General features: G+C 63.5%; 77 protein-coding genes (1 of these 77 only partly in view). 48 read left to right on the forward strand and 29 right to left on the reverse strand.

The annotated features are described in order from the left end of the window. The 6 genes from FJV80_RS19045 to FJV80_RS19070 all read left to right on the forward strand — a co-directional run. Window positions 1–385, forward strand: the final stretch of a protein-coding gene (locus FJV80_RS19045) for a hemolysin family protein (RefSeq protein ID WP_142877128.1). 710 nt of this gene lie to the left of the window's left edge; the window shows 385 of its 1,095 coding nt (coding positions 711–1,095); its start codon lies off the left edge, out of view; it ends in the stop codon at window positions 383–385. Between the two features lie 13 nt (window positions 386–398). Then, entirely contained in the window at window positions 399–869 is a 471-nt protein-coding gene (locus FJV80_RS19050; RefSeq protein ID WP_095771819.1) for a VOC family protein, read from the forward strand. 201 nt (window positions 870–1,070) lie between these two features. Next, window positions 1,071–2,663 (forward strand): apolipoprotein N-acyltransferase, encoded by a 1,593-nt coding sequence (gene lnt / locus FJV80_RS19055; RefSeq protein WP_095771820.1) that lies wholly within the window; start codon window positions 1,071–1,073, stop codon window positions 2,661–2,663. Between the two features lie 138 nt (window positions 2,664–2,801). After that, entirely contained in the window at window positions 2,802–3,221 is a 420-nt protein-coding gene (locus FJV80_RS19060; protein WP_095771968.1) for a helix-turn-helix transcriptional regulator, read from the forward strand. 168 nt (window positions 3,222–3,389) lie between these two features. Continuing rightward, window positions 3,390–4,655 carry a methionine adenosyltransferase gene (metK, locus tag FJV80_RS19065; RefSeq protein ID WP_142877129.1) on the forward strand — a complete coding sequence of 422 codons (1,266 nt, stop codon included), beginning with the start codon at window positions 3,390–3,392 and terminating at the stop codon, window positions 4,653–4,655. Window positions 4,656–4,681: 26 nt separating this feature from the next. Next, on the forward strand, window positions 4,682–5,383 hold the full coding sequence (locus tag FJV80_RS19070) for a tRNA (guanosine(46)-N(7))-methyltransferase TrmB (protein WP_142877130.1): 702 nt from the start codon (window positions 4,682–4,684) through the stop codon (window positions 5,381–5,383). A gap of 20 nt (window positions 5,384–5,403) precedes the next feature. Here FJV80_RS19070 and FJV80_RS34590 read toward each other — a convergent pair whose 3' ends face one another. Beyond that, window positions 5,404–5,568, reverse strand: coding sequence for a hypothetical protein (locus FJV80_RS34590; protein WP_095771969.1), 165 nt, complete (start codon window positions 5,566–5,568; stop codon window positions 5,404–5,406). Window positions 5,569–5,854: 286 nt separating this feature from the next. Between FJV80_RS34590 and rimP the strand changes: the two genes are divergently transcribed. The 10 genes from rimP (at window position 5,855) to FJV80_RS19120 (ending at window position 18,285) form a co-directional block, all read left to right on the forward strand. Beyond that, complete coding sequence (gene rimP / locus FJV80_RS19075; protein ID WP_095771823.1) at window positions 5,855–6,502, forward strand: ribosome maturation factor RimP; 648 nt, start codon at window positions 5,855–5,857, stop codon at window positions 6,500–6,502. Window positions 6,503–6,551: 49 nt separating this feature from the next. Further along, window positions 6,552–8,147: a transcription termination factor NusA gene (gene nusA / locus FJV80_RS19080; RefSeq protein ID WP_010913320.1), complete on the forward strand. Its 1,596-nt coding sequence runs from the start codon at window positions 6,552–6,554 to the stop codon at window positions 8,145–8,147. 38 nt (window positions 8,148–8,185) lie between these two features. Next, window positions 8,186–8,836, forward strand: a complete 651-nt coding sequence (locus FJV80_RS19085; RefSeq protein ID WP_142877131.1) for an RNA-binding protein — start codon at window positions 8,186–8,188, stop codon at window positions 8,834–8,836. After that, window positions 8,833–11,412: a translation initiation factor IF-2 gene (gene infB, locus FJV80_RS19090; protein ID WP_095787278.1), complete on the forward strand. Its 2,580-nt coding sequence runs from the start codon at window positions 8,833–8,835 to the stop codon at window positions 11,410–11,412. Before FJV80_RS19085 ends, infB begins: the two co-directional genes overlap by 4 nt. A 173-nt stretch (window positions 11,413–11,585) precedes the next feature. Further along, window positions 11,586–12,026 carry a 30S ribosome-binding factor RbfA gene (rbfA, locus tag FJV80_RS19095; RefSeq protein ID WP_142877132.1) on the forward strand — a complete coding sequence of 147 codons (441 nt, stop codon included), beginning with the start codon at window positions 11,586–11,588 and terminating at the stop codon, window positions 12,024–12,026. Continuing rightward, window positions 12,026–13,003 carry a tRNA pseudouridine(55) synthase TruB gene (gene truB, locus FJV80_RS19100; protein WP_142877133.1) on the forward strand — a complete coding sequence of 326 codons (978 nt, stop codon included), beginning with the start codon at window positions 12,026–12,028 and terminating at the stop codon, window positions 13,001–13,003. The genes rbfA and truB overlap by 1 nt, the downstream gene beginning before the upstream one ends. Window positions 13,004–13,047: 44 nt before the next feature. After that, on the forward strand, window positions 13,048–14,142 hold the full coding sequence (gene corA / locus FJV80_RS19105) for a magnesium/cobalt transporter CorA (RefSeq protein WP_095771829.1): 1,095 nt from the start codon (window positions 13,048–13,050) through the stop codon (window positions 14,140–14,142). A 78-nt stretch (window positions 14,143–14,220) separates the two neighbouring features. Further along, window positions 14,221–14,595: a 30S ribosomal protein S15 gene (gene rpsO, locus FJV80_RS19110; RefSeq protein ID WP_269465810.1), complete on the forward strand. Its 375-nt coding sequence runs from the start codon at window positions 14,221–14,223 to the stop codon at window positions 14,593–14,595. Window positions 14,596–15,003: 408 nt separating this feature from the next. Then, the gene (pnp, locus tag FJV80_RS19115) at window positions 15,004–17,151 is read left to right on the forward strand and encodes a polyribonucleotide nucleotidyltransferase (RefSeq protein ID WP_095771830.1); all 2,148 of its coding nucleotides are present in this window, start codon (window positions 15,004–15,006) and stop codon (window positions 17,149–17,151) included. Window positions 17,152–17,274: 123 nt separating this feature from the next. After that, entirely contained in the window at window positions 17,275–18,285 is a 1,011-nt protein-coding gene (locus tag FJV80_RS19120) for a class I SAM-dependent methyltransferase (RefSeq protein WP_142877134.1), read from the forward strand. 5 nt (window positions 18,286–18,290) lie between these two features. On the opposite strand, the gene FJV80_RS19125 is transcribed toward FJV80_RS19120, so the two are convergent. The 4 genes from FJV80_RS19125 to fabA all read right to left on the reverse strand — a co-directional run bounded on the left by FJV80_RS19125 (window position 18,291) and on the right by fabA (window position 22,619). Beyond that, entirely contained in the window at window positions 18,291–19,835 is a 1,545-nt protein-coding gene (locus FJV80_RS19125; protein WP_142877135.1) for a bifunctional diguanylate cyclase/phosphodiesterase, read from the reverse strand. Between the two features lie 163 nt (window positions 19,836–19,998). Then, entirely contained in the window at window positions 19,999–20,802 is an 804-nt protein-coding gene (fabI, locus tag FJV80_RS19130) for an enoyl-ACP reductase FabI (RefSeq protein ID WP_010913330.1), read from the reverse strand. A 31-nt stretch (window positions 20,803–20,833) separates the two neighbouring features. Then, complete coding sequence (gene fabB, locus FJV80_RS19135; protein WP_142877136.1) at window positions 20,834–22,054, reverse strand: beta-ketoacyl-ACP synthase I; 1,221 nt, start codon at window positions 22,052–22,054, stop codon at window positions 20,834–20,836. A gap of 49 nt (window positions 22,055–22,103) precedes the next feature. Next, window positions 22,104–22,619: a 3-hydroxyacyl-[acyl-carrier-protein] dehydratase FabA gene (gene fabA / locus FJV80_RS19140; RefSeq protein WP_095771834.1), complete on the reverse strand. Its 516-nt coding sequence runs from the start codon at window positions 22,617–22,619 to the stop codon at window positions 22,104–22,106. A 242-nt stretch (window positions 22,620–22,861) separates the two neighbouring features. Between fabA and irrA the strand changes: the two genes are divergently transcribed. Next, window positions 22,862–23,293: an iron response transcriptional regulator IrrA gene (gene irrA, locus FJV80_RS19145; RefSeq protein WP_010913333.1), complete on the forward strand. Its 432-nt coding sequence runs from the start codon at window positions 22,862–22,864 to the stop codon at window positions 23,291–23,293. Beyond that, window positions 23,290–23,757: a DUF4260 domain-containing protein gene (locus FJV80_RS19150; protein WP_246688996.1), complete on the forward strand. Its 468-nt coding sequence runs from the start codon at window positions 23,290–23,292 to the stop codon at window positions 23,755–23,757. Before irrA ends, FJV80_RS19150 begins: the two co-directional genes overlap by 4 nt. On the opposite strand, the gene FJV80_RS19155 is transcribed toward FJV80_RS19150, so the two are convergent. Then, the gene (locus FJV80_RS19155; protein ID WP_140888182.1) at window positions 23,747–24,307 is read right to left on the reverse strand and encodes an SH3 domain-containing protein; all 561 of its coding nucleotides are present in this window, start codon (window positions 24,305–24,307) and stop codon (window positions 23,747–23,749) included. The two genes, FJV80_RS19150 and FJV80_RS19155, sit on opposite strands and share 11 nt — an antisense overlap. 148 nt (window positions 24,308–24,455) lie before the next feature. Here FJV80_RS19155 and FJV80_RS19160 point away from each other — a divergent pair, with 148 nt between their 5' ends. Further along, window positions 24,456–25,457, forward strand: coding sequence for a D-glycerate dehydrogenase (locus tag FJV80_RS19160; RefSeq protein WP_019863085.1), 1,002 nt, complete (start codon window positions 24,456–24,458; stop codon window positions 25,455–25,457). A 46-nt stretch (window positions 25,458–25,503) separates the two neighbouring features. On the opposite strand, the gene FJV80_RS19165 is transcribed toward FJV80_RS19160, so the two are convergent. The 9 genes from FJV80_RS19165 to FJV80_RS19205 form a co-directional block, all read right to left on the reverse strand. Next, window positions 25,504–25,980, reverse strand: a complete 477-nt coding sequence (locus FJV80_RS19165) for a GNAT family N-acetyltransferase (RefSeq protein ID WP_142877137.1) — start codon at window positions 25,978–25,980, stop codon at window positions 25,504–25,506. 14 nt (window positions 25,981–25,994) lie between these two features. Beyond that, window positions 25,995–26,747, reverse strand: a complete 753-nt coding sequence (locus tag FJV80_RS19170) for a molybdopterin-synthase adenylyltransferase MoeB (RefSeq protein ID WP_095771837.1) — start codon at window positions 26,745–26,747, stop codon at window positions 25,995–25,997. A 31-nt stretch (window positions 26,748–26,778) separates the two neighbouring features. After that, entirely contained in the window at window positions 26,779–27,918 is a 1,140-nt protein-coding gene (gene recF / locus FJV80_RS19175; RefSeq protein ID WP_142877138.1) for a DNA replication/repair protein RecF, read from the reverse strand. Between the two features lie 83 nt (window positions 27,919–28,001). Continuing rightward, the gene (gene dnaN / locus FJV80_RS19180; protein WP_010913340.1) at window positions 28,002–29,120 is read right to left on the reverse strand and encodes a DNA polymerase III subunit beta; all 1,119 of its coding nucleotides are present in this window, start codon (window positions 29,118–29,120) and stop codon (window positions 28,002–28,004) included. Between the two features lie 306 nt (window positions 29,121–29,426). Continuing rightward, on the reverse strand, window positions 29,427–30,971 hold the full coding sequence (gene dnaA / locus FJV80_RS19185; RefSeq protein WP_142877139.1) for a chromosomal replication initiator protein DnaA: 1,545 nt from the start codon (window positions 30,969–30,971) through the stop codon (window positions 29,427–29,429). Window positions 30,972–31,823: 852 nt separating this feature from the next. Next, window positions 31,824–32,090, reverse strand: coding sequence for a 30S ribosomal protein S20 (gene rpsT / locus FJV80_RS19190; RefSeq protein ID WP_010913342.1), 267 nt, complete (start codon window positions 32,088–32,090; stop codon window positions 31,824–31,826). 181 nt (window positions 32,091–32,271) lie between these two features. After that, the gene (locus FJV80_RS19195; RefSeq protein ID WP_095787288.1) at window positions 32,272–33,045 is read right to left on the reverse strand and encodes an enoyl-CoA hydratase; all 774 of its coding nucleotides are present in this window, start codon (window positions 33,043–33,045) and stop codon (window positions 32,272–32,274) included. Between the two features lie 32 nt (window positions 33,046–33,077). Then, window positions 33,078–33,968, reverse strand: coding sequence for a bifunctional DNA-formamidopyrimidine glycosylase/DNA-(apurinic or apyrimidinic site) lyase (mutM, locus tag FJV80_RS19200; protein ID WP_142877140.1), 891 nt, complete (start codon window positions 33,966–33,968; stop codon window positions 33,078–33,080). After that, window positions 33,961–35,202 carry a phosphopentomutase gene (locus FJV80_RS19205; RefSeq protein ID WP_142877141.1) on the reverse strand — a complete coding sequence of 414 codons (1,242 nt, stop codon included), beginning with the start codon at window positions 35,200–35,202 and terminating at the stop codon, window positions 33,961–33,963. The genes mutM and FJV80_RS19205 overlap by 8 nt, the downstream gene beginning before the upstream one ends. Before the next feature lie 270 nt (window positions 35,203–35,472). Here FJV80_RS19205 and FJV80_RS19210 point away from each other — a divergent pair, with 270 nt between their 5' ends. Then, complete coding sequence (locus tag FJV80_RS19210; RefSeq protein ID WP_142877142.1) at window positions 35,473–36,396, forward strand: phosphate/phosphite/phosphonate ABC transporter substrate-binding protein; 924 nt, start codon at window positions 35,473–35,475, stop codon at window positions 36,394–36,396. A gap of 6 nt (window positions 36,397–36,402) precedes the next feature. Here FJV80_RS19210 and FJV80_RS19215 read toward each other — a convergent pair whose 3' ends face one another. The 3 genes from FJV80_RS19215 to FJV80_RS19225 form a co-directional block, all read right to left on the reverse strand. Continuing rightward, entirely contained in the window at window positions 36,403–37,026 is a 624-nt protein-coding gene (locus FJV80_RS19215; RefSeq protein WP_095771844.1) for a TadE/TadG family type IV pilus assembly protein, read from the reverse strand. 34 nt (window positions 37,027–37,060) lie between these two features. After that, complete coding sequence (locus FJV80_RS19220) at window positions 37,061–37,651, reverse strand: TadE/TadG family type IV pilus assembly protein (RefSeq protein WP_095771845.1); 591 nt, start codon at window positions 37,649–37,651, stop codon at window positions 37,061–37,063. Window positions 37,652–37,791: 140 nt separating this feature from the next. Next, window positions 37,792–38,214, reverse strand: a complete 423-nt coding sequence (locus FJV80_RS19225) for a pilus assembly protein N-terminal domain-containing protein (RefSeq protein WP_095771846.1) — start codon at window positions 38,212–38,214, stop codon at window positions 37,792–37,794. Window positions 38,215–38,569: 355 nt separating this feature from the next. Here FJV80_RS19225 and FJV80_RS19230 point away from each other — a divergent pair, with 355 nt between their 5' ends. The 9 genes from FJV80_RS19230 (at window position 38,570) to FJV80_RS19270 (ending at window position 47,674) form a co-directional block, all read left to right on the forward strand. Beyond that, on the forward strand, window positions 38,570–38,746 hold the full coding sequence (locus FJV80_RS19230; RefSeq protein WP_027043512.1) for a Flp family type IVb pilin: 177 nt from the start codon (window positions 38,570–38,572) through the stop codon (window positions 38,744–38,746). 175 nt (window positions 38,747–38,921) lie between these two features. After that, window positions 38,922–39,440 carry a prepilin peptidase gene (locus tag FJV80_RS19235; protein ID WP_095771847.1) on the forward strand — a complete coding sequence of 173 codons (519 nt, stop codon included), beginning with the start codon at window positions 38,922–38,924 and terminating at the stop codon, window positions 39,438–39,440. A gap of 214 nt (window positions 39,441–39,654) precedes the next feature. Further along, a complete protein-coding gene (gene cpaB / locus FJV80_RS19240; protein WP_095791899.1) occupies window positions 39,655–40,470 on the forward strand; it encodes a Flp pilus assembly protein CpaB in 816 nt (271 codons plus the stop codon). Next, window positions 40,467–41,993: a type II and III secretion system protein family protein gene (locus FJV80_RS19245; protein WP_095771849.1), complete on the forward strand. Its 1,527-nt coding sequence runs from the start codon at window positions 40,467–40,469 to the stop codon at window positions 41,991–41,993. Before cpaB ends, FJV80_RS19245 begins: the two co-directional genes overlap by 4 nt. A gap of 14 nt (window positions 41,994–42,007) precedes the next feature. Beyond that, a complete protein-coding gene (locus FJV80_RS19250; RefSeq protein ID WP_095771850.1) occupies window positions 42,008–42,748 on the forward strand; it encodes a CpaD family pilus assembly protein in 741 nt (246 codons plus the stop codon). A 37-nt stretch (window positions 42,749–42,785) separates the two neighbouring features. Beyond that, window positions 42,786–44,075: a CpaE family protein gene (locus tag FJV80_RS19255; protein WP_020629131.1), complete on the forward strand. Its 1,290-nt coding sequence runs from the start codon at window positions 42,786–42,788 to the stop codon at window positions 44,073–44,075. Window positions 44,076–44,099: 24 nt separating this feature from the next. Continuing rightward, window positions 44,100–45,608, forward strand: coding sequence for a CpaF family protein (locus tag FJV80_RS19260; RefSeq protein ID WP_095771851.1), 1,509 nt, complete (start codon window positions 44,100–44,102; stop codon window positions 45,606–45,608). Between the two features lie 23 nt (window positions 45,609–45,631). Next, window positions 45,632–46,645, forward strand: coding sequence for a type II secretion system F family protein (locus FJV80_RS19265; RefSeq protein WP_095771852.1), 1,014 nt, complete (start codon window positions 45,632–45,634; stop codon window positions 46,643–46,645). A gap of 9 nt (window positions 46,646–46,654) precedes the next feature. After that, the gene (locus FJV80_RS19270) at window positions 46,655–47,674 is read left to right on the forward strand and encodes a type II secretion system F family protein (protein WP_095771853.1); all 1,020 of its coding nucleotides are present in this window, start codon (window positions 46,655–46,657) and stop codon (window positions 47,672–47,674) included. An 87-nt stretch (window positions 47,675–47,761) separates the two neighbouring features. On the opposite strand, the gene FJV80_RS19275 is transcribed toward FJV80_RS19270, so the two are convergent. Further along, window positions 47,762–48,583, reverse strand: a complete 822-nt coding sequence (locus FJV80_RS19275) for a tetratricopeptide repeat protein (protein WP_095771854.1) — start codon at window positions 48,581–48,583, stop codon at window positions 47,762–47,764. Window positions 48,584–48,712: 129 nt separating this feature from the next. Here FJV80_RS19275 and FJV80_RS19280 point away from each other — a divergent pair, with 129 nt between their 5' ends. The 5 genes from FJV80_RS19280 (at window position 48,713) to pdeM (ending at window position 54,736) form a co-directional block, all read left to right on the forward strand. Then, window positions 48,713–50,077, forward strand: coding sequence for a leucyl aminopeptidase family protein (locus FJV80_RS19280; RefSeq protein WP_095771855.1), 1,365 nt, complete (start codon window positions 48,713–48,715; stop codon window positions 50,075–50,077). Window positions 50,078–50,147: 70 nt separating this feature from the next. After that, a complete protein-coding gene (locus FJV80_RS19285; protein WP_095787293.1) occupies window positions 50,148–50,498 on the forward strand; it encodes a MarR family winged helix-turn-helix transcriptional regulator in 351 nt (116 codons plus the stop codon). A 31-nt stretch (window positions 50,499–50,529) separates the two neighbouring features. Then, window positions 50,530–51,390 (forward strand): NlpC/P60 family protein, encoded by an 861-nt coding sequence (locus tag FJV80_RS19290; RefSeq protein WP_142877143.1) that lies wholly within the window; start codon window positions 50,530–50,532, stop codon window positions 51,388–51,390. Window positions 51,391–51,488: 98 nt separating this feature from the next. Continuing rightward, window positions 51,489–54,023, forward strand: a complete 2,535-nt coding sequence (locus FJV80_RS19295) for a ligase-associated DNA damage response DEXH box helicase (protein ID WP_142877144.1) — start codon at window positions 51,489–51,491, stop codon at window positions 54,021–54,023. After that, window positions 54,020–54,736: a ligase-associated DNA damage response endonuclease PdeM gene (gene pdeM, locus FJV80_RS19300; protein WP_142877145.1), complete on the forward strand. Its 717-nt coding sequence runs from the start codon at window positions 54,020–54,022 to the stop codon at window positions 54,734–54,736. Before FJV80_RS19295 ends, pdeM begins: the two co-directional genes overlap by 4 nt. 6 nt (window positions 54,737–54,742) lie before the next feature. On the opposite strand, the gene FJV80_RS19305 is transcribed toward pdeM, so the two are convergent. The 4 genes from FJV80_RS19305 to FJV80_RS34595 are packed head-to-tail and all read right to left on the reverse strand — an operon-like array spanning window position 54,743 to window position 59,497. Next, window positions 54,743–55,678 (reverse strand): dimethyl sulfoxide reductase anchor subunit family protein, encoded by a 936-nt coding sequence (locus tag FJV80_RS19305; protein ID WP_142877146.1) that lies wholly within the window; start codon window positions 55,676–55,678, stop codon window positions 54,743–54,745. 2 nt (window positions 55,679–55,680) lie between these two features. Next, a complete protein-coding gene (locus FJV80_RS19310) occupies window positions 55,681–56,415 on the reverse strand; it encodes a 4Fe-4S dicluster domain-containing protein (RefSeq protein ID WP_142877147.1) in 735 nt (244 codons plus the stop codon). Continuing rightward, complete coding sequence (locus FJV80_RS19315) at window positions 56,412–59,342, reverse strand: molybdopterin-dependent oxidoreductase (RefSeq protein WP_142877148.1); 2,931 nt, start codon at window positions 59,340–59,342, stop codon at window positions 56,412–56,414. Before FJV80_RS19315 ends, FJV80_RS19310 begins: the two co-directional genes overlap by 4 nt. After that, the gene (locus FJV80_RS34595) at window positions 59,339–59,497 is read right to left on the reverse strand and encodes a hypothetical protein (protein WP_010913368.1); all 159 of its coding nucleotides are present in this window, start codon (window positions 59,495–59,497) and stop codon (window positions 59,339–59,341) included. The genes FJV80_RS19315 and FJV80_RS34595 overlap by 4 nt, the downstream gene beginning before the upstream one ends. A 123-nt stretch (window positions 59,498–59,620) precedes the next feature. Here FJV80_RS34595 and FJV80_RS19320 point away from each other — a divergent pair, with 123 nt between their 5' ends. Continuing rightward, window positions 59,621–60,523: a LysR family transcriptional regulator gene (locus FJV80_RS19320; RefSeq protein ID WP_142877149.1), complete on the forward strand. Its 903-nt coding sequence runs from the start codon at window positions 59,621–59,623 to the stop codon at window positions 60,521–60,523. Here the strand turns inward: FJV80_RS19320 and FJV80_RS19325 are convergent, their stop codons facing one another. The 4 genes from FJV80_RS19325 to FJV80_RS19340 form a co-directional block, all read right to left on the reverse strand. Continuing rightward, the gene (locus FJV80_RS19325; RefSeq protein ID WP_142877150.1) at window positions 60,524–61,780 is read right to left on the reverse strand and encodes an Hsp70 family protein; all 1,257 of its coding nucleotides are present in this window, start codon (window positions 61,778–61,780) and stop codon (window positions 60,524–60,526) included. A gap of 173 nt (window positions 61,781–61,953) precedes the next feature. After that, the gene (locus FJV80_RS19330) at window positions 61,954–62,745 is read right to left on the reverse strand and encodes a TIGR02186 family protein (protein WP_095771870.1); all 792 of its coding nucleotides are present in this window, start codon (window positions 62,743–62,745) and stop codon (window positions 61,954–61,956) included. Continuing rightward, the gene (locus FJV80_RS19335; RefSeq protein WP_095771871.1) at window positions 62,745–63,668 is read right to left on the reverse strand and encodes a sulfite exporter TauE/SafE family protein; all 924 of its coding nucleotides are present in this window, start codon (window positions 63,666–63,668) and stop codon (window positions 62,745–62,747) included. Before FJV80_RS19335 ends, FJV80_RS19330 begins: the two co-directional genes overlap by 1 nt. Before the next feature lie 191 nt (window positions 63,669–63,859). Beyond that, complete coding sequence (locus FJV80_RS19340) at window positions 63,860–67,924, reverse strand: peptidoglycan-binding protein (RefSeq protein WP_142877151.1); 4,065 nt, start codon at window positions 67,922–67,924, stop codon at window positions 63,860–63,862. 452 nt (window positions 67,925–68,376) lie between these two features. On the opposite strand from FJV80_RS19340, the gene FJV80_RS19345 reads away from it, so the two are divergent. The 9 genes from FJV80_RS19345 (at window position 68,377) to FJV80_RS19385 (ending at window position 78,409) form a co-directional block, all read left to right on the forward strand. Next, complete coding sequence (locus tag FJV80_RS19345; RefSeq protein ID WP_081296132.1) at window positions 68,377–68,838, forward strand: MerR family DNA-binding transcriptional regulator; 462 nt, start codon at window positions 68,377–68,379, stop codon at window positions 68,836–68,838. Window positions 68,839–69,223: 385 nt separating this feature from the next. Then, a complete protein-coding gene (locus FJV80_RS19350; RefSeq protein ID WP_142877152.1) occupies window positions 69,224–71,014 on the forward strand; it encodes an acyl-CoA dehydrogenase in 1,791 nt (596 codons plus the stop codon). 102 nt (window positions 71,015–71,116) lie between these two features. Continuing rightward, a complete protein-coding gene (locus FJV80_RS19355; protein WP_142877157.1) occupies window positions 71,117–72,286 on the forward strand; it encodes an acyl-CoA dehydrogenase family protein in 1,170 nt (389 codons plus the stop codon). Between the two features lie 33 nt (window positions 72,287–72,319). Further along, window positions 72,320–73,528: an acetyl-CoA C-acetyltransferase gene (locus tag FJV80_RS19360; protein ID WP_095787303.1), complete on the forward strand. Its 1,209-nt coding sequence runs from the start codon at window positions 72,320–72,322 to the stop codon at window positions 73,526–73,528. A gap of 14 nt (window positions 73,529–73,542) precedes the next feature. After that, on the forward strand, window positions 73,543–75,762 hold the full coding sequence (locus FJV80_RS19365; protein WP_142877153.1) for a 3-hydroxyacyl-CoA dehydrogenase NAD-binding domain-containing protein: 2,220 nt from the start codon (window positions 73,543–73,545) through the stop codon (window positions 75,760–75,762). Between the two features lie 340 nt (window positions 75,763–76,102). Next, window positions 76,103–76,546 carry a nuclear transport factor 2 family protein gene (locus FJV80_RS19370; protein WP_095771877.1) on the forward strand — a complete coding sequence of 148 codons (444 nt, stop codon included), beginning with the start codon at window positions 76,103–76,105 and terminating at the stop codon, window positions 76,544–76,546. A 42-nt stretch (window positions 76,547–76,588) separates the two neighbouring features. Continuing rightward, a complete protein-coding gene (locus tag FJV80_RS19375) occupies window positions 76,589–76,780 on the forward strand; it encodes an RNA-binding protein (RefSeq protein WP_246688997.1) in 192 nt (63 codons plus the stop codon). Between the two features lie 120 nt (window positions 76,781–76,900). Continuing rightward, complete coding sequence (locus FJV80_RS19380; RefSeq protein WP_095771878.1) at window positions 76,901–77,539, forward strand: helix-turn-helix transcriptional regulator; 639 nt, start codon at window positions 76,901–76,903, stop codon at window positions 77,537–77,539. A 9-nt stretch (window positions 77,540–77,548) separates the two neighbouring features. Further along, a complete protein-coding gene (locus FJV80_RS19385; protein ID WP_348643979.1) occupies window positions 77,549–78,409 on the forward strand; it encodes a thermonuclease family protein in 861 nt (286 codons plus the stop codon). Here FJV80_RS19385 and FJV80_RS19390 read toward each other — a convergent pair. After that, window positions 78,375–80,021, reverse strand: a complete 1,647-nt coding sequence (locus tag FJV80_RS19390; protein WP_095787347.1) for a lysine--tRNA ligase — start codon at window positions 80,019–80,021, stop codon at window positions 78,375–78,377. The two genes, FJV80_RS19385 and FJV80_RS19390, sit on opposite strands and share 35 nt — an antisense overlap. A gap of 173 nt (window positions 80,022–80,194) precedes the next feature. On the opposite strand from FJV80_RS19390, the gene FJV80_RS19395 reads away from it, so the two are divergent. Then, a complete protein-coding gene (locus tag FJV80_RS19395; protein WP_142877155.1) occupies window positions 80,195–80,608 on the forward strand; it encodes a tellurite resistance TerB family protein in 414 nt (137 codons plus the stop codon). Between the two features lie 29 nt (window positions 80,609–80,637). Here FJV80_RS19395 and FJV80_RS19400 read toward each other — a convergent pair whose 3' ends face one another. Beyond that, a complete protein-coding gene (locus FJV80_RS19400) occupies window positions 80,638–81,489 on the reverse strand; it encodes a transporter substrate-binding domain-containing protein (protein ID WP_095787309.1) in 852 nt (283 codons plus the stop codon). 257 nt (window positions 81,490–81,746) lie between these two features. Here FJV80_RS19400 and FJV80_RS19405 point away from each other — a divergent pair, with 257 nt between their 5' ends. The 3 genes from FJV80_RS19405 (at window position 81,747) to FJV80_RS19415 (ending at window position 83,976) form a co-directional block, all read left to right on the forward strand. Beyond that, window positions 81,747–82,478, forward strand: coding sequence for a LuxR family transcriptional regulator (locus FJV80_RS19405; RefSeq protein ID WP_095771882.1), 732 nt, complete (start codon window positions 81,747–81,749; stop codon window positions 82,476–82,478). A gap of 98 nt (window positions 82,479–82,576) precedes the next feature. Further along, the gene (locus FJV80_RS19410; protein ID WP_095771883.1) at window positions 82,577–83,215 is read left to right on the forward strand and encodes an acyl-homoserine-lactone synthase; all 639 of its coding nucleotides are present in this window, start codon (window positions 82,577–82,579) and stop codon (window positions 83,213–83,215) included. Then, window positions 83,212–83,976 carry an enoyl-CoA hydratase-related protein gene (locus tag FJV80_RS19415; protein ID WP_246688998.1) on the forward strand — a complete coding sequence of 255 codons (765 nt, stop codon included), beginning with the start codon at window positions 83,212–83,214 and terminating at the stop codon, window positions 83,974–83,976. Before FJV80_RS19410 ends, FJV80_RS19415 begins: the two co-directional genes overlap by 4 nt. Window positions 83,977–84,040: the final 64 nt, after the last annotated feature.

Below are 84,040 nucleotides of genomic sequence, written 5' to 3' on the forward strand. Positions count from 1 at the left end.
GGACGGGCTTGTCTCGCTCGAGGACATTGTCGAAATGGTCGTCGGCGACATCGAGGACGAGCATGACGACGACGAGCCGATGATCACCCAGGCCGGAGACGGCGTGTTCATCGTCGACGGCAAGGCCGAGATCGACGAGGTCGCCAAGATGATCGGCGAGGATTTCGCCGCCGGCGAACATGGCGAATATGTCGACACCATCGGCGGCATGATCTTCAACACGCTCGGCCGCGTGCCGGCGCGCGGCGAGGTGGTGCAGGCCATTCCGGGCTTCGAGTTCCATGTCCTCGATGCCGATCCGCGCCGCGTCAAGCGCGTGCGCATCGTGCAAAGCCAGAAGGGCGAACGCCGTCGCCGCGCCACGGCCCGCACCGAACAGGCTTGAGTTTCCGCTGCAGATGACGGTGGACGACCCGTTCAAGCATTCAAGTCTGGGTTCCGGTGTCTTCTACAGAGATCCGCGCGCAGCGCTGGCGTGGCTCGAAGCGGCTTTCGGCTTCGAGCGCAGCATGGTGGTGAGCGATGCCGACGGCAACCTCGTCCACGCCGAGATGCGGTTCGGCGACTGCTACATCATCGTCGATTCCGAATGGAGCGATTATGTCGCGAGCCCGGCTTCGGTCTCGGGCAAGAACACGCAGTCGGTCTATGTCAGGCTCAGGGATGGCCTGGAGGCGCATTGCGAGAAGGCGCGGGCGGCCGGCGCCGACATAATCCAGGAGCCGACGGACCAGTTCTACGGCGAACGCCAGTATCGGGCTCGCGATCGCGAGGGCCATGTCTGGACCTTCACCCAGCCCATCCGTTGCGTTTCCCGCGAAGAGGCCGAGCGGCTGAGCGGCCTGCGCATCGACGGCTGGCACCGGTAATGCATGTCGCCCCAAAAGTGACCTCGGTTTGGGAGAACGACATGCATAAAAACAAAGCTCTAAAGCGCGTCGCATGAATCCGTTTCAACGCGACGCCCTCCAGAGCGCGATCGGATCATCGCGGCTGACAGGCAGGCGTTTGGAGCGCGGGCCGCGGCCTGATAAATCTTGCGTCCTGATTCGCGCGACTCGGAAGTATGCATGGAGCGCCTGACCGGCCGGATAATTCTGCTTTGGGGTTGGCGGCGTGCGCTCCTGGCCTTTCTTGCCGGGGCGCTGGCGGTGCTTGGCCAGGCGCCCTATGATTTCTTCGCTGCCTGCTTCATCTCGTTTCCGCTGCTGGTCTGGCTGCTCGACGGCGCGACCGGCGAAGCTTCAGGCAGCCTTTTCAGACGCTTGCGGCCGGCCTTCGCCGTCGGCTGGTGGTTCGGCTTCGGCTATTTCCTCGCCGGCCTCTGGTGGATCGGCTCGGCGTTGCTGGTCGAGGCAGACGACTTTGCCTGGGCGCTGCCCTTCGCCGTGGTCGGCATTCCCTTCGCGCTCGCCTTTTTCTACGGCTTCGCGACGATGGTCGCCCGGCTTCTGTGGAGCAGCGATATCGGCCGCATCGCCGCCCTTGCCTTCGGCTTCGGGCTGATGGAGTGGCTGCGCGGCTTCCTGTTCACCGGTTTCCCCTGGAATGCCATAGGCTACGCAGCAATGCCGGTGCCTCTCCTCATGCAGAGCGTGTCGGTGACCGGCATGATCGGCATGAACGTGCTTGCCGTGTTCCTCTTTTCATTGCCGGCGCTGCTCGCGGCGCGCCGGCATCTGCGCCTGGGTGCGGCGCTGTTCGGCCTGCTTGCATCGGCCCATGTCGGTTTCGGCTACATCCGGCTTGCCGCTCCTGAAAAACCGGCGGAGCGCAGCCTCGATGTCCGCATTGTCCAACCGGCCGTCGACCTCAGTGAAAAATGGGATGCCTCGGTGCGCGACCGTATCTTCGCCACCTTGCTCGGCCTGTCCGCCAAGGCGCCGGACCCCGGTCACGCCAAGCCACAGCTCATTCTTTGGCCGGAAACCTCGGTGCCGTTCCTCTTCACCGAGCGCCCCGACGCGTTGACGGCGCTGGGCGACATGCTGGCCGATGGCCAGATGCTGATCGCCGGCGTCGTTCGCGAGGAAGGCGGCTCGGCGGCCAGCACTGACAGCCGCTATTACAATTCCGTGGTGGCGATCAACGACAGGGGCGAAATCGTCGATGCCGTCGACAAGGTCCATCTGGTGCCGTTCGGCGAGTACCTGCCTTTCGGCGACCTGCTCAACCGTTTCGGCATCGCGCAGCTTGTCGCCGGACCGGTGACGTTCGCTGCCGGCAACGAGCGCCACGCCATCACACTGCCGGGCGGCATCCGTGCCCTGCCTTTTATCTGTTACGAGGTGATCTTTCCCGATCTTGTGGCAGTTGACGCTGCGTCAGCACAGCTTATTGTGAACGTTACCAATGATGCCTGGTTCGGGGACACACCGGGACCGTATCAGCATTTCAGGCAGGCCCAGATTCGCGCGGTGGAGAACGGATTGCCCTTGCTGCGTGCTGCCAACAACGGCATCTCGGCCGTCGTCGATCCACACGGACGCATCGTCGATGCACTGGCCATCGACGCGCGCGGAGCCATCGATGTGAAGGTGCCGATTGCCGGACAGACGGTCATTTCCTCGGGCCAGAGGCGCATTAACGGAATGCTGATCATGTTGCTGTTTGCGCTCGGGGGAGCGCTGTTGAGCGTAAGGCAAAGGCTACGGGTGAATTGACAGTCGACACATTAGAAACTCATACTGTATCGCCTGAAAATTTCTCGAAGTCGGTGGATCGGTCTGTTGGGGCAGTCGCCTCCGGCTTTTTTTGGGCGGGAAAAAATCACAAAGCCGAAAAAATTCGGCGAGGAAAAAATGACAGAAGAAAACAAGAAGAAACCCAATCCCATAGACATTCACGTTGGAAGCCGCATCCGGCTTCGCCGCAACATGCTCGGAATGAGCCAGGAAAAGCTGGGCGAAAATCTCGGCATCACATTTCAACAGATCCAGAAATATGAAAAGGGCACCAACCGCGTCGGCGCCAGCCGGCTGCAGGCGATAGCCTCGATACTCGGCGTGCCCGTCGCCTTCTTCTTCGAGGATGCGCCGGGCCAGGAGGCGGCGGCCGGCCGCGGCTTTTCCGAGGATGCGTCGATGGCTTTCGCCGTCGAATTCTGCGGCAGTCCCGAAGGCCTTCAGCTCAACCGGGCCTTCGTCAAGATCGCCGACGTCAAGGTCCGCCGCAGGATCATCGACCTGGTGAAGTCGCTCGCCGCCGAAGATCTCGACTGACCCTCGATACACCTCGAACCGGCGGCATTCGCCGCCGGTGGCACAAGATATCGACATCGACAGTCGTGCCAGCATGGCGGCAACGCTTGACGAGCGACGCTTTGCCCCGCTAACACGTGGCGCGCCAAAATCGGCAGCCTGCCGATCGTTTTTCAAGAGGGGACACCCGTGACGCGGCAGAACTACTTCTTTACCTCGGAATCCGTTGCCGAGGGCCATCCCGACAAAGTCTGTGACCGGATCTCCGACGAGATTGTCGATCTGGTCTACCGTGAGGCCAAAAAGACCGGCATGGACCCATGGAAAGTCCGTGTCGCCTGCGAGACGCTCGCGACCACCAACCGCGTCGTCATCGCCGGCGAAGTGCGCGTTCCCGAGACGCTGCTAAAGAAGGACAAGGCTGGCAACATCCTCAAGGACGCCGCGGGCCACCCGGTGGTGAATCCGGCAAAATTCAAATCCGTCGCCCGCAAGGCGATCCGAGAGATCGGCTACGAGCAGGCCGGGTTCCACTGGAAGACGGCCAAGATCGAGGTTCTCCTGCACGGCCAGTCGCCCGACATCGGCCAGGGCGTCGACAACGCCGCCGACCGCCAAGGCGAGGAAGGTGCGGGCGATCAGGGCATCATGTTCGGCTATGCCTGCCGCGAGACGCCGGACCTGATGCCGGCGCCGATCTACTACAGCCACAAGATCCTCGAACTGCTGGCCGCCGCCCGCCACCAAAACAACGGCGAGGCCGGCAGGCTCGGCCCGGACGCCAAGAGCCAGGTCACCGTCCGCTACGTCGACGGCAAGGCCGCCGAGGCAACGCAGATCGTGCTGTCGACCCAGCATCTCGACGCGACGTGGGACTCCAAGAAGGTCCGCAAGGTCGTCGAACCCTACATCCGCGAGGCGCTTGGTGAGCTCAAGATCGCCGACGATTGCATGTGGTACATCAACCCGACCGGCAAGTTCGTCATCGGCGGCCCGGACGGTGACGCCGGCCTCACCGGCCGCAAGATCATCGTCGACACTTATGGTGGCGCGGCACCGCATGGCGGCGGCGCCTTCTCGGGCAAGGACACGACCAAGGTCGACCGTTCGGCAGCCTATGCAGCGCGCTATCTCGCCAAGAATGTCGTGGCGGCGAAGCTTGCCGACCGCTGCACCATCCAGCTTTCCTACGCCATCGGCGTCGCCCAGCCTCTGTCGGTCTATGTCGACCTGCACGGCACCGGCAAGGTCGACGAGGCGAAGCTCGAGGATGCGCTGCGCACGGTGATGGACCTGTCGCCGTCGGGCATCCGCCGCCACCTCGACCTCAACAAGCCGATCTATGCCAAGACGTCGTCCTACGGCCATTTCGGCCGCAAGGCCGGCCGCGACGGGTCTTTCTCCTGGGAAAAGACCGATCTCGCCAAGGCGCTCAAGGATGCTGTCGCGGCCTGAACGCTGCGACAGACCTGCGCCGCCAGATGAGCCCGCAAGACAGGCCAAGCCGTACGACCGAAGCCTTTTTCGGTCGTCGGCGCGGCAAGCCCGTCCGTCCGCAGCAGGCGGCGGCCCTGGAAAGCGGGCTTGGCGCCTACCGGCTCGATCTGACGGCTGATGCGCCGTCGGATCTGCGCACTCTGTTTGAAAGTGACGTTTCGGCCGTCAGGCTCGAGATCGGCTTTGGCGGCGGCGAACATCTTCTGCACCGCGCCATCGAGGCGCCGACAACAGGCTTCATCGGTGTCGAGCCCTTCGTCAACGGCATGGCCAAGATGATGATGGCGGTGCGGGCAACGCCGCTGGCCAATTTGCGGGTCCATGACGATGACGCCACCCGGCTGCTCGACTGGCTGCCGCCGGCCTCGCTCGACGGCATCGATCTTCTCTATCCAGATCCATGGCCGAAAAAGAAGCACTGGAAGCGGCGTTTCGTCAGTCCGGTCAATCTCGAGCGTTTCGCGCGGGTCTTGAAACCGGGCTCAAAATTCCGCTTCGCGTCCGATATCGACACCTATGTGAACTGGACCTTGCTGCATTGCCGGGCGCATGGCGCCTTCGCATGGCAGGCGGCCGAAGCCGCCGACTGGCATCGCCCCTATGAGCGCTGGCCAGGCACGCGTTACGAGGCGAAGGCCGTTCGCGAGGGCCGGCGGCCTGCCTATCTGACCTTTGTCAGGAAATAGGCGCGCCCCTCGCCAGATTTTCAGAAACGGCCGATTCTGTTGAAGATGGCCGGATCCATGCCGAGCTTGCGCAAATCGTCGGCGCGAGGCTTGCGCCCGGCTTCCACCGAGCGTGACGCGGCAACGGCGCCGCCGAATGCGGTGAAGATCTCGCCCAAGGCGGAAAACAGTCTGCGATTGCTCATGATCTTGTCCTTTCGCGCGCCACCGCGCGCCTCTTCTGTTCGTGTCGTGGCTAACAAATAAGAGCGCTCCGCCGGCTCTCACAGGGGGATTGGCGCATGGTGGCCATGCGCCTGGAGCAATGCTGACGCTGTCAGCCCTTTTGCCGGTTCGGCACGGCGGGCTTGAAACACAGGCCATGTTCGTTTATATCAACCTCAAATTCTTGGTCGGTATGACGAAGAGTGGGTCCACCCGGTCCCGCTCTTTTTTATTACCTGCCGATAGGTTCGAAACGACAGGTACTTGATGACTGCAACGGCAAGCGAAGGTGACGACCGCATCATCCGCGAAAGCGGCATCGATGCGCGCATTGCGCTGATCGTTCAGCCGGTGCTGCGCGGCATCGGCTTTCGCCTCGTGCGGGTGCATCTGTCCGGCCAGAACGGACTGACGCTGCAGATCATGGCCGAACGCGAGGACGGCACCATGACCGTCGAGGATTGCGAAGAGGTCAGCCGCGCGGTGTCGCCGGCGCTCGACGTCGATGATCCGATCGAAAAGGCCTATCATCTCGAAGTCTCTTCGCCCGGCATCGACCGGCCGTTGGTGCGCAAATCCGATTTCGTGACCTGGACCGGTCATCTGGTGAAGATGGAAACATCGGTCATCGTCGCGGATCGCAAGCGCTTCAAGGGCAAGATCGCCGAGGCTGGTGAGAACGACGTGCTGATCGAGCGCGACAAGGCGGCCTATGGCGAGGAACCGACGGTGCGCGTGCCTTACGACGCCATTGCCGAAACCCGGCTGATCCTGACCGACGATCTCATCCGCGATGCGTTGTCGAAGGACAACAGGGCGCGCAAGGAAGCCAAGAAACGCCGCGGCGAACCGGATGACGACGCGCCCGAGGGTGCGGAAGCGGACGCCACGGAAGAACACGAACAGGAAAGTTGATTGAGCTGCCGGGCCGAAAAGTCCGGCAAACAGGCTCGGGAGAAAAAACATGGTTGTAAGCGCCAATAGACTTGAACTGCTGCAGATTGCCGACGCCGTCGCGCGTGAAAAGTCGATCGACAAGTCGATCGTCATCGCCGCCATGGCCGATGCGATCCAGAAGGCGGCGCGTTCGCGTTACGGCCAGGAGACCAACATCCGCGCCGACATCAACCCGAACACCGGCGAGATGAAGCTGCAGCGGCTGATGGAAGTGGTCGAAAAGGTCGACGACTACGCCACCCAGATCGCCATTTCCTCGGCTCGCGAGCGCAATCCCGACGCGCAGCTCGGCGACTTCATCGCCGAACAGCTGCCGCCGATGGATTTCGGCCGCATCGCCGCGCAGTCCGCCAAGCAGGTCATCGTGCAGAAGGTGCGCGAGGCCGAGCGCGACCGCCAGTATGACGAATACAAGGACCGCATCGGCGAGATCGTCAACGGCACCGTCAAGCGTGTCGAATATGGCAATGTCATCGTCGATCTCGGCCGTGGCGAGGCGATCATCCGCCGCGACGAGCTCATTCCGCGCGAAAACTACAAATATGGCGACCGCGTCCGCGCCTATGTCTACGACGTGCGCCGCGAGCAGCGCGGCCCGCAGATCTTCCTGTCGCGTACGCATCCGCAGTTCATGGCCAAGTTGTTCACCATGGAAGTGCCGGAAATCTATGACGGCATCATCGAGATCAAGTCGGTCGCCCGCGACCCGGGCTCGCGCGCCAAGATCGCCGTCATCTCGCGTGATAGTTCGATCGATCCGGTCGGCGCCTGCGTCGGTATGCGCGGCAGCCGCGTCCAGGCCGTCGTCGGCGAACTGCAGGGTGAGAAGATCGACATCATTCCGTGGTCGCCCTCGGCCGCCTCCTTCATCGTCAATGCGCTGCAGCCGGCGGAAGTCGCCAAGGTCGTGCTCGACGAGGATGCCGAGCGTATCGAAGTGGTGGTTCCCGACGATCAGCTGTCGCTGGCCATCGGCCGCCGCGGCCAGAACGTGCGTCTCGCCTCGCAGCTCACCGGCTGGGATATCGACATCCTGACCGAGGCCGAGGAATCCGAGCGCCGCCAGAAGGAATTCGTCGAGCGCTCGGCGCTGTTCATGGAAGCCCTCGATGTCGACGAGATGGTCGGCCAGGTGCTGGCCTCCGAAGGCTTCACCAGCGTCGAGGAGGTCGCCTATGTCGACGCCGGCGAAATCGCCTCGATCGACGGCTTCGACGACGACACCGCTTCCGAAATCCAGACCCGCGCCCGCGAGTACCTCGAAAAGATCGAGGCCGAGCACGACGAGAAGCGCAAGGCGCTGGGCGTCAAGGACGAATTGCGCGAAATCCCCGGCATCACCACCGCCATGATGGTGACGCTCGGCGAGGATGGCGTGAAGACGATCGAGGATTTCGCCGGCTATGCCGCCGACGACCTGACCGGTTGGAAGGAACGCAAGGACGGCGAGACCAAGGTCTATCCGGGCGTGCTGGCCAATCACGGTGTTTCGCGCGCCGATGCCGAACAGATGGTGCTCAACGCCCGTCTCAAGGCCGGCTGGATTTCCGAAGACGAGCTTGCGGCCGAAGAAGCATCGGCTGACGAAGCCGTTGGTGCGTGAGGTGAAACCGCATCGCACACAACCCGCCCTTGGACGAGATGAACGATCGCACCTGCATCGTTACCCGCAAGCAGGCCGAACCGGATGAACTGATCCGGTTCGTCGTCGGCCCGGATTCGGCCGTCGTTCCCGATCTCAAGAGAAATCTGCCCGGCCGCGGTTGCTGGGTGAGTGCCGACCGTCTACATATTGAGAAGGCGGCGGCCAAGAACCTTTTTGCCCGCGCCTTCAAGGCACAGGTGGTTGTGCCGCCGGATCTTGGCGGCATGGTCGATGGGCTGCTTTCCAGATCCGCTCTGGGCATGTTGGGTCTCGCCCGCAAGGCAGGCGCAATTTCTCTTGGCGCCACCAAGGTTGAGAGTGCCGTGCGCGGCGGACTGGCGCTTTTCGTGCTCCACGCAAGCGAAGCGTCGGACGATGGCGTGCGCAAGATCAGCCAGGCGCGGCGGGCGACCGTCCATATCGGCGGCCCTTCCATCCTTGCCTACAAACTTTTCTCCGAGGCCGAGTTGAGCTTGGCATTGGGGGGTACAAATGTGATACATGCTGCCGTCCTCGCGGGAGACGCGGGTAAGGCGGTCCAGAAGCGCATGGTTGCGCTCGACCGGTATCGGGGCGGTACCCCGGACGATCTGGCAATGCTTGCGGCCGTTGCTGACGAAGATGAGGCCGCAGAGGATATGGAATGAGCGATACGAAATCGGGCGACGACAAGACGTTGAGTGTTACACCTAAGAAGACCTTGACGCTGAAGCGCCCCGGCATGGAACAGGGCACCGTGCGCCAGAACTTCTCGCATGGCCGTACCAAGTCGGTCGTGGTCGAGACCAAGAAGCGCAAATTCTCGCTGCCCGGCGACAAGCCGGAGCCGGCTGCCGCGGCCCCTGTGCCCGTCTTCACGCCGAAGCCGCCGGTCGCGGCGGCCCCAGTCGTGCAGGAAGCGCCGAAGGCTGCGCCTCCGCCTGCCCCGCCGGCTCCGGTCGAGCGCAGCGGCATGGTGCTGAACGAACTGTCGCGCAGCGAGATGGAAGCCCGCCGCAGGGCGCTGGAAGGGTCCAAGGTCCGCGAGGTCGAAGACCGTCAGCGCGCCGCCGAGGAAGCCAAGCGCCGGGCCGAGGACGAAGAGCGCCGCAAGCGCGAGCGCGAGGAATCCGCACGCCGCCAGGCCGAGGAAGAGGCACGGCTGCAGGCCGAGGCCGAATCGCGCCGCCGTGCCGAGGAAGAAGCACGCCGCCGCGCGCCGCTGGCCGCGGAACTGGCAACGGCGGACGAAGAAGAGGTCAAGCCGAAGCGGGCTGGCGCGGGCGCGCCGGTGCGTCGCCTGGTCACGCCCGAAGTGGCGCGTCCGGCCAAGCCGACCAAGGGCGAGGAAGATCGTCGCCGTGGCAAGCTGACGCTGAATTCCGCGCTTTCCGACGAGGATGCGCGAGCCCGTTCGCTGTCGTCGATGCGTCGCCGTCAGGAGAAGTTCAAGCGCGCGATGCACAATGAGCCGCGCGAGAAAGTCATGCGCGAAGTGATCCTGCCCGAGACCATCACCATCCAGGAACTGGCGCAGCGCATGTCCGAACGTGCGGTCGATGTGGTCAAGTTCTTCATGAAGCAGGGTCAGATCCTGAAGCCGGGCGACGTCATCGACGCCGACACGGCCGAACTGGTCGCCACCGAATTCGGCCACACGGTCCGCCGCGTCGCCGAATCCGACATCGAGGAAGGCCTGTTCAACATCGCCGACAACGCCGAGGACCTGGTGCCGCGTCCGCCGGTCGTGACCATCATGGGCCACGTCGACCACGGCAAGACCTCGCTGCTCGATGCCATCCGCAACGCCAATGTCGTCTCCGGCGAGGCCGGCGGCATCACCCAGCATATCGGTGCCTATCAGGTCGAGAAGAACGGTCAGAAGATCACCTTCATCGACACGCCCGGCCACGCTGCCTTCACGGCGATGCGTGCCCGCGGCGCCCAGGCCACCGACATCGCTATCCTGGTGGTGGCGGCCGACGACAGCGTCATGCCGCAGACGATCGAATCGATCAGCCATGCCAAGGCCGCCGGCGTTCCGATCATCGTGGCCATCAACAAGATCGACAAGCATGACGCCGATCCGCAGAAGGTGCGCTCCGAACTGCTGCGCCATGAGGTCTTCGTCGAATCGATGGGCGGTGAAGTGCTTGACGTCGAAGTGTCGGCGACCAAGGGCACCAATCTCGACAAGCTGCTGGAGGCGATCCTGCTGCAGGCCGAAATCCTCGACCTGAAGGCCAATCCGGACCGTACCGCCGAGGGTGTCGTCATCGAAGCGCAACTCGACAAGGGCCGTGGCCCCGTCGCCACCGTGCTGGTGCAGACCGGCACCTTGATGCCGGGCGACATCCTCGTCGCCGGCAACGAATGGGGTCGCGTACGCGCTCTGGTCAACGATCGCGGCGAGCAGATCAAGGAAGCGCCGCCGGCGATGCCGGTCGAGGTGCTCGGCCTTCAGGGCACACCACAGGCCGGCGACCGCTTTGCCGTGGTCAACAACGAGGCCCGCGCTCGCGAGATCACCGAGTATCGCCAGCGTCTGGCGCGCGAGAAGGCGGTGGCCAAGCATGCCGGCCAGCGCGGCTCGCTCGAACAGATGATGTCGCAGTTGCAGACGAGCGGGTTGAAGGAATTCCCGCTGGTCATCAAGGGTGACGTGCAGGGTTCGATCGAGGCGATCAACGCCGCGTTGGACAAGCTCGGCACCGACGAGGTGCGTGCGCGCATCGTCCATGCTGGCGCCGGCGCCATCACCGAAAGCGACGTCTCGCTGGCGGAAACGTCTGGTGCGGCAATCATCGGCTTCAACGTCCGTGCCAACGCACAGGCACGTGCCGCGGCAGCCGCCGCGGGCATCGAAATCCGCTACTACTCGATCATCTACAACCTGGTAGATGATGTGAAGGCGGCTTTGTCGGGCCTGCTGTCGCCGGAGCGTCGCGAGACCTTCATCGGCAATGCCGAGATCCTCGAGATCTTCGACATCACCAAGGTCGGCAAGATCGCCGGCTGCCGTGTCACCGAAGGCAAGGTCGAGCGTGGCGCGGGCGTGCGCCTGATCCGCGACAACGTCGTCATTCACGAAGGCACGCTGAAGACGCTGAAGCGCTTCAAGGACGAGGTTTCGGAAGTCCCCGGCGGCCAGGAGTGCGGCATGGCCTTCCAGAACTACGAGGACATGCGCGTCGGCGACGTCATCGAGTGCTTCCGCGTCGAGATGGTGACCCGGACGCTCTGAGTTCACGTGACTTGTCCATGCCAGGCGGTGGTCGAAAGACCGTCGCCTGGAGTTTATTGTGAAATTGCGCATCGTGCTTTTCGAAACCGAATTCGATTTCGGGCCGATGCGTTGACATATGAGACATGCGGCACGGTCCTATCCCGTGCCTCACGCTTTCAGGATTGAGAAAAATGCCCCGTCCAACCACATCCAGCCCGTCCCAGCGTATGCTGCGCGTTGCCGAACAGGTGCGCCACGCGCTGTCCGAAACGTTGCAGCGCGGGGAGATCATCGATCCGCTGATCGAAAATACCGTTGTGTCGGTCTCGGAAGTGCGCATGTCGCCCGACCTGAGGGTTGCCACCGCTTTCGTTTCGCCGCTTGGCGCCAAAGACGCGAATGCTGTTGTGGAGGCGTTGAACAGGCATGCGAAATTCGTCCGCGGCCGTGTCTCCGGCGCTCTGCGGCAGATGAAGTTCATGCCGGAGTTCCGCTTCAAGCTCGACACCTCCTTCGACAATTTCGCCAGGATCAACGATCTGCTGAAGTCGCCTGAAGTGGCGCGCGATCTCGATGCGGACGACGACAAGACCAGAGACGACAGGGCCAAAGACGACAAGGACAGCGAATAATGGGGCGCCGCGGCAAGAAGAAGGGCCGGCCGGTCTCCGGCTGGGTGGTGCTGGACAAGCCCGTGGGCATGGGCTCGACCGAGGCCGTGTCCAAGATCAAATGGCTGTTCCAGGCGGAAAAGGCCGGTCATGCCGGCACGCTCGATCCGTTGGCCTCCGGCATGCTGCCGATCGCGCTCGGTGAAGCCACCAAGACCGTCCCCTATGTGCAGGATGGCGCCAAGATCTACCGCTTCACCGTCGCCTGGGGGCAGGAGCGCTCGACCGACGACCTTGAAGGACCGGTGACGAAGAGTTCAGACCTGCGTCCGGCGGAGACCGAGGTCAAGGCGCTGCTGCCGAAATACACCGGCGTCATCATGCAGACGCCGCCGCAATTTTCGGCCATCAAGATCGCGGGCGAACGCGCCTACGACCTCGCCCGCGAAGGTGAGACAGTCGATATTCCCGCGCGCGAGATCGAGATCGGCCGCCTCGACGTGGTCGAACACCACGCCGACCATACCGTTTTCGAGGTCGAATGCGGCAAGGGCACCTATGTGCGTTCCCTGGCCCGTGACATGGGCCGCGATCTCGGCTGCTTCGGCCATATCAGCAATTTGCGCCGGGTCGAGGTCGATCCGTTCACATCGGAGGATTTCGTCACCATCGCCGAGCTGGAAGCGGCCCGTTTCGGTGCGCAAGGCGAGGACAAGCCGGAGCCTGCCGACGACGCCGATGCGATTGACGTGCCAGTGGACTTCGGCGCGATCGACGCGCTTCTTGTCGACACGTCGGCGGCTCTCGACTGCCTGCCGCAGATCGCCATCAGCGACGATGCGGCGACCAAGATCCGCCTCGGCAATCCGGTCATCATTCGCGGCCGCGATGCGCCTGTCGAGGCCGAGGAAGCCTGCGCGACGGCTCGCGGCAAGCTGGTGGCCATCGGCGCGATCGAACAAGGCATGTTCAAGCCCAAGCGGGTCTTTGCCGGTTGACGGCTCTCGGCTAACTTCACATCGACTCTACGCTCGAGGGGCACATGGCAAAGGTCGAGGCGGTGAAGAAGCGGGCGCCTGTAAAGATGAGGCGGCCGCCGGTAGGCGCTTCGCCGGGCACGCTGATCGCCGATCCGGCGGCGCGACGCTCCGAATTGCGGCTGACCTTGATCTCGCCGCAGAAGTTCAAGACCATCGACAATGCCAGCATCGACGATGTCGAGGCCAATTGCCACAAATGGCCGGTGATCTGGCTCGACTGCACCGGCCTCGCCAACATCCAGCTGATCAAGGAGATCGGCCGCATCTTCAGCCTGCATCCGCTGGCGCTGGAGGATGTCGTCAACACCGGCCAGCGGCCCAAGGTCGACTTCTTCGAGGATCATGCCTTCGTCGTCGTGCGCATGATCGACGATGTCACCGCGCATCGCTACGAGCAGATCGCCGTCTTCGTCGGAGAGAACTTCGTCGTCACTTTCCAGGAGCGCGAGGGCGATCCGTTCGACCCGGTGCGCAAGCGCATCGAGAGTTCGGCGCCCAACCGCTTGCGCACGCGCGGCGCCGACTATCTGGCCTACGCGTTGATCGACGCCATCGTCGACAGCTATTTCCCGCCGATCGAGGCGGCCGGCGACCTGGTCGACGGCATCGAGGATGAGATGCTGCATTCGCCGCACAAGCATCAGATGCGGCAACTGCACGAATTGCGGCGCGACGCCAACGTGCTGAAGGGCGTGCTGTGGCCGATGCGCGATGCATTGGCGACGCTGATCCGCAACGACGTGCCCTATGTTGGAGCCGAGACCAAGGTCTTCCTCAATGACACGCTCGACCACTCACTCAGGCTGATCGAACTGGTCGAGACCCAGCGCGACATGCTGACCGGGCTGATCGAGATGCATCTGTCGCTGAGCCAGGCGCGCACCAACGACGTCATCAGCTATCTCACCATCGTCTCGGTCATCTTCATGCCGCTCACCTTCCTGGTCGGCGTCTGGGGCATGAATTTCAGTCCCGATACCTCGCCATGGAACATGCCGGAGCTGCGGTCTTACTATGGCTATCCGGCGGCACTCGTCTTCATGCTGCTTGTCGCGGTCGGCTTGATTGCCTTCTTCAAATGGAAGAAATGGCTCTGACGCCGATAAAACCGGGCATTTGGGGCTGAAAAGCCGGCTTGGTGAATTGGGCTGGTGTTTTGCCGGGAATTGCACTATATGCGCCGCAGCATAGCGCCACGACGCTTTGCTTGCACCGGCCCCTGCTGGACGACATCCCGGCTGAGGGCGACCCGTTTCCTCAAACAGATAAGGAAAAACACGATGTCGATTACTGCCGAGCGCAAGAAGGAATTGATGGGTGAATTCGCGACCGCCAAGGGCGATACCGGGTCTCCGGAAGTCCAGGTGGCCATCCTTTCCGAGCGCATCAAGAACCTGACCGACCATTTCAAGGACCACAAGAAGGATAACCATTCCCGCCGTGGTCTGCTCGCTCTCGTGTCCCAGCGCCGCAGCCTGCTTGATTACCTCAAGCGCAAGGACGACGCGCGCTATCAGACACTGATCGAGAAGCTCGGTCTGCGCCGTTGACGAATTGACCGGCGGGCTCCCTCAAGGAGTCCGCCGGTCGCGCATTCGAGCACCGGACCAATCCGATCTCGAATGCAGGACTGGAGCGCCGCGCAGCCCATCGGGATGCCGGACGGACGCTCCGAAAAGTTGAATTGCGCATGACGCGTTCCGTAAGCCGTGGGTTTCGGGGTCATGCGCAGGCCGATCGATCGATTGGCCATATCCGGCTTCGAGCGTGCAGAGGGCCACTCGGAGCCGCCCATGGACGGTCATGGGGCAGGATTGCAGGACGCTCGTATGGCCACCGTGCCGACAGACCCGAGCCTCCCGTTGTCTTGCCCGTGGCTGCCCGAGAAAGGAAGCCAGAAGAAAGGGCACCCGCGCACGCTGAAACGGCGCGGCCCTTCCTCATACAAAGGACAAGACATGTTCAATCAGCACAAAGTGGAAATCGAATGGGGCGGTCGCCCGCTCATCCTCGAAACCGGCAAGATCGCCCGTCAGGCTGACGGCGCTGTGCTCGCCACCTACGGCGAGACCAAGGTTCTGGCCACCGTCGTTTCGATGAAGGAGCCCAAGCCTGGCCTCGATTTCTTTCCGCTGACCGTCAACTACCAGGAAAAGACCTATGCCGCCGGCAAGATCCCGGGCGGCTATTTCAAGCGGGAAGGCCGTCCGAGCGAAAAGGAAACGCTGGTTTCGCGCCTCATCGACCGCCCGATCCGTCCGCTCTTCGCCGACGGCTACAAGAACGACACGCAGATCGTCGTCACGGTCGTCCAGCATGACCTCGAGAATGATCCGGACATCCTGTCGATCGTAGCCACCTCGGCCGCTCTGACCCTGTCGGGCGTTCCCTTCATGGGCCCGGTCGGCGGTGCGCGCGTCGGCTACATCAACGGCGAATACGTCCTCAACCCGCACATCGACGAAATGCAGGAATCCAAGCTCGACCTCGTCGTCGCCGGCACCGCCGACGCCGTGCTGATGGTTGAGTCGGAAGCCAAGGAACTTGGCGAAGAGCTGATGCTCGGCGCTGTCATGTTCGGCCACAAGGGCTTCCAGCCGGTCATCGACGCCATCATCAAGCTGGCCGAAGTTGCCGCCAAGGAGCCACGCGACTTCACCGCGCCGGATTATTCCGCGCTCGAAGCCGAGATGCTGAAGATCGTCGGCGACGAGCTTCGTGAGGCTTACAAGATTACCGACAAGCAGCAGCGCTATGCCGCCGTCGACGCCGTCAAGGCGAAGGTCAAGGCAGCCTTTGCTCCGGCCGAAGGCGAAGAGGCCAAGTACACCTCCGAGCAGATCGGCTCGGTGTTCAAGGAACTGCAGGCCAAGGTCGTGCGCTGGAACATCCTCGACACCGGCTCGCGCATCGATGGCCGCGACCTGAAGACGGTCCGCAAGATCGTTTCCGAAGTCGGCGTCCTGCCGCGCACCCATGGTTCGGCGCTGTTCACCCGTGGCGAGACCCAGGCGCTGGTCGTTGCCACGCTCGGCACCGGCGAAGACGAGCAGTATGTCGATTCGCTGACCGGCATGTACAAGGAGAAGTTCCTCCTTCACTACAACTTCCCTCCCTATTCCGTCGGTGAGACCGGCCGCATGGGTTCGCCGGGCCGCCGCGAAATCGGCCACGGCAAGCTCGCCTGGCGCGCCATCCGTCCGATGCTGCCGAGCGCTGACCAGTTCCCCTACACGCTGCGCGTCGTCTCGGAGATCACCGAGTCCAACGGCTCGTCCTCGATGGCCACCGTCTGTGGCACCTCGCTGGCGCTGATGGATGCCGGCGTGCCGCTGGCCAAGCCGGTTGCCGGTATCGCCATGGGCCTGATCAAGGAAGGCGAGCGCTTCGCCGTGCTTTCCGACATCCTGGGCGACGAGGATCACCTCGGCGACATGGACTTCAAGGTCGCCGGCACCGCCAACGGCATCACCTCGCTGCAGATGGACATCAAGATCGAGGGCATCACCGAGGAGATCATGAAGATCGCGCTGGATCAGGCCAAGGACGGCCGCCAGCATATCCTCGGCGAAATGGCTCATGCCCTGACCGGCGCCCGCCCCGAACTCGGCGAATTCGCGCCGCGCATCGAGGTCATGCACATCCCGACCGACAAGATCCGCGACGTCATCGGTTCGGGCGGCAAAGTCATCCGCGAGATCGTCGAGAAGACCGGCGCCAAGATCAACATCGAGGACGACGGCACGGTGAAGATCGCTTCTTCGAACGCCAAGGAGATCGAAGCGGCGAAGAAGTGGATCCACACCATCGTCGCCGAGCCGGAAGTCGGCGAAATCTACGAAGGCACGGTCGTCAAGACCGCCGACTTCGGCGCCTTCGTCAACTTCTTCGGTCCGCGTGATGGCCTCGTCCACATCTCGCAGCTCGCCAACGAGCGCGTCGCCAAGACCTCCGACGTCGTCAAGGAAGGCGACAAGGTCTGGGTCAAGCTGATGGGCTTCGACGAGCGCGGCAAGGTCCGCCTGTCGATGAAGGTCGTCGACCAGGCCACCGGCAAGGAAATCGTGCGCGACAAGAAGGCCGAAGGCGAAGAAGACGCCGCCTGAGCGATCTGACGGAAAAATCGAAGCGGGCGCGGCTTATGTCGCGCCCGTTTTCGTTTGGAGCGGTTCCAGGAAAGTATGAGGCGCTTTCGCTTGGGAATTGCGTAAGACTCTGGGAGCACTTCCATGTCCGCTGAAGCGCTGAAGACACTTTTCCATCCGTTCGAGGCCGAGGCTCTTGCCTTGCCGCGAAAGGGCGAGCGCATCCTCTTCCTCGGCGCCGAGCCCGGCCTGCGCGTGCCGTCGGGTTTCGAGGCCACGCTGCATCTCGTACAGGGCTTCCGGCCATATTTCCGTGCATTGCAGGCAGCGGGCTTTTCCGTCACGCCGCAAACCGAGGGGGACGGATTTGATGCCGCCCTGGTGCTCGCGGGCCGTCACCGCGGCCAGAACGAACTGCGTATCGCCGAGGCCCTCAAGCGCGTGGCGTCAGGCGGGCTTGTCGTCGTCGCCGGCGGCAAGGACGACGGCATTGCTAGCCTGCGCAAGCGCGTCGACGAGCTCGTGCCGCTCGACGGCCATATGCCGAAATATCACGGCATCGCCTTCTGGCTGCGCCGCCCTGTGGATATGCAGGCCGCAGCCACGCTTCGCGCCGCCAATCCCGCCTTGCTGATCGAGGAGCGGTTCCACACCGCACCTGGTATGTTCTCCTTCGATCGCGTCGATGCGGGTTCGAAACTGCTGGTCGACAATTTGCCCAGTGACCTGCGCGGCAATGCGGCCGATTTCTGTGCTGGTTGGGGATATGTCGCGGCTGAGATGGCTGCCCGCTCGTCAGGCCTGTCGGGTCTCGATCTCTATGAGGCCGATTTCGATGCGCTGGAGGCGGCCAAGGGCAACTTGGCCAACACAGTGGCGCAAGGCTTCTTCTGGATGGATCTGCTCGCCGAGCCTGTCGAGCGCCGTTACGACGTCGTCGCCATGAACCCGCCCTTTCATCGCAGCCGTGCTGCGGAGCCGGAGATCGGCGCCGGCATGATCCGCGCGGCGGCCAAGGCGTTGAAGCCCGGTGGCAGGCTGTTCATGGTCGCCAACCGTCAGCTTCCCTACGAGCCCGTGCTGTCGGCCGCCTTTGCCAGCCACGCGGAGCTTGCCCGCGACGGCATGTTCAAGGTGTTTTCCGCTCGGCGCTGACTTGCTCAATGCAGGTTGGCGACGCGCCGGACCTCGTCGGTGGCGTGCTCGTCGCCAAGCCTGAACTGGAGCGGCGCCGGCCGGCCGAACAAATAACCCTGCACCACCTCGCAGCCGGCCGCCCGCAACAGCGTCGCCTGGCTCTCGGTCTCGACGCCTTCGGCGATGATGCTGACGCCGAGCGCGCGCGAAAGCCCGACAATGGTCGAGACGACAGCGCCGGAGCTGGAATCGGTATCGATGCGGCTGACGAAGGAACGGTCGATCTTCAGCTTGCCGAATGAGAAGTCGATGAGATAGCTGAGGTTCGAATAACCGGTGCCGAAATCGTCGACGGCAACGGAGATGCCCATTTCGGCAAGCTCTTTCAGGATAGCGGCCGCGCGGTCGCGGTCCTGCATCATCGCCGTCTCGGTGACTTCCAGCTCAAGCCGCGAGGGCTTGATGCCGGTGGCCCGCATGGTGTCGCGCACGATGCCGACGAAGTCCTTGGTCATGAACTGGACCGGCGAGATGTTAACGGCGACGAAACAGTCGTCCGGCAGATGACGGGCATCGCTGCAGGCCTTGCGCAGAACCCATTCGCCGATCGGGTGGATCATCCCGGTTTCCTCGGCGATCTGGATGAACTCCAAGGGTGGGATCATGCCGCGTTCGGGATGGTTCCAGCGGATCAGCGCCTCGTAGCCGATGATGCGGCCGGTCGGCAGGTCGAGCTGTGGCTGATAGTGCAGGTCGAAGTCTCCGCGCTCGAAAGCGGTGTGCAGTTCGGATTCGACCCATTGACGATGATCGGCGACACGCCCCATCTCGCTGTTGAACACCGACCAGTTGCCGACCCCGCCGGCGCGCGCATTCTGCAGCGCCAGGTTGGAGCGGCGCAGGATAGGGACCGGATCGACGCCATCCTTGGGCATGGCCACGATACCCACCGACAGGCTCACCGATTGCTGATGGGTGCTCAGTTCATAGGGCTCCATCATTTCGTCGATGAGCCTTTCGACCATGCTTTCCATCGTTCCCTGGATCTGATGATCCGCAAGCAGCACCGCGAACTCGCCGGCGCCGATACGCCCGACCAGGGCGCGTGCGGGCACGCAGGTCTGCAGCCGCTTGGTGAAGGCGCGGATCAACTCGTCGCCCTGCGTATAGCCGATCGCGTCGTTGATCTGCTTGAACCGGTCGATGTCGATGTCGATCAGGAACACCGGTTCTCCGGTCCGGCTTGTCGCGCATGCCGCCTCGGCGACCTTGCCGACCATCGCCGGGCGCGCCAGCAGTCCGGTCAGCTTGTCGAAATGGGTTTCGTTGAAGACGAAATCCGCCGATTCATCGACGCCGGCGAAGAACGACATGGCCGCCACCGACGCCGCCAGCGCGCAAAGCGCAGCCATGATCGCGACCATCATGTCCATCGATATGCCGGCAAACCCATCGCCGAGGCCGTGCTTCAGGCCCCAGATGCCGAGGACAAAACTGCCAATGCCCGAACTCGCTATCGTGAGCAGTCGGAACACCGGTGTTCGCTTCGGGTTGCTGACGGCAGTCATTCAAAGGTCCCCAGATTGCGGGACTCTATAGCGGAAATCCCCTTAAAATGAGTTTCCGCGAATGTATCCAATTTTACTGGAGAAGATTATTTTCTTTACTGGAAAGAGAGCCATTTCTCCAAACGGTTGCCCAAAGCGTGGCGCCTTGATCCGTAAGGGCCGGTTAGCCATCCGTCTGCTTCAACTCGTCGAGCGTCGGCATGGAGACGATGTGATAGCCGGAATCGACATAGTGGATTTCGCCGGTGACGCCCGAGGCAAGGTCGGACAGCAAATAGAGCGCGGAGCCGCCGACCTCGTCGATGGTCACCGTGCGGCGCAGCGGCGAGTTGCGCTGCTGGTACGAGAACATGTGACGGGCGTCCGAAATGCCGGCGCCGGCGAGCGTGCGTACCGGGCCCGCCGAGATGCCGTTCACCCGGATGCCACGCGGACCGTAGTCGTTGGCAAGGTAGCGCACGCTGGCCTCGAGGCCGGCCTTGGCGACGCCCATGACATTGTAGTTCGGCATGACGCGCACCGAACCGGCATAGGTCAGCGTGATCATCGAGCCGCCTTCCGTCATCAGGGCCGCGGCGTTGCGCGCCACTTCGGTGAAGGAGTAGCAGGAGATCACCATGGTGCGGACGAAATTGTCCCGGCTGGTGTCGGCGTAGAGGCCCTTCAACTCATTCTTGTCGGAAAAGCCGATGGCGTGGACGACGAAGTCCAGTCCGCCCCATTCCTTGCCGAGCGTCTCGAACGTGGCGGCGACCGAAGCGCTGTCCTCGACATCGCAGGGAACGACCAGCGAGGCGCCGAGCTTGTCGGCGAGCGGCTTGACCCGGCGGCCGAAGGCGTCGCCCTGATAGGTGAACGCGAGCTCCGCCCCATGTTCGGACAATTTCTTGGCGATGCCCCAGGCGATCGAATGATCGTTGGCGACACCCATGACAAGCCCGCGCTTGCCCTTCATCAATCCGTCCATGGCAGGCAATCCTTTTAGAAAACCGCTGGCCTTATGCGGCATAGCGCTGGAAAATCAGCGTTGCGTTGGTGCCACCGAAACCGAAGGAATTTGACAGGACGGTATCGATCTTGGCGTTGTCGATGCGCTTGCGCACGATCGGCATGCCCTCGAATTCGGGGTCGAGGGTCTCGATATGGGCGCTTTCGCCGATGAAGCCGCCTTGCATCATCAGGATCGAATAGATCGACTCCTGAACGCCGGCCGCGCCCAGCGAATGGCCGGTCAGCGACTTCGTCGAGGTGATGAACGGCATTTTTTCGCCGAACACCTCGCGGATGGCGCCCATTTCCTTGGAATCCCCCACCGGCGTCGAGGTGCCGTGGGTGTTGATGTAGTCGACCGGCGTGGACACCGTCGCCAGCGCCTGGCGCATGCAGCGGACCGCGCCTTCGCCGGAGGGTGCCACCATGTCGAAACCGTCCGAGGTCGCGCCGTAGCCGACGATCTCGGCGTAGATCTTGGCGCCGCGCGCCTTGGCATGCTCCAGTTCTTCCAGCACCAGCACGCCGGCGCCGCCGGCGATGACGAAGCCGTCGCGATTGACGTCATAGGCTCGGGAAGCGGCCGAGGCCCTGTCGTTGAACTTGGACGACATGGCGCCCATGGCGTCGAACAGGTCCGACATCGTCCAGTCGAGATCCTCGTGGCCGCCGGCAAAGACCATGTCCTGCTTGCCCCACTGGATCAGCTCGTAGCCATTGCCGATGCAATGCGCCGAGGTCGAGCAGGCCGACGAGATCGAGTAGTTGACGCCGTGGATCTTGAACCAGGTGGCCAGCGTTGCCGACGCGGTCGACGACATCGCCTTCGGCACCGCGAAGGGGCCGATGCGCTTGGGGCTGCCGTTCTTCAGCGTGGTCTCGGCCGCCTCGACGATGGTGCGGGTGGAGGGGCCGCCCGAGCCCATGACGATACCGGTGCGCTCATTGGTGATGTCGCTTTCGCCGAGGCCCGCATCGGCGATCGCCTGGTCCATGGCGACGTGGTTCCAGGCAGCTCCTTGGCTCAGGAAGCGCATCGCGCGGCGATCGATCATGGCCGAGGGGTCGAGTGTCGGTGCGCCCCAGACCTGGCAGCGGAAGCCGTGCTCGGCAAAGGAATCGGAAAAGCTGATGCCGGATCTGGCGTCATGCAGCGAGGTCTGCACCTCGTTGGCATTGTTGCCGATCGACGACACGATGCCGAGGCCTGTGACTACGACACGTCTCATTCGCAACTCCTTCCAGGGATGCTGGCCAGTGGGTCGGCCAAGGGTGCGGTCAACCGACCGCCGACTGCTTGGACAGACCGACCTTCAGGTCCGTCGCCGCATATATGGGCTCGCCATCCGCCTTCATCCAGCCATCGGCGATGCCCAGCACCAACCGGCCGCGCATGACACGCTTGAAATCCACGCCATACTCGACCTTCTTGACCGATGGCGTGACCATGCCCTTGAACTTGACCTCACCGGTCGACAGCGCCATTCCCTTGCCGGGTTCGCCGAGCCAGCCAAGGTAGAAGCCGGTCAACTGCCATAAGGCGTCCAGGCCGAGGCACCCTGGCATGATCGGATTGCCGATAAAATGGCAGGCAAAGAACCACAGGTCCGGCTTGATATCGAACTCCGCACGGATAAAGCCCTTGTCGAAGGCGCCGCCGGTCTCGCTGATCTCGGTGATACGGTCGAACATCAGCATCGGCGGGTAGGGCAGCTGGGCATTGCCCTCTCCGAACAGCTCGCCGCGGGCGCAGGCCAGCAATTCTTCGTAGTCGTAGCTGGATTTACCCGGCATCAATCTCGTCCCCATATCGTCCGGGCGGTAGCGCGCCCTTGTCGTTGGTGTCCTAACACAATCTGTTTCAGGCCGGAAACCGGCGTTTGCGCTTAACCCGCCAGTCTGCCCGGGTCAATGCGCGCTATTGATCGCATTCGGACGACCGAATATATGTCGACAGGGGTCCGGTTTCGGCAGGCATTCATTTTTTTGCCATTCTGGGCGTGTCTTGAAGCGGGACTGTTGGCTTGGAAGACCAGATGGACCGGGGCTGCCGGAAGGAAAATGTCGCTGTGGACAAGCGGGTACGTGAGGCCGGCCTGAGGCCGACACGGCAGCGCATTGCGCTGGCCGACCTGCTTTTCGCCAAGGGCGATCGCCATCTCTCGGCCGAGGAACTGCACGAGGAGGCGCTGGCCGCCGGCGTGCCGGTGTCGCTGGCTACGGTCTACAACGCGCTCCACCAGTTCACACAGGCGGGGCTGCTGCGCATCCTCGCCGTCGAGGGCGCCAAGACCTATTTCGACACCAACACCTCCGACCACCATCATTTCTACATCGAAGGCGAAAACCGGATTTTCGACATCGCGAACGGTCCGGTGACGGTCACCAACCTGCCGGATCCGCCCGAGGGCATGGAAATCGCCAATGTCGACATCGTGGTGAGGCTGCGCCCCAAGCGCCAGGAATGACCGGTGAGGCCAGAACAATCGGATCGGCCGGCAGTGATCTGTCAGGCCAGAATAATCTGTCAGGCCAGAGTAATCTGCCAGGGATGAAGCCCCTCGACCTGATAATCCGCCTCGAATGGGCTGTCGTGGCGGCCGTTGCGATCGTCTTCTACGCTTGGTCAGGCGTTTCCTGGTGGCTCTTCGGATTGCTCATCCTGGCGCCGGACCTGTCAATGTTCGGCTATCTCGGCGGGCCGCGCACCGGCGCCATCGCCTACAACGCCCTGCACATCCTCATCGTACCGGTGCTGCTGCTGCTCGTCGGGTACCTGTCCGGTCATGCGGTCGCGATCGCGGTCGCACTGATCTGGATCGCCCACATCGCCATCGACCGCGCACTGGGCTACGGCCTGAAACTGCCAACCGGTTTTCAGGACACCCACCTTGGCCGCATCGGGCGCAAGCGGGACGAGCTCAGTCCTTGACCCGCTCGCCGGGATAGGCGCCCCAGACCGCGGCCTGGGCGAGCCAGCCGGTGTGGCCGTCGAGCGTCATTTCGCACCACTGGCCGTCGCAGGACTTGATCGTGCCCATGACGCCCGGCTCGACGATCGCCACCACACGGGCATCCTTGTCGGGACTTTTCATAAGGTTGATCTGGGCACCCTTGCCGCGCTGCCAGGGCGCGATGATCGCCGTGCGCCGGCCTGACAGCAGCGACTGGTTGATCCAGCCCTCCGAGCCATCGGCGTCGCGCACGCGGCGCCACGTGTCGAACTCCTGGACGACCTCCATCGGCAGGCCGGCCTTCATATACATCCAGTCGACCGAGTAGTTGGCGCCGGGACCGACGCGCGAATTGACGCGGCCGGACTTCAGGCTGACGAATCGCGGCAGCGGCAGGCCGCTCGGCCCGAGCGTGACGGCGCTCTGGGCGGGCGCGGCCGCGCCCTGCGCCGCGGCAAGCGGGGAATAGAGGAGAGCGCCGAGAAATGCTGCGCTGATGGCCAGGCGAAGCGACGCGAAACCAGACACTTTCGTTCCTTTCGGCGCCGGCCCGGTGGCCTTGGCGCCCCTTTTTCTTTGTCTTCGGCGGCACCGCTTGTTACATGGGTAAATCGGCTACCGCGACCGGCTTTCAGTTTCGCCGGTCTTGGTTAAAGAGGTCTCAACGAGGGAAACAATGGTAGGCAAAAAGAAGCCTCTCGTGGTCATCACGCGAAAGCTGCCCGACCCTGTCGAGACCCGCATGCGCGAGCTGTTCGACGCCAGGCTGAATGTCGAGGACAGGCCGATGACGCAGCCCGAGCTGGTCGCCGCGGTCAAGGAAGCCGACGTGCTGGTGCCGACGGTGACCGACCAGATCGACGCGGCGCTGATCGCCCAGGCCGGCGACAACCTCAAGCTGATCGCCAATTTCGGCAACGGCGTCGACAAGATCGACGTGGCCGCGGCCGCCAAGAGGGGCATCACCGTCACCAACACGCCCAATGTGCTGACCGAAGACACCGCCGACATGACCATGGCGCTGATGCTGGCGGTGCCGCGCCGGCTCGCGGAGGGCGCCAATGTGCTCACCGGCGACAAGAAATGGGCCGGCTGGTCGCCGACCTGGATGCTTGGCCGGCGCATCTGGGGCAAGCGGCTGGGCATCGTCGGCATGGGCCGCATCGGCACGGCCGTCGCGCGCCGGGCCAAGGCTTTCGGCCTGTCCATCCACTATCACAACCGCCATCGTGTTTTGCCGGCGGTCGAGGACGGGCTGGAGGCGACCTATTGGGAGAGCCTCGACCAGATGCTGGCCCGCATGGACATCATTTCCGTCAATTGTCCGTCGACGCCCGCGACCTTCCATCTTCTGTCGGCACGGCGCTTGGCGCTGCTGCAGCCGACGGCCTATGTCGTCAACACCGCGCGCGGCGACATCATCGACGAGGAAGCGCTGGTCAAGCTGATCCAGGACGGCAAGATCGCCGGCGCCGGCCTCGACGTCTACGAGCATGAGCCGGCGCTCAATGCCAAGCTGCTCAAGCTTGCTGCCCGGCACAAGGTCGTGCTTTTGCCGCATATGGGTTCGGCGACGCTCGAGGGCCGCATCGACATGGGCGAGAAGGTCATCATCAACATCCGGGCCTTCGTTGACGGTCACCGCCCGCCCGACCGCGTGCTGCCGCTCAGAACCTGACGGTATCGCGCGCCGCGCTCCCTGTTCTTCAAATGCAAGCCAAGGCTTACGAAAGGGCCTTGCGCATGGTGATCGATGTCGGCTTGGCGTAGCCGTCATGCGCCGTCCGCCCGGTCTCGTGAAAGCCGAGGCGGGCAAAGGCGGCGTGATTGGCGGTAAGCTCGATGCGCGTCTGCAGTTCCAGCGCCGCCTTGCCGCGATCGAGCGCGAGACGTTCGACCGACTTCATCAGTCGCCGGCCGATGCCTTGCCCCTGGCAGTCCGGGGCGACGGCGAGCTTGCCGACGTAAAGATCGTCGGCCCTTTCCTCAGCGAAGACGCAGCCGACGATCCTGTCGCCATCGATGGCCACGAACCCGGTCTCCCGCCGGGCCTTGTCGCGCAGTGTGTCGATGGTGAGCAGGTGAGCCGAGGACGGAGGGTCGATGACGCCATCCATGAAGGCGAAGGCACGCATGATCAAGGCAAGCACCTCGTCCCAGCGGCCGAAATCGGCCGGAATGCGGTCGATGGAGAAGGGCATGGTCCGCTCCAAGATCAGCGCCTGGCGTAGCGGATCGTCTCAAAGCGCGCGGCGAGCGCATCGTAGAGCAGCAGTCGGCCGACCAGAGGCTCGCCGATGCCGGTGATCAGCTTGATCGCCTCCATCGCCTGCAGCGTGCCGACGACGCCGGTCAGCGCACCAAGCACCCCGGCCTCGGCGCAGGACGGCACCAGGCCTGGCGGTGGCGCTTCGGGAAAGAGATCGCGATAGCCCGGGTTGGGCTTGCCATCCTTGCCGACCTCGAACGGCTTCAGCACCGTCACCGACCCATCGAAGCGGCCAACGGCGGCATGCACCAGGGGTTTCCGCGCGCTCGCACAGGCGTCGGCCACCGTATAACGGGTCTCGAAATTGTCGGAACCGTCGACCACGATGTCATAGCGGGCGACGAGGGCAGGGGCGTTGTCGGCGCTCAGCCGGAACGTGTGCGTCTCGACCGCGGTGTTGGGATTGATGCGGGCGATTGCCGCCCTGGCGCTGTCGGTTTTCAGTTTACCGACCGTATCGGTGTCGTGGATGACCTGACGCTGCAGATTGGAGAGCGACACGGTGTCGTCGTCGACAATGCCGAGCGTGCCGACGCCGGCCGCCGCAAGGTATTCGAGCACCGGCGCGCCCAGCCCGCCGGCGCCGATCACCAGGACGCGCGCTTGCTTGAGTTTCTGTTGGCCCGCACCGCCGACCTCCGGCAGCACGATGTGGCGGGCATAGCGTTCGATCTCGTCGGCGGTGAGCGCAGTGGTCATGTCAGGACAATACAGCGGCCGAAAAACCTTGTCAGGCGTCTTCGGTTGGCCCAACCGTGCCATGGTCGACGGTCAGGAATTGCGCACGCCCCCTGAGGCTGGAGAACAGCGCGGCATCGGTTCCCGTCATGAAGGCCTGGCAGTTCAACTCCTCGAGGATCGAGAACAGTGCCGCCCGCCGCCCTCCGTCGAGATGGGCGGCGATCTCATCCAGCAGCAGGATCGGCGTCATTCCGGACATCTCGCCGGTCAGTCGTGCGTGCGAGAGCACGATACCGACCAGCAAGGCCTTCTGCTCGCCGGTCGAACAAAGCTCGGCCGGCATCGCCTTGGGCCGGTGCCGCACCAGGAGATCGGAACGGTGCGGGCCTTCGAGCGTTCGTCCCGCGGCACGATCGCGATCACGTCCACCGGCGAGCGCGCGGCGGAACCACTCCTCGACATCGACCGCCGGCGCGCTGGAAACCTCGGCTTCCAGATCGCCCGAAAGGCTGATGTCGGCCTGCGGGAACGGCCCCGTGTCGGGCAGCCTGTCGATCATGGCGGCGAGCAGGCGCACCAGTTCGGCGCGCGCCGCCGCAATGGCGACGCCGGTTTCGGCCATCTGCGTCTCGATCGCCTCGAACCAGCGATCGTCGCGAGATCCATCCGTAAGCAGGCGATTACGGCCGCGCATGGCCTTTTCGTAGTCGAGCGCACGCTGGCCGTGGCCGGGATCGATCGCCAGAACCAGCCGGTCGAGAAAGCGCCGGCGATCCGCGGCCGGTCCGGTGAACAGCGCATCCATGGCCGGCGTCAGCCACACCACGCGCAGCCATTCCAGCATGTCTTCGGCCGATCGGGCGGTCGCGCCGTTGATGCGAACGCGCCTGCCGCCTTCGCCCTCGCCGACGGAAACGCCCGTGCCGATCTCGACCCGGCCGTCGGGCCCATCGAGCCGGGCATGCAGCGCAAAGCCGCCATCGCCGCCTTCGCGCGCGACATCGGCGTAAGGGGCACGGCGCAAGCCACGCCCGGGCGTCAGAAAGGAAATCGCTTCGAGCAGGTTGGTTTTGCCGGCGCCATTGTCGCCGGAAAACACGACTGCGCCCGGGGCGAGATCGATCGCCAGCGCCGCATAGTTGCGGAAATTAGTAAGTGTAAGCTTACTTATATGCGTCTGTGCCGGCAACCGCTATCCGCCTGTAGAAGTGCCGCAATCATTGTTCTTGCCGCCGGTCCTGTCGCAGCGCCGGATCGATGATGCAGCGCCGGCTACACCCGCATCGGCATCAGCACGTAAAGCGCGGTCTCGTCGGCCATGTCGTGGATCAGGGTCGGCGAGCCGGCATCGGCCAGCATGAATTTGGCTTCCGTGCCGGTCAGCTGCGCGGCGACATCGAGCAGATATTTGGCGTTGAAGCCGATCTCGATCGGGTCGGACGAGTAATCGGCAGCCAGTTCCTCGGTGGCGCTGCCGGAATCCGGGTTGTTGACCGCAAGCGTCACCTGGCCTTCGCTGATCGAAAGCTTCACCGCGCGGCCGCGTTCGGAGGAAATGGTCGAGACGCGATCGACCGCAGCGGCAAAGCTCTGGCGGTCGAGGATCAGCTTCTTGTCGTTGCCCGTCGGAATGACCCGCTGATAATCGGGGAAGGTGCCGTCGATCAGCTTCGAGGTCAGGACCACGCTGCCGATGGTGAAGCGGATCTTGGTATCGGATAGTTCGGTGGTCACGGCGACATCCGGATCGTCGACCAGTTTCTGCAGCTCGCTCACCGTCTTGCGCGGAATGATGATGCCCGGCATGCCTTCGGAACCTGCTGGCGCGTCGATTTCGGCGCGCGCCAGGCGGTGGCCGTCGGTCGCCACCGAGCGCAGCTTCAGCTTGCCGCCGACTTCATGCGTGTGCAGGTAGATGCCGTTGAGATAATAGCGCGTCTCCTCGGTGGAAATGGCGAACTGCGTCTTCTCGATCAGCCCCTTCAGGGCAACCGAGTCGAGCCGGAAGATATGCGAGAACGATCCGGCCGAAAGTTCGGGGAAATCGGATTGCGGCAGGCACTGCAGGCGGAAGCTCGAGCGGCCCGACGTCACCGTCATGGCGTTGCCGTCCTCGTCTGTCTTCAGCATCACCTCGGCGCCGTCCGAGAGCTTGCGCACGATGTCGTAGAGCAGATGCGCTGGGACCGTCGTCGCCCCGCCACGCTCCACCTTGGCTGGCGTTGCTTCCGTCACCTCCAGGTCGAGGTCGGTGGCCTTCATTTCCAGGCTGGCGCCTTCGGCGCTGAGCAGCACATTGGACAGGATCGGTATCGTGTTGCGCCGTTCGACCACACGGTGGACGTGGTTGAGCGACTTCAGGAGATTTGACCGTTCCAGGATAACACGCATGACGAAACAGGCTCGCTTGAAAGGATGAGCGGGTCTCCGGCTGGCGGCGCCCCGCGAAAGGTCTGAACAGGCTCAGAATCTGCGTAAACTGACAGGAAAAAGCTAGCAAACGCAAGCCCGCGACACCGGTTCGGGCCGGCTGCGCGGGCTTTCTGGGGATAAACGCCGCGAAGACCTCCTGCCGGTGTGCTGAATCCGGAATCTGGATCGTCGCCGGTCGATGCCGCGAGCCCATTCCGAACCGACAGCTGGGCAGGCAAGCCGTTGAATTCTAACGCAGTTCCGGCTTGCCTGTTCCGGGCCCGATCAGGCCTGATCGTTGATCAGCCGTCGCAGCAGCTCGAGTTCCTGTGCCAGCGTGTTGTCATTGCCGGAAAGGTCTTCGATCTTGCGCACGGCGTGCAGCACGGTGGTGTGGTCGCGGCCGCCGAAGCGCCGTCCGATTTCCGGCAGTGAGCGGGGCGTCATCACCTTCGACAGGTACATCGCGACCTGCCGTGGCTTGACGATGGTGCGCGTGCGCCGGTTGGAAAGCAATTCGGTCTTCGACACATTGTAGTGGCGCGCCACGATGCGCTGGATGTCCTCGATGCGGACCCGCTTCGGCTCGCCGGTGCGATAGATGTGGCCGAGGATCTCATCGATGCGGTCGATGGTGATCTGCGGCTCGAACGACTGCCGGAACAGCAGCTGATTGAAGGCGCCCTCCAGTTCGCGTCCGCTGCCGGTCACGGTGCGGGCGACGTGATTGAGGATCTCTTCGGAAATATCGAGCGATGCGTCGTCGACCCTGGCCGTGGCCAGGCGCAGCTTGAGCATGCCGAGGCGCATGGCGAAATCGGGCGCCGACATTTCAAGCGCGACGCCGCCATTGAGACGCGAGCGGACGCGCGGCTCCAGCGATTCCAGCTCCGACGGCGGCCGGTCGGCAGCGACAACGACCTGCTTGGCGCTGTCGAGCAGCATGTTGATCAAATGGCAGAATTCATGCTGGATCGACTTGCCCTGCAGGAACTGCATGTCGTCGATGATCAGGAGGTCGATGTCGCGCAGCTGCTCCTTGAGCGTCAGCGCGTTGTTGTCGCGGATCGCCGTGGCGAAGCGCCACATGAAATATTCCGCGGTGAGATAGACGACGCGGGACTTCGGGTTCTGCTTCAGCGATTCCGCCGCGATGGCCTGCAGCAGGTGGGTCTTGCCGAGCCCGACGGTCGCATGCAGGAATAGTGGATTGAAGCGCACGGCGCTCGACTGCGATTCCGCCACGGCCTTGGCGGCGGCGAACGCCACCCGGTTCGACGGCCCCTCGATGAAGGAGCCGAACGTGTAGCGCGGATCAAGCGGCGACCCCAGAACATTATGGCGGAACTCGCTCTCGACCGCCGCACCCGGGCGCGGTACCGGGGGCCGTTCGACCCTGCCGGGGCTTACGGTGCCGGCGGCCAGCGCCGTCTGCGTCTGCCGTGTCATCTTGCGCGCCGGCGCCAATTCCGGTTCGACCTGGCTGCGCCCCTGACGAGTGGCCGTGCGCACCACGATCTCGATCTTGAGGAGATCGGCATCCTCCTGCTTCCACAGTTCGGAGATGAGGTCGAGGTAATGGCCATTGATCCACGAGCGCAGGAACGCGGTGGGGACCGAGATGCGGACAATGCCCTTGGACGCTTCCGCGACCTTCATGCGGCCGAACCAGCTCGAATAGACTTCAGCTCCCAGACGCGCCTTCAACTGGGCTTTGACCCGGTCGAACTTCTGTTCCGCGTCGCTGGAGACCGCCATCTCGTTTGCTCCGATCAAAGTTCCAGGAAATGGGAGGTCGCCCGTAAGCTCCCTTTCGATGCCGCTCTGCATGATCGAGTTCCTTGTCTTTCTGTACCTGTTTTCCGCCGGGGACGCGCCTCCTGCATCCTTGTTCCAGCGACTGTGTCTTCGCTACGATGCCCGTTGCCGCCGCCGGCAATGAACGTCGCCACAATCCGTAGGGAACCGGTGCCGGCCCATGGAAGCCAGTCCGCGTTGGGTATGTCAGGGCAATACAACATCGTCCGGCGAAAAACGCCGGCGCGCTGTCAACCTGCCATGTCTCGTTACGCCAGTCCCCTACCGTATCGAAAAGAGCAAACCAAAGCCGTCCGCGGAATTGATCCGCGTCGCAAATCCCGCCAATTTAAGCTGGCCGCGTCAGGCTGGGTTAAGGGCCAGAGGCCCGTCCCCTTCGATGGATGGACATTACCGAAATCGCTGTGGATAGGGCAAGGCCACGTCTAACGGATTTTTAAGGAATCTGGTTACCTCCGGCGCCTTCGGGCGCCATACCGCAGCGGCGTATTTTGACAAAGCCATTGTGATTCAAACCCTTTTCCGGCGAATATGAAAAAGCCGGGCCGATACGAAATATTCTGAAATAATTCGCTTGACAGCCAGTTGTCCTCCCGTCGCTTTCGAGCGCTGTGGATGGGCTGTGGATGACCATTGGTAACTATCTGAAAAATATTGCTTATTTCTGATAGCCGGGGATTTCCTGGGCGACGCTTTTTAAGCGTGACAACCATCGGCGGGCATGTATGTGCCGGCAAAGCATTTGGAAGCTTGGAAGCCGCCCTAGGCGCCGTTTCCGAGCATTCTTTTTAAGTACTTGCCGGCAAACGAAAAAAACCCGGCGCGATCGGCCGGGTTTTAGACAAGCTAGTCTGTATAGCGATGTTAGGCCGACAGCACCTTGAGCCGTGCGGCCAGGCGCGACACCTTGCGGGACGCTGTGTTCTTGTGGATGACGCCCTTGGTTGCGGCACGCATCAATTCCGGCTCGGCGGCCTTGAAGGCGGCCTGCGCGGCTGCCTTGTCACCGGAGGCGAGCGCCTCTTCGACCTGGCGGACATAGGTGCGCACGCGCGAGCGGCGGTTCTTGTTGATCGCCGCGCGGCGGGCGATCTTGCGCGTTGCCTTTTTGGCCGAGGATGTGTTGGCCATGATGCCTCTCTTCTGATCTGGTCGGCGCACGCGGTATGCCGCAGGGCGCAAAAAACAAACGGGCAGCCACAGGGCCGCCTCGGTTGGTGCGGCTTATAGTTCAGCTTTTCCGGCGCGTCAACGCTGCCTGGCGTTCTTTTTGGCCGACGCCACAGGGTTTCGATCGCGGGCCGGCAAGGCTCTACCGATTGGCGAAATTCGGCTTCCGCTTTTCGGCGAAGGCCGCCATGCCTTCCTTCTGGTCTTCGAGCGCGAAAAGCGAATGGAACAGACGACGTTCGAACCGCAATCCCTCGGCCAGCGTCGTCTCATAGGAACGGTTGACGGCTTCCTTCGCCATCATCACCGACGGCAGCGAGAAGTCGGCGATCTTGGCGGCCGCCTTGACCGCCTCCTCGACAAGCTCGGCGGCGGGCACGACCCGCGACACCAGACCTGAGCGCTCGGCTTCCGCCGCATCCATCATCCGTCCGGTCAGGCACATGTCCATTGCCTTCGACTTGCCGACAAACCGGGTCAGGCGTTGCGACCCGCCCATGCCGGGAATGACGCCGAGCGTGATTTCGGGCTGACCGAATTTGGCCGTGTCGGCGGCAATGATGAAGTCGCACATCATTGCCAGTTCGCATCCGCCGCCGAGCGCATAGCCGGCCACCGCGGCGATAACGGGTTTGCGCACCCGCGTCAGGTCTTCCCAGCCGCCGAACAGGTCCTGCAGATAGGCGTCCGCAAAGGAGATTGCCTGCATTTCCTTGATGTCGGCGCCGGCGGCAAAGGCCTTGTCGGAACCTGTAATGACCACGGCGCCGATGCCGGCGTCGGCATCGAAGTCCTTCACGGCCGCGACCAGTTCGGCCAGAAGCTGAAGGTTCAGCGCATTGAGCGCCTTTGGCCGGTTCAGAGTGACCAGTCCGACCTTGCCGCGCGTCTCGGTGATGATCGTTTCATAGGCCATGGCTGCTTCTCCTCGCTCCACCCCGGTCTAACTCAGCTCTGACACGTCCGGCAATAGAAGGTCGAGCGTCCGCTCTGCACGACGCGCTCGATATGGCCGCCGCAGCCGGGCTTCGGGCAGGGCTCGCCCTCACGGTCGTAGACGGCGAAGGAATGCTGGAAATAGCCCAGCGATCCATCGGTGTGCATGTAGTCGCGCAGCGAAGACCCGCCGGCGGCGATGGCATCCGATATGACCGAGCGGATCGCCTCGGCGAGGCGTTCGCTTTGTTGTCTGGCCTTCTTGCCCGGCTTGGCGATGGTGCCCGCCTCGCGCAAGGGCGACAGGCCGGCGCGCCAAAGCGCCTCCGAGACATAAATATTGCCAAGTCCCGCGATCAGCTTCTGGTCAAGAAGTGCTGCCTTCAGCGGCGATCCGCGGCCTTGCAGCAACGAGGCCAGCAGCGCGCCGTCCAGCGTATTGCCCGTTGGCTCGACGCCCAGCCCGGCCAGCATCGGATGCGTCTCCGGCGATCCTTCCGCAAACAGCATGAAGCCGAAGCGGCGCGGGTCGTTGAAGATCACGCGGGACCGGGCGCCGTCGGCACCGACCACATCGAACACCACATGGTCGTGTACCGTGCTTTTCGAGCGCTCTTGGTGGAACACGCCGGGTATCTCACCGTCGTCGTCGGTCTCGATGCGAAAGGAGCCCGACATGCCGAGATGGCAGATCAGCACGGGGCCGTCCTGCACATGCATGGTCAGATATTTGGCCCGGCGGCCGAGTGCGGTGATGGTCCTGCCCGTCAGCCTTTCCGAAAACCGTTCGGGAAAGGGAAACCGGAGGTCTGGCCGACGCGCCTCGACCCTGATCAGACGGGCACCTTCCAGGACCGGCTGCAGGCCACGCCGGACCGTTTCGACTTCGGGCAATTCAGGCATGGCCGCCAATCATCGGATGGAAAGAAGTGCCGTAGCGGCCGGGCGCCAGCCCGAGGTGGTCGGCGACGGTTTCGCCGATATCGGCGAATGTCGTTCTCAATCCGATGTCGCCACCTGCCAGATCCGGTCCCATGCCGATCACCGGGATGCGTTCACGCGTGTGATCGGTCCCTCGCCAGGTCGGGTCATTGCCGTGGTCGGCCGTCAGGATGAGAAGGTCGCCCTGCCGCAGCTTGGCGAATGCTTCCGGCAGCCGTCGGTCGAAGGCCTCGAGCGCGGCGGCATAGCCGGCGACGTCGCGGCGGTGGCCGAATTCGGTGTCGAAATCGACGAAATTGGCGAAAACGAGATCGCCGTCGCCGGCATCGTCCATCGCACCGAGCGCCTTGTCGAACATGGCCATGTTGCCGGCGGCCTTGCGCACTTCCGAAATCCCGCGATGGGCGAAGATGTCACCGATCTTGCCGACGGCGATGACGCGGCTTCCCCGCGCCGTCAGCCGGTCAAGCAAGGTCGGCTCCGGCGGTGGCACGGCATAGTCATGGCGATTGTAGGTCCGCTGGAAGGTGGCGGCGGTCTCGCCGACGAACGGTCGTGCGATCACGCGCCCGATTCTGAGCGGATCAACCAGCCGGCGCACCACCTGACAGAATTCATAAAGCCGATCCAACCCGAAATGAACTTCATGTGCGGCGATCTGCAGGACCGAATCGACGGAGGTGTAACAGATAGGCTTGCCGGTACGGATGTGTTCCTCGCCGAACCGTTCGATGATCTCGGTGCCCGGCGCATGGCAGTTGCCGAGAATGCCTGGCACCTCGCCCTCGCGGATCATCGCCGCGGTCAGATCAGCCGGAAAGGCGGGAACCGTATCCGGGAAGTAACCCCAGTCGAAACGCACCGGCAGCCCGGCGATCTCCCAGTGGCCGGAGGGTGTGTCCTTGCCGCTCGAAACTTCCTGCGCCGCGCCATGGAAGGCGTTGGCGACCAGATCCGTCCCGAAATGGGCAAAACCCAACCCTGTCGCCGTCTCCGCTGCCTTGCCAAGCCCGAGCGATGCCATGTGCGGGACAAACAGCGGCCCTTGCCGAAGCCGCTCGCGATCCGCGCGCCCTTCGACGCAAGCTTCGGCAATGTGCGCAAGCGTGTTGGCGCCGCCGTCGCCATAGCGTTCGGCGTCGGTCGCACCGCCGATGCCGAAAGAGTCCAGGACGAAGAGGAAAGCGCGCGCCATCGGTCATTGTTGCCAGTTTGGACGCCCAGACATAGGGTTCCAAGATGGCGTTGGCAATTCGGAAACCAAACGGCAACGGCTTGGCGCGACAGTCCAGTCCATGTCGCCCGAAAACGTGCAGCGGTTTTGGGACAACGGCATGGACAAACCAAGAGAGCATGTCGCCCAAGTGCGCGCGGGTTGGGGCAACGACGACAGATACAATCCGAGATGTAAAGCACGACGCACGGGCTTGGACATGGATCGAAGGAAACGCAGGACGGTCTTGTCATGAGCGCCGCGCTGAAGACATATGCTGCCCTCGTGGTCATGCACGGCGCGCTCTGCTGTGGTCCGGCGCGGGCCGACTGGCGCGACGATATCGGCACATTCCGCATCGGCATCGTCGCCGAGCCCGGCGCCGGCAACACTGTCCCGGGGCTGGCGCTGTTGACGCAATCCTTTACCAACGCGCTTGGCATGAAGGTGGAGTTTGTCGTCGCGCGCGACTACGCGGCACTGATCGAGGCGCAGGCCAACGCCCGGATCGAGTACGCCATCTATTCGGCGACGGCCTACGCGACGGCGCTGCAGCGTTGCGGATGTGTCGAACCGCTGGTGGCTCCGGTCGATTCCGATGGTGCGGTCGGCATCCGCTCCGTGCTGTTGACCCGGGACGGCAAGCTGTCAGGCCTGGCGGCGATGGAGACGCACCGGATCGCCATGCCGCCGCCGGACAGCGTCGGGGGCTCGCTTTTGCCGCTGACGGAGCTGGCCGCCGAACACGCAGAGATCGCCGAGGATGCTCCGTTTCTGCTCCATGCCGATACGGCGTCCGCGGCGGAAGCCATGCTTGTCGACGGCGATGCCGACGCCACGTTCGGCTGGGTGAGGGCCGCGGCCGACGGCCAGCCGCTGCTATCCGGCGGCACGCAGGCCAGGCTCGAAGCGGCCGGCCTTTCGCCGTCGGCTCTCCAGGTGGTGTGGATGTCGAGCCTGCTGAGATACGGTCCCCATGCCGTGCGCAGCGATCTCGACCCGGAAGCCAGGCGCCGGCTGACCGTATTCCTCACCAACCTCAAATCGACGACGCCGGATGTCTACGATCTCCTGGAATCGAAGCACTCCGGCGGCTTTCTGACCGTGGCCCCAAAAGACTATGCGACGGCGCAAGCCATCGTGCGCCTGGTGTCGGCCGATGGCGGCCGGCAGTAAAAGGCTTCAGCAATCGCCGCAGGGGATGGTCAGGCTTCTGCGCGGACGCAGGTAGTAGGTCTCGCCCATCGGGATCGTGGTGGTAAGGGATTGGGTCAATCCGAGCTTCTGCTGGGTGTCCGTCGTCCAGCCGATGATCGGTGTATAGGCCAGATTGCTCTCGACGCGGATGAGGAAGGTTCCGGCGACCCTGAGCGTTGCCGGAACCGTCGTGGTCGTGCCCGCGGCGGCACCGACGCCGTAGACGCCACCCGCCACCTTGCGCGACCACACCACTTTCACCAGCGGCGTTGCGTCGGTCGTGACCTGTATTGCCGTGATCGTGATGTTCGGCGTCGATCGGTTGTAGGGCTGAATGGTCGAAGTGCCGATTTTCATGATGGCGTCGAGATCCGTCTTGACGATGGTCGGCTGCTGCGTGACGAGATCGGCAACCATGCTGCCGATGCGGCTGACCTTCTTGCTGGTCTCGATGGCCTGCGAAGCCTCCATGGTCATGAAGTACAAGACCAGCAGGATCGGAACGATAAGAGCGAACTCGACCGCCGCGATGCCCTTGCGATTAGACCAGAATCCGATGGCTCTGCTCCAGGACTCCGAGATTTTCAGATGTGCCCCCGCACGCATCATGGCATTTGCCTTTTTCTTGTTGGTCGTTCTGAACTCAATTGTCGAACGGCTCGTTCTGCCAGGTCACCGACGCAAAATGCAGCGTCCTGCCACCACTCAGATTGGCCATCGACTTGGCCATCAGATCGGTCATGACAGGCCATTTGTAGAAGACCCGCAGCATGTTCTTAGATTCCGCCAGGCCAGGCGTGTTTGCGAAAGTCTGTGAGTTCGTGCCTTGCATCAGCACGACATCGCCGTTCTGGATCTTGAAGGTCGCGGTGGCCGCGTCCGCGAAGGTCGGATACTCGCGAAGGTCCACGAGCAGTTGTTGCGGGCAATCCGTGGAGACGATGATCTGCAGCCTGCCGCAGATCAGGGTCGTCAATTTGCTCCCGGCGACATCCGCCGGCCGCAGCTGGCCGGTGCGCAACTGACGCGCGACATCGTCGGTGATGTTGGCCATCACTTCCTGGCCGGCAAACGAGATGCAGCTTTCAAGGATGGCGAATATGAGGAGGGCGAACGGCAATGCAAGTATCGAGAATTCGATGGCGGTGCTGCCACGGCGATTGCGAAGGAAGCGCGTCAGAAACCCGGCGCGCTCCGCCTTGTGCTGATCTGTCGAGCTGAATTCGTTGCCCATGTCCTGTTCCTGCCACCCCTGGACGGTTCCGACAGGTGTACTAGCGCAAACCAATTGAGGCCCGGTTTGAATGATCGTTAAAGTCGGCGCCGGCGCCTTAACCGGCCGGTAACCTGGACAGGCTGGTGGCGCCGCGTAGCCTATTTGCTCACGCTCATCTCGGCCTCGGAGGATTTTTCAGCCTCGCTCTTGTAGGAGCTTTCGCAATAGGGCGTGCAGGACATGGTCTGGACCTCTGCACGCCGGTAAATGCGAACCGACGAGGCCGCCTGCCGCACGACGGTAACCTGCGCGTCGACGATCGGGCTGCCCTCCTGGTCGAGAACGACGAGATTGGTGACGCCGAAACCCTTGCCGGTGAGCACGATCGTGGAGGCGTCCTGGACCGAGGCATCAGCGATGGCCGGGTTGCCGACGACGATCGTGTCGGCGGGACGCGACAACTTCACGATCTTGGCCTGATTCATCGTCACTTCGATATCGGCGGCGGCCACGGCTGGCGTGATCAAGCTCGTGGCGGCAAGAAGCACGGCAATCAGGATTGAGGATCTCTGCACGGCCATCGATGCGCTCCCGCTAGCAAACTGTTCAACGGAACATGAACGAGATTGGTGAACCAACGGTTAAGTCGGCTTGCCGGCGCCGGATGTGGCGATCGACGTGGCTGTTCACGGGGTTGGATTCGCGCCAGTCGCAAGCTTTGCCAAAGCCTTGTCTTTCGCGGCATTGGCTTGGGAAACAGTAGGTTAGCCAGCGCTTAGCGTCGGGTTAACCACGCATTCCGTTCGAGCCGGGAAAGGAATCGGTAAGGCTGTTTATTAAGCCGATCGAAAGAGCTTCTCCCTAGATTGGCAGCATCCGATCAACCATCACAGAAGTTGACGGAAGTGCTGTAACACGTGGAGTAGGAGCTCTCGAATGTCTAACCTTTTTGCACGTTTCGTGAAGGACGAATCCGGCGCGACCGCTATCGAATATGGTCTGATCGCCGCCCTCATCGCGCTCGCCATCATCACCGGCGCCGGCGCCCTTGGCAATGCAATCAACGCCAAGTTCACGTCGATCGGAACCACCCTGAACAGCAGCGGCAGCTGATCTGCCTATTGCTGAACGCTCAGCTAATGTTCTGGACAGGGGCCGCTACATAGCGGCCCCTGTTTTGTTCTCGTTGGCAAGGGTGGGCGTCTCTCTTTACGGGTCTCATCGAACGTTAATCGAACCGGCCTATATTGAATTGCTTGGAAGCCCCTACAAATAGGCATGAGCGCCGATGCTTGAAGCCCTGATCTTCGTCGTCTTTCCGTTCTGCATGCTGTTTGCAGCGATCTCCGACATGCTGTCGATGACAATTGCCAATCGCGTGTCGGTGCTGCTTGTCGTCGTGTTCGCGCTGGTCGCGCCGCTGACGGGTATGGAATGGGCAGCCTATGGTTGGCATTTCGCCGCCGGCGCCCTGGTCCTTGCCGTGACGTTCGGCCTGTTCGCAATGGGTGGCATGGGAGGCGGCGATGCCAAGCTGCTGGCCGCGACGGCCGTGTGGATGGGGTTGAACATCCAACTCGTCGAATACCTTGTTGTCTCGACACTCATCGGCGGCCTGCTGACGATCGCCATCCTGCTTTACCGGAAGTCGCCGCTAGCGGTTATGACGGGCAGCAATCCGTTCCTGCGCCATTTCGCGGAAGAGTCGGTCGGGATTCCCTACGGGATCGCGCTCGGCCTTGGCGGGCTGCTGACCTATCCGGACTCACCTTTGATGGTGTGGGCGCTGGCCAGGCTTGCGAGCTGAACGCGATCGTTTTCCGTTTCCCCCACCGCATTGCCCGGCCGGCTTTGAAATGAGCCTTCGCTAGGCCCCTTTGATCCGTGGCGGCGCGATCCAGACAATTTATGTAAACCTTAAATTAATCACGATCGTAAGCATTACATTAACCTTGTTTTGACGATTGCCGCTGCAAAGTCCGGCTTGGCTACGTGGTTTGCCAAGGGCGAGGTTCGGACAGATGCCAGCATCCCGACTTATTATTCTTAGCGTGGCGGTGGCCGCGGCGGGTGGCGCTGGCTATGTCGCGAAGAACATGGTCACCGCGCCGCCGCCGCAGATCGTGGTCGATTCCGGCCCCCAGGCTCCCGCCGTGCCCCTGCAGGACGTGCTTGTGCTCTCGGGCGATGTCGCGATGGGCAACGCGCTTCAAAACAACATTTCCTGGCAATCCTGGCCGGCCGACGGGGTCAACGCGAATTTCATCACCAAGGCCAATGCTCCCGACGCCCTGGAGAAATTGAAGGCATCGATCGCCCGCGTGCCGATGTATGCCGGCGAGCCGGTGCGGCGCTCCAAGCTGATCGGCGAGGGGCAGAGCTTCATGTCGTCCATCCTGCCCTCCGGGATGCGGGCGGTCGCCACGACCATCTCGGCCGACACTTCGGCCGGCGGCTTCATCCTTCCCAACGATTTCGTCGACGTCATCATGACCCGCAGGGCGGATGCCAACAGCGGCAGCACCGGCTTCAACACCGAAACCATCCTCAAGAACATCCGCGTCCTGGCGATCGACCAGACGATCCAGGAAGACGAGGAGGGCAAGAAGACCAGGGTGGGCCAGACCGCCACGCTGGAGCTGACGCCCAAGCAGGCGGAGATCATCACCGTCGCCCAGCAGATGGCGGATCGCCTGACGCTGGCCTTGCGCGCGGTCGCGGACACCCAGGAAAAGAATGTGGGCGAGGCCGACTATCTCGTTTCCGGCAATGGCCGCAAGGGAACGGTGAGACTGATCAAGTCGGGCGAAGTCTCCGAAGTAGGGGCAAGGAAATGAGGCTAAGCGGTAAACTGCCGGCAATCGCAGCCGCGGCATTCGGCCTGCTGCTCGTGGGAACGAATGTGCAGGGCGTCGTCGAGGCGAAGAGCACGCAGGTGTCGGCCACGACAGCCACGCAGCGCGTCAAGCTCGGCCTCAACAAATCGGTGGTCATCGACCTGCCGAGCGATGCCTACGACATTCTCGTCGCCAACCCGACCGTTGCCGATGCGGTGACGCGCACCGCAAGGCGTATCTATCTGTTCGGCAAATCGGTCGGAGAGACCAACATTTTCGTCTTCGGTCCGAACGGCGAGCAGATCGCCAGCCTGGACCTGGCAGTCGAACGCGACGTCGCCGGCCTGGAGGACTATATCAAGCGTTTCCTCCCGACCTCGGACGTCAAGGTGGAACTGCTGAACGACAACGTCGTCTTGACCGGAATGGTCGATACGCCGCTGGACGCGAAGCGGGCGGTCGACCTGGCGACGATCTTCGTCTCCGGCGGTGAAGCAACGACCGGACAGTATTCGCAGACCGCGGCCGGCGGCTCGGCCCAGAGCGGCGTCGACATCAACAACCCCGACCAGGAACGACGGGTCTCGAAGATCGTCAATCTTCTGCAGATCATCGGCGACGACCAGGTCACGCTCAAGGTGACCGTCGCTGAAGTCAGTCGCTCTGTGATGAAGCAGCTTGGTGTCAACATGGTTGGCAGCGGCAACAGCAACGGTATCAGCTGGAACGCGCTAAGCTCGCCGAATTACGGCTTGGGCAAACCACTATCGCAGAATTCAGGCTTTAGCCTTGGAAGCGCAACCTCACCCTTTCAGGCTTACATAAATGCGATGGAACAGTCGGGAGTCATGAAAACCCTGGCTGAACCGACACTGACGGCTGTCTCGGGTGAGAAGGCGACATTCAAGGTCGGCGGTGAGTTCAATATCATTACCGGGCGCACAAGCAACGTCTCCACGGACAACCAGACCGGCCAGGTGACATACACCAACCAGCAGATTGAATACGGTATTGGCCTCGAGTTCCAACCGGTCGTGCTGTCGGCTGGGCGTATCAGTCTCAAGGTCAGGACGGCCGTTTCGGAGCCGACCACGGAAGGTGGCACGACCTTGGAAGCGGGGGGGTCCTTACCTGGCACCACACTGCTGTCTATCCGTAAGCGCCTTGCCGACACCACGGTCGAATTGCCTTCCGGCGGCTCCATGATGATTGCGGGTCTGGTCCGCGACGACGTGCGTCAAGCGGTCTCCGGACTGCCAGGTCTCACCAAGATCCCGGTCCTTGGCACCTTGTTCCGCAGTAGAGACTTCGTGCGCAACGAGACCGAGCTGGTGATTTTCATCACGCCCTATCTCACCAAGCCAGTGGCGCGCAACGATCTCGCCAAGCCGGACGACAATTTCAACCCTGCCAGCGACGGCGCCGCCAATTTTCTTGGCAAGGTCAATCGCGTCTACGGCACCATGCAGACAGACAAGCCCAACGGCCGTTACCACGGCGTTGTCGGCTACATCTACAAGTGAATGGGGAAGCGGACATGTCTCAGTCAGCGTTGAAGACAAGGACCATCGCCACGACGATGCGCGCCTGCCGTTCGCGGACCGGCCTGCGGGTGCTGCCGGTTCTGGCGGTGGCGATGACCGCCGCTCTGCTGGCCGGGTGCGCCCAGCGCGACAGCATCACCGTCGGCGCCGTTCCGGACGACTATCGCACCAATCATCCGATCGTCATCGCCGAGAAGAACCAGAAGATCGACCTGCCTGTCGGCGCCGGCGACCGCGGCATGACCGGTTCGCAGCGCGACACGCTGCTCGGTTTCCTCGATGGCTATGACAAGAGTGCCGCTCCGACATTGACCATCCAGATTCCGAGCGGATCGGCCAACGAGGTCGCCGCGACGGCGGCCGGCCGTGATTTCGCCAGGCTCGCGGTCGCCAGCGGTATCAAGCGCAACCGAATCGTCGTGGTCTCCTACCAGGCCGGCTCGAGTGAGACATCCGCTCCGGTTCGCGTCTCCTATATCGCGGTGAGGGCGCAGACCGACAAATGCGGACGATGGCCCGACGATGTGCTCGAGACGTCGGAAAACAAGCATTATGCCGACTTCGGCTGCTCCTATCAAAACAATCTCGCTGCCCAGATGGCCAACCCGGCCGATCTGCTCGGGCCGCGCAAGCAGACCACCATCGACGCTGAAAACCGCGGCAAGGTGATCGATGTCTATCGTGCAAGAGGCATTTCGGATGAATTCCTCGGCAATTCGGAAGTGACGTACTGAGCCGAGCCCTCGAGGAAGAGAAGCCACGGAAAAGAGCATGACCATGAGCAATCTTGCCTATGACGCCACCGTGGACGGCGGTGATACATCGCCGCAGGACATCGCCGCGATGCAGGCGTTGCGGCCGGTTCCGCGCATCTCGATCCAGGCATTCTGCGAGACCGAGGGCGTCGCCAATCCGGTCGAGCGCGCCGGCGAGGACCGCCGTATGACCAAGGCGCATCTCAAAGTCCATATGGGCGGCATTCCCACGGCGATCGAGTTCTATCAATCGGCGCCGACCCCGAACCTGATCCTGCTGGAGTCACGCAGCGAACCCAAGCAATTGCTGGAGCAGCTCGCCCAGCTCTCTGAATACTGCGATCCATCCTCGAAAGTGGTGGTGATCGGCCATTACAATGATGTCGGTCTCTATCGCGAGCTCATCCGCTCCGGCATCTCCGAATATGTCATCGCGCCCGTTTCGATGGCTGACATCGTTAGTGTCGTGTCGTCGATTTTCGTCGATCCGGAGGCTGAACCCATCGGCCGTTCGATCGCCTTTGTCGGCGCCAAGGGCGGTGTCGGCTCTTCCACCATCGCCCACAATGTCGCCTGGGCGATGTCCTCCCTGTTCAAATCCGAGGTCGTCGTCGCCGACCTCGATCTCGCCTTCGGCACGGCCAACATCAATTTCGACCAGGATCCGGCCCAGGGCATCGCCGAAGCGGTGTTCTCGCCCGAGCGCGTCGACGAAGTCTATCTCGACCGGCTGCTGACGCAGTGCGCCGAGCATTTGTCGTTGCTCGCCGCGCCCTCGACGCTGGAACGCGTCTACGACTTCGATCCCGACGCCTTTGCTCAGCTTGTCGATACCGCGCAGCGCAGCGTGCCGCTCCTGGTCCTGGACGTCCCCCATGTCTGGACGGGCTGGGCCAAGAACACGCTGGTCAAGGCCGACGAGATCGTCATCACGGCGACCCCGGAACTGGCCAATCTGCGCAACACCAAGAACATGGTCGACATGCTCAAGCGGCTTCGCCCCAACGACCCGCCGCCGAAGCTGATCATCAACCAGGCCGGCGTTCCCAAGCGGCCGGAAATTTCGCCGTCCGATTTCGCCGAGCCGCTCGGCCTGACGCCGATGTCGGTCATCGGCTTCGATCCATTGCTGTTCGGCAATGCCGCCAATAATGGGCGGATGCTCGGCGAGATGGATGCCAAGAACCCGGTTGTCGCGATCATCAACGAGATTGCCCACGTGCTGACTGGGCGAAGCGAAATCCGCACGAAAAAGAAGGCCGGCCTGGGCAGTCTGCTCGGCAAGCTCTCGCGCAACAAGAAGTGACGCTTTTGGAACCGGTAGTCGATCATGTTCGGTAAAAGAGGCAACGACGACGGCAACCGGTTCACACCGGAATTCCGCCAGCCAGCACCGGCGCCGGCCGCGCCGCCGCCAGCGGGTTCGGCGGATACGGCGGTTCTTGCCCGGCCCGCGGCACCGCTGCAGCCAAGCGCGCCTGTGGCGCCGCCGGCTCGCCGCGCCGTCGAGGCGCCGCCCATCGCGCCGGAGGCGAGGCGCCCCCAACGCGAAAAGAGCGAAACCTATTACGACACCAAGAGCCAGGTCTTCTCGGCGCTCATCGACACGATCGACCTGTCGCAGCTGGCCAAGCTCGACCCGGAGACCGCGCGCGAGGAAATCCGCGACATCGTCAACGACATCATCGCGATCAAGAATTTCGCAATGTCGATCGCCGAGCAGGAGGAATTGCTCGAGGACATCTGCAACGACGTGCTTGGTTATGGGCCGCTCGAACCATTGCTCGCCCGCGACGACATCGCCGACATCATGGTCAACGGCTCCAAGAACGTCTACATCGAAGTCAATGGCAAGGTCGAGCAGACCGGCATTCGCTTTCGTGACAACCAGCAGCTTCTCAACATCTGCCAGCGCATCGTCAGTCAGGTCGGTCGCCGTGTCGATGAATCCAGCCCGATCTGCGACGCCCGCCTTCCCGACGGCTCCCGCGTCAACGTCATCGCTCCGCCCCTCGCCATCGACGGCACCGCGCTCACCATCCGCAAATTCAAGAAGGACAAGCTGACGCTCGATCAGCTGGTCAAGTTCGGGGCCATCTCGCCGCAGGGCGCCGAAGTCCTCAAGATCATCGGTCGTGTTCGCTGCAACATCGTCATCTCGGGCGGCACCGGTTCCGGCAAGACGACACTGCTCAACTGCCTCACCAACTACATCGACCGCGACGAGCGCGTCATCACCTGCGAGGACTCGGCCGAACTGCAACTGCAGCAGCCACATGTCGTGCGTCTGGAAACCCGACCGCCCAACCTCGAAGGCGAAGGCGAAGTGACGATGCGCGACCTGGTCAAGAACTGCCTGCGCATGCGGCCCGAGCGCATCATCGTCGGCGAGGTGCGCGGACCCGAAGTGTTCGATCTTCTGCAGGCGATGAACACCGGCCATGACGGTTCGATGGGAACGATCCACTCGAACAGCCCGCGCGAATGCCTGAACCGTATCGAATCCATGATCGCCATGGGCGGTTATTCGCTGCCGCAGAAAACCGTGCGTGAAATCGTCGTCGGTTCCATCGATGTGATCATCCAGGCGGCGCGCCTGCGCGACGGATCGCGTCGTATCACTCACATCACCGAGGTGATCGGGATGGAAGGCGACGTCATCATCACGCAGGACATCGTCCTCTACAACATCAAGGGCGAGGACGCCAACGGCAGGCTGCTGGGCGAGCATGTCTCGACCGGCATCGGCCGCCCGCATTTTTGGGATCGGGCTCGCTACTACGGCGAGGAGCAGCGCCTCGCCGTTGCGCTCGAGGCTATGGAGAAACGCGCTGACTGACGCGGCGTTGAGGGTTCTGGTCGATGTTTGGAATTGACGGCACCGTATTGGCGTTTGTCGTGCTCGCCGGCTTCAGCGCCGGCGCGGTCGCCTATGCATTCCTGTTCAACCAGATCAGCAACGAGAAACAGGCTGGCAAGCGGCTGGAGACGATCAAGGCCGCCGAGACGGACCGGTCCGTCGTCAAGGCCACCCGCGACCGCGCGACGGATGCAGCCAAGCGCCGGAAATCCGTGCAGGATTCGCTGAAGGAACTCGACGAAAAGCAGAAGACCAAGGACAGCGCCATCAAGAAGCCGCCGCTGAAGGCGCAACTCCGGCAGGCCGGGATGAAGGTCTCAATCGAGCGTTTCTACATCTATTCCGCCATATGCGGTCTCGCGCTGACGGTGGTCGCGTTCGTGGCCGGTGCGCCGATGCTTGTCTTGCCCGGTGTGTTGTTGGCTGGCGCGCTCGGCCTGCCGCGCTGGTTCGTATCGTTTCGCCGCGCGCGCCGGGTCAAGGCATTCCTCAACGAATTTCCAAACGCGCTCGACATCATCGTGCGCGCGGTCAAGTCCGGCCTGCCGCTGAACGATGCCGTACGCCTCATCGCCAACGAATCCCCCGAGCCGGTGAAGATGGAGTTTCGCCGCATCGTCGATTCGCAGCAGATGGGCCTGTCGATCCCCGATGCGACCTTGCGCATGCCCGAAACCATGCCGTGCACCGAGGCGAGTTTCTTTGGCATCGTCATCCAGATCCAGTCGCAGGCCGGCGGCAATCTGTCCGAGGCGCTGGGCAACCTTTCACGCGTGCTTCGTGATCGCAAGAAGATGAAAGCCAAGGTGCAGGCGCTGTCCATGGAGGCGAAGGCGTCCGCCGCCATCATCGGCGCGCTGCCCTTCATCGTTGCCTTTCTCGTCTATCTTTCCAGCCCCGACTATCTGATGCCGCTGTTCAACACCAGCGTTGGCAATCTGATACTGGGCTGTGCCGCTGTATGGATGTCGATCGGCATCCTGGTCATGCGCAAGATGATGAACTTTGAAGTCTAGGGCCGCGGCATGACCGACCAAGTCATCAAATCATTGACGGATCCCAGCCTGCTGATCGCGCTGCTGGTCGCCATCGCCGTGTTCGCGACGGTCTTTACATTGCTGCCGGCATTCGGCGGAAACCAGCTCAAGTCGCGCATGAAGTCGGTCGCGCTGGAGCGCGATGAGCTTCGCGCCAAGCAGCGCGCGCGGCTCGCGAGCGAGGCCGATCGCCGCCGCAAGGGCCTGCGCGAGCAACAGTCGGTCGGCATGCGCAACATTGTCGATCGGCTCGACCTGCGGCGCGCACTGGCCGACGAGAGCACCTTGCAGAAGCTCAAGGTCGCCGGCTTTCGCGGACAGAACCCGCTGACGCGGTTTCTCTTTTTCCGCCTCGTGTTGCCTTTTGTCGGCTTCGCGCTGGGGCTGGTCTACATATTCGTGCTCGGAGGATTGCCCGACAAACCCCTGGTCATCCGGCTGTTCGTCTGCATCCTGGTCGCCTATGGCGGGTTCTACGCGCCGGTCGTCTATGTCAACAATCGCGCCACCAAGCGCAAGCAGTCGATCCAGATGGCGTGGCCGGATGCGCTGGACCTGATGCTGATCTGCGTGGAGTCGGGCATGTCGGTGGAAGCCGCGCTCCGCAAGGTCGCCGACGAGATCGGCGCGCAGTCGGTGGCTCTGGCGGAAGAATTCATCCTGACCAACGCCGAGCTCTCCTATCTGCAGGAACGCAAGCAGGCCTATGAGAATCTTGCGAACCGTACCGGTCTGGAATCGGTCAAATCGGTGTCGCAGGCGCTCGTCCAGGCCGAACGCTACGGCACCCCGGTGGCGCACGCATTGCGCGTGCTTGCCGCCGAAAGCCGGGACCAGCGCATGAATGCCGCCGAGAAGAAGGCCGCCGCCTTGCCGCCCAAGCTCACCGTGCCGATGATCCTGTTCTTCCTGCCGGTGCTTTTCGCCATCATCCTGGGTCCGGCCGGCATCCAGGTCAGCCAGCGCGGCATCTTCGGCACCGATCATCCGTCATCGTCGACCAAGTAGCGGCGAGGCACATGGAGACAAACGAAGAAGCCGCGCTGAACTCAGCGCGGCTTCTTCGTTCAATTGGGGCCTTTGTAGATCGTCGCGTCAGTTGGTTGCCGTCTTCGGCTTGTCCTGATCCTTGAGCTGCCTCCAGGCATTCTGTTGCGCAAGCATCTGCCTGAGATAAGCGACATTGGCCTGTGCCTGCTCGGGCGAGAGCTCCTGCGAGGCGATCTTCTCGGCTTCGTCGAAGCGGCCCTGCAGGCCGACGACCAGCGCCAGGTTCTGGCGCACGCGGCTATCGGCGTTGGGCTGCTGGGCGGCCGAACGCATATAGGTTTCCGCGGTGCGCAGATCCCCCTCCAGCACATAGGACATGCCGAGATTGGAGAGAACCGAGGGCTCGTTCGGCTTGAGTTCGAGCGCCTTTCGGTAAAGCTGGCGCGCATCGTCCTTCTGACCGAGCTGATCAAGGATCGCCGCTTCCGCCGACACCAGCTTCCAGTCGGGATATTCCGGTGTCTGTGCGCGGCGCACGGCGTCGAGCGCCGCCTCGAACTGGCCATTGGCGGCCAGCGCCTTGCCATAGGCGGCGAGCACGTCGCGATCCTTGGGATAGGCGATCGCCAGTTTGCGCATCACGGCAAGCGACTGGTCGGCATCGCCGTCCATCTGCAGCGCGGCCGCGAAGTTGGTTGCGATGCGCTTGTCGTTGGGATTCCTGGAGTAGGACTGGCCGAGGGCGGCCGTGGCATTGTGCACTTCTCCCGCCGACATGCTCTCCAGCGGCTTGCCGCTGGTACGAGCGATCGAGCCGGTAGTCATCCTGCTGGTTCCGCATCCGGCGACGCCCGCCGCGAGCGCCAGCATGAGGGCGGTGGTGGCGAGCCGTTTTCCTCTGGCATTCATTGTGCGGTTGGTCGGCATCGACACCTAAGCCTCCATTCATGCGCGGCCATTGCGTGGCCATCTTCCCTCCCGCAGAAATATTCTGTTAACCCTAACGGAGAGTTAAGAAACGCCGACTCGCGAAGGGTCGGCAGGAGAGAACATCGAATGCCTGTCGAACTCGTCGAGACGAAATTGCAAGGTGCGCTGCCGGTGCATCTGGTGGCCCGTGACGGCCTGGAGGCCGCGGGCCTTGCGCCATCTGCTGTCGCATGGGCCAGGGCCAACGGCTTTTCCGGCGAGGCAGGCAGGACGCTGGCCGTGCCCGGCGAGAACGGCGCACTTGCCGGCGCCCTGTTCGGCACCGGCGACGGGGAAGATTCACTCGCGCTCGGTGCACTGTCGAAAACCCTGCCGGAAGGCGACTGGCATTTCGCCTCCCTTCCTGCCGAGCCGGAACTCGCGGCAATCGCGCTGGCGCTCGGCGGCTATGTCTTCACCCGTTACGGCAAGAAGCCAGGCAAGGCGCTGCGTTTCGACGTGCCGGCCGGCGTCGACGCGGCGCGCGTTCGCCGCATCGCCGATGGCGTCTTCCTGGCCCGCGATCTGGTCAACACACCGACCAGCGACATGGGGCCGGATGATCTGGAGAAGGCGGTGCGCACCCTGGCCGCGGCTCACAAGGCCGAAGTCTCCGTCATCAAGGGCGACGAGTTGCTGACCCAGAACTTCCCGATGATCCACGCCGTCGGCCGCGCTTCATCAGGTGCGCCGCGTCTGATCGACATGATCTGGGGGCAACCGGGCGCGCCGAAGGTGACGCTGGTCGGCAAGGGCGTCTGCTTCGACACAGGCGGTCTCGACATCAAGCCGTCATCCGGCATGCTGTTGATGAAGAAGGACATGGGCGGCGCCGCCAATGTGCTTGGCTTGGCCTCGATGATCATGGCCGCCGGGTTGAAGGTGCGACTGCGCGTGCTGATCCCCGCGGTCGAGAACTCGATTGCCGGCAACGCTTTTCGACCCGGCGACGTGCTGGCGAGCCGCAAGGGCATCACTGTCGAGATCGGCAACACGGACGCCGAAGGCAGGCTCGTGCTCGGCGACGCGCTGGCGTTGGCCGATGACGAGGAGCCGCAGCTGCTGGTCGACATGGCGACGCTGACCGGAGCGGCCCGTGTCGCGCTTGGCCCTGATCTGCCGCCTTTCTATACCGGCGACGAGGCGCTGGCCTCTGACCTCGCCGCTGCATCGCTGGCGGTCGAGGATCCGCTGTGGCGGTTGCCGCTGTGGCGGCCCTACGATGCTAAGCTGTCGTCGAAGATCGCCGACGTCAACAATGTCACCACCGACGGTTTCGCCGGTTCGATCACGGCGGCGCTGTTCCTCAAGCGCTTTGTCGACAAGACGGCGAGCTGGGCGCATTTCGACATCTTTGCCTGGAACCCCGCCGATCGCCCGCATGGGCCCGCCGGTGGCGAGGCGCAAGGCATTCGCGCGCTGGAGCGGATCATCTCGACACGCTTTGGCTGATGGGGTGGCAGCGCCGGCAAATCGCTAAAACTGAAACGGAACCGAAACAATTTGCCGTCATGCTGGCGCGATGTCGATTGCGATGCGCCCGAGCCAGGCTTTGCGACTGTGGCAGCAAGTCATGTTGTCGCAGGTGCGCGACGATGCGCCCGACCTGACCATGCGCCAGACGGCGATCCTGTTCACCATCTATCTCGATCCGCCGCCGCACACGGTGCGCGGGCTGGCCGCCCGCCTCAACGTCACCAAGCCGGTGATCACCCGCGCGCTCGACACGATGGGCGCGCTGAAGCTGGTGTCGCGCCATCGCGACGAACTCGACAAGCGCAACGTGCTGATCAAGCGCACGGTCGAGGGCGCGCTCTTTGTCGAGCGCTTCGGCGATGGTATCATCGCCAGGGCGCTTGAACTGCCCATCTGACCATCTTGCCCATACAACAGGGTTGCCGATTTTGACTGCTCACGATGCCCGTCTCCACGCCTTCCGTTCCGACCTTGCCGACGCAAGGCTGAAAGGCGAGGTTTCCGCCGAGCGTTTTGTCGCCGGCCGGCCGGCGCGGATTTCGGCTTCGGTGGCAGACATCTGCAAGGCACCGCGCGCGGATGCCGGCATCAACACGCAAGCCCTGTTCGGCGACGATGTGCTGGTTTTCGAGGATGCCGAAGGCTGGGCCTGGATCCAGGCCGAACGCGACGGCTATGTCGGCTACGTCGCCGCAACCGACCTGGGCGGACGGGAACACGCGCCTACCCATATCGTCTCGGTGCCCCGCACCTTTCTCTATCCCGGTCCGGATCTGCGCTTTCCGATCGCGGGACAGCTGTCGATGGGGTCGACGGTGACGGTGAGGGGAGCCGCCGAGACGCGCGGCACACACTACGCCGTCCTGCCGTCGGGCGAAGCGATCATCGCGGGTCACCTCAGGCCAATCGCAGAAATTGCCGCCGACTATGCCGCGGTTGCCGAGACGTTTCTAGGCACGCCCTATCTGTGGGGCGGCGCGTCCGGCTTCGGCATCGACTGTTCCGGCCTGGTGCAACTTGCGATGCGCATGGCGGGCAAAAACGTGCTGCGCGATTCCGACATGCAGGCGGCAAGCATTGGCGAGCCGCTCGAACCGGGTCCGGATTATGCCGGATTGCGCCGGGGCGACCTCGTCTTCTGGAAAGGCCATGTCGCTGTCATGACCGATGCCGAGACCATGATCCACGCCAACGGCCACACCATGCTGGTCTCGCGCGAAGGGCTGAAGGACGCCATCGCCCGCATCGGCTACCTCTATGGCGGCCCGACCGGGTTTCGAAGGCCGTGAGCTTCTTCCTCCTCTCGTAAACGGGGCGAGGAACGCTACGATCCCCTTTTGTTCCGATTTTCCTTGGCGATCGCCCGTAGCCGCGCTACCTCTGGCGCGTGACAGTTGAGCCGCGCCTTGCCGAGCAGAATGCCGCCATTGCCCTGCCCGAGCCATTCCTCCGATGGTTCGGCGAGAAAGGCTGGTCGCCGCGCGCCCATCAGATCGAATTGCTGGCGAAGGCTCAAAGCGGCCAATCGGTACTGTTGATCGCGCCGACCGGGGCCGGCAAGACGCTGGCCGGTTTCCTGCCCTCGCTCACTGAACTCGCCGTCAGGCCAAGGCGAAAGCCGGGGCAGGCGCATCGCGGCATCCACACGCTCTACATCTCGCCGCTCAAGGCGCTGGCCGTCGACATCGAGCGCAATCTCGGCAAGCCGGTCGAGGAGATCGGTCTGCCGATCAGCATCGAGACGCGCACCGGCGACACGCCTTCCCACAAGCGCCAGCGCCAGAAGCTGGCGCCGCCGGATATATTGCTGACCACGCCCGAGCAACTGGCGCTGCTGATCGCGGCAGGTGATGCAAAGCGCTTCTTCGCGGATTTGCGCTACGTCGTGCTCGACGAATTGCATTCGCTGGTGACGTCCAAGCGCGGACATCTCTTGGCGCTCGGCTTGGCGCGGCTGCGCAGCTTCGTGCCCGGCCTGCAGACGATCGGTCTGTCGGCAACGGTGGCCGAGCCCGACGAATTGCGGCGCTGGCTGGTCAGCCAGAATCCACCGGGCGACATGGCCGAATTGATCGTCGTCACCGGCGGTGCGAAGCCCGAAATTTCCATCCTCGATTCGGAGGCGCACGTACCGTGGGCGGGGCATTCGGCGCGCTATGCCACGCCGGAGATCTACCGCGAGATCAAGCGCCACAGGACGACCCTGCTGTTCGTCAACACCCGCAGCCAGGCAGAGCTGCTTTTCCAGGAGTTGTGGCGGGTCAACGAGGACACGTTGCCGATCGCGCTGCATCACGGATCGCTCGACGTCGCCCAGCGGCGGCGCGTCGAGAAGGCGATGGGCGACAACGCGCTGCGCGCCATCGTCGCCACGTCGACCCTCGACCTCGGCATCGACTGGGGCGATGTCGACCTGGTTGTGCATGTCGGCGCACCGAAGGGCGCCAGCCGGCTGGCGCAGCGCATTGGCCGTGCCAACCACCGCATGGATGAGCCATCCAAGGCGATCCTGATCCCGGCCAATCGCTTCGAGGTGCTCGAATGCCGAGCAGCGCTCGACGCAAATTATCTTGGCGCGCAGGACACGCCGCCGCTGGTCGATGGCGGCCTCGATGTGCTGGCGCAACATGTGCTCGGCTGCGCCTGCGGCGCATCGTTCCGTGCCGACGATCTCTACGAGGAAGTACGAACGGCGGCACCCTACACCAGCCTCGATAGGATTACCTTCGACCGCGTCATCGATTTCGTCGCCACCGGCGGCTATGCGCTGAAGAATTACGAGCGCTATGCTCGTATCCGCCTGAACAAAGACGGGTTGTGGCGCGTCTCCAACCCGCGCGTGGCTCAGCAATACCGGCTGAATGTCGGCACCATCATCGAAGTGCCGGCGCTCAACGTGCGTTACGTCAAAGCAGGCAGCAAAGGCTCGGCTACACGCGGCGGCGCCGTTCTCGGCAAGATCGAGGAGGCCTTCCTCGAAACGCTGACGCATGGCGACACCTTCATGTTCGCCGGCAAGGTGCTGCGTTTCGAGGGCATACGCGAGAACGAATGCTTCGTGTCGAACGCGCCCGGCAGCGACGCCAAGGTGCCCTATTATGGCGGCGGCAAGTTCCCGCTTTCGACCTACCTTGCCGAGCAGGTCCGCATCATGCTGGACGATCCGCGGCGCTGGAAGAAGCTGCCGGAGCAGGTGGCCGACTGGCTGCGATTCCAGGCCGACAAATCGGTTCTGCCCAAACGCGATGACCTGCTGATCGAGACCTTTCCACGCGGCAACCGCTATTATCTGGTCGCTTATCCCTTTGAAGGCAGGCTGGCCCACCAGACGCTCGGCATGCTGCTTACCCGGCGCCTCGACAGGGCCGGCGCCAGGCCGCTCGGCTTTGTCGCCACCGATTACGCCCTTGCCATATGGTCGCTGGGCGACATGGGCGCGATGTTCAAAGCCAGGAAACCGTCTCTCGGCGCATTGTTCGACGAGGACATGCTGGGCGACGACCTCGAAGCCTGGCTGGCCGACAGCTGGCTTCTCAAGCGCACCTTCCGCAATTGCGCGCTGATTTCGGGGCTGATCGAGAAGCGCCATCCGGGCCAGGAGAAGAGCGGCCGTCAGGTCACCGTGTCGACCGACCTGATCTACGATGTGCTGCGCAGCCATGAGCCGGACCATATTCTGCTGCAGGCGACGCGTGCGGATGCGGCGGCCGGCCTGCTCGATGTCAGCAGACTTGCCGACATGCTCTCGCGCGTCCAGGGTCGAATCATGCATAAGAATCTCGAGCAGATTTCGCCACTGGCCGTGCCGATCATGCTCGAGATCGGCAAGATGCCGGTGAACGGCGAAGCCGATGAAACACTGCTGATGGATGCGGCGACTTTGGTCGAGGAGGCCATGGGGCCGGAAATGAGCGAGGCATGAATTTTTCGCTGGCGCGCACGACGCTGATCGCCGAGGCCGACATGATAGGCATCGCCGGCGAACGTGCGGTCTGCGATCCGCGCGGCGTGCTCTATTTTCCCGAGCTCAGGCTGTTGGCGGTCTCCGACCTGCATCTGGAAAAAGGCTCTTCGCTGGCAAGGCGCGGCACGCTGATCCCGCCCTATGACACCGGCGCGACCTTGCTCAGACTGCAGGCCGTCATATCCGACTACCAGCCGTCGATCGTCATCAGCCTGGGCGACTCCTTTCACGATGGCGGCGGTGCCGAGCGCATGCATGCGAGTTTTCGCGAGCGGCTGGAAGCGCTGATGGCAGGCCGTGGCTGGTTCTGGGTCGCCGGCAATCACGATCCGGAAGCGCCGGCCGATCTGCCCGGTGAAACGGTGCGGGAATTGGCCATAGGCTCGCTGCTGTTCCGGCATGAGCCGTCGAAAGTGCGCGTCGAGGGCGAGATCGCGGGCCACCTGCATCCCTGCGCGCGCATCGTCCAGCGCGGCCGTTCGGTGCGGCGGCGCTGTTTTGCCGGCGATGGCGGCCGCATGATCATGCCGGCCTTCGGCGCCTATACCGGTTCGCTCAACGTGCTCGATCGCGCCTATGCCGGGCTGTTTCGCCTGGAATCGCTGATGGCCTACATGCTTGGCAGCGACCGCATCTTCGCCATCTCCCGCTCGATGCTGCGGCCAGGCTGAGCAGCCCTATCTGCCGTAATATAGGGTGACCGTGTGCTTTGCCTCGGCGAAGAAAAGCCAGCGCTCGACCAGCATCCCGGCGAATTGGACGATCGCAGCGAGCACCGACGGGATCGCCCCAAAGGGCCACGGCAAGGCGAAAGTGGCCGCGAGCAGCAGAACGGGCAGGGCGAAGGCCAATCCCTGTGTGAGCATGCGCAGCTTCGCACCGTGCTTGCGCGCGATGCGAAAGCCCATTTCCTTGAGCAGATAGTTTTCCTCGGTATGCGGCCATTCCAGCGACCGTACCGTGCCGCCGGCCAAACCGGTCGCGGTGTTGGCGGTGGTAGGGATTTCGAGACGGTCATTGTGCCGCCAGGTCGCGAGCTTCCAGCCCCAGCCGGCAAGAGTGGCCAGCAGCGACAACGCCAGCACGGCCACCGAGCCGATGCCGAACCCCTGCAGCAGCGCGTTCAACAGAACGCTGCCGGTCATGGCCGCGAAGATCAGATAGGCCGGCAAAGTATAGCGGTTGTGCCATTGGGCGATCGGTTTCAGCGACGCGTAGATCATCCCGGTGGTGCAGACGGTGACGATTGCACCGATGGCGGCCAGCAATCCGGCAATCGCCACCCAGCCGCCAGTGCGGCCCAACAACACCCAGCCGAGCCCGAACAGTCCCGCCGGGATGAAGGTGATGACCGACGACACGCCTTCGCGCGACAGCCAGGAGCTGCGCCATTGCGAGAACGCCCGCCAGGCGCGCTCGGGCCTGCCGAGATGGCCGGTCGAGGACAACAGTCCCGCCGCGATCAGGCCGAGCGCCAAGCCCAGGCCGACGAAGCCGAGCCAGAAATCGGCCGGGACGATCTGCAATCCAGCCAGCACGCCGAGCAATGCCAGCAGGCCGTAGCCGGCACCTGTGGCGGTGGTGAAGAAGACGACGGAGAAGGCTGGATGCATGGTCAGTTCGAAAGCATGCGATCGACCCAGCCGAGGAAGCCGCCTTCGGCCCGCACCGGCTCCAGCGCCTTCGCCGGCACCGATGCGCCGCGCTGCGTATGGGCGCGCGGCGGCAGATATTTGTTGGTCGGTTGATAGCCGAGTTCCGGCATCAGGTCGACGCCGCCGCGCTCCGCCACCAGTCGCGAGACGGCGGACTGGGGATCGCCGAGATCACCGAAATGCCGCGCGCTGGTCGGGCAGGCGGCGACGCAGGCCGGCACGCGGTCTTCTTCGGCCAGGTTGTCGTTGTAGATGCGGTCGACGCATAGCGTGCATTTCTTCATCACGCCGACATCGGTGTCGAATTCGCGCGCGCCATAGGGGCAGGCCCAGCTGCACAATTTGCAGCCGATGCACTTGTCCTCGTCGATCAGCACGATGCCGTCCGAGGCCCTCTTGTAGGAAGCGCCGGTCGGGCAGACGGTGACGCAGGCCGGCGTGTCGCAATGCAGGCAGGAGCGCGGGAAGTTCACCGTGCGCCCGCCCATCTCTGTCGTGTGCTCGTAACTGTGCACGCGGTTGAACCAGACGCCGTCGACATGGCCGCCATAGGGGTCGATGTCGGTCAGCGGCGCCATGTGACCGCCGGTGTTCCATTCCTTGCAGGCGGTGACGCAGGCCTGGCAGCCGACGCAGGTGTCGAGGTCGATGACCAGGCCGAGTTTCTTGCCGGTATGGGTAGGGAGGCAGGTCATTCGGCGGCCTCTCTTGCCTGGCGGAATTCGGCGCCGAAGCGGAGCGTGTCGGGCGAAGGCTCGAAATGCGGCGGTTGGCTGAAACGCTCGAATTGCGGCTCGGTGAACCCGGCCTCTTCCGCCCTGCATTTGACAATGCGCACGCGCAGATCGAACCATGCCGCCTGGCCGGTCACGGGATCGGAATTCGAATAGCGTTTGCCCTGCGCGTCGGCTGAGGTCTGGTCGCCGATGATATGGTTGAGCAGGAAGCCGCGATTGCTCTCGGCGGCATCATCTTTCAGCCCCCAGCTGCCGCGCCTTTTGCCGATCGCGTTCCAGGTCCAGACCGTGCTTTCATTCACCCCGTCGACCAGCTTGATCTGCCCCTTCACTTTGCCGTTGATGCTCTCGATCCACACCCAGTCGCCATCGACGAGACCGAGGCCGGCGCCGGTCCGGTGATGCACGAACAGCCGGTTCTGGCTGGTGATCTGCCGCAGCCACGCATTCTGCGAACCCCAGGAATGATACATGTGCATCGGCCGCTGCGTCAGCGCGTGCAGGGGGTATTTTTCGAGGTCGACCGCCGCTTCCTCGAATGGCATGTACCAGAACGGCAGCGGATCCATGTAGGTCTCGATGCGCTGCCGCTCGGCCTCCGGCGGCAGGACACGGCCATGGCCGCGTGCGGCGAGCCGAAAGCGCTGCAGGGGCTCGCAATAGAGCTGGAAGACGATCGGCTCGGCCTTCGGGATGAAACCCATCTGCACCGCGAAATCGAGATAGGAGCGGTTGGCCATCTTGTAGTAGCGCTGGTCGTCGGCGAAGTCGTGATGCCAGAAGCCGCCATTGTCGATGTAGCGCTGCAACTGGTTCGGATTGACCTCGCCCTTGCCGATCGATGTCCCATCCTTGCCGCGCCAGCCGGCCAGCGGTCCGATGCCCGGTGTGCGCTCGTGGTTGACGATATAGTCGGCATAATCGGCATATCTGGCCACTCCGTCCTCGCCGACGAAACCGGGTAGGCCAAGCCGCGCGCCAAGCTCGATCAGCACCGACTGGAACGGCCTGACGTCGCGATCAGGCTCGACGACGGGATGGCGGATGGCATCGCCCGGCCCGTCGGCATGGCTGATCGGCCGGTCGAGCAGGCTGATGCAATCATGGCGCTCGAGATAGGTGGTGTCCGGCAGCACGAGGTCGGCAAACGGCACTGTCTCGGAATAATAGGCGTCGGAATAGATGATGAAGGGGATCTTGTAGTTGCCCGCCTCGTCGTGGTCGGTCAGCATACGCATCGTCTCGACGGTGTTCATCGAGGAATTCCAGGCCATGTTCGACATGTACATCATCAGCGTGTCGATCGGATAGGGATCGCCGGCCCAGGCATTGCGGATGACGGTGTGCATAAGCCCATGCGCGGCGAGCGGCGCGTCCCAGGAATAGGCTTTGTCGATGCGGGTCGGCGTGCCGTCTTCGTCGACCAGCAGGTCGTCCGGCCCGCAGACGAAACCAAGCGGCATGCCGTCCAGCGGCGTCATCGGCTTGACCGTCTTGCCGGCGGGTTTCGGCCCCGGCGGCGCCGAACGGGGATAGGGCGGCTTGAAGCGAAAGCCGCCGGGAACATCCACCGTGCCCAGAAGCACTTGCAGCAGGTGGATGGCGCGGCAAGAGTGAAAGCCGTTCGAATGGGCTGATATGCCGCGCATGGCATGCATCGAAACCGGCCGGCCCTTGATCGTCTCGTGCCGGCGCCCGGCCCAGTCGGTCCATGCAATAGCCAGTTCGATCGTCTGTTCGAAGGCGACATGGGCAAGCTCGGCGGCGATCCGGCGGATCGTATCGGCCGGAATGCCGCAGCGCTGCGCCACCGCATCCGGCGCATAGCTGTCATCGAGATAGCGGTCGGCGATCAACTGGAACACCGGCGTGCAACGGCGGCCGCCGACTTCGAAGCTGCCGGTCAGCGCCGGCTTCGCTTCTGGGTCGGTTGCCTTGATGGCGGTTTTCTCCACCCTGTCCCAGGCCAGTGGATTGCCGTTGGCATCCCTGACGAACAGCCCATCGTCGGACGCGCCTGGCTCCTGCACGACGAGGACATGGGCGTTGGTGTAGCGGAGCAAATAATCGAGATCGACACGGCCGGCCTTCAGCAATTCGTGGATGAGCGCGAAGACGAACAGGCCGTCGGTACCTGGTCGGATGCCGATCCAGTCGTCGGCAATCGCGTTGTAGCCGGTCCGGCAGGGATTGATCGACACCACCTTGGCGCCGCGCGCCTTGAGCTTGCCCAGTCCGATCTTGATCGGGTTGGAATCATGGTCCTCGGCGACGCCGAACAGCATGAAATATCGTGTGTTGTCCCAGTCGGGCTCGCCGAACTCCCAGAACGAGCCGCCGATCGAATAGAGCCCGCCGGCCGCCATGTTGACCGAACAGAAGCCGCCATGGGCGGCGAAATTCGGCGTGCCGAACTGGCTCGCCCACCAACCGGTCAAGGATTGCGACTGGTCGCGGCCAGTGAAGAAGGCGAGTTTTTTTGGATCGGTGCGACGGATCGCCGAGAGCCGCTGCGTCGCGATCGAAAAAGCCTCCTCCCACTCGATCTCGCGGAACGCGCCGGAGCCGCGCGGGCCGGTGCGCAGCAGCGGCTTCTTCAGCCGGGCGGGGCTGTAATGCTGCATGATGCCGGAACTGCCCTTGCCGCAGATCACGCCGCGATTGACCGGATGGTCCTTGTTGCCGTTGATGTAGCGGACCTTGCCGTCCTTGATGTGCACGTCGATGCCGCAGCGGCAGGCGCACATATAGCAGGTCGTCTTGGCGATGCTGTCGGAAATGCCAGGCGAGGTGTCGACGCCGTCGCCTTCATCGGGCGCGCGCGTGTCGGCAAGCGGGCGTTGCGATGGTGCCGAATTCGCGCCGCGCGGCGTTGGATGCCTCATGATCCGGATGTGCCCGCGCGGCCGGCCGATTTGGCGCGTGTCTTCGGCCCGGGGCCGCGCATGTAGTGCTCTTCCGGGTGATAGCGATCGCCGGCCAGCCGTCTGCGGATGCCGCGGGTCCAATGCGCGAGAAGGGACTTGAACCGCCCGATCATTTTAGTCTCTGCCATTCTCTGGCGAATTTGTTCTAACTTCGCGTGAAAATGTAGAATGAAGCTATCGATCCGTCTAATCAGTTGTTCTTGTAAATTCGATCGATATTGGTTCTTAATGCTGACATGACCCTGGATCAGTTGCGCATTTTCGTCGCCGTCGCCGAACGCGGCCACATGACCAAGGCGGCGGAGCTTCTGGGCATCTCCCAGTCGGCGGCATCGGCCGCCATTCGCGCGCTTGAAGAGCAGCACGGCGTCCATCTGTTCAACCGCGTCGGCCGCAACATCGAGCTTGCCCAGACCGGCCACCGGTTCCTGCCGGAGGCAAAGGCCGTGTTGGAGCGGGCCGCCGCCGCGCGCAATGTGCTGGAACATGTCTCGCAGACGGTCGCCGGCAGCCTCTCCATCGCCGCCAGCCTGACCATCGCCAGCTACTGGCTGCCGCGCCGGCTGGCGTCCTTTCACGAGGCCTATCCCGCGGTGCGGCTGAGCGTCAGCATCGGTAACACGAGGCAGGTCGAGGCCAGTGTGCTGGATGGAGCCGCCGATCTCGGCCTGGTCGAGGGGCGTACCGAATCCGACATATTGCGCCGCGCCAAGGTCGACACCGACCGGTTGATGCTGGTGGTTGCCGCGTCACATCCCGAAATCGTCGAAACCGCGCCGGGCCGTCCCGACATCAGGGGCCTGCGCTGGATCATCCGCGAGGGTGGGTCGGGCACGCGCGAGGTGCTGGAGGATCTGGCGCGGCGCGAGGGGATTTCGCTTGCCGATTTGCAGGTGTTCCTGGTGCTGCCAAGCAACGAGGCGGTTCGCCAGGCGGTCGAGGCGGGTGCCGGCGCCACCATCATTTCGGAGCTCGTCGTCGGACGCGCCGTCGCCGAAGGCAGCCTGCGGTCCGTGCCGCTCGAGCTGCCGAAACGCGACTTCGCCATGATCACCCACCGCGACCGCCAGGCAAGCCTGGCCCAGATGGCGCTGAAGGCGCATCTCGGCGCCGAGACGACCCGAAGCGGTTCAGCCTGATCAGCCGAACTTCCGTTGCGCATCCAGTGCCAGGCCAAGCCCGACCGAGCCGAACATGTCGCCGTCGATGACCGAAGCCTGCGGCACCAGCGCCAGGATTTCGCGTCTTGCCAGCGGGATCGCGGTCGAGCCGCCGGTCAGGAACACCGCGGTGATGTCGGACGGCTTGACCTGCGCGTCCCGCATGGTCTCAGCCACCGTTGCGGTGACCCGCCCGATGTCCCGGGCGATGGTGGCGTCCAGCCCGTCACGCGCGATTTCGGCGGCGAACTCCACGTCGGATAGCCTCACCGCGACTTCGGCCGATGACAGGTCGGTCAACTCTATCTTGGCTTTTTCCACCAATGCCGCCAAAGCGTGCCCATAGCGGTGCTCGACAATGTGGATGAAGCGATCGATCAGGTCGGCGCGGGCGGCCTCGTAACGGATCTGGCGCAGATGCGTCATCGCCTTGGCGGTGTAGACCAGGTTGATGCGCTGCCATGTCGCGAGATCGATGAAGTAGCTGGCCGGCAGATTGCGCTTACCGTCCTTGGTCTGGGTCAAATAGCCGAGCTGCGGCATCACATGGGCAATACTGAGCAGCCGGTCGAAATCCGTACCGCCGATATGGACGCCCCGGCTGGCCAGGATATCGTCCTTGCGGTCCGGCAGTCGGGCACGTTCAGGCGAGACGCGCACGACTGAAAAGTCGGACGTGCCGCCGCCCATGTCGATGATCAGCGCCAGCTCCTCGCGCGTCACCCTCTGCTCGTAGTCGAGCGCCGCGGCAATCGGCTCGAACTGGAAGGCGATGTGCTTGAAGCCCTGGGCATGCGCGGCCTTTTCCAGGTCGCTCTGCGCGTTCGCGTCGGCCTGTGGGTCGTCATCGACAAACTGCACCGGACGGCCGAGCACCACGGTCTCGACCAGATCGCCGCCATCTTCTTCAAGCTTCTTTCTGAGATGCCCGAGGAACAGGCCGATGATCTCCATGAAGCCGATCGAGCGCGCCTTGATGCGCGTCTTCTCATGCGCCAGCGAGCTGCCCAGCACGCTCTTCAGCGAGCGCATCAGCCGGCCTTCCACGCTGTCGGTGTAGTTGGCGATGGCCTGGCGGCCAAAACAGATGCGGCCGTCCTCGAAATTGAAGAACACCGCGCTGGGCAGCGTGACCTGGCCGCCTTCGAGCGCGACGAGGTGGGGCTGCCCGTTGCGGACCACGCCGACCGTGGAGTTCGAAGTGCCGAAGTCGATACCGGCGAATGCTGGTCGCAAGGCAGCCTCCTGTCATTGGCGGCAGACAGCGGATCGGCGCTCGCGGGAGAAGCGTGCGCTGTGGTTCCGGGCGACCGGACCGCTCTGCCGAATTGAATTGTGCGTGCTTGCCCGTTGGGCGGGGAGGTGCGGTCTATAGCATGACGCGGGAAAGGGAAACCCCTTTTGGCCGCTCAATCCTTGCGGAAGATCAGCCTGCCGAGCCAGCCCGTCAGCATGGCCAGCGATATGGCGAAGACGCCGTAGAGGAAGGAGTAGTCATGGGCGACCCGGAAGATCGACTGTTCGAAGCCGGACTTGCGGATTTCGAGCTGGGCTGAGCTCTCCTTGATGAACAGGCCGCTCTTGAACAGGAAGGCGCGGGCCTTATGGGTTCCGACCGGCACATTCGGTGCCAGCCTGACGGTGGCGCGGAACAGGTTCTGCGACAGGAACTGCACGCCGCCGACATTCTCGCTGTAGAGGCCGGCCGCGCCCTTGCGTTCGCGCAGCGCCGCGGTGAATTCCTCGATCGTTGCCGGGCCGTCGCCGGCGTCGGCGGGCTGCATGTAGAGGTTGGAGGCCCCGAGCGACAGTTGCTTGTAGCTGTTTGGTTCGGTGATGTCCTGCAGCGGCCGCGTCGTCGCCACCGAATAGGAGACCGGCACGTTCTCGAAGGTTTCGGAGTCCAGATTGACCCAGACGCCGAGCACCCGGTCTTTGCGGCGTACCACCACCGGCTTGGGTGGCCCTTCGAGCACGACGATGACGTCGTAGCGGCCCTGGCGGGCGACCAGCGGGTCGGGATTTTCCAGCGAGCCGAAGATGGTCAGGTCGGCGCCGGAAAAACCGGCGGTGATCGAGACATTGTCGGTGGAGAGACCGATCTGGATGCCTTCCGTCAGCGGCGTCTGTGCCTTCGCCGGCGCGGCGGCGGTAAGCAGTGACAGGAGGATGGCGGCTGCGAATGCCTTCGGGCCCGCCATCAGTTGAGGCCCGCGCTGGACAGCGAATAGAGATTGGGCGGGGTGACGAAAAGATCGATGGCCAGCCTGATCGCCACAGCCAGCACCAGCAAGGCCAGCAGCGCCCTGAGCTGCTCGCCGCGCAGCCTCTGGCCGGCCTTGGCGCCGTATTGCGCGCCGGCGACGCCGCCCGCCATCAGCAGGAAGGCCAGCACGACGTCGACCGTCTGGTTCGTGGTGGCGTGGACCAGCGTGGTGTAGGCGGACGTGAAGATGATCTGGAACAGCGAGGTGCCGATAACGACATTGGTCGGCACTTTGAGCAGATAGATCAGCGCCGGCACCATGATGAAGCCGCCACCGACACCCATGATCGACGACAGGAAGCCGATGCCGGCGCCAAGGCCGAGCACCGGGATGACGCTGACGAACAGTTTCGACGCCCTGAAGCGCATCTTCAGCGGCAGCCGGTGTATCCAGTTGTGCTGGCCGGATTTCTTCAGCACCGGCGCGGCGCCGCTGCGTGTGGCGCGCAGCGCATTGATGCTTTCGACCAGCATCAGCCCGCCGACCGTGCCGAGCAGCACGACATAGAGCAGCGAGATGAACAGGTCGAGCTGACCAAGTCGGCGCAGCAAGGCGAACACGTAGATACCGGCGGTGGAGCCGATGATGCCGCCGGCCAGAAGCACGCCGCCGAGCTTGAAGTCGAGCGTGCCCCGCTTCATGTGCGACAGCACGCCCGAGACGGACGAGGCGATGACCTGGTTGGCGCCGGTGGCGACCGCGATCGCCGGAGGGATGTTGTAGAAGATCAGGAGTGGCGTGATGAGAAACCCGCCGCCGACGCCGAACATGCCCGACAGGAAGCCCACCGCAGCGCCCATGGCCAGCAGCACGAAGACGTTGACGGAAATTTCCGCAATCGGGAGATAGATGCCCACCCGTCAGTCTCGATCAGTTTGCCTGTCGGCGAATACAGCCGTTCTGGGCAGTCTCGCACCGAAAAGCCAATTTTTCCTTGCGCCGACGCGGCGGCGAGGTCAAACCTCGTCGCCGCGTCGAAACAAAAAATATCTCAATCAGTTAACAGGCAAATGTGTGGCAAGAGCGTCGTGGAAACGACGCTTCTCTGTTATTTGCGCGCCAGCAGCGCCCGCACCAGTTTTTCATCGACGGCGCCGGTCGCCGGCAGCTTGTTGTCGGTCTGGAAAGCGATGATCGCGGTCTTGGTCTTCTCGCCCATGACGCCGTCGGCGCCGCCGGCGTCATAGCCGTTCTTGTTGAGGATGAGCTGGATGTTCTTGACCGCCTTCCTCATGTCGATGCCGGCGGTCGTCTGCGGCGTGCCTTCCTGCCAGGATTCGGGAATGTCGGCCGAATTGGTCGCCGCATTGAGCGGCTTGGCCTTCCACAGTTCGGTCGCGGCGCGTGCCCGCTCGAGCTGTTCGGGCCGCAGCGCATTGGCGATCTCGTCGCGCTTGGCGGCAGCGTCCTTGTCGCCGGTCTTGGCGACGAGAGCGAACCATTTGTAGGATTCCTCGAGGTTCTGCTTCATGCCGACGCCCTTGGCGGCCAGGATGCCGAGATTGAACTGGCTGTCCTTGACGCCGAGATCGGCGGCCTCCTGGAACCAGTGCGCGGCCGATTCATTGTCGGTCACGCCATCGGTGGCCATGGCGAACAGCACGGCCAGATTGTGCATGGCGCTGGCATTGCCCTGCTCGGCGGCCAGTTGGTACCAGGTCTTCGACTTCTTGATGTCGCGGGCGACGCCGATGCCCTTCTCATAGAAATTGCCGATGCGGTATTCGGCCGGGGCGAAACCGAGTTCCGCCGATTTCTCGTACCATTTGGCGGCCGCCGCCATGTCTTCCTTGACGCCGCGCGATTCCGCGTAGCGCGAGCCGATCTCGAACAGCGCCTTGGCGTCGCCACCAGCGGCGGCATCGCGCAGCGCGGCCGGGCCGGCATCGGCCGGAATGTCGAACTTGGCCGCGGCTGCTGTCGCAGGGGCAGCCGTCGGTGCAACGGCACCGGTCGTGTCCTTGGCGATGGCGTCGTTGGCCGCCGTTGGGGCTGCGACCGGCTGGGTATCGGTATCCGTCGCTTGCGCACCGCCGGTAGCAGCGGCCGGCTCTGAAGCCGTCGCATCCATAGGGGGCGCGGCGATAGGCGCAACTGGTGCTGGAGCGGCCGAAGCCATGGGGCCGGAAGAGGCGGCAGAAGCAGCGGGCTCTGCAACCGGCGCCGTATTCGCCATTGCGTCCGTGTCCGACGGCATCGCCATGGCGGTCTGCGCCACCATGTCGTCCTTGGTCGTGGGCGCGGATTGCTCGGCCTGCCTGACGGCACGGGCCGGCTCGTCGTCCGTCGCTGCCGGCTGGGCTTCCGCCTTCGGCTGGCTCGCCGTGTCGACGGATGCAGTCTGCACCGGCTGCGCGGCAACGACCGGTGCGGCGTCGTTGTTTGCCACCTGAACGGGATCAGAGAGGAACGCCTTGCCGAGCTGCAGGCCGGCAAGCGCCAGCATGATCGCTGCCGCCGCCATCAGGATCGGCTTGCGCCGCGCCTTGAGCAGGTCGCCGATCCTGAGCGCCTTCACCGGGCCTTTCACCGTCGACTGGCGCTTCAGGGCGTCGGCCTCCGCGGCGGCGGCCTGCGCGGCGCGCCGCGCGGCTGCGATGAAATCCGATTTGGCGGCGTCGCTTTCGCCAAGCTTTGCCGGCTGGCCGCGCTCGTCGCGAACCCGCTTCATGATGGCATTGAGGTCGGGCGCGCCGGAGCCTGGCTCCAGTGGGCGGTTGGCCACTTTCGGGTCGAGCGGCTCGTCAAGATCGACCGTCGGAATATCGCTGCTCGGCGGCGAACCGGCCAGCGGCGGGACGTCCGCCGCCACCTTCTTGCCCTTGAAGGCGCGGGCCAGCCCGCCGAACATCGATTTGCGGCCTGCCGGCTGGTCCTTCTCGGCGATGGTGTCGGAACCGAGTGCGGCCATAGCGGCGGCGGCTGCGGCTTCCGCCGGCGTTCGCGTGCCCAGCTCGCCACGCGTACCCGGGTCGCCACGCGTACCCAGGTCGCTACGCGCGCCCTCGTTACGCATTATGGCGGCGGCGCGGGCATCGAGATCGGCCATGTCGCCGCTCAGCGGCATCGGCTCGTCGATATCCATCGACGGCGCTTCGACAGCCATCTTGGCGGTTCGTGTGCGGCGCTTGCCGGCCGCCTCGTCCTGGCGCGTGGCCAGGAGCTCGCTCACCGCTTCGGACGGCTCGTTGGTTTCCAGCGAACCCAGTCTGTCGACGATCTTGAGCAGCGTGTCGTGGATGGCCTCGAAAGTTCGCGAATTGCGCTCGTCGGAGCGCCGCGTCAGCGTTTCCAGCGTTTTCAGGTCCTGGGCGAGTCCGGAAACCGCCGACGCATTGGCGTTCGACCCGGCCAGCGAACGCACCGCGTTCTCGGCCGCTTCGCGTGCCGCGCCGAGGATGGAATCGCGGGTTCCGGCCAGCGCCTTCTCGATTTCGTCGAGGCGCGGGCTGATGTCCTCAAATTCCGGCAGCGGCGTGCTGGGCCTGGACAGATGGGCGGACAGGCCGGCGACCTGTGCCTCCAGGCTGCGGATCAGCGCCGGATCGATGCCGGCCACTTGGGCCGCCGAGGCGTCGAGCCGGCTGGAAATGTCCTCGAGCCGGCTTTCCAGTCCACGGATCGCCGCTTCGCCGGCGGGATCGGCGGCGCGGCTCTCCATGCGCGTGGCGAGTGCGGTGAAGCGGGCGTCGATGGCTTCCATGATGCCGGCGCTGTCGATCTGCGGCGCGAGGCGCTGGTCGAGCCGGTCGGCAACCTCGTCGAGACGGCGCTCGAGATCGCGAAACAGCATGTTGCCCTGTTCGATGGCATCGCCCTGGCGGCGTTCCATCATGCCGGACAGCACGTCGAAGCGCTGCTCGAGCCCGTGGAAGATGTAGTCGGCGTCGGGCATGGCCGGCGCCTGGTCGATCTTGTCGGCGATGAGGGTGATCTGCTTGGCCAGCCGTTCCATCGCCTGTTCGGGCAAATTAGCGCGGCCGGCGAGTTCGTCGACGCGGCTCGACAGGGTGCTCAGGCGATCCATGACCGCGTTGCCGGGGCGATCCTGCGCCACCTCCTCGATCTGCCGGGCGAGCGAGTCGATGCGCTTCTCGATACGGTCGAAGGCTTCGTGGTCGACGGAATTGGCCTGTGCCGCGACGGTCGAGGCAACGATGGCGCGGGAAATCTCGTCCAGCCGCTCATCGATCATGGCAAGCGTGTCGCCGCCGCGATTGTCCTGCTGGCCCGCGAAGTGTTCGACGGCGCCGGCCAGCGTGCGCACCTTTTCCTCGAGCGAGCGCAGCGACAGCGATTCAGGCAGATTGTTGACGGCGTTGCTGATCTGCTCCAGCCGGTCGGTCAGGGCCGCAAGGGCGGGGTCGTCGGAGCGCTTGCGCTGGTCGGCGTCGACGCGGTCCTCGAAAGCCGTCCAGCGGCGGTCGAAATCGTCCCAGCGGCGGTCGACCTTCTGCACGCTCTCCTCGCGCGCCAGCGTGTCGAGCGCGGCCTTCACCTGCTCGAGTTCCAGCCGCAGCATGTTGACGCTTCTGTCGTCGCTTTTCTCCGACAGCGACTTGATGGCGCCGGAAAGCCGTTCGAATTCGACGCCGAGTTCGGCACTGCCCTTGCCCGCTGTGCCGGACCTGGCGTTGGCCTGGAAGGCGCGGTCGATATCCTTGCGCAGCGCATCGAATTCGCGCTGCAGGCCCGCCGTCATCTGGTGGCGCAGTTCCTCGCGCATGCCGCGCAATTCGCCGGCAATCTTGCCGACCATGGCGACGCTGTCTTCCTGGCCGCGCACGCGGTCGATGTCACGGGCGATGGCCTGGTAGTTCTGGTCGAAGGCGGGGGCCGGCGCCGGGGTCTGCGGGCGCGCGGCCGGCCGCGGATCCTCATACCAGCGCTGCTGAGCGGTTGGCTGGGCGGCGGGATAGCGCGGTTCGGTGGCTGGATAGCGCGGGTCCGCGCCGTATTGGCGCGGAGCGGGACGTGCCGTCACCTCCTCGCGGGTCTGCCCCAGCCGCTGTTCCAGCGTCTCCAGCGAGCGGTTCAGTTGCTCGAGCGTGGTCTGCGGCTTGCGCTGCCTGCCGGCGTTGAGTGTGTCGAGATAGGACCGCTTGCTGTTCATCGGTGCGTCCGTCTTTCAGATTGGCCGGCTTGCGACCAGCTCCCCAAGTCCCTGCCGGAACGAAGGCGACCGCGCTTCCACGGTGGAAGACAAGCTTCCCGGGGTTTCACCCGCGCTCCGAAAACCGTGAAAAATTCGATACAGGATAAACACGGGTAGCCGACGCGCCCACATTTCCCCCAACGTGGTAAACAACGCGTTAACCAAGCTTAAGAAGTTGGAAGGAAGTTCGCTCTCGCTGCCACGGTGCGGCATAAAGCACCTTCACAGAACGCCCCTTGCGTCATGAGGCGGCTATCGGTATAGAATTGACGTAAACGTAAAAGGCGCATTTGAGTGTGCTGTTTGCGATTTTGTTTGTCGAAACCACGACTGGAAGCACGCCCCCGCTTCCAGTCAGGCGACGCATGGTCCAGGACCGCGACGCCACCAGACGGGGAAAGCCAGTGACCATGAAGCTTATCTCGGCCGGCGAGACCGCGGCCAATACCAATAATGTATCTGTCGAAGCCGGCGAGGACCTCGCCCGCATCGGCGAAATGGCCAAGAAATACGGCGTGACGCTGCGCACGCTGCGTTTCTACGAAGACAAGGGCCTGCTCAACCCGCAGCGGGACGGCTCCACCCGTCTCTACACGCGCCGCGACAAGGCCCGCCTGAAGCTGATCCTGCTCGGCCGCAAGGTCGGGTTCTCGCTGCGCGACGTCAAGCAGATGATGGATCTCTACGATCCGACCGGTTCCAACACCAAGCAGCTGCGGCTGGCGCTGGACAAGTCGGAGAAGCAGCTCGCCCGCCTGCAGAAGCAGCGGGCGCTGATCGATGACGCCATCAACGAGCTCTCCGGCTCGATGTCCGCGGTACGCCAGATGTTGGCCGAGCGCACGGCACCGCAGGCAAGCGTCGCGAGCTGAAGCAACCCACCGGTTCCGACTCAGTCGGAGTCTCGACCATCAAAGCCGCGTGGCTCTGCCGCGCGGCTTTTTCGTTGCCTGCATCTGGTTTCCTCGGCGCTGGCCTGCATGACGTCGCACCGCTAGAGCAATTCCAGGAAAAGTGTGAGCGGTTTTCCGTCCGGACTTGCGTTAAAACAATGAGATAGAGCGTTTCGCCGTTTCCGTGAAACGGTGAAACACTCTAGCTTCCCCAAGCTGGGTGGTCGGGAAATCTTGTCGCATCAAAAAATTGACGTTTACGCAAACGTCAATTTTTGCTATCTCGGCTTCAACACGGGTCTGCATGCTGCCCTGACATCAATTCGGGGGCTTTCGGACCAGGTCCGCAGGGTGGAGAAAAAGCATGCCGACATACAGGGCGCCGGTCCAGGATACGCTGTTCGTACTCAACGAGGTGCTGGGCTATCAGCGCTATTCGAACCTTCCCGGATTTGCCGACGCGACGCCAGACGTGCTGGAAGCGATCCTGGCCGAAGGTGCGAAGCTCGCCGAAAACGTCATGCATCCGCTCAACCGCGTCGGCGACATGGAAGGCTGCGTGCGTCACGACGACGGCTCGGTGACCACGCCCAAAGGCTTCAAGGAGGCCTTCGGCCAGTATCGCCAAGGCGGCTGGATGGGGCTGGCGGCGCCGGTCGAGTTTGGCGGCCAGGGCCTGCCCTATGCCGTGCACACCGCCGTCGCCGAATACATGGTCTCGGCCAACATGTCGCTGATGATGTATCCGGGCCTGACCCAGGGCGCCATCGCGGCGATCATCACCCACGGCACCGACGAGCAGAAGGCCAAATGGCTGCCGAAGATGGTCGAGGGCTCCTGGACCGGCACCATGAACCTGACCGAACCGCATTGCGGCACCGATCTCGGCCTGCTGCGCACCAAGGCGGTGCCGAACGGCGACGGTACCTACAAGATCTCGGGCCAAAAGATTTTCATTTCGGCCGGCGAGCACGACATGTCGGACAACATCGTCCATCTGGTGCTGGCCCGCATCGAGGGCGCGCCGGAAGGCGTCAAGGGTATCTCGCTGTTCATCGTGCCGAAGCTCAAGCTCGATGCTGCGGGCAATCCGGGCGAACGCAACACGCTCTCCTGTGGCTCGATCGAGGAGAAGATGGGCATCCACGGCAATTCGACTTGCGTCATGAACTATGACGAGGCCGAAGGCACGCTGCTCGGTGAGGAGAATGGCGGCCTCAAGGCGATGTTCACGATGATGAACGAGGCCCGCCTCGGCGTCGGCCTGCAAGGGCTTTCGCTGTCGGAGATCGCCTACCAGAACGCCGTTGCCTACGCCAAGGACCGCTTGCAGGGCCGTTCGCTCTCAGGCGCCAAGGCGCCGGACAAGAAGGCCGACCCGATCATCGTCCATCCCGACATCCGCCGCTCGCTGATGACCATGAAGGCCTTCAACGAGGCCGGCCGTGCGCTGGCGCTGTGGACGGCGATCAAGTCCGACGTCGCGCATCGCTCCGCCGACGACAAGGACCGCCAGGCGGCCGACGACTACACCGGCCTGATGACGCCGGTGGTCAAGGGCGTGCTCACCGACAAGGGCTTCGACCACGCCGTCATGGCGCAGCAGGTGTTCGGCGGTCACGGCTATATCGAAGAGCACGGCATGAGCCAGTTCGTGCGCGATGCCCGCATCGCCATGATCTATGAAGGTGCCAACGGCATCCAGGCGCTCGACCTCGTCGGCCGCAAGCTCGGCCTCAATGGCGGCCGCGCCATCCAGGCCTTCTTCAAGGAGGTCGGCGAATTCTGCGAGGAGAACCGCGCCGACGAGAAGATGGCGCCCTTCACCAAGGGGTTGAAGAAGGGCCTGAACGACCTGCAGGCGGCGACCATGTGGCTGGTGCAGAATGGCATGGCCAGGCCCGACAATGCCGGCGCGGCCTCGACCGACTATATGCACCTCTTCGGCCTTGTTGCTCTGGGCTACATGTGGGCGCAGATGGCCAAGGCAGCTCAGGGCAAGACCGGCGCCAACGGCACCCAGTCCTTCTACGACAACAAGGTGGTGACGGCGCGCTTCTTCATGGAGCGGATCATGCCGGAGACGTCGGCGCATCTCGCCCGTATTTCGAGCGGCGCTGACACGCTGATGGCCCTGCCTGCGGAAGCGTTCTAAAGATGGTTGCCCTCTCCTTCAGGGGGAGGGTCGGTTGAGGCCAGCGTGACGTGCGCCGGCGTCAACGCTGACGATGCGCTCTGGGAGGAGTACCATATCCACATGACCAGCCCCGCCGAAATACTTGGCCTTCCCAAGCCCGCCTGGGCGGCGGACGAGGTCGGCATGCTCTACGACATGGCAACCCGCTTCATGTCGGAGGAGATCGCGCCGCGCTACGACGAGTTCGAGAAGAACGAGATGGTCGACCGCGAGAGCTGGCGCAAGGCCGGCGCCGCCGGCCTGCTCTGCGCCTCGATGCCGGAGGAATATGGCGGTTCCGGCGGCACCTTCGCCCATGAGAGCGCCATCATCGAGGCGATCGGCCATGTCGGCGTCGATGGTTTTGGCATCGGCCTGCACAATTCGATCGTCGCCCCTTACATCCTCCACTACGGCTCCGAGGAGAAGAAGAAGAAGTGGCTGCCGAAGCTCGCCACCGGCGAGCTGATCGGCGCCATCGCCATGACCGAACCGGGCGCCGGCTCCGACCTGCAAGGCGTCAAGACGCGGGCCGAGAAGGACGGCAACCAGTACAGGATCAATGGTTCCAAGACCTTCATCACCAACGGCCAGCTGGCCAACTTCATCATCGTCGTCACCAAGACCGATCCGGAAAAGGGTGCCAAGGGCACCTCGCTGATTGTCGTCGAGACCGACGAGGTCGAAGGTTTTGAGCGCGGCCGCAACCTCGACAAGATCGGCCTGAAGGCCAACGACACGTCGGAACTGTTCTTCAACGACGTGCGCGTCCCGACCTCCAATTTGCTCGGCCACGAAGAAGGGCAGGGCTTCATCCAGCTGATGCAGCAATTGCCGCAGGAGCGGCTGCAGATCGGCACAGGCGCCATTGCCATGATCGAGCGGGCGCTGGCGTTGACCATCGACTATGTCAAGGAACGCAAGGCCTTCGGCAAGGCGATCATCGATTTCCAGAACACCCAGTTCAAGCTGGCCGAGCTCAAGACCGAGGCGACGATCGGCCGCGTCTTCTACAATGACTGCGTCACCCGCCACATCAATGGCGGCCTCGATCCCGTGACGGCCTCGATGGCCAAGTACTGGCTGAGCGACCTGCAGGGAAAAGTCGTCGACGAATGCCTTCAACTGCACGGCGGCTATGGCTACATGAATGAATATCCGATCGCCCGCATGTTCCGCGACGCTCGCGTCCAGCGCATCTACGGCGGCACCAACGAGATCATGAAATTGCTGATCGGCCGCTCGCTCTGAGAGCGGCGACCGGCAAACCCAAGGAGCACGAAAATGGCCGAAGCTTACGTCTATGACGCCGTGCGCACGCCGCGCGGCAAGGGCAAGAAGGATGGATCGCTGCACGAAGTGCCGGCGGTGCGGCTTGCCGCCAAGACGCTGGAAGCGCTGCGCGACCGCAACGGGCTGGACACCGGCACCGTCGACGACATCATCTTCGGCTGCGTCGATCCGGTCGGCGAGGCCGGCTCGGTCATTCCGCGCGCCGCCGCCTTCGAGGCCGGCTACGACACCAAGGCGCCTGGCATGCAGATCTCGCGCTTCTGCGCCTCCGGTCTCGACGCCATCAATTTCGGCGCCGCCAAGATCGCGCAGGGCGCCGACGAGATCGTCATCGCCGGTGGTGTCGAATCCATGTCGCGCGTCGGCATGGGTGCCTCCGGCGGCGCCTGGTTCATGGATCCTTCGGTCGGCCTGCCCGGCTGGTTCGTGCCGCAAGGCATCTCGGCAGACCTGATCGCCACCAAATACGGTTTCTCCCGGGACGACGTCGACGCCTATGCGGTCGAAAGCCAGACGCGGGCCGCCAAGTCCTGGTCTGACGGCCGCTTCAAGAATTCGGTCATTCCGATCAAGGACCAGAACGGCCTGACCATCCTCGACCATGACGAGCACATGCGGCCTTCGACCGACATGCAGTCGCTGGCATCGCTCAACCCATCCTTCGTCATGCCCGGCGAAATGGGCGGCTTCGATGCGGTCGCGGTGCAGAAGCACCCCGAGGTGGAAGAGGTCAACCACGTCCACCACGCCGGCAACTCGTCCGGTATCGTCGACGGCGCGGCGGCCGTGCTGCTCGGCTCGAAGAAGGCCGGCAAGGCGATGGGCCTCAAGCCCCGCGCGCGCATCCGCACCTTCGCCAATATCGGCTCCGAGCCGGTGCTGATGCTCACCGGCCCGGTCGATGTCACCGAGAAGCTCCTGAAGCGCGCCAAGATGAAGCTGTCGGACATCGACCTGTTCGAGCTCAACGAGGCCTTCGCCTCGGTGGTGCTGCGCTACATGCAGGCTTTCGAGATCCCGCACGACAAGATCAACGTCAATGGCGGCGCCATCGCCATGGGCCATCCGCTCGGCGCCACCGGCGCGATGATCTTCGGCACGGTGCTGGACGAACTCGAGCGCCGCGATCTGAACACCGCGCTGGTGACGCTGTGCATCGGCGCCGGCATGGGCACCGCAACGATCATCGAACGCGTCTGACGGGGAGAGAAACAATGAGCTACATCAATTTCACCCTCGATACCGACGCTGACGGCATTGCGCTCGTCACCTGGAACATGCCGGATCGCTCGATGAACGTGTTCACCGAGGAGGTGATGGGCGAACTCGACAAGATCATCGACCAGGTGGTGGCCGACGCCGGCATCAAGGGTGCGGTGATCACCTCGGGCAAGGACAGCTTCTCCGGCGGCGCTGATCTGACCATGCTGCAGAAGATGCTTGCCGTGTTCGCCAGGGAAAAGACCAAGGACCCGGAGAAGGCGGCAAAGCTGCTGTTCGACAATGCCGGTCGCATGAGCGGTCTGTGGCGCAAGCTCGAAACATCGGGCAAGCCCTGGGTATCGGCGATCAACGGCACCTGCATGGGCGGCGCCTTCGAATTGTCGCTGGCCTGCCACGGTCGCGTCGCCGCCGATTCAGACAAGGTCAAGATGGCCCTGCCGGAAGTCAAGGTCGGCATCTTCCCCGGCGCCGGCGGCACCCAGCGCGTGCCGCGGCTGACCGATCAGCAGCAGGCGCTGCAGATGCTGACCTCCGGCCAGAATCTGTCGCCGCAGAAGGCGAAGGCCATGGGCCTGATCCACGAGATCGCCGAGCCGGCCAAGCTGGTCGAGACTGCAAAGGCCATGATCAGGAACGGACTGAAAGCCGTCCAGCCCTGGGACGAGAAGGGCTTCAGGCTGCCCGGCGGTCAGATCTATTCGCCGGCCGGCTTCAATCTGTGGCCGCCGGCCATCGCCATCCTTCGCCGCGAGACCTATGGCAATTATCCGGCCGCCGCCGCCATCCTGAAATGCGTCTATGAAGGCCTGCTGGTGCCGTTCGACACCGCTCTGAGAATCGAACAGCGCTATTTCACCGAGATCATGCAGACCAGGGAAGCGGCGGCGATGATCCGCTCGCTGTTCGTGTCACTGCAGGAACTGAACAAGGGCGCCCGCCGCCCGCACGGCGTGCCGGAAACCAAGTTCAAGAAGATCGGCATTCTCGGCGCCGGCTTCATGGGCGCCGGTATCGCCTATGTCACGGCCAAGGCCGGCATTCCGGTGGTGCTGCTCGACCGCGACATGGAGTCGGCCGAAAAGGGCAAGGCGCATTCGGACAGCCTGGTCTCGGATCAGGTCAGGAAGGGCCGCGCCAAGCCGGAGGAGAAGGACAAGCTCCTGTCGCTGATCACGCCGACAGCCGATTATGCCGATCTTGCCGGCTGCGACCTCGTGGTCGAGGCGGTGTTCGAGGATTCGGCCGTCAAGAAGGCCGCCACAGAACAGGCGGAAGCCGTGCTTAAGTCGTCCGCGATCTTCGCGTCGAACACCTCGACCATTCCGATCACCTCGCTGGCGAAGAATTCGGCTCGGCCGAAGAATTTTGTCGGCATCCACTTCTTCTCGCCGGTCGACAAGATGATGCTGGTCGAGATCATTTTGGGCAAGAAGACCGGCGACAAGGCGCTCGCCACCGCGATCGACTTTGTCCGAGCCATCAAGAAGACACCGATCGTCGTCAACGACACGCGCGGCTTCTACGTCAACCGCTGCGTGCTGCGCTACATGTCGGAAGCCTACAAGATGCTGATCGAGGGCGTGCCCGCGCCGATGATCGAGAATGCGGCGAAGGCCGCCGGCATGCCGGTCGGTCCCTTGGCGCTGACCGACGAGACGGCGATCGACCTTGCCCAGAAGATCATGAAGCAGACCATCAGGGATCTCGGTGACAAGGCCGTCGACCCCAAGCAGATGGCGCTGATCAACACCATGGTCGACGACCATGGCCGCTTCGGCCGCAAGAACGGCAAGGGTTTCTACGATTATCCGGCCAAGCCGGCCAAGAAGAAGCTGTGGCCGGGACTGAAGGACCTCTATCCGCAGCTTGCGCCCGAGAAGGTCGATTACGAGGAGCTGCAGCAACGGCTGTTGGTCACCACGGCGCTGGAAGCGGCGCGGGTGATGGAGGAAGGCATCGTCACCGATCCTCGCGAGGCCGATGTGGGCTCGATCCTGGCCTTCGGCTTCGCGCCCTACACTGGCGGCGCGCTGTCCTATATCGACGGCATCGGCGCCAAGGAATTCGTCAAGATCGCCAAGGGACTGCAGAAGAAATACGGCGCCGAGTTCAAGGCGCCCAAGCTGCTCCTCGACATGGCCGAAAAGGGCGAAACTTTCTACCAGCGCTTCGATCCCTACGCCAAGGGCGACGTGAAACAGGCCGCCTGACGCCGGCCGAAACACAAAGGCTGGCCGACACACAAGGGACGCCATAGCACGTTCATTTTGCGCATGATGGCCACGGCACGCAGCCGTGGCCGAGCGGATGTTCATAACCTCCCATCAGGGCCTGCGCCCGGATAGGCTGATCTCCGACCATCGACTGCTGAAACCGCGCTCTTCGCGCGGCCAAGGGCGCGCCGTCTGGGCGTGGCGGCACGCAGTTTTGTTAGCGATCCGCCAGCTGCGCCCGGGTAGTGTCTCAGTTTGAAATCCGGCGGCCTTTACGCGCTGCTCTCGCTCTTGCCCTTCCGATGCGGTATGATTTTGTTTGGGAAAGCCAAATTTGATGGGCACTGGAATGTTGTCCTCCGACCTCACGAATGTCATCGAACAGGATCATTTGGCTGTGGGTGCTTTTGTTAAGGGCGATCCTGAGCCCCTGAAAAGCCTGTATTCGCGACGCGATGACGTGATAATCGCGAACCCGTTCGGTCCACCGGCCAGGGGATGGACAAAGGCTGCTGAGACCATGGATCGAGCTGCCACCAACTATCGGGATGGCGAGGTCATCGGCTTTGAGCGAATTGCCGAGTACGCGACGGCAGACTTGGGCTATATCATGGAGATCGAGCGGGTCCGATCCAAGGTTGGCGGCGCCGATAAACTGGCGCCGATTGCGCTTCGGACCACCACTATTTTCCGGCGGGAGGATGGCGTGTGGAGGATCGTTCTACGTCACGCCGATCCTATCACGTCGGGACGGCCAGCGGCGTCGGTAGTTGGTCAGTAGAAGATACCAACTGGACCGAAAGGTCAAAAGCGCCCCGCCGATGTGATCGGCAATGCCGTCCGCACCATGCGCATTGCTACCGGCGAGGAAGCCGACGATCTGCAGGTCGACGGCAAGAGCGCCGCCGCCAAAGAGCTTGATTCGAAGAGTGGCAAGAAGCGCGCCGAGAATATGACGCCAGAACGGCGCGCCGAGATCGCGAAGAAGGAGGCGGAAAGCCGCTGGAAGCGCTAGGCGCGCGCCTCTCGCCATTGCCGCTCCGCAAACTAAGACACTACTTGCGCCCGGTGGACATGGCGGCGAATGCGCGCTAGACAGGAAGAGGCATTTTTTCCTGTTTCGAGGAGAGCGAGATTGCTCTCGCATGAGCGTGTCTGGGCTGCCATCGATGCTCTTGCCGAGCGCTATTCGCTTTCGGCGTCAGGTCTGGCGAGGCGCGCAGGCCTCGATTCGACCGCCTTCAACAAGTCGAAGCGCCTGTCCTCGGATGGCCGGCCGCGCTGGCCCTCGACCGAATCACTGGCCAAGATCATCGAGGCGACGGGTGCCTCGCTCGACGAATTCACCGGGCTGATCGAAGGCCGCATAGGCGCTGCGCCCGCCTACAGGCGCTCCGTGCCGCTGCTCGGCTTTGCCCAGGCCGGTGCCGGTGGCTTCTTCGACGATGCCGGCTTTCCGGCCGGGCAGGGCTGGGATCTGGTCGAACTGCCGGCGCAATCGACCGAAAGCTCCTATGCGCTGCAGGTGCAGGGCGATTCCATGCTGCCGCTCTATCGCAATGGCGACGTCCTCATCGTCGAGCCGGGAGCCATCACCCGCAAGGGCGATCGCGTCGTCGTCAAGACCATATCGGGCGAGGTGATGGCCAAGGTGCTCGAGCGCCAGACCGTCAAGTCGATCGCGCTGGTCTCACTCAATCCCGATCATCCCGACCGCGACATTCCCATGCGCGAGGTCGAATGGGTGGCGCGGATTGTCTGGGCAAGCCAGTAGGTCGGGCTGGTGCGGGTACCTCATCTCATTGTGGCGGTTCTGATGATCCCGGTGATGGCGGCCCTGGTCGTCGCCGGCGGCCGCACGCTGAAAGGAAGCCAAGGCACCGTCGCGGTGGATCAGATCGATCCCGGCACGGACACGATCTCTCAGGCCGGCACCGATGCCGGGTCTGACGAGCCGGCCACCTCAGCCATTCCCGCGCCGGCCGTTCCGCCACCGCCAAAGGCGGCGGTGCATTCGCGGGCGATCGATCCGGACGTCGTCGCGCCGCCGGAACTGCGCGTTGGGGAACTCGAGCGGGTCGAGCCGCGCCAGCCGCTGAGCAAGCTGGCGCTGGCCATGCCGCCCAAGCCGAAGATGCCCGATGACTGGAATGGCACCAAGCTGTTCCAGCCGGTCGCGACCGCCGCCGGCCTGATCGAGGCGAAAGGCTATTCGGTCGCGATCTCCGGCATCGATGCCGTCGGGCAGGACGAGACCTGCACCACCGACGGCAAGTCCTGGCCGTGCGGCATTCGTGCGCGCACGGCGTTCCGCGCTTTCCTGCGCGGCCGCGCCGTGGTCTGCACGGTGCCGCCCGAAGGCGGCCGCGACCGCATCGCGGCGGAGTGCCGGATCGGCAAGCAGGACGTCGGCCAATGGCTGGTCGACAATGGCTGGGCGCGTGCCGCCAAGGGCGGACCCTATGTCGCGGCCGGTGAAAAGGCGCAAAGCGCGAAGAAGGGCATTTTCGGGTCGGCGCCGAACCTGGCCGGCATGTCAGCGGTTCCGCCCGCGCCAGCCCCGGCGCCTCAGGCGCCGGGCTCGATCCTGGAAGAGGTCGACGGCGCCCTCAAGCCAGCTGACCAGCCAGCGCCTGCTGAATGAGCGCGCGGGTCTCGGCGACGCCGTAGAGCGCGGCGAACGAGCCGAAGCGCGGACCGCGCTCCTGGCCGATGAGCACCTGGTAGATCATCTGGAAGAAGGCGCCCGAAACGCCCGGGCCGCCCTCCGGGCTCTGCTTGGAATGATCCTGATAGCGTTCGATCTTGCGCGCCACATTGAGCGAAGCGTTCTGGATCGCTTCGCCGCCGGCATCCGCCGGCAATGCACCAAGTGCCGCGTCCAGGGCCTCGAGCGCCTCGCGTTCGACCTCGTCGGCCGCACGGAAGGTCTTCGTCGGCCGCACGAAATCGTCGAAATAGCGGATGGCGTGGCCGACCAGCTGGTCGAGATCGGGATGCGTCTTTGGCGTCACGCCTTGCGTATGGCGCGAGATGAAGCCCCACAGCACGTCCTTGTTCTGCGCATTGGAGGCGCTGACCAGGTTGAGCAGCAGCGAGAACGGCACCGGCATGTCGATATCAGGCGGATTGCCGTCATGCATGTGCCAGACCGGATTGCCCAGCCGCTCCTTCCAGTCCTGCCTGGGGTAGGCGCCCAGGAAGGTGTAATACTCATCCACCGCCCTCGGAATGACGTCGAAATAGAGCTTCTTGGCCTGCCGCGGCCGCTGGTACATGTAGAGCCCGAGACTTTCGGTCGGCGCATAGGTCAGCCACTCGTCGATGGTCAGGCCGTTGCCCTTCGACTTCGAGATCTTCTGGCCGTTTTCGTCGAGGAACAGCTCGTAGACGAAATGCTCCGGCGCGCGCCCGCCCAGGATGTTGCAGATGCGGTCATAGACCACCGCGTTGGTCTGATGGTCCTTGCCGAACATTTCGAAATCGACGCCGAGCGCTGCCCAGCGCATGCCGAAATCCGGCTTCCACTGCAGCTTCACCCGGCCGCCGGTGATCGAAAGCGTGGTCTCGGTGCCTTCATCGTCGAAGGTGATGGTGCCGGCCTTGGCGTCGACATGCTTCATCGGCACGTAAAGCACACGGCCGCTCTTCGGAGAAATCGGCAGGAACGGGCTGTAGGTCGCCTGCCGTTCCGGCCCGAGCGTCGGCAGCATCACCGCCATGATCTTGTCGTAGCGCTCGGCGGCGCGCAGCAGCATGGCGTCGAAACGGCCTGACTTGTAGTACTGCGTCGCGCTGGCGAATTCGTAGTCGAAGCCGAACGTGTCGAGGAAGCGGCAGAGCATCGCATTGTTGTGGTCGGCGAAGCTCGCATAGTCGCCGCCGAACGGATTGGGGACCGAAGACAGCGGCTTGTGCAGATGCGGCTCGAGTGCCGCGCGATCCGGCACGTTGTCGGGTATCTTGCGCATCCCGTCCATGTCGTCGGAGAAGCACAGCAGCTTGGTGGCGACCTTGTCCTGTGTCAGCACGCGGAATGCATGGCGCACCATCGAGGTGCGCGCCACCTCGCCGAACGTGCCGATGTGCGGCAGGCCCGACGGGCCATAGCCGGTCTCGAACAGGATCGTCTCGGGGAAGTCGCTGCCTTTGTAGCGCTCGATGATCTTTTTGGCTTCCTCGAACGGCCATGCCTTGCTCTCGGCCGCTGCCGCCAGCAGTTCGGGGTTGAGATCGATTATGTTTGATCCCGCCATGGTCGCGTTTTCCAAATTGTTCGCCGGCCAGATCATTCGCCGGTATGGTCGCAGTGTCGATTTTCAACCGGTCCTCTAGGCGCGCATGGCCGGAGCGTCAACGCGTGGGGCGCTTTTTCCTTGCGACCTTCGACCCCCGTTCCTACCTTCGAAACCCGTTCAAGGAGTAAAGAATGCCGTCGCCGACCCCGCATGAAGCCCTGATCTACCTGATGGTCATCACCTCGGCCTCCGACCGCGACATGACCGATGTCGAACTGGCCCGGATCGGCGACGTTGTCCGCTCATGGCCGGTGTTCGAGGATTTCAAGCAGGACCGCCTGGTTCCCGTCGCCCAGGCTTGCCAGAAGCTGCTGCAGGAAAAGGATGGCCTCGATGGTGTCCTGGCCCAAATTGGCGACGCCCTGCCGGAGCGCCTGCGCGACACCGCCTACGCCGCCGCCTTCGAAGTGGCCGCCGTCGATCTCGAAATGCGCATGGAGGAAGTCCGGGTGCTGCAGTTGATCCGCCGCAAGCTCGATCTCGACACGCTGACCGTCGCCGCCATCGGCCGCGCGGCCAAGGCGCGGCTGCGCACCCTGACCTGAATCTCAACAACCCTGGGCCGTGCTCTGAATCAGAAAAAACTGACCGGGAAATAGCGCAGGTAGAATTCGGCGAAGGTGCCTTTCATCGAGATCTCCTGCAGCGCGTAATCGATCGCTGCGGCCAGCGCCGGATTGTCCGCCCGTGTGGCGATAGCCATGCCCGTGCCCAGATATTCGGGCGCCAGATAGGGACCGCCGGCAAAACGGCAGCACCGGGCTGCATCCGAGCCGCCCAGCCAGAAGGCGAAACGCATGCCGTCACCGAAGGCGGCATCGATCTTGCCCGCCTTGAGATCGCTGTAGAGGGCTTCCGGTCCGTCGAAGGAGACGATTTGGACCGTGCTGAAATAGTCGCGCAGCATGCGCTCATGCGCCGAGCCGGCGAGAACGCCGACGCGCTTGCTGCGCAGCTTGTCGAAGACCGGTTCGGCAAGTGCCTTGTTCTTCGGCGTGATGAAGCGCGCCGGAAACGGCAGATAGGAGCGCGAGAAGGCGTATGTCTGGCGCGATTGCGGCGTCGCGGCGATGCCGGCGATGATTGCTTCGCCTTCGCCTTTCTCGAGGGCCCCTTCAAGCTCGCCCCAGGGCAATGCCTGGATCTGGCATTTGTCGGCAATGCCGAGTTCGGCGCAGATGGCGCGCGCCAGGTCGATGTGGAAACCGGACAGCTTTCCCGCGCCATCGAGGAAATTGAAGGGCGGAAAATCCGTGGTCGTCAGGAATCGCAGCCGTGGCAGTGCCGAGAGGTCGGGCTTCGGCAACCGCTCCTTGGCGTCCCACAATACCGGTACCTGCGGTTCGGCCGCGCGCGCCGCAGGAGCCGATGGCAGTGCCGCGATCAGCAGCGACGCCAGGACCAGGAACCTCCATTGGAACGCCACGATAGAACTCCGCGCCCTCGATTAGCACCGGTTTTGGTACGAAAATGGTACAGGCACAATGGTTTTTGATTTCAACGCGCCAATTTCAGGCTATGCTTTAGCACGTTTGCAAACAGCGGTGGCTGCCCTGGTTGGGGGACCCGGGTCGAGAACCACAACCGAGAATGTGCGTGTTGCAATCCGTGGTCGGTGGCCAAATGCAGACAACGCATGGACCATTGATCTCAATGCATGAGGCAACATGGGGTTATGTTGCGATGGGTCAATTCGATCGCACGCTGGAATACATAGACCAACTGCAGCACGCCGGAACGGCGGCAGCGGTCTGCGAGAAACTTTTGGGCATAACCTCGGATTTCGGTCTGACCGCGCTGATGGCGGGAACCGTTCCGCAGCCAGGCACACCGACAGGGCAGCAAAAGCAGCATGTGCTGCTTTGCGACTGGCCTGTCGAATGGCTGGAGCGCTACGTGGCGCGCAACTATGTCGACCACGATCCGGTGGTCAGCCACATGAAGCAGCTGCAGGCGCCGTTCCAGTGGCGCGAAGCCGCCCAGGGCATTAGCTTCGACAAGAGCAGCGATGAGGTGATGGGCGATGCCGGCGCCTTCAAGCTGCGCGACGGGCTGGCCTTCCCGCTGATCACGCTCGATGGCCAGATCGTCATGGTGTCGCTGGGTGGCGAGGCCGTGCAGCTGTCGGCGGCCGAGTTCGGCCTTGTGTCGCTGGTCTCGACCTATGCCGTTGGCCGCGCCATGCAAATCCACACCATGGCGACCAAGACCATCGACCACATAGAACTGACCCCGCGCGAGCGCGAATGCCTGCAATGGGCCGCCGTCGGCAAGTCGGAATGGGAGATTTCGCAAATCCTCGGCATCTCCGAACACACGTCGGAGAAACATCTTCTTAACGCCAAAAGCAAACTCGGTGCCGTCAACCGGGTCCAGGCCGTCGCCGAAGCGATAAGGCGCGGCTACATTAGTTAGGTCGGCCGTGCCGACCTGGAATTTCTTGCCTACGTGATCACGCAATTTTCTCGTTGAGGCACGGCCGTATCTTCCTCTTAAACCCAGGAGACGACGGCATGCTTTTTTGTCTTACAACTCAGGAATTGATGGAACGTCCCGACCTTTGGGAGGCCGTCCATCGTCTACGCTACCAGATATTTGTCGAGGAGATGGGGTGGGAGGACCTGCGGCGGCCGGACGGATTCGAGGTCGACCAGTTCGACCATGACGAGGCGGTGCATCAGATCGTCATCAGAGGCAACGAAGTCGCGGGCTATCAACGGATGTTGCCGACCACGCGGCCCCATCTGCTGACCGAGGTCTTGGCAGACCTTTCCGAAGGAACGCCACCATCGGGCCCCAACATCTGGGAATTGACCCGCTATGCGGTGGCTCCCGGCTTTCGCGATGGTCGTCGCGGCGTCTCGACCGTCGGAACCGAATTGATCGCCGGCTTCGTCGAGTGGGGGCTGAAGCGCGGTGTCGACAAGGTGATCATCGAGTTCGAGCCGATGTGGGTGCTGCGCGCCCTGCAGCTGCATTTCCTGGCGACGCCGTTGGGCTATCAGCGCACCTATGGCAATCAGCAGGTCGTGGCGACCCTGCTCTCCTTCAATGAGCACACGCTGGACGTTGTGCGTTCGCGCCGCAACCACCACGCTCCCGTCCTGGCCCGGGGATATCCCGACATGTTCGGCCAAAGGAGGGCGTCATGAGGTTGGAGACCGCCATGAACCCGCACCCGCAGCCGGAACTGCGCAACCACACGCTGATCGTCACCGTGTCGTCGAATGACGGCCGGCCGGTGCTCGACAGAAGGGCCTATGAAAGCCTTGCCAGGACGTTCCATGAAGCCGCCGACAATGACGAGGTCCGTGTCGTCGTGCTGCGTGGCCTGGCAGGCTGCTTCTGCCTCGGCGGCGACTTTTCCGAATTCCTCGACGCCACCAAGCACCAGAAGCTGATCGCCGCCGTTACCGACATGTTCCGCACGCTGGCGACATTCCCCAAGCCCATCCTCGCCTGCGTCGACGGCGATGCCGTCGGTGTCGGCTGCACCATCCTGTTCCACTGCGACATGGTGATCGCCTCGAATGAAAGCACGTTCCGCGTGCCGTTCGTCGATTTCGGCCTTGTGCCGGATGCGGCGACCAGCATCCTGGCGCCGCAGAAGCTCGGCTATGCCGGCGCCTTCCGCTTCTTCTGTCTCGGCGACACGCTTCGCGCCGAGGACGCCAGGGCACTCGGCCTCGTCGCCGAAATCGTGCATGACGGCGTGGAGGAGGCGACACTTGGCCGCGCCAGGCAGCTCGCCAAGAAGCCGGTTGCCGCCCTGCTGCAGACCCGCGGCCTGCTCAAGGGCAACACCGGCGCGCTGTGCGACCGCATCGACCAGGAGATATCGCTGTTCCAGCAGGCGTTGCAAGACGACACCACGCTGCGGCGCCTGCAGCGGATCGCCCGGCTCGCGGCCTGAGCAACCGCGTCAAGAGCCACGCGCCGCCGGTAGCAGTGGCCGCGCGGCGCGGGGCGGGCGTACC

This window comes from Mesorhizobium sp. WSM4310, assembly GCF_007003935.1.
GTDB lineage: Bacteria > Pseudomonadota > Alphaproteobacteria > Rhizobiales > Rhizobiaceae > Mesorhizobium.

Coding starts and splice junctions, on each gene's coding strand:
- FJV80_RS19050 (WP_095771819.1), top strand. CDS start 399: ATGACGGTGGACGACCCGTTCAAGCATTCAAGTCTGGGTTCCGGTGTC.
- lnt (WP_095771820.1), top strand. CDS start 1,071: ATGGAGCGCCTGACCGGCCGGATAATTCTGCTTTGGGGTTGGCGGCGT.
- FJV80_RS19060 (WP_095771968.1), top strand. CDS start 2,802: ATGACAGAAGAAAACAAGAAGAAACCCAATCCCATAGACATTCACGTT.
- FJV80_RS19070 (WP_142877130.1), top strand. CDS start 4,682: ATGAGCCCGCAAGACAGGCCAAGCCGTACGACCGAAGCCTTTTTCGGT.
- FJV80_RS34590 (WP_095771969.1), bottom strand. CDS start 5,568: ATGAGCAATCGCAGACTGTTTTCCGCCTTGGGCGAGATCTTCACCGCA.
- rimP (WP_095771823.1), top strand. CDS start 5,855: ATGACTGCAACGGCAAGCGAAGGTGACGACCGCATCATCCGCGAAAGC.
- nusA (WP_010913320.1), top strand. CDS start 6,552: ATGGTTGTAAGCGCCAATAGACTTGAACTGCTGCAGATTGCCGACGCC.
- FJV80_RS19085 (WP_142877131.1), top strand. CDS start 8,186: ATGAACGATCGCACCTGCATCGTTACCCGCAAGCAGGCCGAACCGGAT.
- infB (WP_095787278.1), top strand. CDS start 8,833: ATGAGCGATACGAAATCGGGCGACGACAAGACGTTGAGTGTTACACCT.
- rbfA (WP_142877132.1), top strand. CDS start 11,586: ATGCCCCGTCCAACCACATCCAGCCCGTCCCAGCGTATGCTGCGCGTT.
- truB (WP_142877133.1), top strand. CDS start 12,026: ATGGGGCGCCGCGGCAAGAAGAAGGGCCGGCCGGTCTCCGGCTGGGTG.
- corA (WP_095771829.1), top strand. CDS start 13,048: ATGGCAAAGGTCGAGGCGGTGAAGAAGCGGGCGCCTGTAAAGATGAGG.
- rpsO (WP_269465810.1), top strand. CDS start 14,221: ATGCGCCGCAGCATAGCGCCACGACGCTTTGCTTGCACCGGCCCCTGC.
- pnp (WP_095771830.1), top strand. CDS start 15,004: ATGTTCAATCAGCACAAAGTGGAAATCGAATGGGGCGGTCGCCCGCTC.
- FJV80_RS19120 (WP_142877134.1), top strand. CDS start 17,275: ATGTCCGCTGAAGCGCTGAAGACACTTTTCCATCCGTTCGAGGCCGAG.
- FJV80_RS19125 (WP_142877135.1), bottom strand. CDS start 19,835: ATGACTGCCGTCAGCAACCCGAAGCGAACACCGGTGTTCCGACTGCTC.
- fabI (WP_010913330.1), bottom strand. CDS start 20,802: ATGGACGGATTGATGAAGGGCAAGCGCGGGCTTGTCATGGGTGTCGCC.
- fabB (WP_142877136.1), bottom strand. CDS start 22,054: ATGAGACGTGTCGTAGTCACAGGCCTCGGCATCGTGTCGTCGATCGGC.
- fabA (WP_095771834.1), bottom strand. CDS start 22,619: ATGCCGGGTAAATCCAGCTACGACTACGAAGAATTGCTGGCCTGCGCC.
- irrA (WP_010913333.1), top strand. CDS start 22,862: ATGGACCGGGGCTGCCGGAAGGAAAATGTCGCTGTGGACAAGCGGGTA.
- FJV80_RS19150 (WP_246688996.1), top strand. CDS start 23,290: ATGACCGGTGAGGCCAGAACAATCGGATCGGCCGGCAGTGATCTGTCA.
- FJV80_RS19160 (WP_019863085.1), top strand. CDS start 24,456: ATGGTAGGCAAAAAGAAGCCTCTCGTGGTCATCACGCGAAAGCTGCCC.
- FJV80_RS19165 (WP_142877137.1), bottom strand. CDS start 25,980: ATGCCCTTCTCCATCGACCGCATTCCGGCCGATTTCGGCCGCTGGGAC.
- FJV80_RS19170 (WP_095771837.1), bottom strand. CDS start 26,747: ATGACCACTGCGCTCACCGCCGACGAGATCGAACGCTATGCCCGCCAC.
- dnaN (WP_010913340.1), bottom strand. CDS start 29,120: ATGCGTGTTATCCTGGAACGGTCAAATCTCCTGAAGTCGCTCAACCAC.
- dnaA (WP_142877139.1), bottom strand. CDS start 30,971: ATGCAGAGCGGCATCGAAAGGGAGCTTACGGGCGACCTCCCATTTCCT.
- rpsT (WP_010913342.1), bottom strand. CDS start 32,090: ATGGCCAACACATCCTCGGCCAAAAAGGCAACGCGCAAGATCGCCCGC.
- FJV80_RS19195 (WP_095787288.1), bottom strand. CDS start 33,045: ATGGCCTATGAAACGATCATCACCGAGACGCGCGGCAAGGTCGGACTG.
- mutM (WP_142877140.1), bottom strand. CDS start 33,968: ATGCCTGAATTGCCCGAAGTCGAAACGGTCCGGCGTGGCCTGCAGCCG.
- FJV80_RS19205 (WP_142877141.1), bottom strand. CDS start 35,202: ATGGCGCGCGCTTTCCTCTTCGTCCTGGACTCTTTCGGCATCGGCGGT.
- FJV80_RS19210 (WP_142877142.1), top strand. CDS start 35,473: ATGAGCGCCGCGCTGAAGACATATGCTGCCCTCGTGGTCATGCACGGC.
- FJV80_RS19215 (WP_095771844.1), bottom strand. CDS start 37,026: ATGATGCGTGCGGGGGCACATCTGAAAATCTCGGAGTCCTGGAGCAGA.
- FJV80_RS19220 (WP_095771845.1), bottom strand. CDS start 37,651: ATGGGCAACGAATTCAGCTCGACAGATCAGCACAAGGCGGAGCGCGCC.
- FJV80_RS19225 (WP_095771846.1), bottom strand. CDS start 38,214: ATGGCCGTGCAGAGATCCTCAATCCTGATTGCCGTGCTTCTTGCCGCC.
- FJV80_RS19230 (WP_027043512.1), top strand. CDS start 38,570: ATGTCTAACCTTTTTGCACGTTTCGTGAAGGACGAATCCGGCGCGACC.
- FJV80_RS19235 (WP_095771847.1), top strand. CDS start 38,922: ATGCTTGAAGCCCTGATCTTCGTCGTCTTTCCGTTCTGCATGCTGTTT.
- cpaB (WP_095791899.1), top strand. CDS start 39,655: ATGCCAGCATCCCGACTTATTATTCTTAGCGTGGCGGTGGCCGCGGCG.
- FJV80_RS19245 (WP_095771849.1), top strand. CDS start 40,467: ATGAGGCTAAGCGGTAAACTGCCGGCAATCGCAGCCGCGGCATTCGGC.
- FJV80_RS19250 (WP_095771850.1), top strand. CDS start 42,008: ATGTCTCAGTCAGCGTTGAAGACAAGGACCATCGCCACGACGATGCGC.
- FJV80_RS19255 (WP_020629131.1), top strand. CDS start 42,786: ATGACCATGAGCAATCTTGCCTATGACGCCACCGTGGACGGCGGTGAT.
- FJV80_RS19260 (WP_095771851.1), top strand. CDS start 44,100: ATGTTCGGTAAAAGAGGCAACGACGACGGCAACCGGTTCACACCGGAA.
- FJV80_RS19265 (WP_095771852.1), top strand. CDS start 45,632: ATGTTTGGAATTGACGGCACCGTATTGGCGTTTGTCGTGCTCGCCGGC.
- FJV80_RS19270 (WP_095771853.1), top strand. CDS start 46,655: ATGACCGACCAAGTCATCAAATCATTGACGGATCCCAGCCTGCTGATC.
- FJV80_RS19275 (WP_095771854.1), bottom strand. CDS start 48,583: ATGCCGACCAACCGCACAATGAATGCCAGAGGAAAACGGCTCGCCACC.
- FJV80_RS19280 (WP_095771855.1), top strand. CDS start 48,713: ATGCCTGTCGAACTCGTCGAGACGAAATTGCAAGGTGCGCTGCCGGTG.
- FJV80_RS19285 (WP_095787293.1), top strand. CDS start 50,148: ATGTCGATTGCGATGCGCCCGAGCCAGGCTTTGCGACTGTGGCAGCAA.
- pdeM (WP_142877145.1), top strand. CDS start 54,020: ATGAATTTTTCGCTGGCGCGCACGACGCTGATCGCCGAGGCCGACATG.
- FJV80_RS19305 (WP_142877146.1), bottom strand. CDS start 55,678: ATGCATCCAGCCTTCTCCGTCGTCTTCTTCACCACCGCCACAGGTGCC.
- FJV80_RS19310 (WP_142877147.1), bottom strand. CDS start 56,415: ATGACCTGCCTCCCTACCCATACCGGCAAGAAACTCGGCCTGGTCATC.
- FJV80_RS19315 (WP_142877148.1), bottom strand. CDS start 59,342: ATGAGGCATCCAACGCCGCGCGGCGCGAATTCGGCACCATCGCAACGC.
- FJV80_RS34595 (WP_010913368.1), bottom strand. CDS start 59,497: ATGATCGGGCGGTTCAAGTCCCTTCTCGCGCATTGGACCCGCGGCATC.
- FJV80_RS19320 (WP_142877149.1), top strand. CDS start 59,621: ATGACCCTGGATCAGTTGCGCATTTTCGTCGCCGTCGCCGAACGCGGC.
- FJV80_RS19330 (WP_095771870.1), bottom strand. CDS start 62,745: ATGGCGGGCCCGAAGGCATTCGCAGCCGCCATCCTCCTGTCACTGCTT.
- FJV80_RS19340 (WP_142877151.1), bottom strand. CDS start 67,924: ATGAACAGCAAGCGGTCCTATCTCGACACACTCAACGCCGGCAGGCAG.
- FJV80_RS19345 (WP_081296132.1), top strand. CDS start 68,377: ATGAAGCTTATCTCGGCCGGCGAGACCGCGGCCAATACCAATAATGTA.
- FJV80_RS19350 (WP_142877152.1), top strand. CDS start 69,224: ATGCCGACATACAGGGCGCCGGTCCAGGATACGCTGTTCGTACTCAAC.
- FJV80_RS19355 (WP_142877157.1), top strand. CDS start 71,117: ATGACCAGCCCCGCCGAAATACTTGGCCTTCCCAAGCCCGCCTGGGCG.
- FJV80_RS19360 (WP_095787303.1), top strand. CDS start 72,320: ATGGCCGAAGCTTACGTCTATGACGCCGTGCGCACGCCGCGCGGCAAG.
- FJV80_RS19365 (WP_142877153.1), top strand. CDS start 73,543: ATGAGCTACATCAATTTCACCCTCGATACCGACGCTGACGGCATTGCG.
- FJV80_RS19370 (WP_095771877.1), top strand. CDS start 76,103: ATGGGCACTGGAATGTTGTCCTCCGACCTCACGAATGTCATCGAACAG.
- FJV80_RS19390 (WP_095787347.1), bottom strand. CDS start 80,021: ATGGCGGGATCAAACATAATCGATCTCAACCCCGAACTGCTGGCGGCA.
- FJV80_RS19395 (WP_142877155.1), top strand. CDS start 80,195: ATGCCGTCGCCGACCCCGCATGAAGCCCTGATCTACCTGATGGTCATC.
- FJV80_RS19405 (WP_095771882.1), top strand. CDS start 81,747: ATGGGTCAATTCGATCGCACGCTGGAATACATAGACCAACTGCAGCAC.
- FJV80_RS19410 (WP_095771883.1), top strand. CDS start 82,577: ATGCTTTTTTGTCTTACAACTCAGGAATTGATGGAACGTCCCGACCTT.
- FJV80_RS19415 (WP_246688998.1), top strand. CDS start 83,212: ATGAGGTTGGAGACCGCCATGAACCCGCACCCGCAGCCGGAACTGCGC.